Consider the following 105,636-nt stretch of genomic DNA (forward strand, 5'->3'; position numbering starts at 1 on the left):
AACAATATCCCATTAACTGGCGTGCATAAGTTGGAGATACCTTTCCCCTCCGTATAACGGAATTCCTAGCGCTTTTTGCTTCTAAAAACGCCACTGGCACACCATCAACAAGAAGAACAAAATCCGGGCGTTTTTTCTGGCGAGTTTTTATTTCAGGATAAACCTCCGCAGGATCATTAACCCTCCATCCTAACTTCTCCAACAATGGAAGAATCAAATGTTGTTTGGTAGCTTCCTCATTGGAAATTCTAGAAGAGAGTTGCCTAACTCGCTCTATTTCCTCTAAAAATGGATCGTGAAATCCCCAGCCCATCAACGGTACCACCTCTAGGACAATTGTTGACTCAAGTGTTAAAAAATCTTGTCCTATGTTACCAGTAGTTTCATAACTCCAGGGAGTCCATGGCAACCTTAATCCATCTCAGATAAGAGTTCAGCGTTCCGCGCAGGGCGGAGTTGTCCCTGGCGAGAAAGCGGATTACTATCCTGTTCCCCTCGCGGAGGAACTCTATCCTGCTTCTCCTGTAGGGCACGCTCTCGTGCTCGTAGAGGACGCTCTCATAGACGACCCTGGCGACCTCTTCATCTGGAAAGGACAGCTCTATCACTCCTTCGATGGGCCAGTTTTCCTCTTCAGCCATGACGCCTCCTTGTAGTCCCATCTCCGCCCGTCCTCCATTATCCATATCTTGACGCTTATGAGCGGGCCGACGGCCTTCTCCCTGCTGACGTCCAGGCGGTAGAAGTTCACCGCCATCCCTCGCGGATGCCTCTCGATGACGCTCAGGACGTCGGTGTTGTACCTGTCGGCTATGCCGAGGAGCGAGCGCTCCTTCCTCGGGACGAACACTCCGCCGGTGAGTTCTGCAAAAACCTGGGCAAAGGCAACGTGGTCGAGACCGACGCGCTTGGCTGTGGTCACCACGAGGGGCATCTCCTCCCGTATCGGCCTTACGTCCCTGAAACCGATCTCGCGCTGGAGCTTTATGCCGTGGAGGTAGAGGTAGCCGAGGTAGCCCCAGTCCTCGGGATCGACCTTGATGAAGGTCATCTTGAGCGGGTTGCCCTTCCAGACGTTGATTATCAGGAGCCGCCCGTAGTTCCTGTCGTAGGCCTCCATGAGCAAGTCTTGGATAGTCTTCTTCCCCCTCGTCAGGTAGAGGGAGTTGGGGAACACCTTCTCCAGGTCATGCCCGAAGCTCCTCGTCCTTCTGGTGGGTCTATGGGAAGTCGTTATCAGCATCATGGCCCTCACTCAAAATTCGTTTAAGCGATAAAAGGTTTTCCAAACGAAAGAATCAGATCGCCTTTACGCGCCTGGCCACCCTCGGCCTGGGCTTGTAGAGTATCTTGCTGCCGCAGTAGGGGCAGCGAACTTCCCTAGTGTTTTCGAGGTCGAGCTCGACCTCCCTTCCGCACTTCGCGCAGCGGTAAACGGCCATCACCATGTTTATCACCCTAAAACCAGGTAAAGGAAAGGAATCAGGCCTTGGAGGCCGTGACACGCTTGGCAACCTTTCCCGCCGGAGTGGTCGGCAGGTAGGCGCCGCCGGCGAAGGTAGCGCCGCACTTCTGGCACTGCCATATGCCAGTGCTTATCCTCCTGACAGCCTTCCTTCCGCAGACCGGGCAGACGTGCTTCTGCTTCATCTTGGCCTCAACGGCCGCGACCCTTCTTCTAATCTTGAGACCGTACCTGGGACCGTATCTTCCGGCTGAACCAACCTTAGTAGTCCTTCCCATGAGCATCACCCCTAATTATCAACCGATTTTCACGACTGGAGAGTGTTTCCGGAGACGTTTTATAAACCTTTGCCTGGAAACTTTGCGGAGCAAAGTTTCATCAAAATGTGTGATTCCTCTTTGAGGCTCCTTTAAAAAGGAATTTCAGCACCCAATTTAGCCCTTAGAAAGAGGATTTACGGTACCGAGCTTTTCCCACACGGGCTCCATTTAAACCGCGCTCCTATGGAGCGCTAAAAACGTGAACCCCTCCAAAAAGCGCTTCTCTAAGAGAATCCACGTCTCAAAAAATAACTCCCGGAGAAATCCCCCAAGATACGCCCTTCCAAAAGGAATCATGAATCTTGATCAAACTCAACGGGACTATCGTCCCGTGCGTTGAAGCAGAGCTTCAACGTTGCGCAGGAGAACAAGCTTTAGGAAAGCTTGACCAAAGGAGTGCCCTTCTTACCAACAGACAAAAAAATCAATCGTGCACTCACGGATTAGCGTTAGATGGGGATTCCTACGGATGCCGTTTGTGTAGTGAAACCCTCATAAGAGAGCAATTTAGGGGTAAACCCCTTAAAATGAACATCTTCAAAAAAGCACACATAATTTTCAGCCATCCATCAAGGACCTTTAAACGATAATGAGAACGGCGCTGAAACTTTGCTGGGCAAAGTTTCGTCAAACTTCGTCTGCGCGAAGTTTGTAAGGGGGGGCCTTTGGGAGTGTCGGCCCCCTGGGGGTCCCGACGTCATCGCAACCCAATACTCGTCGGGCACTGTATTGTAGTCCTAGGTAATAAAAGACTTTTTCGGCCTAAAGCTAATAAACGTTGATGGGAACTGAACCGTGGTGATAAAATGAATCGCCTGTGGGGTTCGGTGCTTCCTCTGGTTTACGTCTTTCTATTCGCTGGCCTCATGAGACAGTACGAAGTGCAGTTCACCCCTGTTGTTTACTGGGCCTTCATTGGAGGAATAGTGTTCTCCTCTGCCCTTGGCATATACCTTGACGGAAGAATTCCCGGAAGGAGCGTCCTTGTTTTCGGACTGTTCACACTTATCTGGCTTATCCTCGGCCTGAAATACCGGCCCGAGGGCAATTCATACGTTTTCGCCGGCATTCTCATAACATTCGTCCTGTCAATCGTTATGCAGAAAATTGGCAAGTAAAAGAACGCCAAAGCCTTATAACCCCCTTCTCAACTCAAAGTTGGGTGCAGACCATGGCGGGAACGATAAGCAAGATAATACACTTCCGCGATGAGGAGGAGTTCCTTGATGATATGACCGAGATAATGGAGCGCTTCTCCTATCTGGCGAGCAAATACGGTCACAATCCAGTTGAAGGTATTCTCCTGTGGGACTATATCGGCATTCAGGACGAAGAAGGCGTGAAGATTTTCCGGGTGGGCGAGTTCCCATACTTCGAGGGGACGTTAAAACTTGACCTGGAAACGCTCCGCGTTATGGAGCGCTACTTCGACGAGATGGAAAGCAAATGGGACGAGCTCCGCGTGGAGGACATTGCCTACTTCGTGGAGATGCTGAACGAAGCCCTGGGCAGGGAAATCGTCTACTACGACGCCTACGACCTCGGCCTCGACAGAAACACAGCCTACGTAATCATTAACATAGCAAACCTCCACTACCTAGAGAGCGTTCTCGACGGGAGGGACAGGGAGGTGTTCGAAGAAGCCGTTGAACTGCTGATGAAGTATATTTAATTGCAGAATTATGGAATAACACACTTATGCAATTGAAGTGTGAGGTGATGGCGGTGCTCTTCAAGAAGAGGGGGACCTTCACAGAGGAAGACGCCAGAAAGGTCATCGAGATTGTAAGCGAAATTCCCAACGAGAGAGAAATAATCATCATGGCCGAGAAAGTCACAGACGAGGCGAAGAGAAGATTGTGGGACTATGCGAGGGGAGTGCAGTTAATGGCAGACATGACCGGAGAGGATAGAAGTGTAAAGGTTGAGATTCTTGAAGGATACGTGAGCGAGAAGGTTAAGGGCATCGAACTGTGAATCCCGTTTTCATTACCCTCTCCATGGAAATGTTTATATAGTAGGTAAACAATTATTTATCCTATATAATCAGTGTTGACTGAATAAAAATTGAAAGGGGGAATGAAAGATGCCCGCTCCCATGCCTCCAGGAACAGAATTTCTGGGCTGGCTCCTGCTCTTAGCCGCTGTAGGAGGGATAGTTTTCCTCATAATTCGCTGTTCCAGCCCTTCGGGAACCGCAACATCTGCGAACCCCAGAAGGGAGGATTCCATGTCCGCTCTCCTGGAGGAGATAAAGCTCCTCAGGGAGGAAATACGGGAACTCCGGGAGGAACTCAAGGAGTGATGTACTGATGCATGAGGAGGTTGATGGGAACATCAAGAGACTCTCCGAGACATTCAAAGCCCTTTCAAGCCCCACCCGGCTCAGGATACTGGTGCTATGCGCGGGAAGAGAGAAAACCAGCAGGGAGCTTAGGGAGATGCTGGGGATATCGAAGCCCCTGCTGATATCCCATCTCAGAAAACTCCTGAACGCGGGACTCCTTGAATACCGGGTTGAACTGGACGAAAAGCGAATGATAGTGCGAAAGTACTACCGGACGAGGGCAGATGTTCCGTGCATTGAGGAAATCCTGAGGAGTGCCAAGGACCAATCTAATGTGAATGGCCGAGAGCCAAATCCTTAAAACTGACTCGGTGTAGTGTCAGGTATGAAGCTGATAATGGCCGAGGTCTTCAACAGCTGGCAGGGTGAAGGCGGAAGCGTTCCCGGGAGTGCCTTCGGCAGGAGGCAGATTTTCGTAAGGTTCGCCGGCTGCGACCTTAACTGCCTCTGGTGCGACTCCCGGGAGTACATCAACGCCTCCCGCGTTTTCCGCTGGCGCTCCGAGGTTGAACCCTTCACCGGGAAGTTCGAGTACAGGCCGAACCCTGCTCGGCTGGATGAGGTCGTTGAAGCGATACTCCGCCTTGATACCGGCGATATACACTCGATAAGCTACACCGGCGGCGAGCCGACGCTCCAGATAAGGCCGCTCAAAGCCCTTATGGGGAAGATGAAAAGTCTCGGCTTCGACAACTTTCTGGAGACACACGGCGGTCTGCCGGAGCTGGTCAAGGAGGTTGCCAACCTCACAGATTACGCGAGCGTCGACATAAAGGACGAGACTGCTAAGGCAACTGAAGACTGGCGCTCATTGGTTCTCCGTGAGGTAGAGAGCGTAAGGATTCTGAAGGAGGCCGGGGTCAAAGTTTATGCCAAGCTCGTCGTTACTTCCGAGACAAGGCCCGAGAACGTCCGCTGGTACGCGGAGCTCTTAAAAGGCCTGGCTCCCCTCGTAATCCAGCCGAGGGAGCCAATAGAGATAAGTCAGGAAAAACTGATGAACCTTTATCGCGAGGCGGCCCTGGTTATGGGGAGAAAGAACGTCGGGCTGAGCTTTCAGGTTCACAAGTACCTCAACGTCCTCTGAGGTGGGAGCGTGAGGGGCGAGGTACTCATCGTGCTCTCCTTCTTCCTCGTGGCCCTCTCGGCGTATTTCCAGAATTCGGGCGGCGGATTATCCCTCGCGCTTCTCCTGGCGGCGTTCTTCGTGCTCCTCGCGGGGATTCGAGAGCTTAACCGTTCAATGCCGTCGAAGCGCACTGGGGACGCCCATCTGATCCTCGGCGTTCTCCTGCCTGTCCTGTTGTTCCTGAACTATGGAAACCCGCTCTACCTCCTGGCCGGGGCTTTCCTGATACCGGCCTTCTTCTGGACGTCGGAGAAAGCGGTTTTGCTGCTCGTTCCTGCGGGCCTGCTGATGGGCTGGCTGGCACTGGGGGAGAACTCTTTCGTTGCAAGGTTCGTCGGTGCCTTCCTGCTCGCCGTATCCATCGTGGTCGGAACCGCCTCCCTGTACTTCTGGCTCAGGTACAGGTGAGTTTTTAAGCTCCCGCCGAAACGGTCTATGGCGATGATGACATTGGCCTTTGGGTTGAACGATGCCCGGGATCGACGGCCTGAGCCTCCGTCAAATTTTTAAGCCCACATCTTTTAGTAACCCCCGGAAAGATTAAGGGGGTGGTGTTATGCCGGTGATAGAGGAAGTGGCTCCGAGGAGCTTCGAGAGGGTCGGCATGCACTCCCACATAAGGGGCCTCGGTCTCGACGAGAACGGAAAGGCGAAGTTCATGGCCGACGGAATGGTCGGGCAGGTTAAGGCGAGGGAAGCAGCGGGGATAGCGGTCGAGCTCATCAAGCGCGGCAAGCTTGCCGGCAAGGGAATCCTCCTCGTTGGTCCGACCGGGAGCGGTAAGACGGCAATAGCCATGGGCATAGCGAGGGAGCTCGGCGAGGACGTGCCCTTCGTTCAGATAGCGGGGAGCGAGATATACTCGGCCGAGGTCAAGAAGACCGAGTTCCTGAAGGAGGCCCTCAGGAGGGCGATTGGAGTTAGAATCAGCGAGGAGAGGAAGGTCTACGAGGGCGAAGTCAGGGAGATTAAAATCAACAGGACGAGGCACCCCTTCAACCCCTACGTCGAAATCCCCGAGAGCGTCATCATAACCCTCCGCACAAAGGACGACGAGAAGACGATTAGGGCTGGCAGGGAGATAGCCTATCAGCTCATGGAGATGGGCGTCGAGGAGGGCGACGTTATACAGATAGACGCCGAGACGGGCAGGATTTCGAAGATAGGCACCACGAAGGAGGAAGAGGGGCTGTTCTTCAAGCGCAAGGTGAACCTTCCGAGCGGGCCGGTGCTCAAGATAAAGGAGTTCACCTACACCGTTACCCTCCACGACCTCGACGTTGCCAACGCCCGCGGCAACATCTTCGGCCTGCTCTTCAGCACGGGCATGGAGATAAGCGACGAGATAAGGCAGCGCGTCGATGAGACCGTCAAGGGGTGGATAGAGGAGGGGAAGGCGACGCTCGTGCCTGGAGTGCTCTTCATAGACGAGGTTCACATGCTCGACATCGAGGCCTTCTCCTTCCTCGCGAGGGCCATGGAGAGCGAGCTGGCGCCGATTCTTATCCTCGCCACCAACAGGGGAAGGACTAAGATAAGGGGCACAGACATAGAGGCGCCGCACGGAATACCCATCGACATGCTCGACAGGCTGCTCATAATCAACACCGAGCCCTATAAGAAGGAGGAGATTCGGGAGATAGTTAAGATCCGCGCGAGGGAGGAGAAGATAGAGGTGAGCGAGGAGGCCATCGAGTACCTCGCGGAGCTCGGCGAGAAGACCAGCCTCCGCTACGCCGTCCAGCTCCTCGCCCCGGCGAGCGTCCTCGCGAGGGGCGGAAGGGTGGAGAGGGAGCACATCGAAAAGGCCAAGGACTACTTCGCCGACCTCAGGAGGAGCATGGAGTTCGTGGAGAAGCTGGAGGGCATGCTCAGCTGATTTTCCTCTTTCCACTCGTTTTTGGAGTAATACTTTTAAGTCTTGACACCTTAACACTTCCGGTGGGATAATGCGGGGAGGAGTTTTAACGGTCGTGGCCCTTCTGCTCGTCGGTGTCCTGCTCGTTGGGTGGACCCACATCGACGGCGGTTTTCCCAAGGGAGAATTTGAAAACGCATCATCTCACCGGAACTCCAACGTGACGGTCTCTGTTGCCACCGTTGAGATCAATGGCCCCTTCACGGGCTACCTCACCGTCCCGAGGAGGTTCCTAAACGAAACGGACGCATTTCTCAATTCTATCAACGTCACCCTTTACGTCTTTACCGTCGAGGTGACGGGGAAGGAGCTGAACGCGAGCATGAGCATTCCCGTCCTTAGGCTCTCTCCGGCCTTCGTTCCGAGGGACTTCAACGTGAGCATCAACGGACACATGGTTACGGGCGTCACCTACGTCCCCTACGCTGAGAGGCTTCCCGTCGCGGTCTGGTCGGCGGAAGGGAGCCTTGAGACGACTTCATACCTCACGGTTCACCCGGAGGACGAAAAGGCAGTGTCGGGCAGGTGGAGCGCGGAGTACCTGAACGACGCCTCGGGGAGTGTTCTTCTGGAGGCTGGGGAACTTGAGCTTGCCCTCAACGTCACGGAACCCAACCGCTTCAAGTTTGTGGTCCTCCACAACGGCACAGAGGTGTCGTCGGGGGTACTGGGGGTGGACCAATGAGGAGGCTCTTCTATGCGCTCCCGTTCCTCGTCCTCGGGCTGGGCCTGCTGTTCTGGGAGCCCACGGTCGCGAGGGCCGCTGTCGTCCTTCTTGGCTGGCTCACCTTCGCGCTGGAGTACCGCTACGGTGGCGGGAGCAGGGAAGGGGAAGAGCTGGTTGCGCTCGGGGTTTCGGTGCCCCTGCTTCTCCTCCCCATCAGCCAGACCCTCGCGGAGCTTCTGGCCGTTTTCATGTTCGTGCTCGAGCTGGCGGCCCTTTTCGTGAAATTCAAACTGAAGGCCTAGTCATTCATTATCTCCATCAGCTTCCTTGACAGCTTGAGGTGGAATTCGAACTCGTGGTAGGCCCTGTTCTCGGCCGGAAAGACGAGCTTCAGTTCGTTGAGACCTTGCTTGCCGCCGAACTCGCCGAAGACGGTTATCCCGTTCACCTCTATGACGCCGAAGACGGCCGCGAGGTTGAAGAGGAGCGTCCTGAGCTGATAGGCCGAAACCTCGTGCCTTCCAATCTCCTGCCGGGGGTACCTGAAGAGGAAGTACTCCAGTCCCTCCATCTCGGCCACATCGGTTATTGCTATGTCGGCGGTGAGGAAGACGAGAAGCGTGGGCGTCATGTTGTCGTAGTGCTTCAGGGACTTGACGATTATCTCGTCGTTGTTGTGAGCCGGCTCCTTAACGCTCTCGGCTATGATTATCCTGTCCTTCAGCCTCTCGAACTCCTTGAGGGCTATGTAGGCAGCCTTCCTGCTCCTCTTCGTCCTCCTGTTGCTGAACTCCCTGAGCAGGCTCGCGTTCCTCACCTCGCGCTTTATCTCCTCCAGCTCCCTGTGCCTGTACTTGTAGTTCATGGCGTTCTCTATCTCCTTCTTGACCCCCTCGGCCACGACTATCTGGTACCCGTCGAGGGGTCTGAACCCTGAGATAAAGCGGTGGTAGAAGAGGTTGGTGTCGGGCGCGAAGGCGACGCCCTTCTTGAGCCTCTCGTAGAGTTCAAGGTTCTGGAGGAACTCGTCGATGTTCGCGTACCGCACTATTCCGGCGGATATGAAGCACTCGTAGAAGTCGGTCCAGGTTGGAAGCTCGCTGGAGAGCCTTTCCGAGACCCTCTCGTTGAACTCCCTCCTGCTCACGGTGAGCTCGACGCGGTAGCCGGTTTCTGTCGGCTTCGCCCTCAGCAGGGGAAGGCCGTAGAGGGGATAGCTGACCCGCATTTCCCCCAAGACGTTGAGGAGTATCTGGAGCTCCGGCTTTTCGATGACCTCGCTAATCTCCCTCACTCTCATCACCCAAGAAGTTCTTTATCGGCTGGAGATGTGTTGGAATCATCATGTAGGGCCTGTCCGGGAACTCGGTGTCGAGGAGACCCATGTAGACGATGAAGGACACCGGAAACTCCTTTATCTGGACTATGGCGGCTGCAACGAGGGCTTTCCTGCCAGAGGTTATGTCCAGGCCCATGCGGTAACCCTCGCGCTCCAGCTTCGAGAAAAGCTCCCTGAACTTCCTGTCCGCCACGAAGAACCCGTAGTCCGGCACTACCTCGGTCTCTATCTCTGGGTGGAGGTTGTAGGCCTCCGAGATTGCCCTGATTGCCGAAACCACCTTTGGAAGGTTGTGCTTGTACCTCTCCTCGGTGAACACGTATATCCTCTCCGCCTTCCCACCCCTCGTCAGGAGCTTGTAGTAGGTGTTCACGACCGCCCAGGGGGAACGGCCGAGGAGCGTTATGTAGGCCACCTTCACCATGAGACATACCCCCATGCGTACGCCAGAACCGCATAAACCGCGGCCAGGACGAAGGGAGTCGGGGAAAGCCTTCCCCTGACCGCCCTGTGTGAAAGGACGAACGGGACAAGGCTCAGAGCGAAGTAGTAGAGAACCTCAACGTACCAGCTTTCCCTCCCTCCCAGGGCGAAGGAGAGGAGCAACGCGGCCCCGAGACCAGCGGGGACGGTCAAGATCGTCATCAGGAGCACGTCCTCCCTCTTATCAGACTTCAGCTCCGGGATCAAGATTATCCAGAATAGGAAGCTCAGGAGGAGGAAATGGGAGAGCAGCCCCCAGAACGTGACGTCCAGCTCCGGCTCCCCCCTCGACGGCAGGTAGTAGAACCACGCGGCTCCGAAGGCATAGACGAGCGTCATGATGAGCGAGATTCCCCACTTCAGGCGCGGGGGTGAAACGTTTTCCTTCATCTTACCACCTTCACTCAATTAGCACCATCCCGTACAAAACGCTTTCGGAGAAGTCTATCCCGACGAGTTCCCCAATTTCAATCCCTACAGCGTCTATGCTCGGCCTGACCTTCGCTGGAAGCCTGCACGGCTCCCCCCTCTCAAAGGGGCAGTCGTCGCAGAGGTTGCAGTTCCCGGGAAAGAGCGCCATCGCGTAGAGCTTTCCCTCCCTGAAGAGCTCGGCCTCGCGTCTGAGCAGGTAGAGGATTGCCTCCCGCTTCTCCTCCTCGAAGCGCTCCATGTCGATTTCGAACTTGATTATCAGGGCCCTCCTGAAGTGCCGCACCCACTCTCTGGTTTCCCTCCAGTCCGGCGCGTGGGGCGGACAGCTCGGTCTTTTGCCATACATTGGACACGTCCTGCACTTCCAGACCGGTCTCGGCGAGACAACTATGCTCTCCGCTGGTATCTCCTTCTCCCAGAGCACCTTCATGGGGCATCAAGGAAAAATGGAGCCAGAGCTTAAAAATCAATCCATCAGCCTGCCGCCGTTGACATCTATCACCTCCCCAGTTATGTGGTCGTTTTCGAGGAGAAAGATTACCGCGTGCGCTATCTCCTCAGGCCGGGCTATCTCCCCGGTCAGAGAGAGCGGGCGGAGCCTCTCCTTTATCTCAGGGGTTATGAGTTCTGTATCCACCGGTCCGGGGGCGACGGCGTTGACGAGTATATCCGGGGCGAGGTGTCTCGCAAGGTTGAATGTGAGGGCTATGAGGCCGCCCTTCGATGCCGCGTAGTGGGGGCCAACCGTCCCCCCATCCTTGCCGGCTATGGAGGCTATGTTGACTATTTTGCCCCTTTTCATGTACCTGAGAACTTCCTGGGTGACTATGAAGGCCCCCTTGAGGTTCACCCCGAGAACCACGTCCCACTCCTCATCGGTAACTTCCATCGGTCTCAGCGCCTTCCCCAGGATTCCGGCGTTGTTGACGAGGATGTCTATCCCTCCAAAGTGCCCCACGACCTCCTCGACCATTCTTCGGACCTCATGGCGGTTGCTCACGTCGGCCTTCACCGTTATCGCATCAACGCCATGGGAGCGGCAGAGTTTGGCTACCTCTTCAGCCTCCTTCCTGCTGTGGGCGTAGTTAATCGCAACGTTTGCTCTCTTCTCCGCCAGCGCAAGGGCTATGGCCCTTCCGATTCCCCTTCCGGCACCGGTAACGAGGGCAGCCTTTCCCCCCAGCTCCACGGGCATCACCGGGTACTAATTTGGTGGCTGAACTTAATAAAGCCTAGCGCCGAAATATTTTTACGTTTGAAAAAGGATTTATTAACATGAAGGGGTTCGCGGTAGTGGCGGTTTTGATTTTAGGGGTGTGCATCGCTGGATGCACCTCCCATGAAAAACCCGAAGGGGGTGTGAGTATGGATCTTGAGATAGGTTCGGTGTTTCACAACGGGGGGTACATACCCGTTGAGTTCACGTGCGATGGGGAGAACGTCAATCCCCCGATATTCATTGGGCACATAGAGCCGGAGGTCAAGAGCTTGGTTATCATCATGGACGACCCCGATGCCCCAGGCGGAACCTTTACCCACTGGATAGCGTGGAACATCCCGCCTCTGGGCGAGATACCAAAGGGAGTTCCGAAGCAGGCGGAGGTTGACGCGCCCGTGCATGTTGTTCAGGGGCGTAACGATTTCGGGATGATAGGCTACGGCGGACCATGCCCGCCGAGGGGTCACGGAGTTCATCACTACCACTTCAAGGTTTACGGCCTCGACACAACGCTCAACCTCAGGCCCGGCTCAGGAAGAAGGGAACTGGAGGATGCCATGAAAGGCCACGTCATCCAGAAGGGGGAGCTTGTGGGGCTTTACGAAAGAAAGTAACCCTATCCTTTCTTTTCCATGAGCTTGACCAGGAGATTTATACCGCTCTGGAAGGCCGAGAGGAAGTTCAGGGTGAAAAATATCCAGTCCCCTATGATGTACGAATAAACCGTCAGCAGACTGGCCGCTAGGACGTAGATTAGGATGAACTCAAGGTTCAGCGGGCAGTGCTTCTTTCTTATCGTTTCCACGGTCTGAGGGATCCATGAGCCCACGAGGAGCAGCATTCCCAGAAGTCCGATTATCTCTCCCCCGTTCATTTTTCTCACCCGGACGGGAAACGAGGGAGCCTAAAAAAGCCTTGTGGATTGTCCCATGTCAAATTTTTAAAAATATCGCAGGAAAATAGGCAAATTTGAGCTAAAGCTGGCTGGCCAGTCTGGACATCGCCCACGTCTTAACGTCGTCATCCATGATGCCGTTGATAATTTCCATTGCCTCCGAGACCTTTCCGGCCTTGGCTAGAGCCAGGGCAACCTCGGCCTCCACTTTGGACCGGTTTGAGAGGTCGGTTATATACCTGGATATCCTCATGGCCTCATCGGGTTTCCCCAGGTTTAGGAACTCGAATGCCAGACTCATGAGCGCCTTCGTGCTCTCATCGTGGTTTTCTATATCAAGGGCCGCCTTTATGGCCCGGTCAAGGGCCTCCCCGTAATCTTGACCCCTCCTGGCGACCTCAACGGTGATATGTGAGAACGCCTTGGAGCGGATCACCTTGTCTGGTATTCCATCCGCCATCTGAAGTGCTTCCCCTGTCTTTCCAGAGTTGACGAGTTTGAGAACCGCCTCGTACAGTGCCCTGGAGCGGTACCACTCCTGCATGATCATCCCCAAGAATTTTGCAACCCGGAGGATTTAAGCTTTCCGCGGCCAAGGTTTATAACTTCCCGCGGGAATAGGTTTCAGGTGAGAAAATGAGGAAATTGGTTCTGATTATCATCGGACTGTTGTTTATCTCGACGGTCTCGTACGCCGTCGCAGAGGCGCAGGTGAATCCGGACAAGCTCCACTTCTACATGTACGGTGCAAAGACATGCCCGCACTGCCGAAGAATGAAGGAGGAGATACCGAGGGTCTACGGAAATGACAGCCTGACGTACTACGAGCTGGTTGACAATGCCGAGAATCAGGCCCTCTTCAGCGTTCAGTACCAGTACACGGGCATAGCCGGAGTCCCCGCCATAGGGATAGCCTATGACGGTGAACTCAAGGCCATAGTTGAGGGGGAGTTCAACGTCTCAATGGCGCCGGAGATAGTTAAGGTTGCGATGGACAACGGTGGCCTTATTCTCGTAACCGGCGGCAAGGCGTACATAATAAAAAACGCAACCATAATTCAGAAGCTCCAGATTATCTACGTTGAGCACAGGAACCCTGATGAGCCCGTAACGACGACCACAACACCAACGAATACCACCACGGGTTCATCGGATAACGGGATATGTGGGCCGGGAATACTGGTCGCCCTTGCGGTTGTCCCCCTGGTTCTCCTCAAGCGGAAACGCTGACCTTTCGTTCCCAACTTTTTGTTTTCGAAAGCCACAAAAAGGCCCGCGATAACTTTCTACCATGCGAAGTGAGATAAAGGGACTGGCGATAATCCTTCTGGCCTCCTTTGGGGTCAGCTCCCTTGCGCTGTGGCTGATGGGCATAGTGGACTTTGTACCAAAGTTCTTTGCCCTCGCCATGAGCGACTCGATAAACCCATGTACATTCGTTATCTACACGATGCTTCTCATAGCCCTCTCCGTCCGGGAAGTATCGAAGAGAAGGCTCTACCTCATCGGTGCGGCCTTCATTGCTGCCGTTTACGTCTCCTACTACCTCCTTGGAGTTGGCCTGCTGTACTTCGCCGGCTACCTCCCACTGTGGGTCGCAGGGATTGCGGCGATAGTTTTTGGTGTCTACACCATAGCCACCGGCCTGATGGAGAAGTCCCGCGTGGGAGACAAAAGCAAAATCCGAAGGAAAATATTCAGCAGCGACACGACCGCCCTCGGGGCTTTTACGCTCGGGGTCATCGTCTCGACGACCCTGCTACCGTGCTCCGCCGGCAGCTACCTCGTCTACGCCATAATAATCTCAAAGGCCGGGAAGGCTCTCGCCTTCCTTCTCCTTGCCCTCTACAACCTCGTCTTCGTGCTCCCGCTCGTTGTAATCCTGCTGGCGATGGGAAGCGTCACCGAGAGTAAGCGCTTCTCTCGGGCCATGGTGAGGCACAGCAGGGAGCTTTCGGTTATAGCTGGAACGCTGCTGATTGCGATAGGGGCGTGGGTTCTTACGGGGGCATCACTTTAGGCCGAGCTTTCCCCTCACCCTTCTCTCGAACTCCCCGAAGTTGGGCACTCCCACGAACTCAACGCGGTCGTTTATGAGCACTGTTGGGGTTCCGAGGATGTTGTGCTCCATGGCCTTCCTCTGGCCTTCAGGTGTTGCAACGCTTAATTCCCTCGCTATTACGCCCTCATATTTCCTCTCAAGCTCCCGGGCCATCGCCCACGCTATTGGACAGTAGGGACAGCCGGGTGAAGTTATGACCTCAATTACAACCTTAGGCCCCTTTGGTTTGACCTCTATCATTCCGGCTCTCTTCATGAGTTCGAGCATCTTCTTTCTCCTTATCATCTCAAGCTCGTCCACCCTTCCACCCCCGTTAGAAGAGAGAAAGAAGCAGGTTTAAAAAGAAATTCCTGAAAAAAGCTTCAATCTTAAAATGCCCCGCTTCCAAGGCCACAGATAGTGGCGAACGGGCAGACCGAGCAGTCCTCGGTGTAGGGCTTGAGGTATGGCTCTCCCTTAACGGCCTTCGTTATCTCTTTTGCCCTCTCCATTGCCTCGTCCTCGCCTTGAAGCACGAGGGTGACGCTGCCCTCGGCCCCACCGGTTCCTCCGGCCGCTATCGGAATTGCCTCAACTCCGGCGAGTATCCTGTACGCTTCCACCTCCGTTACCGGGTGGGAGTGGGGTATCGGCACGAGGGCGGAATAAAGCCCGGTCCCCCAGTCGAAGGAGTAGATCCCGGTCAGCCTGGCGCTCTCCTCGACGGGCGTCGGCACGAACTTCTCAAGGCTTACCGGCGTTATCGTGAAGACACCTTTCGTTATCGTCCAGCCGAAGGTCTTGCCTATCGTCCCGCCGTCGGGGGCGGCGGCGAAAACAGCGACGTTCCAGTTAATATCTATCGCGTTGGCGCCTTTGATGAAGACGTCCTTCGGGCCCATCCGCTTCAGCGCTTCGAGAGGGTCATCGAAGGGTTCACCCTTGTAGAGGACGAGGTGCTTGGGCCAGGTGGCCTTTGGGGTAACACAGGTTCTGCCCTTGCTTATTACTCCAACCGTCCACTTCTCCTTTTCGATTTTTTCACCGAGTATTTCCTCCGCTATATAAGCCGCGGTTGTGCCGGTCGCTATGTAAACGAAGCCGTGCTCTAGGGCATGCTGAACCTCTGGCATAGCTACGACCGCCTTTGCGATAAGCCTCTTGCTCTCCGGAGGGGTTAAAGTTACGAGTGCCCTTTTCACGTCAATCACCGGGCTAAAATAGGCATCGAAAGGTATTAAACCTTCCCTTAGGGACTCCGAGAAGCCTTAGCTCATCCGAAAAGTTCGAGGCATACGTTGCATTCCGATGGATTCACCTCAGGGTCGATTTTTGAGTGGAACTGGCAGACGTAGCCTCTACCGAGCATTTCAAGGGACATCCTAACGAGTTCTGAATGGATTTTGTATTCGCTCGGCCTTTCTCTGACTATCTTCTCGGCCAGCGCCGTCACCTCGGCGTCTATGTCTGGAAACTTCGAGACATCTATGAACGCTCCTCTGTCCATTTTCAGGTAACGAGAGACGGCGGACTGGGTTATGTGGAGGAGTTCCGCTATCTCCGTCTGTTTCAGTCCATTTTCATGCAGTAGCTCCACGAGCCTCCTCCTAAGCGAAGGATAGACGTAACGTGAAGCTACTTCGAACGCGTTCGTTTTCATGGTATCATTTATGACGTGTGGAATATTTAAGGGTTTCTGTCAAGTCCCAACACAGATTTACATGACATAAGTCATATAGCCGTTTTAGGTTAAGAAACCGCAAAGTTTTTATGAAGAACACTTCACATATAATCGGGGATATGACACGTGTCATAAAAAGGAGGTTGATAGGTATGACGATAAGGGTGCCGGAAGATGTTGATATGCTCTGCAATCAGTGCTCGATGAGTTTAGCTGGAGGATGCACTATAAGGGGAGTTTGCGGCAAAGACCCGGACCTCAACTCCCTTCAGGAGGCCCTGCTGTATGGTATAAAAGGAACCTCAGCCTATTATTACCATGCCCTTGAGGTCAGCTACGACGACCCGAGGATAGGCCACTTCCTGGCGGAGGCCCTCTACTCAACCCTCACCAACGTAAACTTCGACAAGAACCGCTTCCTAGAGCTCATCCTTGAGAACGGAAGGGTGCACCTTGAGGCGATGAAGCTCCTCGACAAAGCTTACGTTGAGACCTTCGGAAGACCCGAGCCCGTTGAAGTTCCGACCGGAACTGCAGAGGGAAAGGGCATACTCGTTACCGGCCACAGCTACAAAGCCCTCTACGAACTCCTCAGGCAGATAGAGGAGCTCGGCCTTGAGGAAGAGCTGAAGGTTTACACCCACGCCGAGATGTTTCCAGCACATGCATACCCAGAGCTGAGGAAGTTCAAAGCCCTCTACGGCAACTGGGGAGGCTCGTGGCTCTACCAGAAGAAGGAGTTCGCGGAGTTCCCGGGCGTTATACTCGGAACCAGCAACTGTGTCCAGCAGCCGACGAAGGCGTATCAGGACAGGATCTTCACCGCCGGAATAGCCGGCCTTGAGGGAGTTCCCCACATAGATGACTACAACTTCGAACCCCTGATAAAACGCGCCCTTGAGACGCCGAAGATGAAAGAGATAGACGGCGGAAAGCTCCTCACGGGCTTCCACCACACCAACGTTCTGGCCATGAAGGACAGGCTGATAGAACTAATCCAGGAGGGCAAGATAAGGCACATCTTCGTGGTGGGCGGCTGTGATACGCCACACAAGGGCATGGGCTACTACGAGAGGCTCACCGAGCTGATCCCCGACGATGCTCTGATACTCTCGGCCGCCTGCGGCAAGTTCCGCTACAATGCAAGGAACTACGGCACCATCGAAGGAATCCCGCGGTTCCTCGACTTCGGCCAGTGCAACAACGTCTACTCGATAATCGAGATTGCAATGGCTCTCGCGAACGAGCTCGGAACTGACGTGAACTCCCTGCCGGTTAGCATAGTCCTGAGCTGGATGGAACAGAAGGCTATAGCGATACTCTACTCGCTCCTCTATCTCGGAATCAAAGGCATTTACATCGGACCAAAACCACCTGAGTTCCTGACCCCCAACGTGTTTGAAATCCTCAGGAGACAGTTTGACCTCAGGCTTACCGGTGATCCCGAGGCCGACCTCAGAGACATGCTGAGCAGGGGAATAAAGATAGAAGAGGACTCCCCCCTTGCGGAGGAGCTGGAGTAACTTTACCCTTTCTTTTCCAGTTCTTTTAGTTCTTTCATCATGGCATTAAAGCGCTCATCGCTCATCCCGAGGAGCTTCTTTGCCTGCTTCAGCGTTATTGTTCTGGCAAGCGTTTTCCTCATGGCTGGGTTCTCAAGGGGTGAGAAGCCGTACTTCACCAGTATTTTGAGGGATTCCGGGTAAGCTTTGAGGAGCCTGGCCACGTTGGTGTTCTCGTCTATCCCCTTCAGCTTCTCGTCGCACTCCTTGACCTCAATGTCCAGCTCCTTCGATTCCTTAGTCTTCGTAACCGTGAGAACAAAGAACCCCGAGACCTCCCGAACGTTCACCTCGTAACCTGCGTTCTCAAGCTTTTCCACCATATCAACGAAAGGCCTGTCTCCGATAACCTCAAGGGTTTCCCCGGCTTTAAGCTTTCCAAGGGCCTCGATTATCATGACCGCCGGCTGGGGAGGTTTCAAACCTCTAACGTCGAGCATCATTTTCCATCACCCCCCCGAGCTATGACATGCGGCATATAAACTTTATTGGGCAAATTTGCCCAGAAACGCTTAAAAGTACCCACTATGACACTCGTCATGAAGGTGATAAAGATGACCGAGTTGCTGAACAATCGCGAATATAAAAAGGAACAGTTGAAGAAGCTCCTGCTTAGAATTCACGAGGGGGAAGACGTTAACAAGCTGAAGGATGAATTCAGGGCAGTGCTGAGCGGCATATCACCCCTCGAAATACCACTCATCGAACAGGAACTGGTGAAGGAGGGCATCTCCGCCAAGGACATAGCGAAGATGTGCGACCTTCACGTCGAGCTGTTCAGGGAGGCTGTTGCTGGAACCGAGGAGCTTGAGGAAAGGGATTTGCCTGATGGGCACCCACTCAAGACGCTTTACCTTGAGAACAAGGAGATACTGAAGGATGCGGAGATGCTTAACCTTTACGCCAGAACTCTAGCAACGACCAAGGATGAGAGAATGAGGGAGGAAATACTTGGGGTCCTTGAGGAAATAGTGAACAACCTGCGGAAAGTCGGCTTCACCCACTACAACCGCGAGGAGATGCTAACATTCCCCTACATCGAAAGGAGGGGCTTAACGGCGATAGCCACAGTACTCTGGACCAAGCACGACGAAATAAGGTTCATGATAAAAAGACTTGCCGAGCTTTTGAGGAAGAGAAACGAGATGCCATGGGAAGAGTTCGTTGAGCGCTTTAAGAACAAGGCCAGTGAGGCTTCATTTGCACTGAGCGACATGGTGTTCAGGGAGAACAACATCTACTACCCCACGCTGAAGGCCCTGCTGAGCGAGGGCGAATGGAAGGCGATACGACTTCAGGAAGACGAGATAGGCTTTTACAAGGTCAACCCCCCGGCCTGGGATCCAGGTGAGGATGTGAAACCCCTCTATCCCTGGGAAATTGACCCCGAGCTGAGCGTTGAGCAGTTGCTTGGCCTCCCCAAGGAGGTTCAGCAGGCCCTGAAGGGCCAGCCACTGGAGTTCGACAAAACCGAGCTGAAGCGCGAGGGGGACATAGACATCGGAACCGGCTACGTTAGCGTTGAGGAGTTAAAGGCGATATTCGAGGCCCTGCCCGTTGATGTGACCTTCATAGACAAGGACGACAGGGTTAGGTTCTTCTCTCCCGGCGAGAGGATATTCACAAGAACACCTTCGGTCCTTGGAAGACCAGTTCAGCTCTGTCACCCGCCGAAGAGCGTCCACATAGTGAACAAAATCCTCAAGGCCTTCAAGGAGGGCAGGAAGAAGGAAGCAACCTTCTGGCTCAGGCTTGGCCCCAAGTACGTTTACATCAAGTACGTGCCCCTCTTCGACAAGAACGGGAACTACCTGGGAACTCTGGAGATGACGATGGACATCGCACCATATAAAAAGATTGAAGGCGAGAAGAGACTGCTCGACTGGAGGGACTGAGATGATTGTTGTTAGTGTTGAGGATGCCCCGAGGATTGAGAATCCGCACGGGGTTGAGGTTAGAAAGCTTATCGGTGAAAAGAGCGCCCAGATATTTTACGTAATCCTCAAGCCCGGGGAGAGGCTCAGGAGACACACTACCCCCGTCGATGCTTTCCTGTACATCCTGAAGGGCAGGGCCATCGTGGAGGTTGGCGGGGAAAGGGTTGAGGTTAAAAAGGGGGCCGCAGTATACCTGCCGAAGGAAGTCCCCCATGCGGTTTCCAACGAGGGAAGCCTTGACATGGCATTCCTCGTGATCAAGGTGATGTAGATGCGAGGGGATAGGGAGATATTCAGAAAAAGAGTTGAGCGCTTTCAGGAACTCCTGAGGGAGAACGACATTGATGGGGCCGTCATAAGAACCCTCTCCACCTTCATATATTTCACAGGAACAAAGTGGTTGCGTCCAAGTCTCCTCATTCCAGCCGAAGGAGAGCCCGTTGTTTATGTGGTCAAGAGGGAGGCGGAGCTTTTCCGGGAAAAGAGCTGGATAGAGAACGTCATCGAGTTTCAGCGCGTCGAGGATTTAATGGCCGGCATAGTGACGTGGATACACTCCAACGGAATGGAGCGCGTTGGACTCGAGTTCGGTATAGAGCGCGACGCTTACCTGATATTCTTCAAGATATTCAAGCGCCTTAACCCCACGATTGAGATAGTTGACATCCTGGACCTCACGATGGGGCTGAGAATGATAAAGGACGAGTGGGAGCTGGACAACATCAGGAAGGCCGGGAAGATAGCAAAGAAAGGCATGAAGGTGGCTGAAGAGACGATAAAGCCCGGCCTCAGCGAGCTTGAGATAGCGGCGGAAGTTGTTAGGGAGCTGATGCTCAACGGCAGCGAGGATCCCAAGGTCTACGTCTCAGTCACTCCGAGGGCACATGCGGAGCCGTTCCGCGACCTTAGGGTTCCTGAGAACGGCGTCGTTACCGTGGTTATCGGATCCGACTGGAACCACTACTACGCCAACATGGCCAGGACTTTCGTTGTAGGAGAGCCGGGCGAAAGGGTCAAACAGGCGATCCAAGTCAAGGAAGAGGCATATAAGATTGCGCTCGAAGAGACGAGGGTGGGTGTGGCTCTGGGTGCAGTCGAAAAGAAGCTTGCGAACTTTTTCAAGGAGAACGGTTTTGAGGATGCCTATCTTGCTGGCTACACCCACGGCGTTGGTCTCCTAATTGAAGAGCCCCCGATAACCACGATAGTGGTTCCCCAAAGGGCCGCAAAGGTGCAGGAGAACATGGTTCTGACGATAATACATCCACCGCTTATGATTCCGGAGGGCGCGATAAAGCACGAGGACACCTACATCGTCAAGAAAGACGGGCTGGAGAGGGTGACCTAAAACACCCTCGCGTAGCCCCACTTCCTGACGCTCGTGAGGATTGACGTTTCCGTGCTTCTTATTCCCTCTATCCTCCCGAGCTTCTCGATGAGGAAGCTCTCAAGCTCCTGGAGGTCCTTGACGGTCACCTGCATGAGTATGTCATGGGCTCCAGTCGCTATGCCTAGAACGTCCACCTCAGGCAGTTTGCTCAGCTCCTCCGCGGCCTTCTTGACCCTGCTCGGCTCCACATCGACCGCTATGAAGGCAACGATGGAGTAGCCGGCCTTGAAGGGATTTATGAGGGCCGAGAACTTCCTTATGACACCCCTCTCGACGAGCTTCTTCACCCTCAGTCTAACGGTCGATTCAGGCACCTTCAGCCGCCTCGCTATCTCGGAGTAGCTGGCCCTTCCGTCCTCCTGAAGGATATGCAGTATCATCCTGTCAAGCTCGTCAAGGTGTTCATTAACACGCATTTTTCACCCCCGATTTTTGTCATTATCTTGTCATTCTTTTAACTTTTTCTGCGAAATTAGCAAAATTTGGGCGAAATTGCTATTAATCCCAAGCGCGTATAGCAGTACGGTGAGAGCATGGACTATCCCACGAGCAAGGAGGAGGTTCTGGAGCGATACTCACGGGTTTTTCCGAGGTCGGCGCGCGTTACCTACGCTCCGATAGTTGGGGTTAAGGCCGAGAACGCCCGCGTCTGGGACATCGAAGGGAGGGAGTACATAGACTTCCTGAGCGATGCCGCAGTTCAAAACGTCGGGCACAACAATCCCCGCGTTGTCCAGGCGATAAAAGAGCAGGCGGACCGGTTAATCCACTTCACGTTCATCTACGGCTTTCCGGTTGAGCCGCTTCTCCTTGCGGAGAAGCTCGCCGAGATAGCTCCGATTGAGCGTCCGAAGGTCAGTCTCGGCATGACTGGTAGCGACGCCAACGATGGCGCGATAAAGCTTGCGAGGGCATACACGAGAAGAAGGACAATACTCAGCTACCTCAGGAGCTATTACGGGGCGACCTACGGGGCGATGAGCATAACCGGCCTTGACTTCGAGGTTCGCTCCATAGTCGGAGAGCTGAGCGACGTTCACTACGTTCCGTATCCGAACTGCTATCGCTGCCCCTTCGGGAAGGAGCCAAAGACCTGCAAAATGGAGTGCGTAAGCTATCTAAAAGAAAAGTTCGAGGGGGAGGTCTACGCCGAAGGAACCGCCGCCCTCTTCGCCGAGCCAATTCAAGGCGACGCTGGAATGGTTGTCCCGCCGGAGGGCTACTTCAGGAGGGTGAAGAGGATCCTCGATGAGTATGGAATCCTCCTGGCGGTTGATGAAGTCCAGAGCGGGCTTGGAAGGACTGGGAAGTGGTTCGCGATAGAGCACTTCGGTGTTAAGCCCGACATAATAACCCTGGCCAAGCCCCTCGGAGGCGGGCTTCCGATAAGTGCGATAATAGGTCGCTCTGAGGTCATGGATTCCCTGCCATCACTTGGCCACACCTTCACCCTAAGCGGTAACCCGGTGACGAGCAGGGCGGCCCTTGCCGTTATCGAGGAGATAGAGGAGAAAGACCTGCTGAGGAGGGCGGAAAGGCTCGGAAGGTACACAAAGAGGAGACTCGAAAAGATGAAGGAAGAGCACGAGTTAATCGGTGACGTCCGGGGGTTAGGCCTGATGCTCGGCGTTGACCTCGTGAAGAACAGGGAAACCAAGGAGAGGGCCTACGAGGAGGCAAGGAAGGTCGTCTGGCGGGCATATGAGCTCGGTCTCGTCCTGGCCTTTTTGCAGGGCAACGTGCTCAGGATTCAGCCACCCCTGACGATAGAAGAGGAACTCCTGAAGGAAGGTCTGGACAGGCTGGAGCGGGCCATAAGCGACGTCGAGGAGGGAAAGGTGCCGGACGAGGTTCTGACGAAGGTTCAGGGCTGGTGATTGACATAAATCTGTTTATTTTTTCATTCCTCGAAAACTTTTTAAACAAAATTCCACACAGCTTGAGCGGGCTTCAATGGAAACCCTTGAAATGGTGGAAAAGCCGGTAATGAAAATAGGAATCGAGGATAAGGTCGAACCTTCCAAGGCTTTGGTTTTTGGCCTTCAGCACGTTCTCGCGATGTTTGGAGCGACTGTCACTGTGCCTCTCGTCGTTGGGGGCGCCGTTGGACTGAGCGGCTCCGAGATTGCCCTCATGATACAGGCTGTTCTGCTGGCAATGGGCATCGCAACGCTGCTCCAGACGACGATAGGCTCCCGCTACCCGATAGTGCAGGGCTCAAGCTTTGCATTCATCCCCGGCCTGATAGCAATAGGCTCAAGCCTCGGAATGGCCGCGGTTCAGGGTGCGCTAATCGTCGGCGGTTTGATAGAGGCCGCCATCGGGTGGCTCGGGATAATCGGGAAGGTCAGGAGGCTCTTCACTCCACTGGTCACGGGCGTCACGATAACGCTCATAGGCTTCAGTCTGGCCGACGTCGCGGTTAAGAACTTCTTCAACTTCTACACTGACCCATCCGGAGAGACCATCGTTAGGGCGACCCTGGTCGCGGTCATAACTTTCCTCACGACGGTCTTCGTTGCCCTGCGGGCGAAGGGTAGCCTGAAAGCGATGCCCGTTGTCGTGGGGGCGGCGGTGGGCTACACCGTGAGCGTTCCCCTCGGTTTAACCGATTTCGGGCTCGTGAGGAGCCTTCCCATCGTGAGCGTCCCAAGGCTCTTTCCGTGGGGCGAGCCGATATTCGACACCACGGCGATAGTCCTGCTCCTCTTCGCCTTCATGGTGAGCATCATAGAGAGCGTCGGGGACTACCACGCGATAGCCACCGTTACGGGCTCAGAGATAACCGGGAAGCACATAGCGCGCGGAATAGGAAGTGAAGGTCTGGCATGCTCAATAGCGGGCCTTTTAGGTGCCTGCGGGACGACGAGCTACTCCGAGAACATAGGCGTCGTTGCTCTTACCAAGGTGGGCAGCAGGCACGTGGTTCAGGTGGGGGCGGTTATACTCATCCTCCTCTCACTGGTTCCGAAGTTCGGGGGAGTCCTTGCCTCAATGCCCGCACCGGTGCTGGGCGGACTCACGCTGGCCCTCTACGGTATGATAAGCGTCACCGGCCTGAGGCTGATAAAGGAGAGGGTCGAGTTCAACGACAGGAACACCCTCATCCTGGCGGCTTCGCTTATAGCGGGCCTCGGCGCTCCACAGCTTCCGGCGGAGTTTCTCGCCAGCTTTCCAAAGCTGATAGCCAGCATACTGGAGTCGGGGATGGCAGTTGGAGCGCTTACGGCAATAGTGCTTGACAGGATTCTCTGACTCCCTTACTCTTCTTTAAAGGGTAAAAGAAAGAGGTCACCAGATTACTTCCTCTTCAGCCCGGGCCTGCTCCAGTTCCTCCCCCAGCTCGGAGGGCATCTTGTTGAAGGCTATTATGACGAACACGCGCGCGACCAAGAGCAGTATGAATCCAACGAGGATTATGGCTGTCAGCGCGCCCCACCATATCCACGTGGCAGCGTCCTTGAACTCCTTGGTGCCGGTTATTTCGTACATTGCAAGCCAGGCCCTCTTCTAGAAGTAGGCCGCCCCGATTATCAGGGCCACGAAGAGTATGAAGAGCAGTATTGCCAAGCCTATGCCGGCCGATTCGCTGAGACGCCATCCCGCCGGAGCGATGGCAAATGTGCCGAACAGCAGGGCCAGAATGACTATCAGGCCACCTATCGCAAAGATGACAGCGTAGAGGTAGTTCTTGAAGGGTCTCTCGTCACCCACTGCGTCACCTATGCCCTTCAGGGCCAGCAGTATCAGGATGAAGCCGATCAGCGAGAGTATGCCCCCCACGTACGGGATGAATCCACCAACGAGTGCGAAGATGGCTCCCCACATACCCATGTTCTTTTCGCTGCTGACATTGACAACGGCCACCGAAACCACCGTATAGAAAATCAACCTCAAGCTTAAAACGTTACCTAAAAGAGTGAGAGGGCAGACTCACGGTTCCATGAGCACGCGGTTTTCTGGTTCAAGCTCCTCAGGCAGGTTCGCGAAGCCGATTATCTGATACACCGCGGCCACAAGGAGCAGTACGAAGCCCACCAAGATTATAGCAGTCAGTGCACCCCACCAGAGCCACTTCGCCGTTTTCTGAAATTCCTCAACGCCGGTTATTTCATACATTGCTTCCCACGCCCCCTTCGCGAAGTATACTCCCAGTACGAGCACTGCGATGAACGCAAGGAAGCCGAATACCAGCATGCCCGTTCCGAAGAAGCCCCAGGGATGTTCTAAGGCCCTCATTCCAGCGATGGTTGCATTGGATATGGACAGTGCACCCACCAGAATGAATATCATAGCAATCACCGAACCGACGAAGGCAACCACAATGGAGTACAGGTAGTACTTGAAGGGTCTATCGTCGCCGACCTTGTCCCCTATTCCCTTCAAGGCCACCAGAACAAGTATGGCACCCACTAAGGACACGGTCCCCATGAATACGCCCACGTAGGGTATGACACCGGTAAAACCGCCGACGATTGCCAGCACGGACCCAACGAGACCGAGGGTCTTTTCGCTCTTTATATCAACGCCCACCGACACCACCATGCGTATAAAACCACGAGACCTAAAAAAGTTTACGATTGGAAGATAAAAGAAAAGGTCACTCCTTCTTCTTCTCAGACTCGGGCTGGGCCTTTTCCTCCGCTTTCTCTGCGACCTTCCCGGCAGGTTTCTCTTCCTTCTTTTCGGCGGGTTTTGGGGTCTCTTTCTTCTCCGGAGCCTTGGCAGGCTTTGCCGCCGGCTTGGCCGGAGTGGGCTTCTTGGGTGGCCTCAGTCCGTAGCCGAGTATCTTGAATTCCAGTGTGTCACCGTCCCTCAGGTGGTACACGTAGGTGCCGTCCTCTTTCTTCTCAATCCTCTCGACAGGGAAGCGATAGTCGTTGAACTTCTCGTTTATTTCCCTGACCTTGTCAGGGTGTATTGGCACCCAGTCGTAGAGCTCCAGGTCCTCCTCAAGTCCGCCGGTGGTGAGGTAGTAGTTCTCGGTGAAGCCCAGCGCCCCGGTCGGGCAGACGTCAACACAGAACTGGCAGAACGTACAGCGGCCGTAGTCCACCTTCGGGTGGGGCCTCTTCTCCATCTTGCCGTCCACTTCTATCCACGTCATCTCTATTGCCCTTGCCGGGCATATCTGGCCGCAGAAGTTACAGCCGACGCAGGTCTTCCAGTTCAGCGTGTGGAATCCCCTGTACTTCGGTGCAGGCTCTATCGTCTCGAAGGGTATCTTAATCGTCACCGGCTTCTTGAAGAGGTACTTGATGCCCATCCACGGCTTGACGAATGATTTCTTGAGCTTGACCTTCTCCTCGCCGACGACCCTAACTTTTGGCTTCTCAACGCTCTCCATCTTCATCACCTGTCTATGTCGGGCGGGCAGTTGTCGAGGGTCTTCAGGATGACCGGAACGTCCGCAAGGCGGGCTCCCTTGAGCAGTTCCTCAAGCACGGTGACTCCGTGGCTCTGACTCGGTCCCCTGACGTGGACCCGGTAGGGCTTGTGGGTTCCGTCGCTGACGACGTATGCCCCAAAGTCTCCCTTCGTGCTCTCGACGTGGGCGTAGGCATCTCCCTTGGGTGGCTTGAATCTCGGCAGGGCCTTGAGCCTGGCGTCCTTGACCATGTACGGTCCGCTCGGAGGCCCCATGTCGAGGAGCTGTTCGAGGATGTAGAGGTCCTGCTCCATCTCGTACCTCCTGACGAGAACCCTGGCCAGGCTGTCGCCCTCCTTGAGCACGGGCACTTCAAACTCCAGCTCTGGATAGAACAGATACGGGTCGTCCTTCCTTACGTCGTAGGGGACACCGGTGGCACGGAGGTTCGGTCCGGTGACTGCGTGCTTGAGGGCGAACTTCTTATCCATGACCCCAACGCCCTCAGTCCTCTCGAAGGTGATGTAGTTGTCGAAGAGTATCTCGTCGAAGTCCTTCATCTTGCCCTTGAGGTACTCGACCGTGTCCCTGAGCTGGCGGAGCCACCTGTCGCCGGGTATGTCCCTCCTTACTCCACCGGGCACGGTGTAGATGTGGTAAACCCTTCCGCCGGTGAGCTCCTCGAAGAGGCGCATGAACCTCTCACGGTAGGCGGCAGCCCACTGGCCGGCTGTATAGAGACCTATCTCGTTTCCAAAGCCCATTATCCAGAACATCCACGCGCTCATCCTGGCCATCTCAAGGACCACAGTCCTTATCCACTGGGCCCTCTCAGGAACCTCCCAGCCGACTATCTCGTCAACTGCCATTGAGTATATATTCTCAGGCACGTCGCTCTCGGGAACGCATATACGGAGGAGCAGGGCTATGTTGGTGAAGTAGGGCCTCTGCTCGGCGAGCTTCTCGAAACCACGGTGGAGGAATCCGGGGTTGACTATGGCCTTCTCAACCCTGCTTCCGTCCATCTTCAGGATTATGCTGAAGTTCTCGGTGGCCATGTGCTGCGGACCGAAGAACAGCTCATAGGTATCCTTGTCTATGGGATGGAGATACATATCGTGCGCCTTTGCCTCTTCCCTAAGTTCCTTCGGGACTTCCAAATTGCTCATGATCATCACCTCATATCACGTAATTGGTCTTGCTCTCATCGTATCTGTCAAAGTCCTCGCCGTATATCGTCTTGACGTAGCCTATCATGTTGAAGTCCTTCCTGAGCGGGTGCTTCTCGTACTCCCTCGGCTCAAGGATGAACGGCCCGAGCCTCGGGTTGCCCTCGAATACTATGCCGAAGAACTCGTGCGCCTCCCTCTCGTAGGTCTCGGCGACGGGCCAGATGTCCATGATGGTCGGCATTCTCGCGTTCTCCCTGGGTATTCTCGTCCTCACGAAGGCGTGGACGCTTTCACTGACGCTCCAGAGCTGGTAGACAAGCTCGAATTCGCCCTCCTTGAGCCAGTCAACGACGCTTATCTGGATGAGCATCTCGAACTTCTCACTCGCGAGCTCAAGGAACTCCTTTATCCTGTCCGCAGGGACTTTGAACTCAACGCGCCTCTCACGCCTGACGTTGCCCTCGGCGTACGGTGCCTTTTCAAGCAGCTCTGCGACCAGCTTCCCCTCCTTAGTGTCAGGGAGCTTTGGAGCCTCTACTTCAGGAACCTCCTGGGGCTTCTGCTCCTCAACCTTCTCCTCAACCTTGGGCTTCTCGTTCATATCCATGCCAGCCACCTCCTGGCGTCCTTCTCGCGCCATCCTTCCCCGAACAGTTCATCCTGATTCTTCCGGTAGTACTCGTAGTTCTCCCTATAGCGCTTCCAGCCGTCGGCTGTTCCTTCTTCTATCTTGCGCATTATCTCCATTATCCCGTCCATGACAGCTTCCGGTCTTGGCATGCAGCCGGCTATGGCAACGTCAACCGGAAGGTACTTGTCGAACTGCTTGACCACGTTGTAGGAGTCCCAGTAGACTCCGCCGTTTATCGGGCATGAGCCGTGTATCATGACGTATTTGGGATCCTGCATCATCTCGTAGGTTATGATTATCCTCTTGAGGGTCTTTGGAGTTACGTAGCCCGTGATGAGGAAGAGGTCACCCATCCTCGGTGCCGGGTTGGGCATTATCCCGAAGCGCTCGAAGTCGTATCTGGCTGTGGCCAGCGGCGGCATTTCGATACCGCCGCATCCGGTACAGAAGGCCACTATCCAGAGGCTCTTCTTCCTGGCCCAGTTGAACAGGGGCTCGAAGAGCTTGAACTCCTGGAGCTCGTAGGTTATGAACTCATCATTCTTTCTCTCGCTCATCCACATCACCTCACATCGTCAGGAGCACGGCTATTATTCCCAGTATGGTCGGCCACTTCCAGAAGAACTTGGCCGCCTGGTCTATGGTGAACCTCGGGTAGATGCTGGCCACGAATATCGCTATGAAGAGCACCGCTATCTGCTTTATTAGAAGTTCGAGCAGGTTACTGGCTCCTCCGAGGAATATCACGGCGAAAAATGCCGTCTCCGCGAAGAGCTGTACCGCGTGCTGGGTGAAGAGCAGTGCCGCGTGCTTGCCGCCGTACTCGACCATCGGACCCATCGAGATTTCCGCGGGGGCGGTGATTATGTCGAAGGGCTCAAGGCCGAGCATCGCCTGGAAGACTATGTCAAAGACTATCATCGCCAGGAAGAGCGCCGGGACGAGGATGCTCCATCCGTGGGCCTGCTGGAGGGACACCAGCTCGTTCAGCTTGAAGGTTCCCCAGTGCTGGATGATGGCTATCAAAGCCAGACCGTAGGGGAGCTGCATGGCCACCATGGTGAGCAGTCCACGCTGGACACCGACCGCTGAATACGGGTTGCCAGAGCTCATGGCACCGAGCATTATGCCGAGCATTGGAACCTCCAGGAGATAGGCCACGACGATGAGGTCTGCGTTGGCACTGAAGAGGCGGAAGCCTGCGAGGGGAATGAAGAGCAACGCTGCTATGCTGGCTCCGAGGGCGAACACAGGGCCGAAGTCGTAGATGAAGCCGTGGGTAACGCTCTCCTTCTTGCCGAGGAGCTTGAGGGTGTCTATTATTGGCTGGTATATGGGCGGTCCGACACGGCGCTGAATTCTCGCCATGGCCTTTCTCTCTATACCCATGAATATGAAGCCCATGAAGGTGGCGTATATCAGCATTCCAATGACTTCCAGGATGAGCCTCCAGTCAATCATTCACAACACCCCCCACAGCGCTAAGATGAGTAGCACTATCGCCAGGTACCACGAGTAGCTCTGAACGTTGCCGTTGTACATGGCCTGCCTGAGCGAGTCAGCGAAATCCTCCGCTATGCCTGCCAGGCGCTCGTAGAACCTGTCCCAGCTGTACTTGAGCCAGAACTCAAGGGCCTCCGCGAGAGGCCTGTAGAAGTTCTTCCTGATGCTGAGGTTGAATTCCTCCGTGACGGGGTTACCTGACTGGTAGGTGTTGGTGATGCTTATCTTTCTGACCTTGGCTCCGTAGAGGTATACCAATCCAGCTATTGCCAGGCCAATTGTGAGGGCTATCGTCACCAGCAGGGCGTTGTAGGTTCCCGTTGGGGTAACGAGCTTGTAGTAGTCGCCGCCCACTATCTCGCCGCCGAGCATCTTGTTGAGGTACTCGGTGACAATGCCGGGTGCAACACCGAAGAGGAGGTTGGGAATCGCCAGTATGGCCATTCCGATGAGGAGCGGTAGCGGGGCCTCTTTGACGTCCTCAAGGTCGCTCGGTCTCTGGCCGAACCAGACCGCGTAGAGGAACCTGACAACGTAGGCGAACGCTATACCGCTTCCGAGGAATATTGCTCCAGCAACGAGGGGCATGTGGGCGCTTATTGCGGCCTCGTAGATGAGCCACTTGCTGGCAAAGCCCGCCATAGGCGGAATTCCCGAAAGGCTCAGCACCGCTATGAGTCCCATCGCGAAGGTGAAGGGCATCTTTTCCGCCAGACCGCCCATGTCCTTGAACTGGGTCTTTCCGGTCTGGAGGATTATCGCGGCAGTGACGAGCCAGAAGAGGCCCTTGAAGACCGCGTGGCTGAGCACGTGGAAGAGACCTCCCGCAAAGCCGAGACTGCTTCCGAGTCCAAAGGCGAGCAGTATGTAGCCAACCTGACTGACCGAGGAGTAGGCGAAGAGCTTCCTGATGTCCTCCTGAAGAACCGCGAGGAAGCCGGCAACGACTACGGTTATCGCACCGAGCCAGGCCATTATGTAGGCAAAGGTCAGGTGGCCATGGAATGTTCCGAGGGCCGCGTAGAGCTTGTAGCCCATCAGGATGTAGAGCAGGAGGAATCCATAGGCTCCCGCCTTGCTGAGGGCGCCGCTGAAGAATGTGGTGTAGCTCTGGTCCGTCTCGCTGTAAGCACCCGGCGCCCAGACGTGGAGTGGAACGGCACCGGCCTTAACGCCGAACGCCGTGAGGAAGAGCCCGAATATAAGGGCGGTCTCAGCTGTGCTTATTGAACCGAGGCTTGCATCGAGATACAGTGCCTGCCTGATGGTGGCGAAGTCGAGGGCCCCTGTCTTTGCGTAGATGATGCCTATCGCTATCAGCATCGCGTAGGCTCCGACAACGCTCAGCACGAAGTACTTGAGGGACTCGTGCCTGTTCCTCCTGACGACCATCATGAAGCTGGCGAAGGTCATCATCTCCCAGAACAGGAAGAATCCCACAAAGTCCTGGCTGAGGAAAACACCGAGCACTCCCGTGTAGCTCATGAGTGCGAAGAGCCAGTCGTAGGAGCTCTTGGAGGTTGAGGCCATCCCAAAGGCCATCGCGAGGCCCACCAGGGAGGCCACCACCGCGAAGTACCAGCTCATGCTGTTGAGCTGGAACTGCAGGGTGAACCCACTCACCGTGACGGAGTAGTTCACCGCCTCGTTCAGGACGGTGGAATAAAGCTTAGCCAGGTACGCGAGGGGTATGGCCGCACCTATGAGGCCGATGATTTCCCTCACACCCTTTATATCGAGCGCCCAAGCTATGACCCCAGCTACCAGGGGCGCTAAGAGTATGATGAGGAGTTCGTTGATCATGCTCCCACCCCCATCAGCGGAACGTTCTTAACGTACTGGGCAACGTTGAAGATGTCGTTTCCGGCCTTCTGGGCAAGGCTCCATGCATAGTCCGGGTAGATTCCTATCACGACCACGAGGGCCGCGAGGAAAAGCACCATGAGGCCGATAACGATGTTCTCGTTAATCCTCTCCCCGTCTCCCTCGAACCAGATTGTGTGGAGCAGTCTGAAGTAATAGACCGCCTCCACGACGCTTGCGGTGAGCACCAGGGCCGCCGCCCACGTGTAGCCCACTTGGAGGGTGGCGAGTATTATCCTGATTTTGCTCCAGAAGATGTTGAACAGCGGTATTCCAACTGTGGCTATTGCACCGACTGAGATGGCGAATGCGGTCAGGGGCATTTTCCTTCCAAGTCCCCGGAAGTTCTCGATGTCGGCCCCTCCGAGGGTCATCGCAACGTAACCGACCGCGAGGAACAGCATGGCCTTGACGATGGCGTGGTTTATCATATGGAAGACCCCTGCATCAACACCGCTCTGGGTTCCGAGCGCGAGAGCGAGCGCGATGAGGCCTATCTGGGCTATGCTGGAGTACGCTATCATCCTCTTGACGTTCCTCTGCCTGAGTGCGGCAAGCTCTGCAACTATTACCGTGAGCGTTGCCAGTATAACGAGCAGTCTGAGGACCGAACCCCAGCTCTCCACCGCCTGCATCAGGTAGAGAATTCTGGCCATCGCGTAGAGTCCGGCCTTGACGACGAAGGCCGAGAACATGACGGTTACCGGGTGCGGTGCGGCCTGGTATGCATCCGGCGCCCATGCGTTGAGCGGGAAGAGCTCTGCCTCAACGGCCAGACCGAAGATTATAAGCGCCAGCCCCACCTGGGCAACGGTCGGGTCCATTGTTGCCGCCAGCTGCGCTATCTGTGCCATGTTCAGGGTTCCAAGGGAGCCGTAGATGAGTGCTATGCCAACGAGGAAGAAGCTGGAGCCTATTCCACCGAGGACGATGTATTTCATCGAAGCCTCGGCGGCCTCACCCGTCTTGTTGTAGGCGGTTAGAGCGTAGGCGCTGATTGCAGTTATCTCCATGAAGACGAAGAGGTTGAATATATCGCCGGTCGCTATCATTCCCGTGGCTCCGAGCATGAGGAGCAGGAAGAGCATGGCGTACTTGTCTATCGGCTCGACCTCAATGGCTTTCAGGCTGAAGATTGCCATTAGGAAGCTGATTGCCGCGACGATGAGCACGAAGAGGGCCGCGAAGTGGCCGAAGTACAGGTTGATTCCAACGGGTGGTTTCCAGCCACCGGCGATGACGATTATCGGCTGGTCCGTGGAATAAACCCACTGGAACACCCACGCGGCTATTCCTGTCTGGAGTGCGGTGACCGCTATTAGGAAATACTTGATCGCGTTTTTACCGGCGCCCTTCAGCAGGGGCACGAAGAACGCGCTGATGAGGGGTAGCGCTATGAGCAGAGCGGCGTACTGCCCGTTCATCCTCTCAACCTCCTTATCTCCTCGATGTTAAGAGTTCCGTACTTCTCGTAGATCAGCATGGCAACGCTAAGGGCCATGGCGGTGGTGGCGACGCCTATAACTATCGCGGTGAGAACGAGCGCCTGCGGGATTGGGTCAACCGCCTGGTTCGGGCCGATGCCCTCGCTCAGTATCGGCGCGCTCCTTCCTGAGACGTAGCCAACGCTGATGAGGAGCAGGTTCACGCCCGTTTCCATAATGCTGAGTCCGATGAGCACCTTCAGGAGATTCTTCTTGACCAGTATCGCGTAGAGCCCTACGAGGATAAGTGAGATGGCGCCGAAGTAGTAGACGCTGATCATTCGCTCACCTCCTCCTTGAGCATATTGTCGATGATGCCGCTGAGCTCGGTGCCGACCTTCAGGCCGATGATGGTGTAGATTATTGGTATGAAGCCACCGCTGAAGAGTCTGCCGATGTTTTCCGTGCCGAAGTTCCAGGTCTGCCATATCCAGTCGAAGAGGAAGTAGCCGCCTATGGCGAGACCTATTAGACCGACGAGAACGTAGCCCATTCCGGCGAGCCCTTCCGTCTTCTCGAAGCCCTTATGAGGTATCTCATATGTTATGAACGCCAGGTAGAGCAGCAGGAACGCGGTGGCGATGGTGGCTCCGCCGGGGAATCCTCCTCCCGGTGTGAGGTGTCCGTGGATGAAGATGTACGCACCGAAGAGCATGACGAAGGGCACCAGAAGCCTCGTTCCGGTGGTGAGGACTATGGAACCCTCGGTCTTTGCAGTTCTCTTTTTCTTTCTCCTCCAGAGGAGTGCTCCCACTCCGGTCGATGCTATGAACAGGACGGTGACCTCACCGAGGGTATCGAACCCACGGTAGTTGACGACCACGGCAGTTACAGCGTTGACGGCTCCGGTCTGTTCCTTAACGTGGTCGAGGTAGTACTGGCCCACCAGCATTTTGTCCTCGCCGAACGGGACTCCAGCGAGGCCCTGGGCGAGCCAGTAGCCGATTATGAGCAGGGAAATTATCGCGAGTGCGCGCTTGAGCATTTTTACCACCTCACCCACCAGCCGGGCTTCTCCTCCTCTTCGGTCTCAAAGCGCTGGGTTCTCTTGATGGCAAAGATGAATATCGCACCGCTGAGTGCTGCGCCTATGGCCGCCTCCGTCATCGCAACATCCGGTGCCTGCAGCATGAAGAACAGCAGTGAGGCGAACAGGCTTACCGCGGCCATTCCAACGGCAGCCGCCAGGAGGTCCCTCCACTCCACCGCGAGAACCGCGGATATTATCATGATGCCCACTATGATGTACTCAATGCAGGTTATGCAGTTCATTCCTCACCACCCTCCTCGGCGGGTGTTTCTTCGGCTCCCTCGGGAGCCTCAACTTTCTCCTTCTCCTTGGCTTCCAGGTGCTCCCTGTACCTGTCAACAACGCTGCCCTCCCAGAGGGGTATGCCGCTCTTGTAGGCCGCCCTTATGAGCGCGTGGGCGCTTATCGGGTTGGTGAGCAGCAGAAAGACTGCTATGACCACCGTCTTTGTGAGCCAGGGAATGCTTCCAAAGTCCGTGCCGAGGGCCCAGATTCCTACGCCCACCAGGACACCGAGTGAACCGAGCGTGGCGCTCTTGGTCGATGTCTGCATCCTGTTGTAGACGTCGGGCATTCTTATGAGGCCCAGTGCCGACAGGAAGTAGAAGAAAGTTCCCAGCAGTACGAGGATTTCCCCGATGGCTGCGAGCGCGTTCATAGGCCTCCCTCCAGGTAGCGCGCGAATGCTATGACTCCACCGAAGGCTAGTATGGCGTAAACCAGCGCAACGTCGAGGAATATCATCCTCTGGTAGTAGAGCGCGAAGAGAACCATGAGTCCCGTGGTTATCGTGGTCATGATGTCGACGGCAACGAGCCTGTCAACGGTGGTCGGTCCTCTGAATACCCTGTACATGCTGAGCAGCGTTGCTATGGCTATAAGAGCGAGATAAATGTTTATCCCTATCATCCGAAGATCACCTTCAGGAACTTTTCAAAGGGCTGGGTTATGTTCTTGGAGGCGCCTTCGACAGAATCATCCTTGACGTCTATCCAGTGGATGAAGTACTTGTCCCCATCCACGTCGAGGGTTATGGTTCCTGGAGTTAGGGTGATGGAGTTAGCTAGGCTGAGCTTCCCAACGTCACTTTCGAGAACGGTCTTGCACTCAACTATTCCCGGGTTTATGGGTCTCTTGGGATGCAGAACCCTGTATGCGACGTCGAGGTTTGCCATTATCATCGCCCACAGGAAGTAGGGGATGTACGCTATGGCATATGCTATCCTCTTTGGACTGAGGTTTGCGAGGCCGTTCGTTGTGAATATCTCGTAGGTGAAGGCACCGACGATGAGTGACAGTAGCAGGCCGATTTCCAGTTCCTGTGGGTCCAAACTGGCCGTTAGAAACAGCCATATCAGGAACAGTACGATAACCGTGTACAGGTAGCGGCTTATCCTGCTTGCTTCTCCCATTCGACAACCCTCCGCAGGTTGATGGAAGTGCTCCCAATAGAGTTAAGCGAAGCTAATTTTTGGTTTTAAACAATGACTTATAAACCTTACCTGCGAAGAACAAAGGTTTAAAACGTTTGGTTAAAATAGGGGCATCAGACTTGTTCTCTGATGTTAGAAAGGGTTCCTCATGGCGCATAACTTGAGAGGAGTCACGAAGTTCCCAAATCTGTTCCCGGGATTCATGGAAAAATTGACAAAAATTTCAGTCAAAATGGGGAATCCGTTAGTAGATGGATATCCTCTTGACACCCTCCAGTTTGGAGAGTTCGTTGATTAGGTCGCCCGGGATAGGCTTTTCGGTGATTATCGTGAGCGTTGCCTCGGGGTAAAGTTCGGGGTCTTCGGCAACGACCTGGATGATGTTTATATCCCTCTCGGCTATCTTCTGGGCGATCTTGGCGAGGATCCCTATAGCCCGGGGTTCTGGTTCGATCTCGATGACACCGTAGCCGACGTGCCTGCCGACGTACTTCATGTGAACGGTTGGCTCGAGGTTTGTGTATATCTCCTTCAGCTCGGGTATCTTGAGTATCATCCCGACTGTTTCCTTCACAACGCGCCGGTCAACGTCAAGGGCCTTCGCAATCTTGGTGTACGGAACCTCTATGTCGCCGGCCTTAATCTTCATGTCATCTGAGACCCTGAGACCGTACTTGAGAAGCGTCTTGGCTATCTGCTTCCTAACGGGATACTCGTCAAAGTAATGCTCAATCTTTCCCCACATTCCCTATCACCCACACTAGTCCATCACTAGACTGTTTAATTCAATAATATTAAAATGTTTCCATGTTCGCATGATGGCAAAAGGCCTCTCCTTAAAAACCTTTGGGCCTAATGCCGGGAATCCGCCACCAAGGAGCGGATGTTTTATCCATCGGCGGATTTTTAAAACCTCCGCGAAACCCGCAAATATGATCGAGGTAAGGCTCCCCCACACCCGTTTTGAGGACATCGGTGAGAGAGTAAGGCTGGTGTGGCGCGAGACGCTCTACGCTGACTTTGAGAAGGATGAGCTCGTGAGGGTTATTAAAAGGAAATACCGCGTGAGACCCGAGATAACCGCGAAGAACGGAGCCTTGGTCATAGACACGGACTATCCAGATGTTGAGAAGTACGTTGCAATCTACGTCCAGAACAACCTCGGCGCACTTTTGAGGAACCGCTACACCGGGAGGAAGGTCCTCTACATCCACGAGGGCATGGAAATCCCGCTCCTCGGTTACAACGCCTTCGGTTTGATAGACAGGGGGACGAACCTCATACAGATCCGCGGTGTCAGCGGGTGTAATTTAAGCTGCATCTTCTGCTCCGTCGATGAAGGGCCCTACTCGAGGACGAGGAAGCTCGACTACGTGGTTGACATAGACTACCTGATGAAGTGGTTCGACGAGGTGGCGAGGATAAAGGGGAGGGGGCTTGAGGCTCATCTCGATGGCCAGGGTGAACCACTCCTCTACCCTTTCCGTGTCGAGCTCGTCCAGGCCCTCCGAGAGCACCCTAACGTCTCCGTTATCTCGATGCAGAGCAACGGAACTCTTCTCAACGACAGGCTTGTCGAGGAGCTCGCCGAGGCCGGTCTCGACAGGGTGAACCTCTCTCTTCACTCCCTCGATTCGGAAAAGGCCAAGATGCTCATGGGGATGAAGAGCTACGACCTCGAGCACGTCCTCGATATGGCGGAAGCTTTAGTCAACGCTGGGATAGACGTCCTCATCGCCCCGGTAATAATCTTCGGGATAAACGACGACGAGGCCGAGGCCTTCATCGAGTTTGCACGGAAAATCGGCGCCGGGAAGCGCTGGCCGGCCCTCGGCTTCCAGAACTACATCCCCTACAAGTTCGGCAGGAACCCGACGATAGCAAAGCTCGTCCCCTTCAAGGAATTCTACGCCTGGCTCAGGAAGCTGGAGGAAAAAACGGGGATGAGGCCCCTCGTCCTGAGGCCGAAGCACTTCGGCATGGAGAAGCGAGAGTTCATTCCGCTCGCCTTCCGGCCCGGGGAAATAGTCAGGGCGGAGGTCGTCCTCCCCGGGAGGATAAAGGGTGAAATGCTGGCGAAAGCTAGGAACAGGCTCATCGAGGTCATAAATACGGACGCCGAGATAGGAGACAGAATCCGGGTGAGGATAGTCAGGACGAGGCACGGTATTTACATCGGCACGCCTGTCTGATAGCTTGCCTTTATCATATGAATCATGCGAGAACCGGGCCGCTGTCTCCATCCCATAACCACTTCAATGTCGAATTCACTAATTTTTTGGACATCGTTCAAATTTAACTCCAAAAAGTTTAAATTCCGGTATGGTGTTATGTTACTGGGGGGGAGGAATGGGAAAAGTGCACCTTGCCGGTATAGTCGTGATAATCCTGGTTCTTGCGTTCTACTTCGGCGATTTTGCCCTGGCAAAGTCCGAAACACATTCAACCGCCCGGGTTGGAGCATTGAAGAACGCCAACGCGACCTTCTATACTGGCTTCTGCGTTTATCCTGACTCTCCATTTGGAAAACTCGTGGCCGGTGAGCTGATGTCCAAGGGATACAGGGTTCTTCTCCTTTCGGCCCCCGTTGAGTGCGACGGTCAATTCTTAGCCGTGTGGGTTGAGTGGTCCAACGTCAGCTATTTCCCCGTGTTTGCGCGGGGTGAGGTAAGGGTCGTCGCGATATACTCAAGCGCCGGCGATCCCTCTCACTACCTCAGGTACAGGAACGCCACCAATAAGAAAAGGGCGCTGATAGAGTTCTTGAACACCACGGAACCACAGGTTCAGGCGTACATTCTGGCGGACATCTCCGACGAATCGGTGGGAATTATAAGCGTCAGGGGTTATCACAACTACCTCCTGAAACAAGCGGCCGAAGTTATAGCCGGCCAGGTTCAAGACCTCGAACTGGAGGGGAAGAGGGAGAAAAGCTCTGATTAAATGAACCTTGAGCTCTTCACCTTTAGTTTTCCCTCTTTGTAAAGTCCCAGCAGTATGTCGGCTATCCTCTCCCCAGATTTTCCATCGCCGAATGGGTTCGGCGCGCTCGCCATTCTCCTGTAGAACTCCTCGTCGTCCATGAGCTTCCTCAAATAACCTATCGCCCTTTCCTTTTCGAGACCGACTAGGATGTTGCCACCGGCCTCAATCGTTTCCGGCCTTTCCGTGTTGTAGCGGAGGGTTAAGCAGGGCACGTTGAGGATTATCGCCTCCTCCTGTATTCCACCGGAGTCCGTCATTATCGCAAAGGCGTTCTTCTCCAGCCTGAGGAAGTCGAGGTAGCCGAGGGGTTTGGTTACAATCAGGTTTTCGGCCGAGCTTACCCTCTCCCACAGGCCGAACTCCTTCAGCCTGTTCCTCGTGCGAGGGTGCATGGGATAAATTCCGGTCATCGGCAGGCTCTCGAAGATTTTCACCAGCTTAGCCAGGTTCTCCCTGCTGTCTGTGTTCTCGGCCCTGTGGGCTGTTATCAGAACGTACTCCCTTGGCCTCAGGCCGAACCTTTCCAGGACGTCGCTCTTGCTCTCGGCCAGCTCAGCGTTCTGAAGAACCGCATCAACGACGGTGTTGCCGACGACGTAGACGTTCTCCGCTATGCCCTCGCGTTCAAGGTTCTTTCTGGCCTCCTCGGTCGGCGCGAAGAGAACCTCGCTCGCGTGATCCGCTAAAACCCTGTTTATCTCCTCCGGCATCGTCCTGTCAAAGCTCCTCAGACCCGCTTCAACGTGAGCCACAGGTATCTTCAGCTTGACGCTTGCCAGGGCTCCGGCCAGAACCGTGTTGGTGTCTCCCTGGACAATGGTTACATCTGGCCTTTCTTCCATCAGAACCCGCTCGATCTTTATCATCGCCGTCCCGGTCTGCTCCGCCTGTGTTCCGGAGCCGACCTCCAGGTGGTGGTCTATCTCGGGAAGCCCGAGCTCCTCAAGGAAGACCCTGCTCATCTCATAGTCGTAGTGCTGCCCCGTGTGCACGAGGAGCGGTTTAACCTCTCTCTCCTCAAACGCCCTTATGAGGGGGGCGAGCTTTATTATCTCCGGCCGCGTTCCAAAGACGAAGGCGGGCTTCAATACTCTCCCCTCCCAACACCCCTGAAGACGAATCCGCGGGGCGGTTTCTCCACGACGTGCCTGCCGTCTATCAGAATCCTGCTTCTCATGAGCTTTCCGAGTTTCTCCCAGTCGAGAGACTTGAAGGCTGTGTGGTCGGTCGCTATGACGACCGCGTCGGCTCCATTAAGAGCGTCTTCAACGCTTCCCGCGCTCCCCCCGACGAAGGGGTCGTAGGTTCTCACCTCCGCGACGTCACCCTCGATGGCCCCTATGAAGGCCAGGGCGGGGGAATTCCTTGTGTCGTCGCTGTCGCCCTTGTAGGCCAGACCGAGAACCGCCACTACAGCGTCCTCCGGTGGAACGTTGAGTTCCCTAAGGGCCGAGAAGAGCAAATCCTTGGTGAAGAGGGGCATCGAGTCGTTTATCTCCCTTGCAAGCCTTATCAGCCCGAAGTCCTCCTTCGCCGGCCAGAGGAGAAGGTGGGGGTCCTTCGGAAGGCAGTGGCCGCCGACGCCTATGCCGGGTGAGTGTATCCTGACTCTCGGGTGGGTGTTGGCCAGCTCTATCGCCTCAAAGACGTCTATCCCATACTGGTGGGCGAGGAAGGCGAATTCGTTCGCCAAGGCTATGTTGACGTCGCGGAAGGTGTTCTCCATGAGCTTGACGACTTCACTAACGGTGGAGCTGGTCTTGAAGGTCTGCCCCTTGACGAAGGAGCGGTAGAGGCTTTCGGCAAGCTCGGCACTTTCGGGGGTTATCCCGCCGAAGATGCGTGAGTTGTAGACGAGCTCCTTAAATATCCTCCCCGGCATCACCCTCTCCGGGGCGTGAACCATGTGGAAGTCCCTTCCAGCCTTGAAGCCCGTTAGCTCCTCTATGAGCGTTGCCATCTTAACTGTGGTGAGCGGTGGAACGGTGCTTTCGATTATTATGAGGGAACCTTTTTTCATCGTGTTGGCAACCGTCTTGACGGCGCCCTCTAGGTATGAGAGGTCAGGAGTCTTGTCGTCCTTTAAAGGCGTCTGCACGCAGATTATATAGGCATCCTTGCCCCTGATGTCTTCCGGGTCAGATGTTGCTCTCAGGTTGCCGTTTTCAATGGCCCTTTTAAGGAGGCTGTCTATCTTCGGTTCGACGATGTGAGCCTTCCCGGAGTTTATCTTTTCAACGACCTCCTTTCTAATCTCGTATCCGGTGACTCTAAAACCTGCGTTGGCGAACATTATCGCAGTTGGAAGACCTATGTAACCCAGACCTATCACGGCTATCTCTACACTTCTGTTTTCTATCCTGTCCAGCATGCTTTCCACCCACTACCCGTAACTCCGTCCCTGAATAAAAGCCTTTTCCAAAAAACGATTTCCGGCCGGATTTCCCTCATCTGCCTGACTTTGACCTCTCTCGGCCCCTCCAACGTTTTTCTTCCCGCAGGATATCGTGTGCTTTTCTCAATTTCACCGAAAGAAAGCGTTTTAAACGTTCCTTGGCCTTAAAACGGCATGACAAAACTTTGAAAAGAACGCTTCACAATCGTTTTTGGGAAAGCCTTATATTGAACAGAGTTGTCCAGTAATTGGGTGGTAAAATGAAAGTATGGATTGACATCACGAACGCCCCTCACGTTCACTTCTTCAAAGGTGTAATAAGGGAGCTTGAGAAGGCTGGACATGAGGTTCTGGTCACGACCCGTGAGTTCGACGGGCTCACCGGAATCCTCGACATGTTGGGATTTGACTATTATGTTGTGGGAAAGCACGGCGGTGCCACCCTTGAAGGCAAACTCCTGGCGGGTACCGAGAGGATGTACAAGCTGTCCAAGCTCATAATTGAGGAAAAACCCGACCTGGCCCTTTACAAACACTCTGCTGAAGCTCCAAGGGTTGCCTTCGGCCTCCAGATACCCTCGGTAGGTTTTGTTGATAACGAAACGGCCGTTGCCCAGAACAAGCTGATACTCCCCTACACCACACTCCTTCTCTACCCAACAGCCATTGACGCCTACGAACTCCTCAGATGTGGTGCCGACCCAAATGGGATGCGCCCAGTTAAGGGCTTTTCAGAGCTGGCCCATCTCTACGGCTTCATTCCAGACAGGAAGGTTTTGAAGGAGCTGGGTCTAAGGCGCGGGGAGTACATAGTCATGCGCACTGAGCCGATAAAGGCCAACTACTTCAACGGGCCTCCGAGGAGCGTTCTTGAGGACGTTATTCCGCTCCTCCCGGATGTCCCTATAGTACTTTTCCCAAGAACAGAGGAGCAGAGGAGACGTTTTGAACACTTTGAAAATGTGCTGATGCCTGAAAAGCCGGTTGACAGTCTCAGCCTGCTATACTACGCTAAACTCATGATAGGTGCCGGTGGAACAATGAACAGGGAAGCCATAGCCCTCGGAACCCCTACGATCTCCACCTACCCCGGAAGATTGCTGGCAGTCACCAAGTGGCTCGTGGAGAAGGGTGTGAAGTTCCACTCAACCGACCCGGTGAAGGTCGCCATGATGGCGGAGCGCATGATGGAGATGAACGGTAGCTACCGGACCTACATACGGAGCGTCGTGAGCGGTTTCGAGAATCCAATGGATGTAATCCTGCGCGAGATAGAGACCTACGAGGAGTTCGGAACGTTCATGACGACGAAGGTGGAGGAGACTTCAGACCCCGGCAACGCGCGGGGTTATGTAGGCCTCAATGAAGGCCGCAACAAGGAGGAGCAGAACTGAGACCACAAATAGTTTCAGGGCTTTTTCCGCCCCTTTCCTGAACCTTTCTCCAGTTTCACCTTCTCCCCTAACTATCTCACGGTACCAGACTATCCCGGAGACTCCCGCGAGTGCTATCGCAGGTATCTCAATAACCCCGTGGGGTATCAGACCGAGGATTATCTGAGAAAAGGAGAGTTCGCCGTTTTCTTGAACCGCTCTGACAACGAGACCGACCATGAAGCCGTTGAAGGCCATTATGAGCCAGGGGCCTATGCCAAAGAAAAGGCCTGAGAGTAACATGAAGAGTGCCACCATGGAGTTGTTGGTGAATATCTTAACGAAGTTCTCAAAGCTGGAGTCGGAGATCGGCCCTATCTGTTCGGCGAGTCTCTTAAGGGCCTCCATCGCGGCGCTGGGATTTCCAACCGCGAAGGCATACCCGATAAAAGATGCCGCAAGGAAAACCATAATGAGATATCCGAAGGTTTTTCCGGGAACCTCCACATCAACTTTGAGCAATGGGGCCCACCTCACTCTCTGAGGGCGTTCTTCAGGGCTATCTTGAAGTCCTCAACGTTGACGTAGGGCATCTCCACGTCCATCCTCACCGCAAAGAACTCGTCCATCACCCTCTCCAGTTCGTCAAGTCTGTGTCCTTCGAGCTCTCTTTCGAGTTCCTGGACGGTCTCTTCGGGGTGTATGAAGAAGTCTCCGGTAATCTTAACGTGCTCGGCTATTCCATCCCTCTCATCGAATTCTATCCTTATCAGACCCTTCTTGGCCTTGTGCTCTCCAACGTGGTGCTTCATACCCATCCCCAAAGTAAATCCGTCGGAGAACTTTTTAAAGGTTGGGTATAAGTGGTTGCGGTGGTGGGAATGGGATACTCTCAGGTTAAGGATAAGATCAGGCTCATCCTCCGGGAAACTCTGAAGGAAATGCTTGAAGAAGAAGGAAAGGAATGGGAAGGCGAGATAACCTTTGACGACACTCCCAGTATAGAGCTCGGTGATTTTGCAACGACGGTTTCCTTTCAGCTTGCCAGGGTTTTCAGGAAGGCTCCAAGGCTCATCGCTGAGGACATAGTTGAGCGGCTGAGGGAGAGGCTTCCCGACGAGATCGCGGATGTCAGGGCTGTGAATGGCTACATAAACTTCTACCTGAACTACGACGTCTTTGGAAGGGACCTCGTTCGCGAGATTCTTGAGACCGGGGAGGCCTACGGCGAAAGCGACCTTGGAAACGGAAAGAAGGTCATTGTGGAGCACACGTCAGTCAATCCAACCAAGCCCCTCCACATGGGGCACGCGAGGAACGCGGTCCTCGGTGACACGATGGCGAGGATCATGAGGAAGCTTGGCTACACCGTTGAGGTTCAGAACTACATCGACGACCTCGGCGTCCAGTTCGCGCAGGTTCTCTGGGGCTACCTCAACATGAAGGAGGAGTTCGAGAGGATCGAGGCCGAGCTGAGGGAGAAAAACCTGAAGGAGGACTTCATAGACCACGTTATGGGGCTCCTCTACGTCGAGGTGAACAGGAGGCTTGAAGAGAATCCAGAGGTCGATAAAGAGGTTCGCGAGCTTATGAAGAAGCTTGAGGAAGGCGACAACGAGATAGCAGAAATCGGGAGGAAGCTGGCCGAGCGCGTGGTTAAAGCTCAAATGCTCACCACCTACCGCATGGGCATAGCCTACGACCTGCTCAGCTGGGAGAGCGACATAATGAGGAGCGGAATATTCGGGGAAGCCTACGGGCTCATAGAGGCCAACGAGAACTTCTTCTGGGCCACGGAGGGGAAATACAGGGGAGCCTTCGTGATGGACCTCAGAAAGCTCTTCCCCGACATGAAGAACCCCTTCCTCGTCCTCAGGAGGAGCGACGGGACCGCCACCTACACCGGCAAGGACATAGCGTATCACCTCTGGAAGTTCGGCAAGGTAAAGGCCGATATGCTCTACAGGCCCTGGGACAAAATCGGAAACCACGAGACGTGGACGACCGCGCCGGACGGAGAGGAGATGCCGGGTAAGTTCGGCAGGGGGGACATCGTCATAAACGTCATCGGGGCGGAGCAGAGGCACCCGCAGATGGCGATAAAGTACGCCCTCCAGCTCCTCGGCTTTGAGGATGCCGCCGGGAACTTCCACCACCTCGCTTACGAGCACGTTGTGAGGGAAGAGGGCAAGTTCTCGGGAAGGAAGGGAACCTGGGTCGGCTTCACCGTCGATGAGGTCCTCAACGAGGCCGTGCAGAGGGCGAGGGAGCTCGTCGAGGAGAAGAACCCAGGCCTGAGCGAGGGGGAGAAGGAGGAGATAGCTGAAGCGGTTGGAGTAGGCGCGGTTCGCTTCAACCTCGTCAAGTACAGCCCCGACAAGGTGATAACCTTCCGCTGGGACGACGTGCTGAACTTCGAGGGGGAGAGCGCGCCCTACATACAGTACGCCCACGCGCGCTGCGCCTCTATACTCAGGAAGGCGGACGAGAGTGGTTTCAACGTCGAGTGGAAATCCCTGCTCGAAAAGGCCGACTTCTCAAGGCTCACCAACAGGGAGAAGGAACTCATAAAGCTCCTCGCCAAGTTCCCAGAGGTCATAGAGAGCGCCGGCAGGGACATCAAGCCCCATCTGATTCCGGCTTACCTCAACGAGCTGGCCTCGCTCTTCAACAAGTTCTACATGGACCACCCGGTGCTTAAAGCCGCAGAAGGAATCAGGGAGGAGCGCCTGTTGCTCGTTTTGGCTGTCAAGCAGGTTCTCAGGAACGGGCTTGAGTTGCTCGGCATAGAGGCGCCGGAGAAGATGTGATTCAGCGTTTCTAATTTTATTTTGTATCGCCCCCGATACCAGGTATCGGTGCCGGTACTTAGAAACTTCCCGGAACCCTAAAATACCTTCTGCCCCAAACATTTCCGGTGGTCTCATGCGCGGTGTTATAGTACCCCTGGTGACGCCCTTCAACGAGGACTACTCCATCGACGTTTCAGCTCTTGAGGAGCATCTTGAGTTCCTCCAGAAGGTCGGTGTTCACGGGATATTCATCAACGCGACAACCGGTGAGTTCACGAGCCTCAGCATCGAGGAGAGAAAGTTTCTGGCCGAGAGGGGCAGGGAGCTCGTCAATGCTTCCTTCTACCTCGTGGGCACGGCATCTTCCAGCACCTCGGAGGTCGTGGAGCTCACAAGGCACGCCCAGGATATTGGAGCTGACTACGCCGTCATAGCGCCCCCTTACTACTGCCCGCTGAATGATGATGCTCTCTTTGCACACTACTCGACGGTGGCCGAGAAAACGGACATCCCGATCATCCTCTACAACATCCCGTCCTGTGCCAACCCCCTGAGCGTTCCCCTGATCAAACGCCTGGCTCTGGAATATTCGAACATCGCAGGGGTCAAGGAGACGATTGACAGCGTTAACCACGTCCGGGACGTAATCCTTGATGTAAAGGGCGAAAGGGAGGACTTCAGGGTATTCACAGGCCTCGACCAGCACTTTCTCAACACGCTCGTTCTGGGCGGGGACGGGGGGATAATGGCCTGTGCCAACTTCGCTCCGGAGGTTCACCTTGCCCTCTGGAAGGCCTTCCAGGAAAAGCGCTTTGAGGAGGCTTTCCAGCACGCGAGAAAGCTTGCGAGGCTCTCGAAGGTTTACGACATTGCCTCATCCTTCGGTTCCGCGATAAAGCTCGCCATGTCGCTCAGGGGATTCTCGATAAAACCCGTCCTCAGGCCTCCGTACGTGATGGACGGCGAGGACGTGAAGGAGGAAATAAGGAAACTCCTCACCGGGGTGCTGGGCTGATTCCGTCTCCCTCTACGAGAGTCCTGAGATCCTCTAGGTCGAGCATCCCGTCGGTCTTATCCTCTATTTTCCTTGCCACCAGGAGAAACCTTTTTTCTCCATCGAACCTGTCCGCCTTTCTTCTGAGGCCCTCCAGTATCCTCTTGGCTTCCTTTCCGCTCAGCTTTTTCCACTTGACCTCCACGAACAGAAACCCCCCATCCAGCTCGGCTATGGCATCTATCTCCTCACCCTTGTGCCACCACCGGTGAACGCTCCTCTGGCCGAAATCGATGATTCTGAGGGACAGCATCTCCCTAACGAGCCTCTCAAACATCATCCCGTAGTAGGCGTTGATGTCCCGCTCAATCCTCTCCCACACCTCCTCGACGTGTCCCAGCTCAAGGTCTGAGAGGTTGGGATAGACGTAGCGGAACCAGAAGGCGAAGAAGTTGTCCCTTATGAAGTACCTCCCCCGCTTCCTCCTGCCATAGGGCAGTTCATAACCAACCATGTCAAGTCTCTGGAGGATATCCAGATATCTGGACAGGTGACTCCTTTCCAATCCCGTGTAGCCTGAGAGCTCACCGAGGGTCTCGTACCCGAGGGCGAGGCCCTTGAGGACGAGCTTGTATGTTCTCGGCTCCCTGAACTCCTCTCGCAGGAGGAACTCCGGCTCCTCGTAGAGAATCTCCCCTTTGCGGAGAACGAGCTCTCTTATGGCCTCCTCCGTCGTCTTTGTCCCCACGAACTCCAGGTAGAACGGAACGCCCCCGAAGACCAGGTACGTCTTCACAAGGTCCTCAAAGTCCTTCCCCGGAAGCATCCTGGCCGCGGCTCTGATGTCAAAGGGGGAGACCTTCCACTGTCCAGTTCTTCTGCCGTAGAGTGGACTTTTGTACTCCAGAATTCTCTCCATCATCCCCACCGAGGAGCCACAGAGGATTACGAAAATTCCCGTATCCTTCAACCCCTCATCCCATGCCTTTTGCATCTTGCTCAAGACGCCGCTTTCAAGCATCGTGAGGTACTGGAACTCATCAATGACGAGGGCCACCCTTTTCCTTCCAACCTCCCTGCCGAAGTTGAGGAGGAGCCTCGTGAACTCGCGGATGTCCGTGAAGTAGTCCCTGCCTGTGAAACGCGCGAGGGCCCTGCCGAGATCCCTGATGTTTTCGGCCATTGAGTCCGCCGTGGCTAGATGATACACGCCCGGCTTCCCTTCGAGGAACCGTTTAATCAGGGCCGTTTTCCCCACGCGCCTTCTTCCGTAAAGGATTATGAGCTGGGCCCCAGGCTCGTTCCATTTTCTTTCTAGGAACTCCAGCTCGCGCTCCCTGTCAACGAACAATGAACCCACCAACACAAAATTGTGCACACAGATTATAATAATTTCGGTGTATCATTGTCAAGTTCCGTTCGGAGGAGAGGATACAATGGAGAATGTGAGCGGTTGGAAGCCGGCGTGGAATGGAGTATCTGACCTCCGAGCCTGTAACGTAGAATAAGAAACGGGAAGGGAATTTCAGTGAATCTTGTACCTCAGGAACGCCCCAAGGCCGCCAAAGGCCTTGTAGAACTGCTGGCCCTCGTCCGTGTCGAGGGAAATGATTTCCACGTTCGAGCCGGCCTCCTCGGCCATCTTTATGAACTCCTCCGCGACGTCCCACTTCTCAAAGGTTATGTTCTGGCTGCCGCACTTGGGGCAATGGGTGAGCTTCTTCCTGTAGACGTGGAACTCCTGCTCGCTCATCGTCTTCTCCTCGCTCCAGCCGCAGTTGTTGCACTTGGCCCTAACGCGAACCTTGTCGTAGCCCTCGCTGATGAGGAGCGTGTCCACGGCGCCGAGTTCGAGCGCCTGCCTGACCTCCTTTTCACCGTAGGTTATCATCCCCGTGTCCTTGACGAGGTGCCTGAAGAAGTTCTGTATGAGGTGCCTCTCCTTCACCGCCTCGTGGTCCTTGAGTATGTCGCTGGCCTTCTCGACGAGCTCCCTCAAGCCGTACTCGCCGTGGTAGCTGATGTCAACGACGCCTATTACCTTCTTTCTGAGCTCGTGGTGGAGGTAGTCGCCCTCGACGAACTCTTCCTTGGTCGGCCCCGGGCCGCCGATGATTATTCCCCTCAGCTCGCCCTTCTCCAGGAGCGGGAGGAAGGCCTTGTTGGCGTGCTCGCCAATCCTTTTCATAAACTCGTGGGTCTCCTGCTCGCGGATCCTCTCGTAACGCCTCGCGGACTGACCACCAGCCCTCGTCTTTCCGGGGACGTTTGAAGTCAGCTCGTCTATGACCTCAATGCGCTTTCCGCGGAGTAGTCCGATGGTCGCCTCGTTTTTCTCCACCGTTATCAGGCCGTAGGCGTCTTTAACACGGAGCATCTCCTCAAGTGGCTCGGTTATAAAAGTCTGGTCACATCGATAGAGCCTGACCTTCAGCGGCTCAGGGGGAACTATCGCCCAGAGCCTGATGTCGCTTACACCTTCCTGCTCGCTGACGTTCCCGACGAAGAGAGCGAGACCGTTCTCGGGCGTCTTCCGGTAGAGCTTGAGGTGCTGCATGGCCCTTTCAAGGGCTCCGAGGACGTTCTTTCGGGTCGATTTGCTCTTGATGTTCTGAGCCGTCCCGTACTCTTCTCTAAGCTGCTGCATGACCTTGTTTATGTCGTAACCCGCGGGGATGTACAGGCTGACCAGCTCGGTAGCTCGACCTCGATAACTCTTCAGCTCCTCGACCTTCTTTTTGAGCTCGTACATTTCAGCGGACTTGTGAGACATGAGCATCACTCTCCGAGAATTCTCTCCCGCACGAAGAAAAACGTGGGGAATTTATAAAAGTTTAGGAAGAAACGGCTAGAACCAGTAGGCTATTATGAGTGCTATGACGCCGAGTATTCCGCCTATGGCGACCACCAGGATGTTCAGTGCCGTCAGTGGCACGTCGGATATCCCTATCCAGTTTGTGAACCACAGTATTATCAGACCGATTATTGCATTGGCCACTAGGTACTTGATTATGCCAAAGCCGACCTTGACCACCAGCATGATGGCCAGGAAGAGGAAAAACAGCAGCAGCAACTCTTCAAGCATGGTATCACCTGGAGTAGTTAATACTGAACCATCCTTATTAACCTTTCGCAGAAACTGAAACGAAAGCAAAAACAAATCAATAGAATTTCAACTCATGAAAGTTTTTCGAGGGTCTCCTTTGCTATTTCCCCCAGTGGGATCCACTTTTTGCCTTCGAAGGGAAGTATAACTTTATCCTGCACGTTGACGAGCTCTTCGACCTCTTGCCTCAGCTCAGAGAGGCCCAGCTCTCCCACCACCATCAGCAGGAAGCCCTTCTGATCCTTGGTGCCCTCGGTCAGACCCCTTCGTATGACGTCTACCATCCAGCCCCTATGCTTTGAGGTTATCTCCGGAAACCCGGTCACTATCTTGTAGGATAGCATCATGGCGTTTTCACGCACGTAGGGGTTCTTTCGCTCCATCAGCCTCATCAGCTTCCTGAAGAACGCCTCAGAGAGGTAGGGTTTGGCCGCCGATGGGCTGGTATCCAGAACGTTGGTGAGTATCAGTAGCGTGTCCCCGACTATCCCAGGATTCGGGTCGTCGAGGAGTTCAAGGAGACTGTTAAAGGCTTTCCTGTCTTTTACTGCCATCGCGACTATCTCATCAAAACGCTCCTCTTCTATGAGCTTTTTTATTTTGCTCTTCTTTGAACCGAAGGAGAGGAATCCCATGTCCATCACCTGGAATAAAGCTGAAAATGACATCCTAAAAAGGTTTACCTTGTCACCTAGTTGTGTTACTCAGGTTCTGAAGGTTTTTGGATATATTTTCTCCCGTATCACTCATTTGAGCTCCCGCCCATCTAGCGAGTCCTTTGATTCCTATTAACTTATAAATTATTATAGCGGCTATTAACATTCCTACTGCAAACATCAGTATGTATTCCATAGATGCCTGGGCGTTTCTATCCATTATTGGTCACCCCATAGACTGTAATGCTCAAAATGAGATCCTTACCGTGAATTTAAAAGGTTAAAAAGTAAAATTAGAATGGAAGCAACTCAACTAGTGCTACTTAGGTTTGTAAGGTTGCTCTCTAATGCACTTGAGGTATTTTTGATGGTTTCTGTAGCAGTGCTCGTCCTACCCTGGAGCTGCCTGACCACAATCAGGATTATTATCAGGGCGGCAGCAATCATAAACAGGTACTCGATGGCACCTTGGGCTTTCCTCTTCATGTTATCCACCTCCGAAGGATTACTTCATGTATTAATGCACTGAAAAAGCTTATATAGCTTTCTCCTCAAATTTAAGTTAAATCTCCCCAATACTGCAGAAAGCCCAGAGGTGGTCGTGTGGAATTAGTGGCAGTACAATCGGAGTCCGTCAATATTGAGGATTGTGTGAAGGATGTTGTAGCAAAGTCAAAGAATCTGCTATCTAATCGTGGAGGTATTATATATTCCTCAAAAATCCACCTTACCTTCGGAGCTTTCATGAATCTTACGGTAACCCTTCTGCTCGATCCCCAGGGTAACGCACGGAAGGGGGTTCTGGCCGATTATTCTCCTGGAAAGCACAAAGAGGATGCCATTCAAAAAGCGCTGGAGAAGCTCAACCGGGCCCTTCCAAGAGACGCTAAAATCGTCGATTTCGAGGTTGGAACTTATACAACACCCGTCACCAGGCGAACATATGCGGTTGCGGTTCTTGTTTACAACGCACCCCTTGAACCCAAAGCCTTTGATGAGTACACCATAAAGGAGCGGAGGGAGCTACTTGCCAAGGTTCTCAGGGACTTCAACTACAACCCCAAGGTTCTCAACATATCGGAGATAGCCAGGATGTTCGGCGTTTCGAGGGACTCCATATACTACGACATCGAACAGATACTCAAGGAGAGAAAGGGAATCAACCGCTGACCCACATCGGTCTCGGCGTTGCGGAGATTATGAATATTATCACCGCAATGACGGCCAGGAGAAGCCTCTTTCTTGACACTGGGGAGACCTCGTCAAGTGCCCCAGGATTCCCAACGGAGCCCATCAGGAGAACCAGCATTCCCCAGATGAGCCAACCAACCCAGAGGAAGCTCATGCCTATGAGAACTAGACCAACGACCATCGTGAGGTACCTGTGGGCCTTCTCCCCGAGGAATGAGCGGGCTATATGTCCCCCGTCGAGCTGGGCCGCCGGGATGAGGTTGAGGAATGTCACCAGAATTCCAACCCATCCCGCGATGGCGACTGGATGAAGGAACACGACACTGTTCTCGGGGAACGTAACCACGTATTTCTCTATTAACATGAAGAACAGGTTCTCGCCGAAGACGATTCCCCCCTCGGTGGGCGGAACCAGGTTCTGGGGTATCGGCACCGAGAGCTTCAGCCCTATTATGCTCACTGGTATCGCTACCAGAAAACCGGCTATAGGGCCGCTGACGCCGAGGTCTATGGCGGCATTTCTCGTCGGCAACGGTGATTTGACCCTTATAACCGCTCCGAGGGTTCCCAGCATGCTGGGGAAGGGGATGAAGTAGGGCATCGTTGCCCTGACGCCGTGATAGGCCGCGGCGATCTTGTGACCCAGCTCATGGGTTCCGAGTATGGCCATCACACTTATGGAAAAAGCCACCGCGTTGACGTAGGGATTCCTTATCCCAGGGAGATTGTAGTAATCGAGGAGCTGGATGTAGAGGGATGAAAGGTAGTAGCCCGCGAATAGGGTTGTGAATATCGTGGCCACCAGAAAAATCCACGGGAGCCACCTGTTGTCCTCTTTTATTCTTTCGGCAGGAAAGACAAACAGCAGAATGTCCCCCCCGCGTTTTTTGAGAGCCGCCCAGTAGCCGAGCTCCTCCAGTTCGTTCAGAACCCTCTCAAAGTTCTTCTCCCTGATTGCATGAACCCTGAACACAAAAACTCTCCCATCTATTCTCTCAAGTTCCGCATCGTAGAATTCCATAACTTTTCTCTCAACTGCCTCCGGGAGGAAGGTAACATCCTGATTAATCGGGAGCGTTAATTCCTCCGGTTCGGTCTGGAATTCCACCAGAACCATGTCCCCACCGCACTCGGGGCAGGCCCTCTCGATTAGGGGTTCCGTGGAGTCAACGACCTCCCTGTGTCCGCAGTTGATGCACTCGTAGACTCCCTTCGGCATTTTGGCTCCCTTGAAAGGAATTGATGGGGAGCTTAAAAAGGCTATTCCTCAATTTCGACCAGTCCCTCATCGGCGTTAACGGTGGCCCTCTTTCCGCTCCTGAGCTTTGAGACGTCTATCCCGTCCACCATTGGAATTCCGGCTATTATTGCCCCGGTCGCGACTATCGTCTCCGCTTCCCCGACCAGAATTGCCTTCGGCGCCTTACCGTTCTTTTTAAGAGCGTAGATGACGTAGGAACCAACTGTGGAGCCCTTCCCCCGTGGAAACGCCAGTATCTTGCCCGCGATACTCTGCCCCCTGATGTCGCTCTCGGCGTCCGTCACTATCCCGGTTTCGGGGTCGACACCGCCGAGGAACGATAGGGGCTTTCTGGAGACTATCAGCTCGCCCTCTGCCTTTCCTCCGACTATCTTCCTTCCCCTGAGCTTCATGTTCCCACCTCACGGTGCCTCCCGTATTAGGCTCTCGGCATCGTCGAGCCTCACCTTAAAGCCGAAGGAGCGGAAGTAGAAGGCGCTCTTACCGCTGTTGGTGGCCACACCCCCGTACCATCCCTTGATTGGCGACACGACGAAGCAAACGTCCGGGATAATGCGACCGTTGTAGCGCTCTATCGTTTCGGTGTATCCGAGTGCGTCGGCCAGAGCCTTAACGGCCCTGCTCGCGGTGATGAAGAGCGGTATCTTCAGGGGCCTTCCGCGCATCCTCAGCAGCTCGGCAATCTCCTTTATCTCGGCCAAGGAGGCGTGTGGACAGCCGATGAGGAGCATGTCAATCTCGCTCCAGTCGTCGGAAAAAGCCTCCCTCACCGTCCGTACGTCACTCTCTTCTACGGTTATCGTTTCAAGCCTGTCGTCAATGGCCCGGTGGTACTCGGGCGTTTCGCCTTCAACGTGGTAGAGGGCTATCGAGCCGCTCGCGGCCATAGCCGCGCCGAGCTCCTTGAGGTACTCCACGTTAGAGGGTTTGAGCCCTCTGAGATAGGGGACGTCGTTGCCGAGGGCCTTACCGAGGTGGTAGCCGAGCGCCGAGTAGTCCACGAAGGTCTCCACCTTTGCATCAACCTCGACGACCACCGTTGCTTTCCTGTTCTCGTCGAGATGGAGGCCGTAGTTGGGGGTTTTGCCCACTATCGCGGCGGCCAGGCTTGAGGGGCCGCCCTCGCGGTTGGTTCTCGCTCCGAGTATGGAATTCGCGAAGCTTACAGCTGAACTCTCGCTCCAGGCAAGGTGATCACCGAACTTCGGAAGGTTCGCGCCGTAATAGGGGGTGCAGGTGGATGTGGTTTCAATTCCCATTCTCCGGTAGAGTTCAAGAACCTGCGCCTGTTTCTCCATGAACTCGTCGTCTCCTATCCCCGCCGGGTTGAGCGTCGTGTAAACGGAGACCTTCGCGCCAGCATCGGCGAAATCCCTCAAGAACTCGATTCCAGCATCGCCGATGTTCTTGTAGGAGACACCGGCAATCTGGGCGCTTTTAATGGGAATGAGCCTGTCCGCACCGTAGATTTCACCGAGGGCGACCAGTATCTCCATGGCCTTCTGGAGTGCGTAGCCGTACTCCCCTGCGAGTATGAGCTCCTCCTCCTTCGTCAGGTACATCGTACCACCTATTCGGTTCAACGCTTAGCTGCTTATAAGGCCTTTCTTCTACCGATGAAAGTTATAGTAATAGCAGACATGTTCAGAAATTTTTATAGTATCTAAAGACAATAAGTAATGCCCAACTACCGGGAGGTGCCCAGGATGAGATTTAGTGTTAGAAAATTGGTAATTGTTTTATTTTTGGTTCTCTGTAGCATGCTGGCAACTCCAGCGGCGGCCTCCGACACCTACGACGTCGTGCTCTCGGACACCGGACCAACCTTCTACGCTACCAAAGGAGTAGGGGTGTGGCCCTTCATCCACACATTCAAAATGCAGGGCGAAGTGATATCGTACTCGACCTCTTGGTACTATGGCTCTGGATATTCACAGATATCTTTCCCCTTCCTGGGACTTTACTCCCTGGACTACGCCTACGTCCGCCTCACCAACAGCGCCGGCTTTTACAGGTCATGGACATACCACCAGGCCAGTTTTACCTGCAACTTCTACTACCCGTACCTCAGCGACGCCGATGGTGGACCAAGCTCCAGACTTACCATGAAGTGGCACTATGAATTCGTAGGAGATTTGGGCTCCTACTGAGGAGGTGATGAGAGTGAGGAGGTACCTCATCCCAATCTTTGTGCTGGTCCTTCTCGGGGGAATGCTTGGAGCAGCCTATGCCTTTTCACAGCCGCCTTCTCAGGAGGCACTTGCATCGGCAATAGGGAAGATGAACAGGTATCACTTCGTTCGTGAGATAGAGTTCAACCAGTACAAGGTCTACGTGGTTGGTAACGGGAATTCAAGGATTGTCAAGAAGGACTTTGCATACCATGGCAAAATTGTGACTACTGGTGCCGTTGACATGACCCAGGGCATTGTTACAGAGTCCGAGGAGTACTACATCAACGGTTCGTTGGTGATGCACGGCCAGATAACCGTCAACCTGATAACGGGAGAAGTTTCTGGCACCGTAACCCTCGCAGATGGAACCACAATGGACGTAAAGGAGCTCTGGAAAAAGTACTATGGGGTAGACAGCGAAACGGCTGTGAACATGATACAGGGAACCCTTCCAACACTGGCATTCAGGAATGCCGTTCTTAACTCCCGAGACCTCAAGAAGGTTAAGAGCTCAGTTTCCCTGTCCGACAGAATACTGATGGGACTGGGGCTCAAGGAGAAGCTCTTCGAGTACGAGTTTACCACAAAATCTGGCAAGACATGGCACGTATTCGTTGACTCCAATGGCGTTCCACGCAGATTTGAATTCAAAACGGAGGATTCAGAGATAGTAGTTCGCATAACCCCCGAGGGATAATATCTACAGGGTTACTTTTCCATTTATATTTTTGTTCTCTGGCTTCTTGCAGTTTCTAAGTCCCGCAAAATTTATAAACCCTGCACGGTTCACTAACTACGGGTCGTGCAGCGGGGTGGGGCAGCTAGGAGTGCCCGCCGGGCTCATAACCCGGAGGTCGGAGGTTCAAATCCTCCCCCCGCTACCATGTTCATTTCTGTGCGTTGGTGTCTTTGTTTGTACAGTAGTGACTGTGTGTATGCTCGGCGATGGGGTAAACTTTTTATTGTTGCGCGTGTTACGTTAATCGATAGTCATGAGAAAAATTAAAGATCTGGATGTAAATGAACTTCACAAGGTTGTTGAGAGGGTAAAGTTCCTGCGTTCTATGGGATGTTCCTATGGCAAAATAGTCGATATCATAGCCGATGAGTACCGGCTCAGACTTTCAAAGGCAACGGTGATCCGCTGGTGCAAGGGCACACACGACCCGTTCAACCGGATTAAACGCATCGTGACAGAACCTTCACCGGAACTTTCCTATGTAATCGGAGTTTATCTGGGCGATGGGAGTATTCACAGGAAATCCAATGGGAAGTATCTCATCAAGCTTAAGGTCATTGATGAAGAGTTCGCTAAGGCGTTTGCTGAGTCACTTCAACGGTTGGGAGTCAAAACAACTGTGGGTCTTGAAAGTGATTCGACCAGGGTGGATAGGTTCTATGTTGAAGGGAGCAACAAAACATTGTTTCAGCTTTTAAGCAGCTCAAAGGAGACCCTGTTCTCCCTGTCGGAGAGGTATCCGGTGCAGTTCCTTAGGGGGTTCTTTGATAGTGAGGGATTTCCAACTGTGAATGCCGGGAAAACGTTCGATGTTAAAGTCGGGGTCGTCAACTCAGACGTTCAGGTTCTGAAATTTGCCAAGAAACTCCTTAAAGAACTGGGGATTCGTTCACGGATGGTAAAGTTATACTCTAAAGGTCACGAATTCACGATTCGAGGAGAGGTGTACACCTCAAACGTTGATATGTTCGTCCTGTGGATTTCACGCTTTGGGGATGTGGTATCTTTTTATGAAAACGTTGGTTTTACGGCAACGAGGAAATCAGAAAAACTTCGGAGAGCTATAGAGCTGAAGGAAAGTTATCCTCCAGCAGAGGCTATCAGAAGGTGGCTAATCGAATACGAGAAGCGTGGACGGGGATACGTCAAGAGGGCAAACCTTTTTAAACCTCCCATCAATTCCCAACGCGAAGGGGCGGCTGGCGGGAGCTGGCCGTCACCGGGAGGTGTATGGTATGGCAAGGATACACGCGAGAAAGAGGGGTAAATCAGGTTCTAAGAGGCCTCCGAGGACCGCTCCGCCGACCTGGGTCGAGTACACGGCGGAGGAGGTCGAGGGGCTCGTTATCAAGCTCAGGAAGGAAGGTTACAGCGCGGCGATGATAGGAACGATACTCAGGGACCAGTACGGCATTCCGAGCGTCAAGCTCATCACTGGCAAGAAGATAACCAAGATTCTCGAAGAGAACGGCCTCGCGCCGCAGATTCCCGAGGACCTCATGGCCCTCATCAGGAAGGCGGTTAAGCTCAGGAAGCACCTTGAGCAGCACCCGAAGGACAAGCACTCCAGGAGAGGTCTCCAGCTCACCGAGAGCAAGATTCGCAGGCTCGTCAAGTACTACAGGAGAACCGGCAAGCTGCCGGCGAAGTGGCGCTACGATCCGGAGCAGGCCAAACTCCTGGTTCGCTGATTCCCTTTCCTTCTTATAAGGTGGTAAAATGGACAGGGGCGCTTTCTTGGAGAAGGCCCGAGAGGGAGCAGAGCTAATCAAGATGCACATCGAGCTAGGGCACACTATCAGGATAATCTCGCACAGGGATGCCGATGGAATTACTGCTGGAGCGATTTTGGCGAGGGCCGTTGCCCGCGAAGGCGGAACGTTCCAGCTAAGCATCGTCAAGCAGCTCAGTGAGGAACTCATCCAGGAGCTTGCCTCTGAGAAGCACAGGATATACGTCTTCAGCGACCTTGGAAGCGGCTCAATAAGCCTCATCGAGAAACACCTTGAGGGGGCGACCGTTGTCGTTGCGGACCACCATCCCCCCGAGAAGGATGAGTTCTCCACGGATTCCCACGTGCTGGTGAACCCCGTTCCCTTCGGTGCCAACAGCGTTCGTGATTTGAGCGGTTCGGGGGTTGCCTACTTCGTCGCCAAGGAGATGAACGAGAGGAACATGGACCTGGCCTACATTGCCATCGTTGGAGCCGTTGGCGACATGCAGGAGATAGACGGAACCTTCCACGGGCTCAACAACGACATACTTGAAGACGGCAAGAGGCTGAATATCCTGGAGGTCAGAAAGGAGCTCCGACTTTTCGGGCGTGAAAGCAGGCCCCTGTACCAGATGCTGGCCTACGCCACCAACCCGGAGATTCCGGAGGTCACCGGAGACGAGAGGAAGGCCATAGAGTGGCTCCGGGCCAGGGGCTTCGACCCGGACATGAGGTACTGGCAGCTTCGCGAGGAGGAGAAGAGGAAGCTCCACGATGCCCTTGTGATACACCTCATCAAGCACGGTGCCCCCAAGGAAGCGATAGACAGGCTCATCGGCGACGTGGTGATAAGTCCGCTCTACCCGGAGGGCGATCCCAGACACGAGGCGAGGGAGTTCGCGACGCTCCTCAACGCCACCGGGAGGCTGAACGCCGGAACGCTCGGTGTTGCCATCTGCCTCGGCGATGAAGAAGCCTACAAGCGTGCCAGGAAAATGCTGGAGGACTACAAGAGGGAGCAGATAGAGGCGAGGAAGTTCCTCATTCAGAACTGGGGCATGGCCGACGAGGGAGAGCACGCCTACGTCTTCTACGCCGGCAAGAACATCAGGGACACGCTCGTTGGCATAGCGGCCAACATAGCGATAAATGCCGGCCTCGCGAACCCGGAGAAACCTGTCGTCGTTCTGGCGGACAGTGACGAGGACGAGAACCTCGTGAAGGGCTCGGCCAGGACAACGGAAAAGGCCCTGGCGAAGGGCTATCATCTCGGTGAGGCTCTCAGGGAAGTTGCAGAGAAGCTCGGCGGTGAGGGCGGCGGGCACGCAATTGCTGCCGGGATACGCTTCCCCAAAGGCAGGATAGACGAGTTCATACGGCTGTTCAACGAGGCCTTGGCCAGGCAGGTGGAGGGAAAGGGCGGTGAGGATTGAAGCTAGGGCGGAGATAGTCTGGCACTACGGCGATCCTGGAAGGGCCGAGGCGATAGCCGGGGCACTCGAAGTGGACAACGTGGGCCTTCCTGAGAGCCTAAAGAAAAGTTTAAATGTGCTAACCCGATGGGAAGATGGGGACGTCATAACAAAGGTTAAATACTCGGGTGAGATTGAGACACTCATCAAAGCGCTGGACGATTTGGTGTTTTCAATCAAAATCGCCGAAGATGTTACCGAAAAGGTGTGAACTGGAGGTGTTGGGATGGCAAAGGGTAACCCAAGGAAGAGGGCTGCTGCTACCAAGGATAAGTGGAAGATGAAAGAGTGGTACATAGTTTACGCTCCGGACTTCTTCGGGAGCAAGGAGATAGGTCTCACTCCAGCTGACGAGCCCGAGAAGGTCATCGGGAGGGTCATCGAAACCACCCTCAAGGACCTCACCGGCGACTTCACCAAGGGCCAGGTCAAGCTCTACTTCCAGATCTACGATGTCAAGGGCCAGAACGCCTATACCAAGTTCAAGGGGCACACCCTTGCGAGGAGCTACATAAGGAGCCTCGTCAGGAGGAGAACCACTCGCGTTGATGGGATATTCAACGTCACCACCAAGGACGGCTACAAGCTGCGCGTCATGGGCATGGTGATAGCCTACCGCAGGATACAGACCAGCCAGGAGAGGGCCATCAGGGAGATAATCAGGGACATCATCTACAAGAAGGCCGAGGAGCTGGACTACAAGGACTTCATCCTCGAAGCCGTCAGCGGCAAGATGGGAGCCGAGATTGCCAAGGAAGCGCGCAAGATATACCCGATCAAGAGGGCCGAGATAAGGAAGATCAAGGTCCTCGCCGAGCCGGAGGCTTGATGCCTCCCAATTCTATTCTCTCGCATCTTGCTCGGCAGGCTTTTAAGTGAGGAGCCGCTTTTTCTCCTGGAGGTGCCTTCATGAAGTTCATAATCAAGACCCAGCGGGGAATGGAGAGTGTAGCTGCCAACTACATACGGGAAGCCCTTCCAGACGCCAGCGTCTGGGCTTCTCCCATGGGCTACTCCGGCCTGGTCATCGTCGAGACCACCGATGAAAACGCCGGTGAGAAGGTGCTGGAGATACCTGAGGTGGAGAGGATTATCCCGGTCATTGTGGAGGTCCCGGCGGAGCTTGAGGAAATCGTGGAGAGCGCCGAGAGGCTCGCCCCTCTGATAGGAGAGGAGGAAACCTTCGCCGTGAAGACAAAGAGGCGCGGGAAGCACGGGTTCACCAGTATGGACGTCAATCGCGAACTCGGTGCGAGAATAAGGGAACTGACCGGCGCCGACGTCAACCTCAGCTGGCCTGACAAGGTCGTTCAGGTCGAGATAATAGGGGATAAAGCCTACATCTCGGTTCTACCTGGGGAGGAGTTCAGGAAGTTCACGCCTGACAAGATAGACGCCAGGAAGCTCTTCCGCAAGGTCACCCTCGTCCAGATGCCCTACTGGGGCGATTACAAGGCCTGCAGGAGCTTCGGTGAGAAGATAGGTCGAGCCGCTCAGGCTTTCGAGGTCAAGGAGCTTATCATAGCTCCAAAGGAAAAGATGGATGCCTTCGAGCTGGCGGAGTTCATAAGGGGCATTAAGGTCGGCCAGGAGAGCAGGTATCAGATACAGCGCGAGGCCTACCCCTGGAAGGTCGAGAAGGTTCCGGTCTCGGTCTGGGACCTCTACCAGGTCGTCAGGGACAAGAGGCGGAGCAAGAGGCTGCTCATCATCACCGACCCAAAGGGACCGACGCTGGCGGAGGTGAAGGAGCACATCGCAAGGGATATGTTCTACGCCAAGGAGATTGTCATCTTTGTCGGCTCCCGCGAGGGCATTCCACGCGGCCTCTTCCGCTTTGCGGACTACGTGGTGGATCTGGCTCCCTACATGACATTTGCAACTGAACACGGTATTCCCGCTGCTCTCGTCTCGCTTTGGGAGGTCTACGAAGAATACGCCCGAAGAAGGGAGAAAAAGGCATAGACTTTTCTTTTAATTCTATTAATTATGTTTCCGGCGAGGCGTCAGACCCTAAGGTCCTCCTCACCGCTCGGGAATCCACCGTACTCATCATCCGCCAACGGGGATTCTCGCGAGAATTTTAAAGCTTCACGCCAGGAGGTAGAAGAGTCCGGCACCCACGAAACCGCCAAAGAGCGATGCCAGAAAGTTCGTGGAGTTGTTGTTGGTGATCCCCTCTTTCTCAAGGGTTGCCCCTATTAGACTGTCCAGATTAACGCCGATGAAGCCTCCGAGGGTAACGGCCAGGAGCATTATGACCTTCTCGGACGTCACTGGGAGTGCAAAAAGGGCCATTATCAGGGCGCCTGCAAATGCGAACAGTTCCCCTGCCCATGAGACAGCGCCGTTTGTTCCAGGTTTAACTGGTTTAAGTGTTGTAATGAGCTTCGGGCTTTTCCCAAATATTTTACCCAGTTCACTTGCCAGTGTGTCCCCGTTAGCGGTTGCAATCGCGGCAAAACTGGCGGCCCAGAAAACGTCCATGTTAGAGAAGTACTCGAAGGTGAGAAAAATGACCGCGGCAAGTCCGTTGCCAAGGACGTTGCCCCAGCTTCTTATCCCGTTTCTGCTCTGGGCGGCGCCAAGCTTGGCCTTCTCCTTGAATTTGTACTTGGTGGCCAGAACGCCGAGGACCACGAAGGTTAGAAGTGCTGCAAACGGATACGCTCCACCCAACTCTATGACGGACAGGCCAAGGAGTGCCGCCGCAAGGGCCCCCTTAGCGTCCAGTGCCTTGAACCTGTAGGAGCCAAAGCCGAGTCCTGCAACCACTACAATGTCCACTGCCGCTCTCTCAAGCATCTCTGCCACCTGGGAGAAGTGCAGGAAGAGGCTTTATTATTCTTTCCCTCGGCGGTTGACGAAGGGAATAAAGGGAATTAAAGAACCTCGAACTTGACGGTCTCGGTCACGAAGGTTATGTCGAGCTTGTCAATGCCCGGTATCTTCTTGGAGACCTCGTTTATTATCTTCTCAAGCTCCTTCATATCCTTGGGGCCCACTATGTGAACCACGAGGTTGTGGGAACCGAGAGCGCGTTCGACGATCTTGATGTTCTCATCCTCAACGAGGATGGGGATTATCTCGTCAATATTGGCCGAGGGTTTGACCGTTATTCCAAGGATTACATGAACGTATCCCAGGGCATCGTAGTTGGGTATCACCGTGTACTTCCGTATGATGCCGTTCCTCTCCAAGCGGTCCATCCTGCGGGATATCCTCTGCCTGGTGGTGCCGAGAATCTCGGCAAGCTCCTTGTAGGTAAGGCGGGCGTTCTTGGCGAGGAGCTTCAAAATCTTTATGTCTATTCCGTTTATTTTATCAGCCATGTCTCCACCTCCCCCGAATTATGGTGGAAATTGAGCGCCCGATTATAAAAATGTTTCGATAAGTTGGAAGATTTCTAATCACTTGGTAACCTGCATCCCAGTGTTTCTTGTATAACTCAGTTATACGATAACTCTCTATGTTACAAATCCTTATCTCAATTGATGTAAATTTCATATGTTGCTCCACCTGTCCCTGTCCCGTTCCTGGTATTTTTCTATGGTCTCTCTGAGGGCTTCCGTGAGGTCCACACCGTAGTAATTGGCGATGCAGGAGAGGGCAAAGACAACATCACCAAGTTCTTCCTTCAGGTGCTCTCTGTCGCCGGAGCCCTTAACGCCCTCCACTTTAAGGAGTTCATCAGAGAGTTCCCCTATCTCCTCTATCAGGGCTGCGAGCATCTCAAACGGCTTCCAGTATCCTCCAAACTCCCTGACAATCCTATCGACTTCCCTTTGAAGGTCGTTCATCCCCTACACCAGCTCGATGCTGACCATATCCAAATACCTCTTAAGGGCCTCGGTGTTGGTTCTGTAGAAGTGCATCTTGCCCTCCTTCCGCTCCTCTATAAGCCCGAGTCCCTTGAGGGTTCTCAGGTGATGGCTTATGAGGGTCTGATCCTGGTCGAGTATCCTTGAGATTAGGCACACGCACAGCCAGTTGTCCTTCAGGAGTTTGAGTATCCTGAGACGGAGCGGATTTGAAATCGCCTTCAGGAACTTTATTGTATCGCTTTCCACCTGAAGGTCAACTTCCCTGTCCAGGTCAGGTATTCCACAGGTTTCCGCACACTGCAGGACTGTCTTCCTTTGCCTCTCATTTAGCTCGTCCAAAAGGTCCTTGATCTTCATGGGCAACACCTGTAACTGGATATGGTTGGTTTCCTTTTAAGAATTTTCACATGAGGTTATTCTACAACTTCAATCTTCAGTCTGGTCCCGTCACTGCGGTACGCTCTCACACTGTCTTCTGTGAAGGGATAGGCGATTATCAGGTGAACTCCCCCAAATTTTGAGAAGAAGTTCAAATCCGCCTGGGAAGGCCAGGGACTTGGCCCTGGATGGGAATGGACGGTTCCCTTGATGCTCTCATCGTAGGGCAGCATCCATGTGTCAAAGAACGCCGAGCTACTCCCAAAGTGCGGGTTCGGTGCTATCAGAACCTCCTCGAAGACTCCATCTTTCTCCCGCAGAAAGCCCGCGAACTCGTTCGGATAAAACTCGCGGGCAAGCTCCAGCAGGTACTCCAGAAGTTCGCGTCTAATTATTACCGCTTCCATTTCGCTCACCGAAAATATTTAAAAATTCAGAGGACTGCTATGGCCTCTATCTCCACATCAACCCCTTTGGGCAGGTTGGACACCTCAACGACGGCCCTGGCAGGTTTGGACTTCGAAAAGTAGCGGTTGTAGACTTCGTTGAATCTGGCGTAGTTTCCCATGTCCCTGATGTACACCGTCACCTTCACAACGTTTTCGGCGCTTCCTCCAGCGGCCTCGACAACCGCTAGGAGATTTTTGAGTGCCTGGTCTGCCTGTATCTCTATGTCACCGGTCACGAGCTCTCCAGTTTCTGGGTTTATCGGTATCTGCCCAGAGATGAAGAGAAACTTTCCTTCCGCAATGACTCCCTGGCTGTACGGTCCTATCGGCTTGGGTGCCCTTTCGGTGAGAACGGTCTCCTTCTTCATGCTTTCACCTCCGGAATTGAAATCAGCGAAGCGAAGACTCCTCATCGGTTCCCCCTCGGGTGTCCTTGGCCTCATCATGCCCCCATTCACTTCTTCTCCAGGTACTTCTCAAGGCTCTTGGCCGGGACGTCCAGGGAGAGCCCTATCTTCTCAAGGGCCTTCCTCAGGGCATAGACCCTCGCATGCTCCTGAAACGGGTCGGGAGCATAGTTCTCGGCCGGAAAATGCCTGTACTTCTCCACGACTGCCGGGATTTCGGCCTTCTTAACCTTCTTGAACTCACCGAACCAGGAGTCTATTCCCTTGACATCGATGCCCGCGTAGACTGGGAGCTTGAGCGTGATGCTCTCGTTTATACTCGCGAGAAGCCGGGCAACGTCTGCCATCGGGGTCTTGTCGTCGATTATGAGCCTTCTCACGGCCCTCCACTGGGTTTTTCCACTCACGTGGAACGCAACAAAGTTCACGTGGTCCTCGGTGTACGGGAAGACTATCCTGACCTCGCTCAGTGGCTCTTCCGGATACTCAACTGGAACCTTCTTCGAGAGCACTTCCCTCACGAGTACCGCCTTGGCCACGTCAACCAGGTGCTTTCTGAGCTTTTTGTCCTCTTCAAAGATGAGGGCACCGAGCTTTCTTGCCGTGCCCGGCGACTTGAGGGCAACAATGGCATCGCTCAGGTCCTTCCTCCCGATTTCCTCGGCGAGGCTCATTATGCCGGCAACGTTCATGACCTCCGTTAGGTACTCTGGTATCTTGGCATTGACGGTGTTGGAGATACTGGCAATGAAGTGGGCCACCTTCTCGTCCTCCATGTCTATCAGCCTGTCCGCCACCTTCCAGCTCCCGTGATGAGCCGTGAACACAATCTGATCTCCAACCTTCATCGCTTCCACCAAAGGCTATGGATAGCAAGGCCTATTTTAGCTTTTTCTTGACCTTCTCAAAAAAGTTATAAATCGCCCCGAGCATTCCAGTTTGAGAGAGTGGAAGAGGGAAGCAAAATGGGGGAAGACGAGAAGGTCAATAGGGAAGCCCTGGCCCCCAGGGAATATGGAGAGAGCCTTGATCTGGGCATGGAGTTCAACACGACCGAGGAGATTAAGGTACCCGAGAAGCTCATCGATCAGGTCATAGGTCAGGAGCATGCGGTTGAGGTTATCAGAACCGCTGCAACCCAGAAAAGGCACGTTCTTCTCATAGGTGAGCCGGGAACCGGTAAGTCAATGCTGGGTCAGGCGATGGCGGAGCTGTTGCCCACCGAGAATCTTGAGGACATACTCGTCTTTCCAAACCCCGAAGACGAAAACATGCCCAAGATAAAGACCGTCCCGGCCTGTCAGGGACGGAGAATAGTCGAGAAATACCGCGAAAAGGCCAAGGGGCAGGAGAGCATAAAATCGTACATCCTTTTGTTCGTCATGTTCACGGTCATGCTGGCACTGTTTATAGACTTCAGCGCGACCACGCTCCTTATGGGGCTTTTCGTGGTTATACTCACCATAATGGCGCTCTCCAACATGCGCCTCAAGGGTTCGGTTCTGGTTCCCAAACTGCTCGTTGACAACTGCGGCAGGAGCAAGGCACCGTTCATAGATGCAACCGGTGCCCACGCCGGGGCGCTCCTGGGTGACGTGCGCCACGATCCCTTCCAGAGCGGCGGCCTGGGAACTCCTGCCCACGAGAGGGTTGAGCCGGGGATGATACACCGTGCCCACAGGGGCGTTCTGTTCATAGACGAGGTGGCGACTCTCAGTTTGAAGATGCAGCAGAGCCTCCTGACGGCTATGCAGGAGAAGAAGTTCCCGATAACCGGCCAGAGCGAGATGTCGAGTGGTGCAATGGTCAGGACGGAGCCAGTCCCATGTGACTTCGTCCTCGTCGCCGCTGGAAACCTCGACACCGTTGACAAGATGCACCCTGCCCTCCGTTCGCGTATCAGGGGCTACGGTTATGAGGTTTACATGCGCACCACGATGCCGGACACCATTGAGAACAGGCGCAAGCTCATTCAGTTCGTTGCTCAGGAAGTCAAACGCGATGGCAAGATTCCGCACTTCACCCGCGATGCAGTGGAGGAGATAGTTAGGGAGGCCCAGAAGCGCGCCGGCAGGAAGGGGCACCTCACGCTTCGCCTCCGTGACCTTGGCGGTATCGTAAGGGCAGCTGGTGATATAGCCGTCAAGAAGGGCAAGAAGTACGTGGAGCGTGAGGACGTCCTTGAAGCCATAAGAATGGCCAAGCCGCTGGAGAAGCAGCTTGCTGACTGGTACATAGAGAGGAAGAAGGAGTACCAGGTAATCAAAACCGAGGGAAGCGAGATTGGACGGGTGAACGGCCTCGCGGTTATCGGCGAGCAGAGCGGTATAGTGCTTCCGATCGAGGCTGTGGTTGCCCCTGCGGCGAGCAAGGAGGAGGGCAAGATAATCGTCACCGGAAAGCTGGGCGAGATAGCAAAGGAAGCGGTTCAAAACGTCTCGGCAATAATCAAGCGTTACAAAGGAGAGGACATAAGCCGCTATGATATACACGTCCAGTTCCTCCAGACCTATGAGGGCGTTGAGGGTGACTCTGCCAGCATAAGCGTTGCCACCGCCGTTATCTCGGCCCTTGAGGAAATACCAATAAGGCAGGACGTCGCTATGACCGGTTCGCTCAGCGTTCGCGGTGAGGTGCTCCCGATAGGCGGAGCGACGCCAAAGATTGAAGCGGCGATCGAGGCTGGAATAAAGACTGTGATAATACCCAAGAGCAACGAGAAGGACGTCTTCCTCAGCAAGGACAAGGCCGAGAAGGTGCAGATATTCCCCGTCGAGACCATAGATGAGGTTCTCGAAATAGCCCTTGAGGAAGGAGAGAAGAAGCGGGAGCTTCTAAGGCGCATAAGAGAGGCCCTCCCGCTTTCCCTTTGAGTTCTCTTTTGTCTCCTGTGGGGACATTTCTTTCATAGTCTTCTACACCTTTGTCCAGAAATGCTTAAAAAACGTCCCAATCACGTTACCCAAGGAGGTGAGCTAATGCTCAAAGTTGAGAACCTTCACGTCTCGGTAGATAACAAGAAGATCCTCGATGGGGTGAATCTGGAGGTTCTTCCCGGCGAGTTTCACGTGATTATGGGCCCAAACGGCTCCGGGAAGTCCACGCTGGCTCTTACGATCGCCGGCCACCCGAGGTACTCGGTTGATGAGGGGAGAATAACCTTCAACGGTGAGGACATTACGGAGCTTGGCCCGGACGAGAGGGCGAAGAGGGGGATAATGCTTGCCTTCCAGCATCCGCACGAGGTGGAGGGAGTTAAAATAATTGAGTTCCTCCAGCAGGTTCTCGCGGAGCTCAAGGGACTGGACCCCGTTGAAGCCTACGACCTGATAGTTGAAAAGGCCAAGGAGCTGTGGTTCAGCGAGGATGATCTGCACCGCTACGTGAATGTGGGCTTCTCCGGAGGAGAAAGGAAGAGGCTTGAACTTCTCCAGGCGATTCTCATCGAGCCAAAGCTTCTCATCCTGGACGAGCCGGACAGCGGTGTGGACGTTGATTCCCTCAGCGTCATCAGCAGGAAGATAGAGGAGCTCCATGAGAATGGGACGGCCGTTCTTCTGATAACCCACTATGGAAGGATACTCGGACACCTCGATCCCAGCAGGTTCAGGGTTCACGTCATGCGCGAGGGGAGGATAGTGCTCGAGAGAGGCGGTGAGTTCGTTAGAGAGATTGAGGAGAAGGGCTTCCAGAAGATATTCGAGGAGTGTGGTTGCGATGAGTGAGATAACTGTTCAGGAGGCCAAGGAGATAATAGCGCAGGAGATAGAGAACCTCGCCAGGAGAAACAAAGAGCCGGAGTGGATGACGCGGATAAGGAACAAGGCTCTGGAGGCATTCGAGAGGGCTCCCCACAGGGACCCAATAATCAGCGAGGAGGAGCTGCTTCAGTTCATCGCCAAACCCGAGATAGAGGGTCTTCCTGCTCACATCGAGAGCCTCGACGACCTGCCGCCGGAGATGAAGGCCCTCCTCGACAGACTGGGCATTTCAGAGGTCGAGCAGAAGTACATAGCCGGTCTGGCCGTTCAGACGGACACGGGTGTAATCTACAACGAGTTCCTCAAGGAGTGGGAGAAGAAGGGGTTGATAGTGCTCCCCATGGAAGAGGCCGTCAGGAGGTACCCGGACGTTGTTAAGAAGCACTTCCTTCAGATGTTCCAGGCGGACGAGAGCAAGCTTACCGCATACCATACTGCCGTCTGGAACGGTGGGATATTCCTCTACGTCAAGGAAGGGCTGAAGGTTCCCTTCCCGCTCCACCTGTTCTTCCTTATCCAGGAGAGCGCCCTAGCCCAAGCACCTCACATAATCATCATAGCCGAGCCAAACAGCGAGTTCCACCTCATAGAGGGCTGTACCGCCCCGGTGCTCGTTAAGCACTCACTCCACCTCGACATGACCGAGGCATACATCGGCGACGGCGCTAGGGCACAGCTTACAGTCCTCCAGAACTGGCCAGAGTACGTGCACACAAGACCGATGACCAGGGCAAGAATTGGTAAGGGCGCGCGCTTCATCAACACCACCGTCGGCCTCGGAACGGGCAGGAGCAACATAGCCAATCCCAAGTACTGGGTGGACGAGAACGGCTACGTCGAGCTGAACGGCATAATCCTCGGCCAGAAGGACTGGTACGTTGACCTCGGCGGTGAGATGTACCTCCGGGGCAGGGGCGCCGCCGGAATAAACGCGAGCAAGGCAGTCATAATGGACGAGAGTACCGTGATAACGAGGGGCGTCATCAGGGCAGAGGCGCCGAAGACGAAGGGGCACATAAGCTGCGACGCCCTGCTGATGAGCGACAGAGCCGTAATGGAGACCTACCCCGGCCTTGTGAGCAGGGTCGATGATGCAGAGCTGAGCCACGAAGCGGCCATAGGCAAGATACGTGAGGAGGAGCTGTTCTACCTGATGTCAAGGGGACTCAGCGAGGAGAAGGCGACTCAGCTCATCGTCAAGGGCTTCCTTGAACCCATGCTGAAGGACATCCCGATGGAGTTCCTCGTGGAGATAAGGAAGATAATAGAGCTGGCTGTCAGCGGCGGTATGTGATTGAAAAATTTTTCTTTTTGTCTTCTGACGCCCCTAATTTTTCCCGCTTTTTGCCCGGAACTCCTAACGAAGTGTTTTAACCCATCCACCATTTTCCCGTAAGGTGATAACATGGACCCGATGGCAAAGGCTTTTGAAGAGGCCAAAAAGAACCCGGAAATGAGGAAAAAGCTGAAGGTGAAGGCCGCCTTTTCGATGCTACTGTTCGTGATGTTCCTGGGTGTGATATTCATAACGGTTGGGACGGCAATTGCCAGTAAAAACGGCAGCTTTCTGGGAATGACCCAGCTCGACTTCCTCAAGCTCCGCGCCCGCTACGGCATCGTCATGATGCTCCTCATAATAATCCATCTGCTGATGAACAGAAGCATCATGAAGAAGGAGCTGGAGATGCTGTTTGGTTGATCTCTTCGGTTCTTCAATTCAGTTTTTATTTAATTCCATGATTCAGCTTCTGCAAGTTTTTCAACGAGTTCGACCACTTTGGGGAGGGCCTTCTCGACTTCCTCGCTCAGCTCCATGCCTAGGTCTACCTCCTTTGCAACGACGCCAATGAAGTGTATATCCGCTTTGGCAAGGCGCTCATCCAGGGCCATTAGAAGCTTAAGGCCGTCTATCGCTCCCATAAAGTGGGCGCTCCTTATCTCCCCCTTCAGCTTCTCGAAGACCTCCTCGCCCCTCAGGTGGATTATCTTTCCGGGCTCAAACTTTTCGCTCAGGATTGCATCAATGATTATCAACCGCTCCTCGCCTTTGTAGTGGGCGGAGAGCATGAATATGTCCGTGCCGACATCGAGAACGTTGTAGCCTTTTTCCGCGAGTATTCTTCCGGCTTTGAGGCCGACTCCGTCGTCCTTCATAAGCTCGTTGCCGAGTGCGAGAATCAGTGTCCTCATTCGCAGACCTCCGGGAAAGAATAGAGTGGGAGAATAAAAAGTTGCCTAAAGCCTCGCCACGTGCACCGAACAGGAGATGCACGGGTCGTAGGCCCTAACTACCATCTCCGCGAGGTACTTGAGCCTCTCCGGGTCGTCGTTGTAGTGCTTCTCGGCCATCATCCTCACGTGGACTTCCATCATGGCGAGGTTGAAGGCCGTGGGCGTTATGATGTCTGCATAGGCGACCCTTCCGTCCTTGACTTTGATGGCGTAAACGAGTATCCCGCGCGGTGCCTCCGTTGTGGAAACGCCGAACCCGTCCCTTATCTCGACCTCGTCCCTCGGCCTTATCGGCCACCTCGCCAGGGCCTCGTCTATGAGGTCTATCGCCCTTTCGGTGAAGTAGACCAGCTCAAGGGCCTGGGCGAGGTTGTTGGCGAAGGGGTTGGTCGACCTGAGTAAGTCCTTGTGGCTCTCGTAGAGCTCCTTTGCCCTTCCGTAGAGCTTATCTGCATGATTGACGACGCGCGATATGGCTCCCGTCATGAAGGGCTTCTCGTCGTTATAGAAGCTGTGCTTGGCGAAGCTGTGCTCCACAACCCGCTCAACCATGTGCTTCTTGTAGTCCTCGCTCGGGAACTCAAAGCCATCGCTGACACTTATGGCGTCACCGTAGATTCCATACACGTCATCCCTCGGCTTCACGGCCATGTGGATTATCGGTCCCTCGACCTCCTCATACTGCTCAAGCTTGGAGAACAGCTCGAAGGTGTACTCGGCCTTCGGGAGGGCCTCCTGGAGGCGCCTCTTCATCTTCTCAAGGGTAGCCCTGCCGGGCAGCTTGCCGAAGCCTCCGAGAACGACGTTCTCCTGGTGTATTGCCCTCGCACCGAGCTCATCCATCATCCAGCTTCCGAGATTCTTGAGATCGAGGGCTATGCCTATCTCCTTCTTGTACTCGTCCACCATCTTGAGCGGGTTGGAGTAGCCGAGGTAGTCCGGAAGGACTAAGAGGTAGAGGTGCAGAGCGTGGCTCTCTATCATGTCGCCGATGTATAGAACCTCCCTGAGCGCTTGGATCTCCTCGCGCGGTTCAAAGCCAATCGCCTTTTCAGCGGCTTCCACCGCGGTGAGCTTGTGGGCAGCCGAACAGAATGAGCATATCCTCGGGTAGACCGCCAGGGCCTCGTCGAGCTTCTTACCCACGGTGATGGCCTCGAAGAACCTTGGCCCCTCTATGATGTTGAGCTTGACCTCCTTGACCCCCTCGTCGCCCACTATGATCTCCACACCGCCCTTGCCCTCAACGCGCGCTATGTGGTCAACGGTGATCGGAAGGTAGAGGCTCTTCATTCTTCCACCCCCTGGAATATCTTCTCAACCATCTCTTCGAGCTTCGGGTTGTGGGCGTTGAACATCTTCATGCGCTCCAGTATCTCCTCCTTGGTGAGTCCCTTCTCCTTGAATGTCTTGGCCAGTGAGTCGAACCAAGCAACATCGTAGCCTATCGCGCCGCGGCAACCGATGCATGCTACCCCGAATCCAGGACACCTCGCGTCGCAGCCGGCCCTCGTTATCGGTCCAAGGCACGGTTCGCCTTTCTCAATGAGAATGCACGGGTGTCCCTTCAGCCTGCACTCAACGCAGACGGGGTAGTCGATGTCCTCCGGCCAGGAGCCGACGAGGAAGGTGCCTATCGCGTAGAGGAAGTCCTTCTTCTCCGGCGGGCAGCCGTAGATGCGGTAGTCGACTTTGATGTAGTTTTCAACGGGCTCGGCCATCTTCGGCTCGAACTTGACCTTTCCGTCGCCGTAGACGGTCTTCCAGAGCTCCTCAAGGCTCTTGTCCTTCTCCCAGCTCTGCACACCGCCGTGGACGGCACAGGAGCCGACGGCGACGACTATCTTCGCGTTCTCGCGTATCTTCTTGACGAGCTCAATCTCTTCCTCGGTGGAGACGCTTCCCTCGATGAAGGCTATGTCCACCGGCTCGTCCTCGTAGCTGTCCCTCTCGACCATGAACCAGCAGACGATTTCAGCGTGCGGGAGCAGCTGGAGGAGCTCGTCCATCATGGCCAGCTGGAGCTGACAGCCGTAGCATGAGGTGAGAGCGTAAAATCCAATCCTGACCTTCTTCTCCATCTCCACCACCTCAGTCCAGTAAGCCAGGCGTTGATACTATGTCAAAGTACGTGAAGACCGGGCCATCCTTACAGATGTACTTCCAGCTCGTGCTCGTTCCGACGTTGCAGTGGCCGCACTTTCCTATTCCACACTTCATCTTCCTCTCCAGCGTGACGAATATGTTCTCAGGCCTGTAACCGTAGTTGATGAGGGACTCGAAAACGGCCTTGTACATCCTGGGCGGACCGCAGATGGCAACGGCAGTGTTCTTCGGGTTGGTGTTGGCCTCAACTATGAAGTTCTGCGGCCTTCCGTGCAGTCCCGGCCACTCCGGGTCGCGGGTGACGCTCTGGATTATCTTGACGTTCTCGGCCTCGGCGAGGTCCTTCATGGCCTCAAGCTCCTTGTAGAACAGGAGGTCCTTTCCATAGCGGGCCGTGTTGATGAAGGTTATGTTGCCGTACTTCCAGCGGTTGTCCATGGCGTAGAGGAAGACGCTCCTGAGCGGGGCGGTGCCAAGGCCGGCCGCTATGAGCAGTAAATCCATTCCCTCCCAGTCGTCAACGGGAAAGCCGTTTCCATAGGGGCCGCGAACGAGGACGGTGTCTCCGGGCTGGAGTCTGTGGATAACCGTGGTGACCCTTCCGGCTTTCCTGATGCACAGCTCAAAGAACCCTTTCCTCATGGCGGAGGAGCATATGCTTATAGGAACCTCTCCGACACCGGGTATGGTGAGCTGGACGAACTGACCGGGCCGGAAGGTCCATTTCTCCGCCAGCTCTGGGTCTTCGAACCTGAAGAGGAACAGTTTCTCCTTCTCGGTCAGCTGGTAAACCTTGAGCACCTTGGCCTTGTGGAGCGCGTAGGGGTTTTCGTTGGGCATCATAATCTCTCTGGGAACTACCTCGCTCATATGTCCTCACCCCTTATCTCCGAGGCGTAGGCGAATCCCCTCTTCGGGATCTCCTCGCTTATTTCGGACGGACAGGTCTTTTCACCCTCGAGACCCATGATCGTGCGCAGGTTCTTCACGAAGCTTATTCCCGCCGGGCAGAAGTAGGTGCACCTTCCACAGCCGACGCAGTAACTTATGCCGAGCTTCTCGTTGTAGGAGTTCTTACAGAGGTACCTGTTGCGGAAGCGGTCCTTCTTGGTCGGTCTGAAGTTGTGCCCCCCTGCAACCAGACCGTGGCTCCTGAGCTGGCAGGAGTCCCAGCGCCTCTCGCGGTAGCCGGTGTTCCCGTCGAGGTTGACTATGTCCTGCACCTCGTAGCAGCGACAGGTCGGGCAGGTGGTGTTGCAGTTGCCGCAGGCGAGACAAATTTCCGCCTGCTCGTCCCACATCGGATGCTCCATTTCCAGCTCGAGCAGGTAGCGCAGGTTGCTCCAGTCCTCGTGGTATCTAAACGACCTGGAGCGCCTGTTCTCAAACTCCCTGAAGTTGCAGATGTCCTCGGTGGTGACCTCCTCGAAGAGCTTGATGTTCTTGTCTACTATGCGGTGCCCGGTTGGGGTTCCAACGCGGACGAGCCAGCCGTCGGGGAGCTCGTGCAGGAACAGGTCAAAGCCGTCGTCTGCAAAATCGGTCTCGCGGAGGTTGCAGAAGCAGTACTCGTCGGGCATACAGCTGATGCCTATGATGATGCCTTTCTCACGCCTTACCCTGTAGTACTTGTCCGGGAGTTCGTCGAGGTAAACCGTGTCGAGCACCTTGAGGCCAAAGATGTCGCAGGCGTGGAGACCGAAGAGTATGAACGGTTCGACATCCTCTATGACCTCCCTGTACTCCGCTTTTGCAAGGTTGAACTCGAAGAGCTTCTCCCTCGGCAGGAAGAAGAACTTCTTCGGCGGCATTATGGTCCTGTTGTAGTGGAACTCGACCTTCCTGACGTCGTCTATTTCCCTGAAGTCGTAGAACTTCTCGGATATCTTAACCGGGGCGTAGAGCTTGCCCCATTCCTTCAGCCTTTCGAGGAACGCATACGTGTTCTCCTTCGGGAGCTTAACGTATCTCAACCCAACCACCTCCAATGAACATAACTATGCATGTGCTCATCTTTGTCCCCTCAATTGAGGCTTGGCCGGAGGTTAAAAAAGCGTTTTTAAACCCGAAAATTCTAAACCAAAGGTTGAGAAGAGTTCGTTGAGCCTAACACGCGGTTCTTTGGATTACATCTTCACATCGGAGGGACTTTTCCTAAAGTTCTCCACACCGTTAGAGCGATGAACCACTAACGATTTAAAGCCCAAGGGCGACCCCCAAGGGGTGGAAAAATGAGGTGGCCGTTACCTTTCATCCTGATTCTCCTCACGTTGACCCTCGTAAGTGCCCAGCCCAACTGGGAGTGGACGTACCACGACGAGTGCATAGTGTTCTCCATGGCCTTTAACGATAGGGGGGACCTGGCCCTTGGTTTCGGCTACGATGCCATACTCCTCAACCCCAACGGGAGCAGGGAGTTCAAGGCCCCTGTGAGGGGCTTTGCGTATTCGATTGCCGTTAGCGGGAACGGAACCGTCATCGTTGGAACCGACGGCAACTGGGTTCAGTTTTTTGACTCTGGTGGAAGGCTTTTGAGGGAATACAAGACCGAAAACGTCGTTTACAGTGTGGACACTTCGCGGGATGGAAGGAAGGCTGTGGCTGGAAACGTTGATGGTTTCGTGTACTTCTTCAAAGACATGAAACCCGTGTGGAAGAGGAGCATAGGCTCTTACCTCTGGAGTGTAGTCCTTGTTGGTGACAGAATCCTGGTTGGCGGTGATGAGGGTAGATTCGTTGCCTTTGGGGACGATGGAAACCCCATTTTCAACCTTACCCTTCCCGGGGAAGTGAAAAAAGTTGCAGGGGACGGGGAAATGGCCGTTGCCCTGGCGGTTTCTCCGGATGAGACATGGAGTTCCGTCTACGCCTTCAACTGGAACGGGAAAGAGCTCTGGGAGAAGACTTTCGATGGCCTCATCCGGGATATGGAGTTCGATGGGAAGGGAATAGCGCTGGGGGGCAGCCTCAATGAGGTCATTCTCCTCGACAGAGAAGGGAACGTGGTGTATTCCGTACCCTTCTACCTTCTCGTCACCGACGTGGCGACCGCTGAAGGTTACACCCTGGCTACCGGCGGCGACGAAGCGGTTCTCGTTGCTCCAAACGGGACGGTCCTCTGGGATTACTCCCCCAACGAGACCGTTGAGAAGGTAGCGATATCTCCTGGGGCGAGGTACTTGGCCCTTTCACGCAGGTTCCACGGCAAGGACATCTGTGAGGCAAACGTTGACTTTATGAGTCTTGGGGAGCATGAATCCAGTACTGCCCCTGAGGTGCCGCCCAGAAGGGAGCTCGGAAGTCCCTTGGTGGCGGCTGGACTGGGTGCATTCATACTGCTGGTGCTCGCACTCCTGTGGAGGGAGATGAGAGAGTGAGGCGGGTTATAGAGGCAAAGGGACTTACAAAGAGGTACGGTGACTTCACTGCCGTCGATGGGATAAGCTTTGAGGTCAAGAAGGGGGAGATATTTGGTTTCTTGGGCCCCAACGGTGCGGGAAAAACAACCACCGTAAGGATGCTCTCAACGCTGACCCCCATAACGGCGGGCGAAGCCTATGTAAACGGATATGACGTTAAGACCCAGCGACTGTACGTTAAGCGCAGCATAGGAGTTGTCCCCGACGTCTCAAACCTGTACGATGAGCTGACGGTTGAGGAGAACCTCCGCTTCCTTGCGAGGCTCTACGATGCCCCGATGGAAAACGTCTCCCGCCTGATAAGGGACTTCAACCTTCCTTCGAAGAAAAAGTTTGGAAAGCTCAGCTCGGGCTACAGGAGAAGGGCAACTATCGCGGCGGCACTCATCCACGAACCTCCAGTGCTCTTTATGGATGAACCCACCGTGGCCCTGGATGTTCAATCCGCCAAGCTCGTCAGGGAGATGATACTGGCACTCAACAAAATGGGAAAGACGATTTTCCTGACGACCCACAACATGGCCGAGGCAGAGAGACTGCCCCACAGGATAGCAATAATCAACCGGGGAAAAATCGTCACCATTGGAAAGAGAAGTGAACTGAGAAGGCTCGTGGGGGCTGGGGTTAGGATTCGGCTCAAGGTAGAGCCCATCAGCAACAGACTTTTGAAGTTCCTGGAGCCTTACAATCCTGTATTTGACGAGGATTCTATAGTGGTGACCGTTGATGACCCCGACGGGTTTCTGGAGGACTTCTTGAGGATCAAGGAAGAGGTTGGATTCGCTGTGAGGCATCTCTCCACGGAGCTCCCGAGCATAGAGGAGGTCTTTCTTGAGCTTACGGATGACAACGAGGAGAGAGTCTGTCCGGCGACCTGCGGAGGGTGTCCGATATGAAAAAGGTTCTCGTCATAGTTAACAAGGAGCTCAGGGAATACCTCCTGAAGCCGGGCTCAATCAGCTGGGGACTTATATTTCCCCTGGTATTCACCTTGGCTTTCATCGTCCGCTTCGGAGACGTTGACCACCTTGCCCCTGGCCTGGTCAGCATCTCGTCCCTCTTCGCCACGACCTCATTCGTCTCTTCGTCTCTGATTTTTGAAAGGCGGCTGAAAACGTTCGAACGCCTCCTCCTTGCGCCCATAAGATACGGGGAAATAGTGGTCGCCAAGGTTCTCGTTGGCTCACTCTTTGGCCTCATGGTGAGCCTCGTAACCCTTCTCCTTGTGAGGTACTTTATGGTGTATCCCGTGTGGAACTGGCCGCTGACTGCCATCTTTCTAATCCTGGCCAACGTGGCCTTCTCTTCCTTTGGTGTCTACGTGTCCCTCACCGTTGAGAACCCGATAAACGTTATGACGTGGCTCAACCTGCTCAGACTCCCGATGATATTCACGAGCGGAGCGCTGGCATCGCTAACACTCTTTCCGAAGTGGTTCGTCGTTGTCGGTCTCTTAACGCCCATGACGTACTCGGTTGAGGGGCTCAGGTATTCGATGCTGTACTACTACGACATCGTGGCACCTCTGTACGCCTTTCTGACCCTCCTCCTGACGGCCCTGATTTTTATCACCCTTTCCGTGAGGAGGATAAAGGCCCTCTACTGACCCGAGGCCCTCCTTCCTATCCGAAGGGCCAAGAACAGGACTATCATGAAGATCGTTATGTAGTAGCTCCACTGAAAGGGTACGAGACCCATTATCCCGAGAGTGTAGATGACCGTTAGAATGATGACCACGACGAGCAGGATTCGGTAGAACGTCTTCCGCTTCATATTCCCACCAGGAAAAATTGGAAAGGGGCTTTTTAACGATTGCCCGGAAATTGAAAGGTATCAGCCTCCGGCAGAGGCCGTGGCGTTGCACGCGAGGGGCTGGGGTTGGTAGTTGAAGACGTCCGGATGCAGGTATTCGGCTATCTCCTCAAGGCCGTGGACTATCCTCGGTCCCGGTCTGACCACGAGGTTTTCATCGCTGAGGACGTAAACACGCCCGTTCTTGACGGCATCGACCTCTGACAGTGGGCCTGAGCAGAGATCCTCTGGATTTACCCCTGCATTCGGGGAGATTATAATAACATCCGGGTTCCTGGCGATTATCTGTTCCTCGCTTGCCGCTCCCCATCCGCTTACATCGCCGAATACGTTCTCACCGCCCGCGAGCTTTATGAGGTCGTCCACAAAGGTGCCCGCACCGGCCGTCCAGTAGCCGTTGTAGTAGCTGAGGATGAAGAACGTCCTGACCTTTGGCTGCCCGGCGACCATGGAGGAAACGTAGCTCACCTTGGCCTTCATCTCGGCTACTACGGACTTGGCCCCCTCCTCGCGGTTCGTCACCCTGCCCAGAAGTTCGATGGCACTGTAGATATCTGTGATGTTCTTGGGATCCACTATGATGACGGGGGCTATCTTCTCCAGGCTGCTGAGGATGTCTTCGGAAAAGCTGTCGGCGAGTATGAGGTCTGGCTGGAGGGAAGCGATTACCTCCAGGTTTGCGTACTTTCCGTAGCCGCCAACGCTGGTTATGTTCTTCACAGCGGGCGGGAAGTCGTCGTAGTCGGTCACTCCGACGACCTTGCTTCCGGCGCCTATGTAGAACAGGCTCTCCGTTATGCTGGGCGCGAGTGAGACTATCCTCCGGGGCTCGCTTTGAATGGTAACCTCCCTCCCGGCAAAGTCGGTGACGGTGATGGGATAGCTCACCCTGAATGCATTGGGGTGGAGGAGCTTTGCCACAGTCTCAAGCCCTTTAACAACGCGGGGACTTGGGTGTATCAGGTCGTTCTCGTTCTCAATCATATAAACCCTGCCATCCCTGGCGGCCTTTGTATTCGCCAAGGGGCCGTTGTAAACGTCCTGAACGCTCATACCGCAGTGGGGGGTGAGCAGTATCACATCCGGATCGCGTTCCAGCACCTGCTCAGGGCTCACCGCCGGCCATCCTTTGGTGTCATTGAAGATGTTTTTACCACCTGCCAGTTCAATGACGTCGCTGATGAAGGTTCCGCCTCCGGCCGTCATGAGCGGATTGTTCCAGACCACGTAAAAAACACCAACCCTGGGCTCTCCAGACACCATAGAGCTTACTGCCTTTATCCTCTCCTGAAACTCAGCCGTGGCCTTTTTGGCTTCTCCCTCGGTGTTGAAAACCTCTCCTAGGAGCTCAAGGGCCCTGGGAATGTCGCTTATGCTGTGGGGGTCAACGACTATAACTGGGGCTATCTTTTCAAGATCGCCGAGGATTGCCATTGAAAAGCTGTCGGCGAGTATGAGGTCCGGCTGGAGGGAAGCGATCACCTCCAGGTTTGCGTACTTTCCGTAGCCGCCAACACGGGTAACGTTCGCAACTCCCGGCGGAAAGTCATCGAAGTCGGTGACTCCCACTATTCTGTCAAAGAGACCGAGGTAGTAAAGATCCTCGGTTATGCTCGGGGCGATGGTGACGACGCGTTTGGGTTCGGATTCTATCGTGACTGTTCTGTTGGCAAAGTCGGTTATGGTTACGGGGTAGTGGCTTTCCACGGAGGGCGTCGTTTCCGGCTCGGGAGTGCTTGAAGTCGTGATGGTGGACTGTGAGGTGCTCTCACCGGGAGTTTCACTGTTTGTGGTCGTGGTGGCATTTCCAGCGATACATCCTGCCGCGACGACCGCTCCCAGCATCAGGAGCATGAGCAGGAGGGCGGTCTTTTTCATGGACATCACCTGGATTATTTGTCCATCACTGATTTGGCTGGGGGTATATAAAGTTGTTGGATATTTTTGCCAGGTAGAAAAAAGAGAATGCTCAAGGCCTCTTTATGAGGAGAAACATCAGGGCTGCTGTTCCAATGAGCAGGACAACGATGACTCCTATGATCCAGAGAGGCGCTCCTCCGGAGGTTTGGGTTGTCGTGGTGACCTCACCGCTTGTACTTTCCTGCACGGTGGTCGTTGTTGTGGTAGATACGGTGCTCGAGGTAGTTCTGGTTGTGGTGGTTGTCGTTCTCGTTTTTTGGGTTGTAGTTGTAGTCGTTGTTTCCACAGCGGGCTTCATTTTGGCGGCCTCCATAGTCGCCCACTGGAGCAGGTTCGTAACGAACTGCTGGCCGTCGAAGAGGTAGCTGCCGTACCTGTTAATCCATATTGGAACCGGACTTCCATATGGGCTTTCGGCGCTGACTATAAGAAGGCTCTCCGCGCCGTTGGGAAGCTTTACAAACTCGGCCGCAAGGAGCGTGAACAGTCCCTGCTCCCATGCCTTGTATGCCCTTGCCTCGGGAGGGTAGTCGTCCTCTATCACTCCATTGCCGCTGGTGGTGACTATTCTGTAGACGCCCTCAGGGATCTCTCCAGCCACGAGGGGATGCCATTTGCCCCCATCGTCTATCCACGCTAGGATTCCCGGTTCATGGAACAGGACCTTGCCAATCTCACCCTGGTACCCTCTGTTGAGGACATTCGCGTTCGGGGTTTCTAGGTCAACCCTCACAAAGCCTGAAACGTAGGCACTCTTTCCCGCGTTGCTGAAGGTGTCCTTTGCAGTAGCGTAGTCAATTCTGAGCTTTGCTCCCGGTATTGCTGAGAGGAGTTCGTTGGCATTGCGCTGTACGTAGGCGCTCTCCTTTCTGTCGCAGTCGCCGGAAACCCAGAGAACCTTTCCCCCCTCTGAAAACCACTTTACGATGGCGGCAATTTCTTCCTGTGAGAGACCCTTCCATAGCTGTCCAATTATCAAGACGTCAACGTTTTCCAGAGCATCGTAAGTGACGGTGCTTCCAAGATGGGTTACCTTTGCTTTCCTCAGCTCTGGGCTGTATCCTATGTAACCCCACTCGTACCATGACAGGGTAGGTATAATGCCCTCCGCAACGATTCGACCGGTTGTTGGGTCAACTATGGGCGAGACAAGTGCGACCGTTCCCTCATCGTGTGAAACATCTACGGCTATACTTGCGGCGCTGACGTGGTGGGAGAAAAGGATAACTAAAACAATTAATGTGATTGACTCTCTCTTCATCGGCTATTCCCCCGCGTACTTCTACCCCTTAAGAATACTGTGGTGACGTACGATAAAAACGTTTCCAAAATTGGAAAATGGTGGAAAGAACATTACTCCTTTTCCCTTCCGATTCTGAATATGTCCACCCTTGTTATGATGCCCTTTACCTTTCCCTCTCTATCTTGAACGAGAACCGCCGGATGTTCCTCAAGCAGGTACTTGACAACCTCCAAGTCTTCGTCCTCGTTAACTATTGGAAACGGCTCCTCCATGACCTCCATGACCTTTCGGTCGTAGATGTCCTCGTACTCTAAGCTCTGTCTTACAAGGGTCTTCTCGGTAACCGACCCCACCACCTTGTTGCCAGCTATAACAGGAATCTGGGAGATGTTGTGCTCGTTCATTATCTTGATGACGTTTTCGACAATTTCGTAGGGTTTGACCGAAATAACAGGGGATGACATGACGTCTTTTGCCTTGAGCTGTGCCTTCTTGCATTCCAGCAGGGCCTGCAGAATCCGGTTAAAGGTTGAAAGCCTGGGGTCAACCTTCCCCGCCTCAAGTTTGGCGATGTAGGCCTGTGTCACCCCAGCCTTTTTCGCAAGTTCCTCCTGGGTTATGTCGAGTTCCTTTCGGATTCGCCTTATATCCTTGGGATCTATGGGGCGGGGAATTATCACCATACATAACCACCGGTTATTTACTTCAGTCCTGGAAGTTATAAGCCTTCCTCAGAAGGGCGTCGAAGTGTGGGCCGGGTACAGAGGCCCGCGTTCATTCGCTCGCGCGGGTGGATGCCCCCGGCCCTGTGGGCTCGGCGTGAGCACACTCCGCTCACGGAACCCGATGCCTCGCGGAGGCGGGTAAACCGAGCCCATGAGGAGACTACTGTCCCCTCACTGTCGGCGATTAAATATCCGGGTGAGAACTTAAAAACCTGAGCCTCATGCCGTCGAGATGAGTATCACCCCAAGGATCGCAAGGACGAGGCCTTCGAGTATCTTCCTGTTGGGCGGTTCCTTGAGGATTAATATCGCCAGGGCGGAGGCAATTATTGGGTTCACCGCCGATACCGGGGCGGCTATCTGGGACCCTACCTGGTTTATCGAGTAGACGAAGAGGTACTGTCCAAGGAGCAGCCCCGTGGCAGCGGCCCCTATCAGGAGGAGCGCCTCCCTTAGTGTTATCCTCCTCAGCTCACCGGCGTATCTCGGCAGGAAAAGGGAAACCGCCAGAGCCGCGAACATCATCCTTATCCCTGCGAGTGTGAGCACATCCACGTAGCCGGTTAGCCAGTCCATGGTGAGTATCGCAAAGCTCCATGAGAGGGGGGCGAGGAGCGCGAATACAAAACCCCTTGGGTCAATTCTCTCTTCCTCCTCGGCCCGGCGGACAACGACTATCGCCGTGACGACGAGAACCGCTCCGATTATCACCTGGAGACTTATTCTTCGGCCCAGGAAAAGAAACGCCCACAGTATGGCCCAGAGTGGATACGTGGAGGTTATTGGAACCGTCCGTGAAACGCCCATAATCTTGAGGGCGTTCAGGTAGAAGTAATCGCCGATAACGAAGCCAAAGGCTCCGGAGACGAAGGCCACCGCGAGGAGCTTCGGGGACAGCTCGGCAACCTTCGAAAAGGTGCCGTTGGCCAGGAAGATGGCGATGAACATGACCGAGACTGCGTAGAGCCGGAATATATTGGCCGCAACGGGGCTTTTGTGCCTCATACCAGCTTTTATCAGTATTGTGGATGCCGCCCATGAGAAGGCCGATGCTAAGGCCGCCAGAACTCCGAGGATCAGGCTGTCCATGTAAGAACCGCTGACGTTTAGCTTAAAAACTTAGCGTTTCGATGGTGGACGAAGAACTCATATGGCCATGGCCAAAGGAAGGGTGTAGAACCACTCCCCGTCGACCCATACATCGAGAATCTTACCGGGACGGTAGTTCCTGCGGGTGAAATACAGGATGTAAGCATAGCCGTTCATAATAGCAAAGACCAGCACTGGCAGGTACTCTCCAAAGTATCCAAGGCTGTGCGCCACCACGAGCCAGGGTATGAACGTTGAGTTCAGCAGGAGCAGAAGGGCTCTGCTTCTCTCCAGACCCAGCTTCACGGGAATAGTCTGTATGCCGTTTATCCTGTCCCCCTCGATGTCCCTGACGTCGAAGAGCATCGTGTTTATCATACTCTTCATGAAGAAAAAGTAGTAGATGAGGGCGACCTTCCGAAGTGGCACTTCGCTGGCAACCAGATAAGGAAGGAACGCGGTTCCGTTCGCCCAAGTAATGGCTATTATCAGGTTTTTGACACCGGTGATATCTTTGAGCCGCGGATAGCCTGGGAGTAGCCTGATGCTGTAGAGGGCACCTGCAACTATAGGGAACAGAACTACCAGAACGGCCAATGGGCTCGTAAGTGCGCTCAATATAACGGCCAGAACGAGGGACACAACCACTGCGTATTTAAGCGCCTTGGCGACCCTCTTTACATAGCCAACCCTTTCCGGGTTGTTGACCTCGTCCTCCTTGATGTCGGTAAGCTTGTTGATGCCGTAGACGCTGAATACCAAGAGGAACGTGGCGACCAAGAGGTTCCATCGAGGGGATACCCCGTATAACAAGAATGAGAGGTAAAGTTTAAACACACCGCTCGCGGCGAGAAATATCGATGTGGAGATGAGAAAATTGAGCAGACCCAAAACTAACCCAAATCCTGAGCTAACAGCGCTCCCCTGAGAGCATCGGGTATAATCGAAGGAAAGCCTCATACCCTTCATTAATCTGTGATTAAACCGGTCAGATAACCCTCTCTGCCCTCCTTCTATAATACTCGAAGAGCTCTATCCCCCATTTCTTGGCCCGCTCGGTGGTGCTTATCAGGTCGTTCATCATGTCGTAGGTTCCGTTGGGGAGGAACAGGCCTAAGGACAGGAAGTTATTGGTCACGGTGAAAGCAACCTTCGGGTTCTCATCTATAACGTATAGCCTGACATTCGGAAGGTTCCGGACCTTTTCGACGGCCTCAGGGGGAGACAGCTCGATTAGCTTCTCGTAAACGGTTCTGGTCGTTATTATCTCAATGTCCACATCCTCCCCAAACGCCAGCTCTAGGAATTCCTCAGGATAATCGGCAAACAGTATCGGAGAGACTCCCTTAATCCATTTGGACGTTCTTATGAGCTCCATATAAATTTCATGGGGCAGCTTCAAGTACTCCGGCGTTGTGGTATGGAGTTCCGAATCCCTAAGATCGCCTATCCTCAGCAGAAGTTCTTCCGGAATGCCACTCAAATCGTGAGAGAGCCAGAATTCCTCAAATTTTCTGATGCTCTCAAGGGCCCCCATTATATTCTTTACCTGGAGGGAGATGAGGTATCCTATGTTGGTGAGCTGGTACTGTTTAGTCTCAGGGTCTTGGATTATGAGCATCTCATCCATAAGATCACTGAGGGCGTGTGATATGGTGGATTTGGTTGATCCCACTTGGCTGTGAATCTCGCCGAGGGTTTTTGGGCCATCTGAAAGGGCGAGCAGCACTTTATGACGCACGCTGGAGGTTATAACCATTTTGAGCACGTTTTCAGGATTCATGGCGTCTCCTCCCGTTCTTTTTTCGTTGTCCTCCTAATAAACTTTTCCCGAATTTGTAATTTTTGTTCGATTAGAACAATTTTGTTGTTGAAGAGCAAAAACGTTATATACCCAAACGTACAAATGAGGTAGCGTGGAACACATGAGGGTGGTAACGTCCGGAATAGACTACATAGACGCTGCCGTTGGCGGTGGAATCGTGAAGAACTCCAGCTTGCTGGTAATATATGACTCTTTTTCGTTAGGCTGGGCATTGCCCTTTGAGATACTGAAGCATCAGATATCAAACGGGGCTCTGGGGATTATCATAAACTACAACCTTCCCCTTCCAAGGCTGATTTTGCGCGCCAACTCCGCGGGTCTGGATGTTGAGAAGGAAGGTGAGAAAGGAAACCTCGTCATAATCGATGTGTTTGGGTCGAGGTACGGCTTCCATCACCCCGAGGATTACGTTTATCGGATAGAGGGCTTCAACCCGGAGACCTACATTCCAAAGCTTGAGCAGATATACCGCGGAATATTCAGAAAAACCGACAAGACGGAGGTCGTTGATTTCGTGTTCTCGCTCGATGGAATGGCATTCGAAATCGGGGAGGAGAGAAGCATAAAGCTCACCAAGCGTCTCCTTTCCAACCGTATCATAAACGGCAGGCATCTGTTCTCGCTATATCTCCTTGGGGCAGATAGAGTTTCAAAAGGATTTCTCTCCTGGAATATCGAGTTCAGCGATTACGTACTTGAGTTCTCCAGTAAGAAGGGGGATTACGGTATCTCCGAGCAGATGTACGTTCTTAAGTCCCCTCTGGCCAAGTTCGAGCCCAAGGCTTACAGATACGATACCAAGCATCAGAACATCATGCCGCTCGTCGCTCCACGGGGCTGAGGGGCAGGGTTATAAATCCTCGGACACAAAGCCAAATGTGTGATGACCTCGGCAGAACTGACGTCAGGATGATGACGATCTTGAGTGCTGATGGATAAAAAGAAATCAGCGGATGATAATGTTGAGCCTCCTCAGCTCTATCCTTATGCTGTACTCCTTTGAGACTTCCCTCAGGATACGTCTTATGGCGTCTTCGATGTCTTTTTTGATTTTGCTGTCCGAGACCCCCGAGAACGAACCGAAGAGGCCTCCTGTCTCCTCCCTCAGGAAGCTGGCTTCGATATCGAGCTGAATCGTTGAATCCTTAATCTCGTGGTTCAGCTTGAGCCACTTGAAGGTAACCCTCGGAATCAGTTTCATCTCCGCGTGTATCCTAGTCTTTAAGGTCTCAATGGCGGGCTCGATGCGCCCCTTAAGCATAGTCTCCTCGGCTTCTTTTTTCTTCTCCTCGGTGAATGGTGCCAGTTCGTCTATTCCCGCCTGCTTTAGAAGCTGCTCGACCTCTTTTTCGAGGAGCTCCTTCTTTGCTAGAACCTCCGCGGCTTTGCTCGAGGTCACTACCGTAGTCTCCCGAGCGGCCTTGGATGTGACTGCAGGAGTGAGAACCTCAACGTCAATGTTGTGCACCGTTATGTAGCGCTTGAGGGACCTTCCGAGCTCCCTGGCGTGCCGGGTGAGAACGTCCCTGGCTATTCTCTCAACGGCTTCCTTGGCCATTCCAGCCTCAGCGACCATCGATAGGTTTATCTCGAACTCCCTCCGCCCCTTCACATCAAAATAGGCCTTTTTGACCCGGATTCCAGCACTCTCTATTTCCGTGATGACCGTTCTGGCGTATGCACTGAAGTAGGGCCATACATCCTCAAGAACCGCGAGGCTTATTCTCCCGTCTTTTGTAACGTTACCCGTCTTCTTTTTGTCCTTGTCAACGATCTCCTGGGGCTTCACTTCCTGACCATCTATAACAACACTTACGTCCTTGACTATCGGTTTAACCTCCGCCTCCCTCAGGAGAACCGGAGCGTACTTGCTGACCGCGTGGAGCATCCTCTTCTCTGCTATTTCTATATCCCTTGCGCTTCCATCGGAGTTCCCGTAGATGCGGACGTTGAGGTAAGCCACCCCTTCACCGACGTTGGCATCGAACTCAATTCTGTTGATTCTCAATCCCCTGATCCTCTTGGCCTCCTTGAGCAGGTCTTCTGCGTAGAGCTGGAAGGCCCTCTCAGGAACACTTCCTCCACTCAGGTTAACCACAACCTCGGGCTTTCCGGCGGGGGCTGCTTTCTTCTCCTCCGTGGGCATCGGAGCTGGTTTTGGCTCCTCAGGTACAATCTCTTGTTTTTTCTCGGCAGCTTCCTCGGCCCTCTCTTCGGCCTTTACCTTTTCGACTACTGGAAGTGTTGCTGGGATTTCACTTTTGGTCACCGTCGCGGTTGCCGTTGCCTTCATTTCCTCAGTCTTTGTCGGTGGTCCTTCCTCCCCCGTTTCAAAGAACTCTGCGAGTGATGTCTTCGGAGTCTGAACGTAAACATCAACGTTATCCGCTATGGAGAGTTTGATTTCCAGCTCATCGAGGTCATACACGTCAACGACCATGGGTTTACCAATGAGTGACTTCAACACGCTGATTGCCTCTTCCCCGCTGAGGTTCTGCTTCTTGTCCACGAGGAGACATTCCGCGGCCAGAATCTTGGACCTGTCGAGGAGTATGGTAAGGTAGTACTTACCGCTCGAGTCCTTGGCAAATATCTTTAGAAACGCTCCGTTGCCCTTCGAGAGACCCTTTTCAACGAGGTTCTTCAGCTCCCCCGCCGAGGTCACTACCACGTTCTCCATGAGCGGCTGCTTGTCCGGCAACTGCATAGTCATCACCATTAGCTATATATATCCCTCCATCAAAGAAATCCCGAAAGGAGTTCACCGTCTTAGTATATTGGCGCTTGTATTTAAACATTATTGTGCAAAAAGGTGAGAAACATGCGGGTGCTGATACTTGGAGGTGGCGCAATCGGCCGCTCGATAGCGGAGTCCCTCAAAGGAGAGTTTGAGGTTATAATCATTGAGAAGGATCAACTCCGTGCAAAGGCCCTTGAGGATAGCGGTTTCCAGGTCGTTCAGGGCGATTTTTCATACACCGCGACACTGCTGAAGGCGGGTATAGACAAGGCCGAACTCGTTATAATCACCACAATGAACGTTGACACCATAAAGAAGACCGTTTACGTCATAAGAACCAACAACAAGGAGGTTCCCATACTAACTGTTCTTCCCGATGAGGTCAACCTTGATGAACTTGTCTCACAGATAAACGAGGAGTTCGAGGCGGAGGTCAAAGTTGACTACGCGATTTCCCCAAGGAGTGCCCTCAAAGATGCAATGGTTAAAACAGTTATGATGCTTGGCGAAAAGAAGAACGCAAACCTTCTCGTGAGGAAACTCAAGGAGCTCAAGTCCAAAAACGATTCAATCCTCATAGTCATGCACGATAACCCTGATCCGGATGCCATAGCCAGCGCGACAGCGCTCAGCGTCATTGCCCAGACACTTGGCTTCAAGACCCAAATCGTCTACGGCGGGGAGATAACCCACCACGAGAACAGAGCATTTGTCAACCTTCTGGGCGTTGACATAAGGAAGATTTCTCGCGGTTCCTACGAACTCAAGCGCTATCCAGTTATAGCACTCGTTGACTGCCAGCCAAACGGCAACCTAACGGTACTGGAGAGTAGCGACTACGAGAAGATAAAGATACTCATAGACCACCACCAGATACTCCAGCACCTTCAGGAACTCCTCCCCGATGATGCTTTCCTCGATATTAGACCCGAGGTAAATTCCTCCTCCGCCATACTGGCCGAATACCTCCGCACCCTCAATATATCGGTCTCACCGGTTCTCGGAACGGCCCTTTTCTACGGCATATACATAGACACCAAGAAGTTCTCCAAGCTGAGCCACGTTGACCTCAAGGCCATCGAATTTCTCGCGGGTAAGGTTGACTACGAGCTCCTTGACAAAATAGAGCATCCCGACATAAGCACCGAAACGGCTGAAATACTCGCCAAGGCCATAATGAACCGCCGCATATACAAGAACGTCGTCATCAGCAACGTCGGTTTCATCACCAACCGCGACGCCATAGCGGAGTCTGCCGACTTTCTCCTCCGTCTGGAGGGTATAACGACGGTTCTGGTGTTTGGAATCGTTGACGACAGAATAGAGATATCTGCGAGAACCCGCGATGTACGGGTCAACATCGGAACCGTTCTCAGGGAGGCCTTTGGAGACATAGGTAGCGGCGGAGGACACGCGCAGTCAGGTGGTGCCAGAATCCCGCTTGGAATATTCAAGCTCGCAAAGGACAAGAACTCTCTCCTCAGACTGGCGGAAGAGGCCATAACAGAAAAGTTCCTGGACGCGCTAAAAGTTAAAGAGGGCTGATTACTCCTCTTTTGCCTTTACAAGTATTATGTCCCCAATCGCGGTGACCCTGTCGTAGGGAACGCCCACTTTCTCCCCCGGGAGGCCCAGAGCGAGTATTCTAGCTTGTCCCCTGTCAATTTCAATCAGTATCTCGTCAACGTACCCAATGTAGTAGCCCTTGGTGTTGTATATCTGCTTCCCGTAGAGCCTTGAGAGGCGCATCACCATTTTAATCACCGGATTAGGTTATCGGTGAACGTATTTAAACGTTACCTCCGTGGAATGTTTCTGGCCATGTTGAAGGCCCACCTTCCAAAGACCGCGAAGAACGCGAGTATGGCTCCCATGACTCCAATCGTAAAAAGACCCACAACGGCTCCTTCGGTCCCCTGGAGTGGCTGATAGCCCTTAAAGACCAGCATGGCAACGGCAAAGCCTCCGAAGTAGGTCACGGGCACGAGGAACATGTCGAAGAAGCCGCTGGCTCCGACGAACATCATAGTCACAATTACAATGGCAAGGAACGCGTAAATGTCCCGGGATGCAACGGGCTTCACCATCCACAGACCGGCGAGGAGAGACGTGGCGGCAAAACCCAGCGGAAAGGCGTACGCCGATGCCCTGCTCTCGATGGGGTACCTCGCTCCAATGAGGGCACCGAGCAACATACCCGCGTATATCAGGTACACGAAGTTTTCGTTCCCCATGGGAGAGTACATGGCAACTGCCATTATGAACCCGAGGAAAGAACCAACACCGGCCCATGTTAGTATGGACTTCCAGTTCATCCTTTCACGACCCTCACCGTTATCCTGTCACCGTCCCTCAGGCTGAGGACATCCCTCAGACAGACTGGGGCAACTATCTCTGCTATCTTGGGTGGATGAACCGTCCGCGACGGTATCACTATCGCCCCCTCGACGTCCCCTATCTGAACGCGGTAGGCCTTGACGTCACCGAAGGTTCTTCCCTCCTTCACGAATCCTGGAAGGATAACCGGCCTGACACCACAGAGTGCATCGAACACGGTCTTTGGAAACAGCACCCTGATGTTGAGAGTTCCGGGATACGGTTCAAATCCTAGGTATTCTCTAATTAGGTGGGCATATTGCCTGACGTAGTACGCGCCCTCCCCTATTCCGGAGATGACCTCGCCTATTATTATCCCGTTGTAGAGGGCCTCTGAAATGGCTTCACACAGATTTTCAAGGAAAGTCAGACCCTCATGGCTGATTTCCACGTACGTTTTTCTTCCCACCACCTCCTTGTCCACGAGCCCCTCTTCCTCCATCTCCTCAAGGAGCCTGAGAACGGACTGGGGAGAGGTTCCCAGCTCGCTGGCGAGTTCCCTGAGGGTAATTTTTATCTTCTTTCCAATGGCTCCCTTTCTGGCCAGCAGTATGAGCATCTCTATCCTCTTCATGAGCCTCCCCTCTTCGATAGCCTGTCGGCGAGCCTGAGTGGCTTTGGATAGCCTCTCTCAAGCAGGGGCTCGATGAGCCTCACCGCAGAGTCCAAGTCGATTAAATGGCCGACGCTTACATAAGCTTTTCCCACCTTCCTGAAGTCTTTTTCCGGGACTCCCCTCAGGGGCCTCTTGGCGACCCCTATCACGGGCCTTCCGAGGAGCAAACCGATGTGAGAGGCCAGTCCATAGCCCCTGGGATGCGCTTTCCCGTGACCCTCCACGAGCAGGAGGTCGAATTCTTCCCCCCTCAGGGCCAGCAGGATAGGCCGGGTCTCCCTCAGAAAAAAGAATGTGGGTATATAAGGGAACTGAACCTCGGTCTCTACGACCTTCGTCCTCATGACCTCGCAGTCCGGGTAGGAGCAGAGGACGAAGGCAGTTCTTGCGGTCTCTTCCCGGTAAGAGACATCGACCGCCGCGATTGTTTTTACACTTTCCTGCCCGAGCGGTCTCTCCTCTATCCTAGACGCCAGCTTTTCTTGGACCTTCCTGATCCTCTGGAGCTTCTTCTCGAATTCCATAATCACATAATCACCGAATTATGTAATTATGTTATCGTTTTCTCCCAATCGCGGTTTCCAGCTTCTCTTCCAGCTCCCTGCTCAGTTTGGCCCTCGTTAGGTCCTCAAGGGTTCTCTCAAGGATGTGTCTGGCCTGGTCCTGCTTGCTCCGGATGTTTACGAGCCCCTTTGGATACTCCAGAGTCATCAGCTCTTCGTAGATTTCCTCCATGAAACGGTACACGTCCTCTGCCTTCTCGATGTCCCCCTCCAGGAGTAGTATCAGGAAGCGCCTCCTCAGCTCTCCGATGAAATCCCCTATTCCGAGTGCGTAGTCCGCGTGCGGTACTCCCAACTCTGCTGGAGAGGGGAACGTCCCGCCGGTGATGTACGCGAAAAACAGGCTCGCCTCCACAAACTCCTGGTGGGCACTCTGGACATAGCCCGTAAAGTATATGTCGGGATGTCCGCTGAGCTTTTCCCTCAGTTTCGTTACCCTTTCACCTGCAAGTTTGAGGCGGTCGAAGGCCTTTTCCGGTTCGCCGCGGTGGAGGGCCTTTATCGCGTCCCCACTCAGGCGGACTATCTCCCTCGTGAGCCTCAGGGCCTCTTCCCTTAGAACGTCTTTCTCGTCGAGAACCGTCCTTATCTCCTCGATTATCTCCTTCATCTCCATACTCTCACCGGAGGATATTGGGGAGAACAGGTTAAAAATGTGGGCTTGGCCATCCCCCACCGTCATCGAAGGCTCCGCCACCCTCGGGCGGTCCGGAGACCAAGCCCTGTCCGCCCGGCATCGTCGCACCCCATCACGGCCGCCCAAAAGCTCCGGGGCCCGGGCCACCGGGCGTCGTCGGATGCCGTATGGAGAATTTTCGAGAAAAATTTTAAGAGTTTTGGTATTAATAACTCTCAGGAATATTCGGCTTCCGAATTCATGCCGAAAAATATATAAGCGAATGAACAGACCCGTCCAAGACAATAAGTTGAGGTGACGCTCATGGCGGAGAAGGTTAGGAACATAGTGGTTGAGGAGCTTATGCGAACTCCGGTTGAGATGCAGAAGGTAGAGCTTGTTGAGAGGAAGGGAATCGGCCATCCGGACAGCATAGCCGACGGCATCGCCGAGGCCGTCAGCAGGGCTCTCAGCAGGGAGTACATCAAGCGCTACGGCATCATCCTCCACCACAACACGGACCAGGTCGAGGTCGTTGGAGGAAGGGCCTATCCAAAGTTCGGCGGCGGTGAGGTTATCAAGCCGATATACATCCTCCTCTCGGGAAGGGCCGTCGAGATGGTTGACAGGGAGTTCTTCCCGGTTCATGAGGTAGCCATCAAAGCTGCCAAGGAGTACCTCCGTAAGGCGGTCAGGCACCTCGACCTTGAGCACCACGTCGTCATAGACTCCCGCATCGGACAGGGAAGTGTTGACCTTGTGGGAGTTTTCAACAAGGCCAAGGAGAACCCAATCCCCCTCGCCAACGATACTTCCTTCGGTGTCGGCTACGCCCCCCTCAGCGAGACCGAGAGGATAGTCCTTGAAACTGAAAAGCTCCTCAACAGCGATGAGTTCAAGAAGAAGTGGCCGGCGGTGGGAGAAGACATCAAGGTCATGGGTCTCAGGAAGGGCGACGAGATAGACCTCACCATAGCCGCCGCAATAGTTGACAGCGAGGTTCAGACCCCTGAAGATTATCTCGCGGTCAAGGACGCCATCTACGAGGCCGCCCGCTCCGTTGCGGAGGAGCACACCGAGAGGAAGGTCAACATCTACGTGAACACCGCCGACGACCCCGAGAAGGGAATCTACTACATCACCGTCACCGGAACCAGCGCCGAGGCAGGTGACGACGGAAGCGTCGGCAGGGGCAACCGCGTGAACGGCCTGATAACCCCGAACAGGCACATGAGCATGGAGGCAGCTGCTGGAAAGAACCCGGTCAGCCACGTGGGCAAGATATACAACCTCCTCTCGATGCTCATAGCCAACGACATAGCAGAGCAGGTTGAAGGGGTTGAGGAGGTCTACGTCAGGATACTGAGCCAGATAGGCAAGCCCATCGACGAGCCGCTCGTCGCGAGCGTTCAGGTCATACCAAGGAAGGGCTACAGCCTGGAGACCATCCAGAAGCCGGCCTACGAGATAGCCGACGCTTGGCTTGCCGACATAACGAAGATACAGAAAATGATACTGGAAGACAAGCTCAACGTCTTCTGAGCTCTTCCCTTTTTAAAGTTTTGAAAAGACTTCAAACGGCGGGATAACCGTTCTGCTTGAGAACCCTTATGAGCTTTGCCTCCTCCAGAGCGAGGGCGACCTTTTCCTTCTTGACCTTGGCTAGTTTCTTGGCGGCCACTTTTTTCTGGCGGGCCACCCTTATGAGCTTGGCCTCCTCAAGCATGAGGAGCTCTTTCTGCTTCTTCACAACGTGCAACTTTCTTTGGAGTAATTTTAGCCTTTCCATCTCGTGTCACCTGCGTCTATATAGAAACTATAGCCCTTAAAAGGTTTTCGCTGAATGCTATATGTACATTCGACAATCAACGAGGAACAAGCATATAAACTTCTGGCGACAAAATAAAGTGAGTTCTCGGGGGTAAATCAATGATAATCGCCGTGAGTGGTACTCCCGGAGCCGGTAAAACCACGGTCTCCAGAATCCTGAGCGAAAGACTTGGGTACGAATACGTGAGCATAAAGGATTTTGCACTGGCAAAAGGCATCGGGGAGAGAGTGGGGGATGAAATCGAGATAGACGTGGATGAGCTTTCCCGGGCCATTGAGAGAGAGTTTTCCGGGAAGAACGTTGTGATTGATGGGCATCTGAGTCACCTGGTTTCGGCCGACGTTGTCATCGTTCTCCGTCTTCATCCCAGAATAGTGGCCGAGAGGCTCAACTTCAGAGGATACTCCCGTAAAAAGCTTGCAGAGAACGTTGAAGCCGAACTCGTGGACGTCATCCTCGTTGAAGCCATTGAAGAGAACGAAAACGTCATAGAAGTGGACACGACGGGGAAAACTCCCGAGGAAGTTGTTAGCGAAATCCTATCCCTCCTGGAGAAAGGGGTGAAGAGAAGAGTTGGAATAGTTGACTGGAGTCACGCCTACGATGACGTGGTTCAGTACCTAATGCTTGGAGGGGATTAAATATGGGAGCCTTTAAATGGCTCAGGGTTCTGATCACTGTACTCATTGTTGCAATTGTTCCGGCCATCTTGGGATACCTTCTGTGGGAGAGGAGAGGCCTCACTGCGGCCATCCTCGTGGTTCTCATCGCTTACTGGCTTGTCTACTGGTATGGTGACAGGGTTTTGATGAGATGGTACCGCGCAAGGCTCGTCGGTGAGGGGGATTACCCCTACCTGTATGCCGTGCTGAAAAAGCTGGCTTCCAGTGCCGGGATTCCGGTTCCCAGGTTGGCTTTGGCTCCAGTTGGGACCCCCAATGTATTCTCCGCGGGTAAAGGGCCCGGAAGCAGCACGATAGTTCTGACCTATGGTCTTCTCCGGGTTCTGGATCCCGAGGAGATAGAGGGTGCCATTGCCCATGAGATTGCACACATACTTAACAATGATACCCCTCTGCAGACTCTCGTTTCCGTTCTCACAGGATCCCTTCTGGGGGTGGCCTATTACATAGATCGTTTAATTCGTTCCACCTCCCGCACCAGAAGGAGTAACCCAAACGATGGACCCATTCTGAGGCTCTTTACACCTCTGGCGGGAATTCTCCTTCGTGTTGGTCTCAGCCCTTCACGTGAATATGCCGCTGATGAGCACGGTGCAAGGATAAGCGGAAAGCCCCTCGCCTTGGCCAGTGCCCTTCTTAAACTTGAGAAGGCGATCTCTTTCCGTCCAATGAGGGGAGGAAACCTTGCCACTTCTCCCGTCTTCATAGTCAACCCGTTCCGAGGTGAACTCGCGGACATGGTATCCACGCATCCCCCAACTAAGGACAGGGCCGAGAGGCTCCTGAAGCTCGCGGAGGAGATGGGCATCTACACCTAAGGGGGTGATCCCTTGAGGTTCGTGGCGATTACCGATATCCATGGAAACTCCAAGAGGGCCCGCCAGCTCGCCGAAATACTGAGGGGCGAAGAATTTGAAGCTCTCCTCGTCGCCGGGGACATCACGCACTTCAGCGGCTCTGATAAGGCCAGGGAGGTCTTGGAACCACTGCTTGAGCTAGGAATTCCCATGGTGGCGGTACACGGAAACTGCGATGGCAGGGACGTTCCGGAGCTCCTGACGGAGTTGGGCATAAATGCCCACAACAGACGGGTTGAGATTGGTGGAGTTGGCATAGTTGGAATCGGCGGCTCCAACATCACGCCTTTTCACACCGTGTGGGAGCTGACGGAGGAGGAGATCGGGGGGATACTTGAGAGAAACTACCGTGAGGGAGACGTTATCCTCTCCCACGTTCCTCCACACGGAACGATCGCCGACAGGGTTCACTTTGGGAGGCATGTGGGAAGCCGGGCACTCAGGGACTTCATTGACGAAAAACAGCCTCCCCTGGTTATCTGTGGCCACATCCATGAAGGGAGGGGCATTGACCGGATTGGAAAAACAGTGGTGGTGAACCCCGGCCCGCTCTTCAGGAAGTACTACGCCGTGATAGAGCTCGAAGAAGAAATAAACGTGGAGCTGAAGAAGCTTTAGACGAGCTTCTTCTCCCTCAGCACCTTCTCCATCCTGTCCATGGCTTCCTCAAGCTGCTCGTATGCCGTCGCGTAGCTTATCCTGATGTAACCCTCCCCGGCGCTTCCGAAGGCTGAGCCGGGAACGACCGCTACCTTTGCCTCCAGAAGCATCAGCTCGCTGAACTCCTTGCCGGTCAGGCCAGTGTCCCTGATGCGCGGGAATATGTAGAACGCTCCCTTCGGCTTCACAGTTGGCAGGCCCATCTCGTTTAGACGCTTCCAGACGAGGTTCCTCCTCCTCTCGTACTCTCTTCTCATCTCTTCGACGGCCTCCCAGCTCCTCTCGTCCTGCAACCCTTTGGCGGCCGCGTACTGGGCGAATGTAACGGGGCAGGTGGAGTTGTACATCTGGAAGCGGGTCATCCTCTCGATTATCCACGCCGGAGCTGCCACGAAACCCAGCCTCCACCCGGTCATGGCGAAGGTCTTGGAGAAGCCGTTTATCGTTATCGTCCTCTCAAACATACCATCGAGTGAGGCTATACTGTGGTTTCTTGCACCGTCGTAGACGAAGTGCTCATAGACTTCGTCGCTGAAGACGATGAGGTCGTGCTCCACGGCGAAGTCCGCTATCTCCTCAAGGTCTTTCTTTGTAAGGACCGCGCCGGTGGGGTTGTTTGGGGTGTTTATTATGAGAGCCCTCGTTTTTTCGCTCACGTGCTTCTTAAGGTCATCAACGCTAAGCCTGAACTCGTTCTCCTCGTAGGTTGGCACCTCGACCGGCTTTCCGCCGGCGAGGATTACCGCTGGAGCGTAGCTGACGAACATCGGGCTCGGAATGAGAACCTCCTCCCCGTCCTTCAGAAATGCCGCCAATCCCATAAGAAGCGCTTGATTTGCCCCAACGGTCACCATAACCTGGGTTTTCGGGTCAACCTCAATGCCGTTCTGCTCCTTCAGCTTCCACGCCAACGCTTCCCGGAGCATCATCAAACCCGCGTTCGGCCCATAATGAGTCATTCCCCTGTCGAGGGCCTCTTTGGCGTATTCCTTGATATGCTCAGGAGTGTCAAAGTCCGGTTCACCTATTCCAAGTGATATCAGGCCTTCAACACCCTGGGCGAGGTCAAAGAGCTTTCTAATCTCAGAAGGGTTAACGAGTTCCAGCCTGTCGCTCAGCGCCATAAGCATCACCAAAGGAGTTTGGGGATAATGTTTATAACTTTACCTCAACGAAAAGATGTTCATCGAAGTGCTGAAAGGTTCACTGATGAACAGCAAACCCCTCGACCACAAGGACGTCCAGCTCAGCGGCTCTAAAGGTTCCCAGCGCGTCCCCGGGAGAGCAGACTATAGGCTCGCCGTGCATATTGAAGCTCGTGTTGAGAACTGCCCCGAGCCCGGTTCTACGCTCAAATGTCTTGATGACGTCGTAGTAAAACGGATTGACTTCCTTCCTCACCGCCTGCGGCCTCGTCGTACCATCAACGTGGACCACAGCTGGGGCGAGCTCTCCGAACTCCTCACTCGCGGTGTAGCTCATCGTCATAAACTCGTTTGGCAGGCCGTTGAGGTCTTCGAGGTATTCCCCTGCCTTCTCCCACAGCAGGGAAGGCGCGAATGGCTGAAAGACGTCGCGTTTTAAGGCCACGTTGAGTCTCTCCTTCACGCGCTCATCGCGGGGATCTGCCAGAATCGAGCGGTTCCCCAAGGCCCTCGGCCCGAACTCCATTCTCCCCTGGAAGAAGCCGACGAGTTTTCCCTCCACCAGTGCATCAGCAACGAAGCCGGCATCAACCTCCTCAAACTCGAGGCCTTCCCTCCTCAGGAACCCCTCAACTTCCTCTTTCCCATAGGCCGGCCCCAGGTAGACGTGCTCAAGCTTAAAGGGCCTCCATCTTCCGTCGAGCCTGTCCATCTGAGCTTTCACGAAGACCGCCGCACCGAAGGCCAAACCTCCGTCGTCCATCGCCGGAAAGATCCAGAGGTTATCGTCCCCGAAGATTTGCCTCAAAACGGCGTTGGCCTTGACGTTCTGGGCGACCCCGCCGGCGTAGGCCAGAGGAAGACCCCTTCCCTTCAGCCTGAGCCCCAGCTCCCCGATGAGCCTCTCAAGATGCCTCTGAGCGCTGGCCGCTATCTCTATCGCCTTCTTCTGGAGCTCGCCGTCGAGCTTCCCGCGCTTCATCTGGTTTGCTATCTCCCTCGCCTTTGAGAATGGATAGTGGAAGAACTCGGCGAGCTTTCTCGTCGCTTCCACACCGATGGCCTTGAGGTGGTTGTCGAAGCTCAGACCGTTCAGCTCGATTATCGAGCTCAAATCGTAGGCCGGCCTTCCATAGGCGGCCAAGCTCATTACTTTACCCTCGTGGCGCATCGGCCTGAAGCCGAGCAGTTCAGTAACTGACGCATAGAAGTCGCCGAGGGAGTCGAGGTAGGTGCTCTGTGCTATTCTCACCATCTCCCCGTCCCTGGCCACGTATATCGAGGAGCTTAGCCCGTCGCCGGCCGCGTCTATGCTTATAGCCAAAGCCTCTCGCCAGCCCGAGGTGTAGTAGGCCGAGGCCGAGTGGGCTAAATGATGCTCGACGAAGATGACTTTCCTCTTGAAGCCCGGACCAAAAACGGCTTTTAGATTTTCCTCAAGTTCCAGAAGGCGTTTCTGCTTCCTGAATATTCCTGCAACGGCGATGATTTCGACGTCGTCTGGATCTGCCCCTGCCATCCTCATGACTTCCCTCACGCTCAGGAGGGGAAAACCCCTGTACTTCTTGACCCTGTTGAGCCTCTCCTCGTTAACGGCGAATACCCCTTTCCCATCAACGAGCACCGCGCCAGCGTCGTGGCCGTCGTGGATTCCCAGAATCATGGTGGTGCATTCCATCTTCCTTTTTTAAACGTTGGGGAAGGGAAGAATTTAAAAATCCGAGCGAATGAATAGGTGTCCGGGGGTGAAACCATGAAGAAGGTTGCTGCAATCCTGGCCCTTTTCCTCCTGGTGTTCGTCCCCTTCGCAGGAGCTGTGAGTGCTGCGACGTGGAGCTATGAGAGTTTTATCAAGCAATCGATGGCTTGGTACTATCTGTATCAGAGCAATGAAGACAAGTTCAAGGAGCTCTATAACCTCAGCGTCCAGATGAACGTCAGCAACGAGACCCTTTCACTCGCGATGGAGCTCTACAACAACGCAAGCGCCGAGTACAACCAGGCCCTGACCTACGGGATCCCGCAGGAGAGCCGTACCCTCAGCTGGGTCGTTTTCAGCGTCCACATAAGAAAAGCCTACATTTACATGAGTCAGGCGGTTGAGCTTCTTGAAAAGGCACTCGCCCCGCTTGAGAATCAGACAGCCTGATTTTCTTTTATCCTCTTTTTGAAAAATGCTAAAAGAAAAGTCATCAGTAGGTCCTCGCGAACCTCGCGATGAACTTGGCCTCCCTGCCGCAGACGGGGCACTTCTTGCCCTCGATGCCTTCTTTGGCCTTCTCCTCCGGATAGGGAGTTCCGAGCATCTTGGCGTCGAGTATCTCCTCCATCTTGAGGCCGCACTCCTCATCACCGCACCAGGGGATTTCCACTACCCCGCGCCTGTCCTCAAAGACGGCCCTGGCCTCATCTATGGTCTCGACGCGCTTTATATGGCTCTCAAGGAATTCCCTGGCACGGACATACAGGTTCTCGTGAATCTCATCGAGGGTCTTCCTGACTTCGTCAACTATGGCATCACGTTCCACGGTGACCTTCTCAAGGGTATCGCGCCTCGCGAGAACCGCTTTCCTGCCTGCAACGTCCCTTGGGCCGACCTCTATCCTGAGCGGAACGCCCTTCAGCTCCCAGTCGTAGAACTTCCTTCCGGGTCTTATGTCGCGCTCATCAACGTGGACTCTGAGGCCAGCCGTTCTTAGCTCCTCGGCAATTTCCCTCGCGTAGGCGAATACATCGGCCTCGGCGTCCTTCTTGGGAATCGGGACGATGACGACCTGTATGGGGGCTATCGTCGGGGGCAGGACCATCCCCCTATCGTCGCCGTGTATAGCTATAACCGCCGCGAGGAGGCGCTCGCTCATTCCGAATGTGGTCTGGTGGACGAACTCATGCTCGCCGGTTTCCGTCTCGTACTGGATGTTGTAGGCTTTAGCGAAGTTCTGCCTGTAGTTGTGCATCGTCCCTATCTGGAGTGTCCTGCCGTCGGGCATCATAACCTCTGCGCCGAGGGAGTAGTAAGCACCGGGGAACTTGTCCCATTCGGGCCTCCTGGAGACTATGTACGGCAAGGCCAGGAACTTCGCAAGCCTGTCGAATATTTCGAGATCCTCCTTTATCTGCCTCTCAGCATCTTCAAAGCTGTCGTGGGCTGTGTGGGCTTCAAAAAATCTGCTTATCTCCCTGACACGGATTAGAGGCCTCGTGTGCTTGGTCTCGTAGCGGTAAACGTTAACTATCTGATAGATTTTAAACGGAAGATCCGCGTGAGAGCGTATCCAGAGGGAAAACATTGAGTACATGGCGGTCTCGCTCGTTGGTCGCAGAATGAGCCTGACGTCGAGGGGGTCATGACCCGCATGGGTGACCCAGAAGACCTCACCCTCGAAGCCGGCTATGTGCTCGGCCTCCTTCTGAAACTCGGTCTCAGGAATGAGGGCCGGGAACAAAACCTCCTCGTGGCAGGTTCTTTCCATCTCCGAGTGTATGAACCTCTCAATGTTCCTCATGATTTTCAATCCGTACGGGAGCCAGATGTTCATTCCCTTGACCGGATAGCGTTTGTCCTGGATTCCAGCCGTCTCAATCAGCTCGTTGTACCACTCGCTGAACTCCTCGCTCCACTTCTTCCTCTCCACCTTGCTCATCCACACCACCTAAAGGGAGAAACCGGAAAAGTTTTTAAGTTTTCCCGGTGGCGGCTCGGCCTTTTGACGAATTCCATCAAAAACCTTATTAGGTCCGTTTCGACAACCATCTTAAGGTGGTATCATGAGGCCGAGGGTGGCCGTTCTTTTTAAAATGAAGAGCAAACCCGTTGAAGAGCTGAAAAAGTACGCGGACGTCGAGTTCATTCTCTATCCAAGCGTGGAGGAGCTGAAGGAAAGGATAGGGGAGTTCGATGGGGTGATAGTTTCCCCGCTCAATACGCTCCCCGGTGATGTCATCAAGAGAGCCGGGAGGCTGAAGGTGATAAGCTGCCACTCGGCAGGCTACGATCACGTTGACGTTGAGGCGGCAACGAGGAAGGGAATATACGTGACCAAAGTGGCGGGAGTTCTCAGCGAGGCCGTTGCCGAGTTCGCCGTCGGCCTTACCATAGCACTCCTCAGGAAGATAGCCTACGCCGACAGGTTCATTCGCTCCGGAAAGTGGGACTCCCACAGAACGGTGTGGGGTGGTTTCAAGGAGATAGAGACCCTCTACGGCAAAAGGGTCGGAATCCTCGGTATGGGAGCGATAGGAAAAGCTATAGCCCGGAGAATGAAGGCGATGGGGACGGAGATATTCTACTGGTCGCGGTCGAGGAAGCCCGATATAGAGGAGGAAGTCGGTGCAAGGTACCTCCCGCTCGACGACGTCCTGAGGGAGAGCGAGGTCGTTATCTTAGCCCTCCCGGCCACGAGAGAAACCTATCACATCATCAACGAGGAAAGGCTGGAACTCCTCGAAGGCAAATACCTCGTCAACATCGGGCGCGGAACGCTCGTTGATGAGAACGCCATCATGAAATCCCTCAAGGAAGGGAAACTGAAGGGGTACGCGACGGATGTATTCGAGAACGAGCCAGTGCAGGAGCACGAGCTTTTCAAACATGAGTGGGAGACGGTTCTAACGCCCCACTACGCCGGCCTCTCCAAGGAGGCCATGGAGGACATGGGCTTCCAGGCGGTGAGGAACCTCCTGGCTGTTCTCAGGGGTGAGGTCCCGGAGACGCTCGTGAACAGGGAGGTTCTCAAGATACGCCCACCCGAGAAGGTTAAGATGCTCTGAGGTGGTAGCATGCTCGTCGATGAGCTGAGGGAAATCACCCGGGTTCCGGGGATTTCCGGCTACGAGGAAAAGGTCAGGGAGAAGATTGCGGAGTGGGTCGAGCCGTACGCCGACTACACCGTCGATACCATTGGAAACCTGCTCGTCGAGCTCGGCGAGGGCGAGCTAAAGGCCATCTTCATGGCCCACATGGACGAGATAGGGCTTCTCGTGACGGGCATAAGGCCCGACGGAAAGCTGACCTTCAGGAAAATCGGCGGCATAGACGACAGGCTGCTTTACGGCAGACACCTCGACGTGATAACCGAGAGCGGGAGGCTCGACGGCGTCATTGGCGCCCTTCCGGTGCACCTCAACCTTGAACGGAAGTTCGACACCGTTCCATGGAGCAAGCTCGCCATAGACATTGGGGCTGAAAGCCGGGAGGAGGCTGAAGAGCTCGGCGTTAAGGTGCTCGACTACGCGGTCTTCAAGAAGCACTTCGCGGTTCTCAACGGCCGCTACGTCTCCACCCGCTCCCTCGATGACCGCTTTGGGGTCGTTGCCCTCGTGGAGGCGATAAAGGACCTTGTTGACCACGACCTCGACGGGCGCTTCATCTTCGCCTTCACGGTCCAGGAGGAAATTGGCCTCAAGGGCGCCCGCTTTTTGGCGGAGCACTACACCCCGAAGTACGCCTTCGCCGTCGATTCCTTTGCCTGCTGTGGCGAGCTAACGGGTGACGTCCGCCTCGGCGGAGGAGCGGTGATAAGGGCAGTGGACAACTCGGCCATCTACACGAGGAGGCTCGCCAGAAAGGTCGCGGAAATAGCGTCGAGGAACGGGATTCCCCTCCAGATTGGCGTAACCGGCGGTGGAACCGACGCCTCGGTCTTCCAGGGAAAGAGCGAGGTTCTGGCTTTGAGCGTGCCCATAAGGTACCTCCACAGCGAGGTGGAGACCCTTCACCTCGGAGACCTTGAGGCCCTGACAAAGCTCATAGAGGCGATTGCCTTCGAACTGTAAGCTTTAAATATCTCCTGCACCTAAGTGGGATTGGTGGGAAAAGTGGGACTAACGAGGATAGACACCAAGGGAAGGATAGTAATCCCGAAGGAAATCCGGAAGAGGATGGGCATCAAGCCGGGTGAGGAGTTCCTGATAACGGAGATAGACGGAGACACCATAGTCATAAAGCGCTTTGACGTCAGGAAGATGCTCAAGGAGATTATAAAGAACGCCGGAGGGCTGGACCTCGACGAGCTTGAAGGGGAGATAGAGAAAGAGGGGAGCAGGGTTGCAAAGGAGCTCTACGACCTCTAAGTTCCTTCTCGACACTAACGTCTTCATTGCGACTGTGAAAAAGGGCTGGACCGACACCACCGAGTTGGTACTCCGCCTCCTTTCGAGCCAAGAATACCACATCGTCGGGAACGACGTTCTTCTCGCGGAGTATCGAAAATACGCCGAGCGCCTAAACGCCCTGGACTTCTACGAGTTCCTGAGGCTCAGGATGGAGGTGGTCAATCCCACCAGGAAGGAGGTGCTCAGGCTTCTCCCTTACTTCCCTCCGAGCCAGATGGCGGATGCCGTCCATGCCGCCACGTGCCTGAAGACGGGGGCTGTTTTGATAACCAACGACAGGCATTTTGATAGGGTTGCGGAGGAAGGCCTGATAGAGGTGTGGGACATAAGTAAAGCGATACGGAAGATCCTAAGGGGGTGATTCCTTGTTCAAATACGTCTCCTACTTCGCAGTCGGGATATTCATAGGCATCCTCGCGGCGCTCTTTGGCCTCGGTGGAGGCTTCCTGATAGTCCCAACTCTCAACTTTCTTGGCGTTGAGATACATCACGCGGTGGGCACATCAAGCGCGGCAGTTGTATTCACCTCCCTCAGCTCGGCGATAGCGTACTCAAGGCAGAAGAGGATACACTACAAGGTCGGCCTCCTGCTTGCCTCAACGGCCGTAATCGGTGCCTACATCGGTGCGTGGCTCACGAGCTTCATAAGTGCCGCCCAGCTGAAGGTCATCTTCGGTCTCGCCCTTGTAGTAGTCGCTGTCAGGATATACAGAAAGAAGACGGCCGAGCCGGGTGAGGTCAAACTTGAGGAAGTGGGGGTCAACTACAGGCTGGTGCCGATTGGAGGTTTCTTCGCGGGAATCGCCAGTGGTCTCCTCGGCGTCGGCGGGGGAATAATCAACGTGCCCTTCCTGACGTACCTCGGCCTCCCCATACACTACGCGGTGGCGACTTCAAGCTTTGCGATAGTGTTCACAGCAACCGCTGGAGCGCTCAAGCACTACGCCATGGGCAACGTGGAGGCGCAGTGGCTGGTTCTTCTCGTCCCGGGGCTTATAATTGGGGCCCAGCTCGGTGCGAGGATAGCGAAGAGAACACGGGCGAGCAGTCTTAAGAAGGCCTTCGCCGTTGTCATGGGGCTCTTGGCCCTGAGAATGATCCTCAAGGGACTCGGCTTTCCGATTCCCTGAGCTTTTCTTTCCTTCTTTCCATGACGTAGGACGCTCCGAGAAGTACTGCCACCGCGATTAGAACCAGCCACGCGATAACCAGCGGGCAGTCGTAGGGGTAGTAGAAATCTCCCGTCGGGACGTATGGTAACGAGACCAGGAGTAGCATTACGGACAAGATGAATCCAAGGAACCCACCGATTACGAAAAGCACTATGTTTCCGCTACCATAGCCCATCTCCCCGTCGATGGCGAGCTCCGCGCTATACCCGACCACCACGGTCAGGACCAGGACAACGGCGGAGAGAATGAGATTCGCCGAGCCAAGTTTTTTCCTTCCCCACTCGTACAGGCCGTAGGCGAGAACCAGAAGCAACCCGCCGGCTGAAGAACCGAGCCACACCGAGAGGTCCTTGTAAAAGCCATATGGAGCGTCCCAGTTGGCGAAGGCTATAGAACCCGGCTGGGTCACCACGAATGCAAGGACCACCAGGAGCCAGTACCTTTTCCAGCCCATCGCCCTCCCAATCATTAACGACTCCGAGGTTTAAATTCCTGACGGAGTGCCGGCCAAAATATATAAACCTCACCGGTAATACCGGCCCGATGCGGAATGCTTAACCCGGTGATGGCGGTTTTAATCGGCGCACTCATAGGCACGGTGGCAGGCCTCTTCGGGGTTGGGGGAGGCTTCCTAATAGTTCCTTCACTGGTGTTCCTGGGACTGCCCATCCACCTGGCCATCGGGACAAGCCTTGCGTGCATAACGATAAGCTCCCTCTCATCGGCCTACGCCCACATCCGGGCCGGCAGGGTCCTCTACCGTGTGGCCTTTTTGAAGGAGGTCTTTTCGATCCCCGCGGCGATGGTGGGGGCGTACCTCTCCGGAATGCTGAACCCAAACGTCCTGGAGGCAGTGTTTGGAGTTCTCCTGATGTACGTTGCCTATGCATTCGTCAGGAGGAACTCCGTGAGGGCCCGCGGCGACTTGAGGATAGACTACCGGAAGGTTCCACTTATAGGCGCCCTCTCCGGCCTGACCTCAGGACTTCTTGGAGTCAGCGGCGGCATACTGAACGTCCCGCTCTTTCACACCCTCGCGGGTCTCCCGGTGAACTACGCCGTTGGAACGTCCAGCCTCGCGCTCTTCTTCACGGCCCTCGTGGGAACGGCCACCCACTACACCCTGGGCCAGGTGGACGTCGAGACCGCCCTGCTTCTCTCGCCCGGCCTCATAATCGGCGCCGCCCTTGGCGCCAGGCTCGTTCCGAGGCTGCACCCGCGGAGGTTCAAGCTTCTGTTTTCGGCACTCCTCGTGCTGGTCGCGATAAGACTCCTCCTCCGGGCACTCAAAGGTTTTTAACCATACCCCCCAACTTCCTCCGGTGAGAAAATGAAGGAGCTCTTCGAGAAGGTCAAGGAAGAATACGGTGTTGAGATAGTCGATGAAAACGACATGAGTGGCGCCTGGAAGCTGGTGGAGATGCTCAAGGAGAAGGGCTGGGTCGTTTACATCATCACCGCGAGAGGCCGCGAGCAGGTGGATGCCTGGCACCCAAGCTATGGAAGCCTGTACGCCCAGTTCGGCGAGATGCCCCACTTTGAAAGCGTGGTGGAGGGTATCTGCCTGACTGCGCTCCATGTAAGGGAGCTTGAGAAGAATGGAACGCTTTGAAACGTTCGTTCCATCGGATTCCTCAAATAACTCTAGCGCCTAGCCTTCATCGGTGATGTCCATGGGAGGTGCAAAGTTCGGGGCACTGGCCCTTGCCCTGTTGCTGCTTGGGAGTATAATACCGCTGGGTCTGGCAGAGGGCAACAACACCACCGGCTCGTACACCGGAGCGCTTGACAACAGCACGAGGGAGATCATGATAGCGGGCCAGTTGATTGACCAGCTTCAGAGACTGAGCAAATTTGCCGAGGAGAAGATTGAGCCCATAAAGGACAGGCTGCCCGAGAACTCCACCATACTCGTTCATTATGAGCTGGCGGAGGACTACAGGGATAAAGCCATCAGCGAGTATGAGGCTGGAGAATACTACGACTCGATACTGGACAGCTTAACGGCTATGCACCACTACAAGGTTGCCCTCTCGGCGCTTAAGGAGGCCAAGGAGAAGGTTCAGGACGTGAGGGAACGCATTAAGATTGAAATCGAGCGCATGACGGAGTACTTCCGGTTCGTTGAGAGGACCATAAGACTCGCCGAAAACCAGGGAATAGACGTGAGCAATCTAACCAGGCTTTACAACGAGACCAGGGACGCATACAAGACAGTCCTTGATGACCTCAAAGCTGGGGACTACGAGAAGGCGAAGGCCGACTATGAAACAGCCAAGGAGAAAAAGGCACTCCTCGATGAGGAACTGAGGAGGGTCAGGGAAGAGCTTGCCTACGCGAACGCGGATAAGATAGTCCGGGACTTCCTCCTCAAAGGCGAGAAGGGTATGGAGATAGCCCAGCGGGCGATCGAAAAGGGACAGGAAAACGGTTATAACATGACCGAGCTCCAGGAGAGGCTCGACGCCTTCAGGGAAGTGTACGACGAGGTGAAGGCCCTCGCCGATGAGGGCAGGTGGGAGGACGCTTTGAACGTCATGAAGGAGAACAGGGAAACTATAGTCGAATTCCACAACGCCGTTGGTTTCGTGCTCAGAAAGGCCCGCGAGAGGGAGCTTGAGGAGAAGCTAAAGGACGTACGCGCTTTCCTCAGGGAGATGAACGGCAGAATCCAGAGGGATTCCAAAGCTCTCAGGGAGCTCGGTAGGGAAGGCGTCGACACGACCCGCGCAGAGATTCAGCTGAGGGTGGCCGCCCAGGAGCTGAGGATAGGGGTCGAGCTCCTCAGGCAGGGAAGGCCGCTCCAGGCAAAGGCGCACTTCGCGATAGCACTGGACATGCTTCACAGGGTCGACGAGTTCATACTCGCCCACTCCTGAACCTTTTCCTTTTTCACCATGGAGGGATGCTTA

The 105,636-nt window shown here is 54.3% G+C and carries 130 protein-coding genes, 1 tRNA gene and 1 pseudogene (1 of these 132 cut by a window edge); 56 read left to right on the forward strand and 76 right to left on the reverse strand.

The genetic code is table 11. The features are described from left to right. From E3E37_RS02095 to E3E37_RS02115, 5 genes are all read right to left on the reverse strand, one after another. On the reverse strand, positions 1-313 hold the 5' portion of the coding sequence (locus E3E37_RS02095) for a type I restriction endonuclease (RefSeq protein ID WP_240921913.1). Its footprint begins 245 nt before the window's first position; 313 of the gene's 558 nt are visible here — the first part of the coding sequence; the start codon lies at positions 311-313; the stop codon falls past the left edge of the window. Between the two features lie 70 nt (positions 314-383). Then, a complete protein-coding gene (gene pcc1 / locus E3E37_RS02100) occupies positions 384-641 on the reverse strand; it encodes a KEOPS complex subunit Pcc1 (RefSeq protein WP_240921885.1) in 258 nt (85 codons plus the stop codon). Next, positions 605-1,246: a ribosomal biogenesis protein gene (locus E3E37_RS02105; protein ID WP_167715286.1), complete on the reverse strand. Its 642-nt coding sequence runs from the start codon at positions 1,244-1,246 to the stop codon at positions 605-607. Before E3E37_RS02105 ends, pcc1 begins: the two co-directional genes overlap by 37 nt. A 52-nt stretch (positions 1,247-1,298) precedes the next feature. Continuing rightward, on the reverse strand, positions 1,299-1,448 hold the full coding sequence (locus E3E37_RS02110; protein WP_014788082.1) for a DNA-directed RNA polymerase subunit P: 150 nt from the start codon (positions 1,446-1,448) through the stop codon (positions 1,299-1,301). A 34-nt stretch (positions 1,449-1,482) separates the two neighbouring features. Further along, a complete protein-coding gene (locus tag E3E37_RS02115; RefSeq protein WP_014012168.1) occupies positions 1,483-1,743 on the reverse strand; it encodes a 50S ribosomal protein L37ae in 261 nt (86 codons plus the stop codon). Positions 1,744-2,591: 848 nt separating this feature from the next. Between E3E37_RS02115 and E3E37_RS02120 the strand changes: the two genes are divergently transcribed. From E3E37_RS02120 to E3E37_RS02165, 10 genes are all read left to right on the forward strand, one after another. Then, complete coding sequence (locus tag E3E37_RS02120) at positions 2,592-2,903, forward strand: hypothetical protein (RefSeq protein WP_088864403.1); 312 nt, start codon at positions 2,592-2,594, stop codon at positions 2,901-2,903. Between the two features lie 53 nt (positions 2,904-2,956). Continuing rightward, positions 2,957-3,457 (forward strand): hypothetical protein, encoded by a 501-nt coding sequence (locus tag E3E37_RS02125; protein WP_167715288.1) that lies wholly within the window; start codon positions 2,957-2,959, stop codon positions 3,455-3,457. A gap of 53 nt (positions 3,458-3,510) precedes the next feature. Then, positions 3,511-3,762 (forward strand): hypothetical protein, encoded by a 252-nt coding sequence (locus tag E3E37_RS02130; protein ID WP_167715290.1) that lies wholly within the window; start codon positions 3,511-3,513, stop codon positions 3,760-3,762. 109 nt (positions 3,763-3,871) lie between these two features. Then, positions 3,872-4,090, forward strand: coding sequence for a hypothetical protein (locus E3E37_RS02135; RefSeq protein WP_167714571.1), 219 nt, complete (start codon positions 3,872-3,874; stop codon positions 4,088-4,090). Positions 4,091-4,097: 7 nt separating this feature from the next. Further along, entirely contained in the window at positions 4,098-4,433 is a 336-nt protein-coding gene (locus E3E37_RS02140) for a helix-turn-helix transcriptional regulator (RefSeq protein ID WP_240921886.1), read from the forward strand. Positions 4,434-4,457: 24 nt separating this feature from the next. Further along, entirely contained in the window at positions 4,458-5,219 is a 762-nt protein-coding gene (locus E3E37_RS02145) for a 7-carboxy-7-deazaguanine synthase QueE (RefSeq protein ID WP_167714572.1), read from the forward strand. A 9-nt stretch (positions 5,220-5,228) separates the two neighbouring features. Next, a complete protein-coding gene (locus tag E3E37_RS02150) occupies positions 5,229-5,669 on the forward strand; it encodes a hypothetical protein (RefSeq protein ID WP_167714573.1) in 441 nt (146 codons plus the stop codon). A 148-nt stretch (positions 5,670-5,817) separates the two neighbouring features. Beyond that, the gene (locus E3E37_RS02155; protein WP_167714574.1) at positions 5,818-7,140 is read left to right on the forward strand and encodes a RuvB-like helicase; all 1,323 of its coding nucleotides are present in this window, start codon (positions 5,818-5,820) and stop codon (positions 7,138-7,140) included. A 70-nt stretch (positions 7,141-7,210) separates the two neighbouring features. Continuing rightward, a complete protein-coding gene (locus E3E37_RS02160) occupies positions 7,211-7,864 on the forward strand; it encodes a hypothetical protein (RefSeq protein WP_167714575.1) in 654 nt (217 codons plus the stop codon). Then, complete coding sequence (locus E3E37_RS02165) at positions 7,861-8,148, forward strand: hypothetical protein (RefSeq protein ID WP_167714576.1); 288 nt, start codon at positions 7,861-7,863, stop codon at positions 8,146-8,148. The genes E3E37_RS02160 and E3E37_RS02165 overlap by 4 nt, the downstream gene beginning before the upstream one ends. On the opposite strand, the gene E3E37_RS02170 is transcribed toward E3E37_RS02165, so the two are convergent. Genes E3E37_RS02170 through E3E37_RS02190 form a run of 5 tightly spaced genes read right to left on the reverse strand, consistent with a single transcriptional unit; the run spans position 8,145 to position 11,295 of the window. Then, complete coding sequence (locus E3E37_RS02170) at positions 8,145-9,146, reverse strand: PIN domain-containing protein (RefSeq protein WP_167714577.1); 1,002 nt, start codon at positions 9,144-9,146, stop codon at positions 8,145-8,147. The two genes, E3E37_RS02165 and E3E37_RS02170, sit on opposite strands and share 4 nt — an antisense overlap. Beyond that, on the reverse strand, positions 9,127-9,609 hold the full coding sequence (locus E3E37_RS02175; RefSeq protein WP_167714578.1) for a hypothetical protein: 483 nt from the start codon (positions 9,607-9,609) through the stop codon (positions 9,127-9,129). The genes E3E37_RS02170 and E3E37_RS02175 overlap by 20 nt, the downstream gene beginning before the upstream one ends. Continuing rightward, a complete protein-coding gene (locus tag E3E37_RS02180; RefSeq protein ID WP_167714579.1) occupies positions 9,603-10,058 on the reverse strand; it encodes a hypothetical protein in 456 nt (151 codons plus the stop codon). Before E3E37_RS02180 ends, E3E37_RS02175 begins: the two co-directional genes overlap by 7 nt. Before the next feature lie 10 nt (positions 10,059-10,068). Continuing rightward, the gene (locus E3E37_RS02185) at positions 10,069-10,530 is read right to left on the reverse strand and encodes a DUF2284 domain-containing protein (protein WP_167714580.1); all 462 of its coding nucleotides are present in this window, start codon (positions 10,528-10,530) and stop codon (positions 10,069-10,071) included. 36 nt (positions 10,531-10,566) lie between these two features. Beyond that, positions 10,567-11,295, reverse strand: coding sequence for an SDR family NAD(P)-dependent oxidoreductase (locus E3E37_RS02190; protein WP_206204022.1), 729 nt, complete (start codon positions 11,293-11,295; stop codon positions 10,567-10,569). A gap of 170 nt (positions 11,296-11,465) precedes the next feature. Here E3E37_RS02190 and E3E37_RS02195 point away from each other — a divergent pair, with 170 nt between their 5' ends. Further along, positions 11,466-11,933, forward strand: a complete 468-nt coding sequence (locus E3E37_RS02195; protein ID WP_240921887.1) for a YbhB/YbcL family Raf kinase inhibitor-like protein — start codon at positions 11,466-11,468, stop codon at positions 11,931-11,933. Between the two features lie 2 nt (positions 11,934-11,935). Here E3E37_RS02195 and E3E37_RS02200 read toward each other — a convergent pair whose 3' ends face one another. Continuing rightward, complete coding sequence (locus E3E37_RS02200) at positions 11,936-12,193, reverse strand: hypothetical protein (RefSeq protein ID WP_088864417.1); 258 nt, start codon at positions 12,191-12,193, stop codon at positions 11,936-11,938. Between the two features lie 100 nt (positions 12,194-12,293). Beyond that, the gene (locus E3E37_RS02205; protein ID WP_167715296.1) at positions 12,294-12,758 is read right to left on the reverse strand and encodes a hypothetical protein; all 465 of its coding nucleotides are present in this window, start codon (positions 12,756-12,758) and stop codon (positions 12,294-12,296) included. Positions 12,759-12,850: 92 nt separating this feature from the next. Between E3E37_RS02205 and E3E37_RS02210 the strand changes: the two genes are divergently transcribed. Then, positions 12,851-13,444 (forward strand): CGP-CTERM sorting domain-containing protein, encoded by a 594-nt coding sequence (locus E3E37_RS02210; protein WP_088864419.1) that lies wholly within the window; start codon positions 12,851-12,853, stop codon positions 13,442-13,444. Between the two features lie 61 nt (positions 13,445-13,505). After that, a complete protein-coding gene (locus tag E3E37_RS02215) occupies positions 13,506-14,234 on the forward strand; it encodes a cytochrome c biogenesis protein CcdA (RefSeq protein WP_167714582.1) in 729 nt (242 codons plus the stop codon). On the opposite strand, the gene E3E37_RS02220 is transcribed toward E3E37_RS02215, so the two are convergent. The 3 genes from E3E37_RS02220 to E3E37_RS02230 form a co-directional block, all read right to left on the reverse strand. Further along, positions 14,226-14,576 (reverse strand): thioredoxin family protein, encoded by a 351-nt coding sequence (locus E3E37_RS02220; protein ID WP_167714583.1) that lies wholly within the window; start codon positions 14,574-14,576, stop codon positions 14,226-14,228. The two genes, E3E37_RS02215 and E3E37_RS02220, sit on opposite strands and share 9 nt — an antisense overlap. A 68-nt stretch (positions 14,577-14,644) precedes the next feature. After that, positions 14,645-15,457, reverse strand: a complete 813-nt coding sequence (locus E3E37_RS02225; RefSeq protein WP_167715298.1) for a hypothetical protein — start codon at positions 15,455-15,457, stop codon at positions 14,645-14,647. Positions 15,458-15,528: 71 nt separating this feature from the next. Continuing rightward, a complete protein-coding gene (locus tag E3E37_RS02230; RefSeq protein ID WP_167714584.1) occupies positions 15,529-15,915 on the reverse strand; it encodes a transcriptional regulator in 387 nt (128 codons plus the stop codon). A gap of 203 nt (positions 15,916-16,118) precedes the next feature. On the opposite strand from E3E37_RS02230, the gene hcp reads away from it, so the two are divergent. Next, on the forward strand, positions 16,119-17,459 hold the full coding sequence (gene hcp / locus E3E37_RS02235) for a hydroxylamine reductase (RefSeq protein ID WP_371731679.1): 1,341 nt from the start codon (positions 16,119-16,121) through the stop codon (positions 17,457-17,459). 2 nt (positions 17,460-17,461) lie between these two features. On the opposite strand, the gene E3E37_RS02240 is transcribed toward hcp, so the two are convergent. Then, a complete protein-coding gene (locus E3E37_RS02240; protein ID WP_167714585.1) occupies positions 17,462-17,941 on the reverse strand; it encodes a DUF1858 domain-containing protein in 480 nt (159 codons plus the stop codon). A 111-nt stretch (positions 17,942-18,052) separates the two neighbouring features. Here E3E37_RS02240 and E3E37_RS02245 point away from each other — a divergent pair, with 111 nt between their 5' ends. Genes E3E37_RS02245 through E3E37_RS02255 form a run of 3 tightly spaced genes read left to right on the forward strand, consistent with a single transcriptional unit; the run spans position 18,053 to position 20,783 of the window. Further along, positions 18,053-19,393: a DUF438 domain-containing protein gene (locus tag E3E37_RS02245; protein WP_167715301.1), complete on the forward strand. Its 1,341-nt coding sequence runs from the start codon at positions 18,053-18,055 to the stop codon at positions 19,391-19,393. A 1-nt stretch (position 19,394) separates the two neighbouring features. Beyond that, positions 19,395-19,706 (forward strand): cupin domain-containing protein, encoded by a 312-nt coding sequence (locus tag E3E37_RS02250; protein ID WP_167714586.1) that lies wholly within the window; start codon positions 19,395-19,397, stop codon positions 19,704-19,706. Next, positions 19,707-20,783: a Xaa-Pro peptidase family protein gene (locus E3E37_RS02255; protein WP_167714587.1), complete on the forward strand. Its 1,077-nt coding sequence runs from the start codon at positions 19,707-19,709 to the stop codon at positions 20,781-20,783. It abuts the gene before it with no gap. Here the strand turns inward: E3E37_RS02255 and E3E37_RS02260 are convergent. Next, a complete protein-coding gene (locus E3E37_RS02260; protein ID WP_167714588.1) occupies positions 20,780-21,241 on the reverse strand; it encodes an Lrp/AsnC family transcriptional regulator in 462 nt (153 codons plus the stop codon). The two genes, E3E37_RS02255 and E3E37_RS02260, sit on opposite strands and share 4 nt — an antisense overlap. A gap of 117 nt (positions 21,242-21,358) precedes the next feature. Between E3E37_RS02260 and E3E37_RS02265 the strand changes: the two genes are divergently transcribed. Beyond that, a complete protein-coding gene (locus tag E3E37_RS02265) occupies positions 21,359-22,702 on the forward strand; it encodes a leucine/methionine racemase (RefSeq protein ID WP_167714589.1) in 1,344 nt (447 codons plus the stop codon). Between the two features lie 76 nt (positions 22,703-22,778). Continuing rightward, a complete protein-coding gene (locus E3E37_RS02270; RefSeq protein ID WP_167714590.1) occupies positions 22,779-24,080 on the forward strand; it encodes a uracil-xanthine permease family protein in 1,302 nt (433 codons plus the stop codon). 36 nt (positions 24,081-24,116) lie between these two features. On the opposite strand, the pseudogene E3E37_RS02275 reads toward E3E37_RS02270, so the two are convergent. The 16 genes and pseudogenes from E3E37_RS02275 to E3E37_RS02350 form a co-directional block, all read right to left on the reverse strand. Beyond that, positions 24,117-24,659, reverse strand: a pseudogene (locus E3E37_RS02275) (DUF996 domain-containing protein). A gap of 99 nt (positions 24,660-24,758) precedes the next feature. Then, positions 24,759-25,367: a DUF996 domain-containing protein gene (locus tag E3E37_RS02280; RefSeq protein WP_232460740.1), complete on the reverse strand. Its 609-nt coding sequence runs from the start codon at positions 25,365-25,367 to the stop codon at positions 24,759-24,761. A gap of 58 nt (positions 25,368-25,425) precedes the next feature. After that, the gene (gene nuoI, locus E3E37_RS02285) at positions 25,426-26,172 is read right to left on the reverse strand and encodes an NADH-quinone oxidoreductase subunit NuoI (RefSeq protein WP_167715303.1); all 747 of its coding nucleotides are present in this window, start codon (positions 26,170-26,172) and stop codon (positions 25,426-25,428) included. 5 nt (positions 26,173-26,177) lie between these two features. Continuing rightward, complete coding sequence (locus tag E3E37_RS02290) at positions 26,178-27,362, reverse strand: NADH-quinone oxidoreductase subunit D (RefSeq protein WP_167715305.1); 1,185 nt, start codon at positions 27,360-27,362, stop codon at positions 26,178-26,180. Between the two features lie 10 nt (positions 27,363-27,372). Beyond that, entirely contained in the window at positions 27,373-27,972 is a 600-nt protein-coding gene (locus E3E37_RS02295) for an NADH-quinone oxidoreductase subunit C (RefSeq protein WP_167714591.1), read from the reverse strand. After that, positions 27,963-28,553: an NADH-quinone oxidoreductase subunit B family protein gene (locus E3E37_RS02300; protein WP_167714592.1), complete on the reverse strand. Its 591-nt coding sequence runs from the start codon at positions 28,551-28,553 to the stop codon at positions 27,963-27,965. Before E3E37_RS02300 ends, E3E37_RS02295 begins: the two co-directional genes overlap by 10 nt. Positions 28,554-28,563: 10 nt before the next feature. Beyond that, a complete protein-coding gene (locus E3E37_RS02305) occupies positions 28,564-29,457 on the reverse strand; it encodes a respiratory chain complex I subunit 1 family protein (protein WP_088864436.1) in 894 nt (297 codons plus the stop codon). Further along, positions 29,458-31,302, reverse strand: a complete 1,845-nt coding sequence (locus E3E37_RS02310; RefSeq protein WP_167714593.1) for a proton-conducting transporter membrane subunit — start codon at positions 31,300-31,302, stop codon at positions 29,458-29,460. Next, the gene (locus tag E3E37_RS02315) at positions 31,299-32,786 is read right to left on the reverse strand and encodes a proton-conducting transporter membrane subunit (RefSeq protein WP_088864438.1); all 1,488 of its coding nucleotides are present in this window, start codon (positions 32,784-32,786) and stop codon (positions 31,299-31,301) included. The genes E3E37_RS02310 and E3E37_RS02315 overlap by 4 nt, the downstream gene beginning before the upstream one ends. Then, positions 32,783-33,127 carry an NADH-quinone oxidoreductase subunit K gene (locus E3E37_RS02320; RefSeq protein WP_088864439.1) on the reverse strand — a complete coding sequence of 115 codons (345 nt, stop codon included), beginning with the start codon at positions 33,125-33,127 and terminating at the stop codon, positions 32,783-32,785. Before E3E37_RS02320 ends, E3E37_RS02315 begins: the two co-directional genes overlap by 4 nt. Further along, entirely contained in the window at positions 33,124-33,831 is a 708-nt protein-coding gene (locus E3E37_RS02325; protein ID WP_167714594.1) for a Na(+)/H(+) antiporter subunit B, read from the reverse strand. Before E3E37_RS02325 ends, E3E37_RS02320 begins: the two co-directional genes overlap by 4 nt. 2 nt (positions 33,832-33,833) lie before the next feature. Next, positions 33,834-34,118, reverse strand: coding sequence for a DUF4040 domain-containing protein (locus tag E3E37_RS02330; RefSeq protein ID WP_014788046.1), 285 nt, complete (start codon positions 34,116-34,118; stop codon positions 33,834-33,836). Continuing rightward, the gene (mnhG, locus tag E3E37_RS02335) at positions 34,115-34,534 is read right to left on the reverse strand and encodes a monovalent cation/H(+) antiporter subunit G (protein ID WP_167714595.1); all 420 of its coding nucleotides are present in this window, start codon (positions 34,532-34,534) and stop codon (positions 34,115-34,117) included. Before mnhG ends, E3E37_RS02330 begins: the two co-directional genes overlap by 4 nt. Continuing rightward, positions 34,531-34,785, reverse strand: a complete 255-nt coding sequence (locus E3E37_RS02340; protein ID WP_088864442.1) for a monovalent cation/H+ antiporter complex subunit F — start codon at positions 34,783-34,785, stop codon at positions 34,531-34,533. Before E3E37_RS02340 ends, mnhG begins: the two co-directional genes overlap by 4 nt. Continuing rightward, complete coding sequence (locus tag E3E37_RS02345) at positions 34,782-35,288, reverse strand: Na+/H+ antiporter subunit E (RefSeq protein ID WP_088864443.1); 507 nt, start codon at positions 35,286-35,288, stop codon at positions 34,782-34,784. Before E3E37_RS02345 ends, E3E37_RS02340 begins: the two co-directional genes overlap by 4 nt. A gap of 265 nt (positions 35,289-35,553) precedes the next feature. Then, positions 35,554-36,054: a hypothetical protein gene (locus tag E3E37_RS02350; RefSeq protein ID WP_012571457.1), complete on the reverse strand. Its 501-nt coding sequence runs from the start codon at positions 36,052-36,054 to the stop codon at positions 35,554-35,556. A 187-nt stretch (positions 36,055-36,241) separates the two neighbouring features. Here E3E37_RS02350 and E3E37_RS02355 point away from each other — a divergent pair, with 187 nt between their 5' ends. Both E3E37_RS02355 and E3E37_RS02360 read left to right on the forward strand, forming a co-directional pair. Beyond that, positions 36,242-37,501 (forward strand): radical SAM protein, encoded by a 1,260-nt coding sequence (locus E3E37_RS02355; protein ID WP_167714596.1) that lies wholly within the window; start codon positions 36,242-36,244, stop codon positions 37,499-37,501. Between the two features lie 157 nt (positions 37,502-37,658). Next, positions 37,659-38,252, forward strand: a complete 594-nt coding sequence (locus E3E37_RS02360; RefSeq protein WP_167714597.1) for a hypothetical protein — start codon at positions 37,659-37,661, stop codon at positions 38,250-38,252. Here E3E37_RS02360 and wecB read toward each other — a convergent pair. Both wecB and E3E37_RS02370 read right to left on the reverse strand, forming a co-directional pair. Next, a complete protein-coding gene (gene wecB / locus E3E37_RS02365; protein ID WP_167714598.1) occupies positions 38,249-39,382 on the reverse strand; it encodes a non-hydrolyzing UDP-N-acetylglucosamine 2-epimerase in 1,134 nt (377 codons plus the stop codon). The two genes, E3E37_RS02360 and wecB, sit on opposite strands and share 4 nt — an antisense overlap. After that, positions 39,379-40,665, reverse strand: coding sequence for a UDP-N-acetyl-D-mannosamine dehydrogenase (locus E3E37_RS02370; protein WP_167715307.1), 1,287 nt, complete (start codon positions 40,663-40,665; stop codon positions 39,379-39,381). The genes wecB and E3E37_RS02370 overlap by 4 nt, the downstream gene beginning before the upstream one ends. 284 nt (positions 40,666-40,949) lie before the next feature. On the opposite strand from E3E37_RS02370, the gene E3E37_RS02375 reads away from it, so the two are divergent. After that, a complete protein-coding gene (locus E3E37_RS02375; RefSeq protein ID WP_167714599.1) occupies positions 40,950-42,083 on the forward strand; it encodes a DUF354 domain-containing protein in 1,134 nt (377 codons plus the stop codon). Here the strand turns inward: E3E37_RS02375 and E3E37_RS02380 are convergent. Next, positions 42,015-42,584 (reverse strand): stage II sporulation protein M, encoded by a 570-nt coding sequence (locus E3E37_RS02380; protein ID WP_240921888.1) that lies wholly within the window; start codon positions 42,582-42,584, stop codon positions 42,015-42,017. The two genes, E3E37_RS02375 and E3E37_RS02380, sit on opposite strands and share 69 nt — an antisense overlap. Positions 42,585-42,595: 11 nt before the next feature. Then, entirely contained in the window at positions 42,596-42,874 is a 279-nt protein-coding gene (locus E3E37_RS02385) for a lipoate protein ligase C-terminal domain-containing protein (RefSeq protein ID WP_167715311.1), read from the reverse strand. A 69-nt stretch (positions 42,875-42,943) separates the two neighbouring features. Between E3E37_RS02385 and E3E37_RS02390 the strand changes: the two genes are divergently transcribed. Continuing rightward, entirely contained in the window at positions 42,944-44,872 is a 1,929-nt protein-coding gene (locus tag E3E37_RS02390; protein WP_167715312.1) for an arginine--tRNA ligase, read from the forward strand. Between the two features lie 115 nt (positions 44,873-44,987). Then, positions 44,988-45,869, forward strand: a complete 882-nt coding sequence (locus E3E37_RS02395) for a dihydrodipicolinate synthase family protein (protein ID WP_167714600.1) — start codon at positions 44,988-44,990, stop codon at positions 45,867-45,869. On the opposite strand, the gene E3E37_RS02400 is transcribed toward E3E37_RS02395, so the two are convergent. The 6 genes from E3E37_RS02400 to E3E37_RS02425 all read right to left on the reverse strand — a co-directional run bounded on the left by E3E37_RS02400 (position 45,850) and on the right by E3E37_RS02425 (position 50,096). Further along, on the reverse strand, positions 45,850-47,214 hold the full coding sequence (locus E3E37_RS02400; RefSeq protein WP_371731665.1) for an ATP-binding protein: 1,365 nt from the start codon (positions 47,212-47,214) through the stop codon (positions 45,850-45,852). The two genes, E3E37_RS02395 and E3E37_RS02400, sit on opposite strands and share 20 nt — an antisense overlap. Positions 47,215-47,373: 159 nt before the next feature. Next, positions 47,374-48,621, reverse strand: a complete 1,248-nt coding sequence (gene prf1, locus E3E37_RS02405; protein ID WP_088865762.1) for a peptide chain release factor aRF-1 — start codon at positions 48,619-48,621, stop codon at positions 47,374-47,376. A gap of 75 nt (positions 48,622-48,696) precedes the next feature. Further along, a complete protein-coding gene (locus tag E3E37_RS02410; RefSeq protein WP_088864453.1) occupies positions 48,697-48,933 on the reverse strand; it encodes a pro-sigmaK processing inhibitor BofA family protein in 237 nt (78 codons plus the stop codon). Between the two features lie 92 nt (positions 48,934-49,025). Beyond that, complete coding sequence (locus E3E37_RS02415; RefSeq protein WP_167715316.1) at positions 49,026-49,589, reverse strand: hypothetical protein; 564 nt, start codon at positions 49,587-49,589, stop codon at positions 49,026-49,028. A 52-nt stretch (positions 49,590-49,641) separates the two neighbouring features. Continuing rightward, entirely contained in the window at positions 49,642-49,830 is a 189-nt protein-coding gene (locus E3E37_RS02420; RefSeq protein ID WP_167714601.1) for a hypothetical protein, read from the reverse strand. A gap of 89 nt (positions 49,831-49,919) precedes the next feature. After that, on the reverse strand, positions 49,920-50,096 hold the full coding sequence (locus E3E37_RS02425; protein WP_167714602.1) for a class III signal peptide-containing protein: 177 nt from the start codon (positions 50,094-50,096) through the stop codon (positions 49,920-49,922). 258 nt (positions 50,097-50,354) lie between these two features. Between E3E37_RS02425 and E3E37_RS02430 the strand changes: the two genes are divergently transcribed. Beyond that, entirely contained in the window at positions 50,355-50,780 is a 426-nt protein-coding gene (locus E3E37_RS02430) for a hypothetical protein (RefSeq protein WP_088864457.1), read from the forward strand. Here E3E37_RS02430 and E3E37_RS02435 read toward each other — a convergent pair. From E3E37_RS02435 to E3E37_RS02445, 3 genes are read right to left on the reverse strand one after another with little or no spacing between them, the layout of a single operon-like run. After that, on the reverse strand, positions 50,770-52,020 hold the full coding sequence (locus tag E3E37_RS02435; protein ID WP_167714603.1) for a site-2 protease family protein: 1,251 nt from the start codon (positions 52,018-52,020) through the stop codon (positions 50,770-50,772). The two genes, E3E37_RS02430 and E3E37_RS02435, sit on opposite strands and share 11 nt — an antisense overlap. Before the next feature lie 41 nt (positions 52,021-52,061). Then, positions 52,062-52,454, reverse strand: coding sequence for a DUF126 domain-containing protein (locus E3E37_RS02440; RefSeq protein ID WP_167714604.1), 393 nt, complete (start codon positions 52,452-52,454; stop codon positions 52,062-52,064). A gap of 9 nt (positions 52,455-52,463) precedes the next feature. Then, positions 52,464-53,624, reverse strand: coding sequence for an aconitase X catalytic domain-containing protein (locus tag E3E37_RS02445; protein WP_167714605.1), 1,161 nt, complete (start codon positions 53,622-53,624; stop codon positions 52,464-52,466). 144 nt (positions 53,625-53,768) lie between these two features. On the opposite strand from E3E37_RS02445, the gene E3E37_RS02450 reads away from it, so the two are divergent. From E3E37_RS02450 to E3E37_RS02490, 9 genes are all read left to right on the forward strand, one after another. Continuing rightward, on the forward strand, positions 53,769-54,212 hold the full coding sequence (locus E3E37_RS02450; protein ID WP_167714606.1) for a hypothetical protein: 444 nt from the start codon (positions 53,769-53,771) through the stop codon (positions 54,210-54,212). Between the two features lie 7 nt (positions 54,213-54,219). Further along, positions 54,220-54,933, forward strand: coding sequence for a hypothetical protein (locus E3E37_RS02455; protein ID WP_167714607.1), 714 nt, complete (start codon positions 54,220-54,222; stop codon positions 54,931-54,933). A 109-nt stretch (positions 54,934-55,042) separates the two neighbouring features. After that, a tRNA-Met gene (locus E3E37_RS02460) sits at positions 55,043-55,120 on the forward strand. A gap of 108 nt (positions 55,121-55,228) precedes the next feature. Beyond that, a complete protein-coding gene (locus tag E3E37_RS02465; protein ID WP_167714608.1) occupies positions 55,229-56,242 on the forward strand; it encodes an LAGLIDADG family homing endonuclease in 1,014 nt (337 codons plus the stop codon). Continuing rightward, the gene (locus tag E3E37_RS02470) at positions 56,211-56,666 is read left to right on the forward strand and encodes a 30S ribosomal protein S15 (RefSeq protein ID WP_088864464.1); all 456 of its coding nucleotides are present in this window, start codon (positions 56,211-56,213) and stop codon (positions 56,664-56,666) included. Before E3E37_RS02465 ends, E3E37_RS02470 begins: the two co-directional genes overlap by 32 nt. A 28-nt stretch (positions 56,667-56,694) precedes the next feature. Beyond that, positions 56,695-58,122, forward strand: coding sequence for a DHHA1 domain-containing protein (locus tag E3E37_RS02475; protein ID WP_088864465.1), 1,428 nt, complete (start codon positions 56,695-56,697; stop codon positions 58,120-58,122). After that, positions 58,112-58,372 carry a KEOPS complex subunit Pcc1 gene (locus E3E37_RS02480; protein WP_088864466.1) on the forward strand — a complete coding sequence of 87 codons (261 nt, stop codon included), beginning with the start codon at positions 58,112-58,114 and terminating at the stop codon, positions 58,370-58,372. The genes E3E37_RS02475 and E3E37_RS02480 overlap by 11 nt, the downstream gene beginning before the upstream one ends. 15 nt (positions 58,373-58,387) lie before the next feature. Next, a complete protein-coding gene (locus E3E37_RS02485; RefSeq protein ID WP_088864467.1) occupies positions 58,388-58,990 on the forward strand; it encodes a 30S ribosomal protein S3ae in 603 nt (200 codons plus the stop codon). Between the two features lie 80 nt (positions 58,991-59,070). Then, positions 59,071-60,126, forward strand: coding sequence for an SPOUT family RNA methylase (locus tag E3E37_RS02490; RefSeq protein ID WP_167714609.1), 1,056 nt, complete (start codon positions 59,071-59,073; stop codon positions 60,124-60,126). A 126-nt stretch (positions 60,127-60,252) separates the two neighbouring features. On the opposite strand, the gene E3E37_RS02495 is transcribed toward E3E37_RS02490, so the two are convergent. From E3E37_RS02495 to E3E37_RS02525, 7 genes are all read right to left on the reverse strand, one after another. Further along, complete coding sequence (locus tag E3E37_RS02495) at positions 60,253-60,966, reverse strand: DUF92 domain-containing protein (protein ID WP_167714610.1); 714 nt, start codon at positions 60,964-60,966, stop codon at positions 60,253-60,255. Positions 60,967-61,043: 77 nt separating this feature from the next. Continuing rightward, positions 61,044-61,493, reverse strand: a complete 450-nt coding sequence (locus E3E37_RS02500) for an Lrp/AsnC family transcriptional regulator (protein WP_088864470.1) — start codon at positions 61,491-61,493, stop codon at positions 61,044-61,046. A 171-nt stretch (positions 61,494-61,664) separates the two neighbouring features. Further along, positions 61,665-61,961, reverse strand: coding sequence for a MazG nucleotide pyrophosphohydrolase domain-containing protein (locus E3E37_RS02505; RefSeq protein WP_167714611.1), 297 nt, complete (start codon positions 61,959-61,961; stop codon positions 61,665-61,667). A 3-nt stretch (positions 61,962-61,964) separates the two neighbouring features. Further along, positions 61,965-62,342 (reverse strand): helix-turn-helix transcriptional regulator, encoded by a 378-nt coding sequence (locus E3E37_RS02510; RefSeq protein WP_088864472.1) that lies wholly within the window; start codon positions 62,340-62,342, stop codon positions 61,965-61,967. A gap of 56 nt (positions 62,343-62,398) precedes the next feature. After that, positions 62,399-62,770, reverse strand: a complete 372-nt coding sequence (locus E3E37_RS02515) for a Mov34/MPN/PAD-1 family protein (RefSeq protein WP_088864473.1) — start codon at positions 62,768-62,770, stop codon at positions 62,399-62,401. Positions 62,771-62,796: 26 nt separating this feature from the next. Continuing rightward, positions 62,797-63,180, reverse strand: a complete 384-nt coding sequence (locus E3E37_RS02520) for a RidA family protein (protein ID WP_088865763.1) — start codon at positions 63,178-63,180, stop codon at positions 62,797-62,799. A gap of 86 nt (positions 63,181-63,266) precedes the next feature. Next, positions 63,267-64,067, reverse strand: a complete 801-nt coding sequence (locus E3E37_RS02525; protein ID WP_167715318.1) for a DUF2666 family protein — start codon at positions 64,065-64,067, stop codon at positions 63,267-63,269. Positions 64,068-64,184: 117 nt separating this feature from the next. Here E3E37_RS02525 and lonB point away from each other — a divergent pair, with 117 nt between their 5' ends. The 4 genes from lonB (at position 64,185) to E3E37_RS02545 (ending at position 68,679) form a co-directional block, all read left to right on the forward strand. Beyond that, entirely contained in the window at positions 64,185-66,092 is a 1,908-nt protein-coding gene (gene lonB, locus E3E37_RS02530) for an ATP-dependent protease LonB (RefSeq protein ID WP_088864475.1), read from the forward strand. A gap of 105 nt (positions 66,093-66,197) precedes the next feature. Continuing rightward, positions 66,198-66,944 carry a Fe-S cluster assembly ATPase SufC gene (gene sufC / locus E3E37_RS02535; RefSeq protein ID WP_167714612.1) on the forward strand — a complete coding sequence of 249 codons (747 nt, stop codon included), beginning with the start codon at positions 66,198-66,200 and terminating at the stop codon, positions 66,942-66,944. Continuing rightward, positions 66,937-68,274, forward strand: coding sequence for a SufD family Fe-S cluster assembly protein (locus tag E3E37_RS02540; RefSeq protein ID WP_167714613.1), 1,338 nt, complete (start codon positions 66,937-66,939; stop codon positions 68,272-68,274). Before sufC ends, E3E37_RS02540 begins: the two co-directional genes overlap by 8 nt. A 111-nt stretch (positions 68,275-68,385) precedes the next feature. Then, positions 68,386-68,679 carry a hypothetical protein gene (locus E3E37_RS02545; protein WP_167714614.1) on the forward strand — a complete coding sequence of 98 codons (294 nt, stop codon included), beginning with the start codon at positions 68,386-68,388 and terminating at the stop codon, positions 68,677-68,679. Positions 68,680-68,708: 29 nt separating this feature from the next. Here E3E37_RS02545 and E3E37_RS02550 read toward each other — a convergent pair whose 3' ends face one another. From E3E37_RS02550 to hydB, 5 genes are read right to left on the reverse strand one after another with little or no spacing between them, the layout of a single operon-like run. After that, positions 68,709-69,170 (reverse strand): hydrogenase maturation protease, encoded by a 462-nt coding sequence (locus E3E37_RS02550; protein ID WP_088864479.1) that lies wholly within the window; start codon positions 69,168-69,170, stop codon positions 68,709-68,711. A gap of 45 nt (positions 69,171-69,215) precedes the next feature. Continuing rightward, the gene (hydA, locus tag E3E37_RS02555; protein ID WP_167714615.1) at positions 69,216-70,505 is read right to left on the reverse strand and encodes an NADPH-dependent hydrogenase/sulfhydrogenase 1 subunit alpha; all 1,290 of its coding nucleotides are present in this window, start codon (positions 70,503-70,505) and stop codon (positions 69,216-69,218) included. Then, the gene (hydD, locus tag E3E37_RS02560; RefSeq protein ID WP_088864481.1) at positions 70,502-71,293 is read right to left on the reverse strand and encodes an NADPH-dependent hydrogenase/sulfhydrogenase 1 subunit delta; all 792 of its coding nucleotides are present in this window, start codon (positions 71,291-71,293) and stop codon (positions 70,502-70,504) included. The genes hydA and hydD overlap by 4 nt, the downstream gene beginning before the upstream one ends. Positions 71,294-71,303: 10 nt before the next feature. Beyond that, entirely contained in the window at positions 71,304-72,188 is an 885-nt protein-coding gene (gene hydG / locus E3E37_RS02565) for an NADPH-dependent hydrogenase/sulfhydrogenase 1 subunit gamma (RefSeq protein ID WP_167714616.1), read from the reverse strand. Next, positions 72,185-73,291, reverse strand: a complete 1,107-nt coding sequence (hydB, locus tag E3E37_RS02570) for an NADPH-dependent hydrogenase/sulfhydrogenase 1 subunit beta (RefSeq protein WP_088864483.1) — start codon at positions 73,289-73,291, stop codon at positions 72,185-72,187. Before hydB ends, hydG begins: the two co-directional genes overlap by 4 nt. Positions 73,292-73,549: 258 nt before the next feature. On the opposite strand from hydB, the gene E3E37_RS02575 reads away from it, so the two are divergent. From E3E37_RS02575 to E3E37_RS02585, 3 genes are read left to right on the forward strand one after another with little or no spacing between them, the layout of a single operon-like run. Next, positions 73,550-74,695 (forward strand): PQQ-binding-like beta-propeller repeat protein, encoded by a 1,146-nt coding sequence (locus E3E37_RS02575; protein ID WP_167714617.1) that lies wholly within the window; start codon positions 73,550-73,552, stop codon positions 74,693-74,695. Beyond that, complete coding sequence (locus E3E37_RS02580) at positions 74,692-75,633, forward strand: ABC transporter ATP-binding protein (RefSeq protein ID WP_088864485.1); 942 nt, start codon at positions 74,692-74,694, stop codon at positions 75,631-75,633. The genes E3E37_RS02575 and E3E37_RS02580 overlap by 4 nt, the downstream gene beginning before the upstream one ends. Then, a complete protein-coding gene (locus tag E3E37_RS02585; RefSeq protein ID WP_088864486.1) occupies positions 75,630-76,343 on the forward strand; it encodes an ABC transporter permease in 714 nt (237 codons plus the stop codon). Before E3E37_RS02580 ends, E3E37_RS02585 begins: the two co-directional genes overlap by 4 nt. On the opposite strand, the gene E3E37_RS02590 is transcribed toward E3E37_RS02585, so the two are convergent. From E3E37_RS02590 to E3E37_RS02620, 7 genes are all read right to left on the reverse strand, one after another. Continuing rightward, positions 76,337-76,510 (reverse strand): hypothetical protein, encoded by a 174-nt coding sequence (locus E3E37_RS02590; RefSeq protein WP_167714619.1) that lies wholly within the window; start codon positions 76,508-76,510, stop codon positions 76,337-76,339. The genes E3E37_RS02585 and E3E37_RS02590 overlap by 7 nt on opposite strands. A 60-nt stretch (positions 76,511-76,570) precedes the next feature. Further along, the gene (locus E3E37_RS02595) at positions 76,571-78,427 is read right to left on the reverse strand and encodes an ABC transporter substrate-binding protein (protein WP_167715320.1); all 1,857 of its coding nucleotides are present in this window, start codon (positions 78,425-78,427) and stop codon (positions 76,571-76,573) included. A gap of 91 nt (positions 78,428-78,518) precedes the next feature. Beyond that, entirely contained in the window at positions 78,519-79,730 is a 1,212-nt protein-coding gene (locus tag E3E37_RS02600; protein WP_167714620.1) for a hypothetical protein, read from the reverse strand. Positions 79,731-79,822: 92 nt separating this feature from the next. Beyond that, positions 79,823-80,395, reverse strand: a complete 573-nt coding sequence (locus E3E37_RS02605; RefSeq protein ID WP_088864489.1) for a CBS domain-containing protein — start codon at positions 80,393-80,395, stop codon at positions 79,823-79,825. A gap of 261 nt (positions 80,396-80,656) precedes the next feature. Beyond that, a complete protein-coding gene (locus E3E37_RS02610) occupies positions 80,657-81,526 on the reverse strand; it encodes a DMT family transporter (RefSeq protein WP_167714622.1) in 870 nt (289 codons plus the stop codon). A 57-nt stretch (positions 81,527-81,583) separates the two neighbouring features. Further along, complete coding sequence (locus tag E3E37_RS02615) at positions 81,584-82,495, reverse strand: UbiA family prenyltransferase (RefSeq protein ID WP_371731666.1); 912 nt, start codon at positions 82,493-82,495, stop codon at positions 81,584-81,586. A 19-nt stretch (positions 82,496-82,514) separates the two neighbouring features. Beyond that, positions 82,515-83,309 (reverse strand): winged helix-turn-helix domain-containing protein, encoded by a 795-nt coding sequence (locus tag E3E37_RS02620; RefSeq protein WP_167714626.1) that lies wholly within the window; start codon positions 83,307-83,309, stop codon positions 82,515-82,517. A gap of 133 nt (positions 83,310-83,442) precedes the next feature. Here E3E37_RS02620 and E3E37_RS02625 point away from each other — a divergent pair, with 133 nt between their 5' ends. Then, complete coding sequence (locus E3E37_RS02625; protein ID WP_167714628.1) at positions 83,443-84,192, forward strand: hypothetical protein; 750 nt, start codon at positions 83,443-83,445, stop codon at positions 84,190-84,192. A gap of 105 nt (positions 84,193-84,297) precedes the next feature. On the opposite strand, the gene E3E37_RS02630 is transcribed toward E3E37_RS02625, so the two are convergent. Continuing rightward, positions 84,298-86,058: a hypothetical protein gene (locus tag E3E37_RS02630; RefSeq protein WP_167715322.1), complete on the reverse strand. Its 1,761-nt coding sequence runs from the start codon at positions 86,056-86,058 to the stop codon at positions 84,298-84,300. A gap of 114 nt (positions 86,059-86,172) precedes the next feature. On the opposite strand from E3E37_RS02630, the gene E3E37_RS02635 reads away from it, so the two are divergent. After that, a complete protein-coding gene (locus tag E3E37_RS02635) occupies positions 86,173-87,636 on the forward strand; it encodes a DHH family phosphoesterase (RefSeq protein ID WP_088864495.1) in 1,464 nt (487 codons plus the stop codon). On the opposite strand, the gene E3E37_RS02640 is transcribed toward E3E37_RS02635, so the two are convergent. Genes E3E37_RS02640 through E3E37_RS02660 form a run of 5 tightly spaced genes read right to left on the reverse strand, consistent with a single transcriptional unit; the run spans position 87,637 to position 90,262 of the window. Continuing rightward, positions 87,637-87,846, reverse strand: coding sequence for a PRC-barrel domain-containing protein (locus E3E37_RS02640; protein ID WP_088864496.1), 210 nt, complete (start codon positions 87,844-87,846; stop codon positions 87,637-87,639). It abuts the gene before it with no gap. Positions 87,847-87,887: 41 nt separating this feature from the next. Further along, the gene (locus tag E3E37_RS02645; protein WP_167714630.1) at positions 87,888-88,406 is read right to left on the reverse strand and encodes a hypothetical protein; all 519 of its coding nucleotides are present in this window, start codon (positions 88,404-88,406) and stop codon (positions 87,888-87,890) included. Beyond that, positions 88,403-89,041: a DUF120 domain-containing protein gene (locus E3E37_RS02650; RefSeq protein WP_088864498.1), complete on the reverse strand. Its 639-nt coding sequence runs from the start codon at positions 89,039-89,041 to the stop codon at positions 88,403-88,405. The genes E3E37_RS02645 and E3E37_RS02650 overlap by 4 nt, the downstream gene beginning before the upstream one ends. Continuing rightward, positions 89,038-89,607 (reverse strand): endonuclease V, encoded by a 570-nt coding sequence (locus tag E3E37_RS02655; RefSeq protein WP_167715323.1) that lies wholly within the window; start codon positions 89,605-89,607, stop codon positions 89,038-89,040. Before E3E37_RS02655 ends, E3E37_RS02650 begins: the two co-directional genes overlap by 4 nt. Positions 89,608-89,638: 31 nt before the next feature. After that, complete coding sequence (locus E3E37_RS02660) at positions 89,639-90,262, reverse strand: haloacid dehalogenase (protein ID WP_167714632.1); 624 nt, start codon at positions 90,260-90,262, stop codon at positions 89,639-89,641. Between the two features lie 324 nt (positions 90,263-90,586). Here E3E37_RS02660 and E3E37_RS02665 point away from each other — a divergent pair, with 324 nt between their 5' ends. Next, positions 90,587-91,804, forward strand: coding sequence for a methionine adenosyltransferase (locus E3E37_RS02665; protein WP_167714633.1), 1,218 nt, complete (start codon positions 90,587-90,589; stop codon positions 91,802-91,804). Positions 91,805-91,835: 31 nt separating this feature from the next. Here the strand turns inward: E3E37_RS02665 and E3E37_RS02670 are convergent, their stop codons facing one another. Beyond that, positions 91,836-92,012 carry a hypothetical protein gene (locus E3E37_RS02670; protein ID WP_371731667.1) on the reverse strand — a complete coding sequence of 59 codons (177 nt, stop codon included), beginning with the start codon at positions 92,010-92,012 and terminating at the stop codon, positions 91,836-91,838. Between the two features lie 179 nt (positions 92,013-92,191). On the opposite strand from E3E37_RS02670, the gene E3E37_RS02675 reads away from it, so the two are divergent. From E3E37_RS02675 to E3E37_RS02685, 3 genes are read left to right on the forward strand one after another with little or no spacing between them, the layout of a single operon-like run. Beyond that, positions 92,192-92,734, forward strand: a complete 543-nt coding sequence (locus E3E37_RS02675) for an adenylate kinase family protein (RefSeq protein WP_088864503.1) — start codon at positions 92,192-92,194, stop codon at positions 92,732-92,734. A gap of 2 nt (positions 92,735-92,736) precedes the next feature. Next, a complete protein-coding gene (locus tag E3E37_RS02680; RefSeq protein WP_167714635.1) occupies positions 92,737-93,594 on the forward strand; it encodes a M48 family metalloprotease in 858 nt (285 codons plus the stop codon). Between the two features lie 12 nt (positions 93,595-93,606). Further along, complete coding sequence (locus tag E3E37_RS02685; protein WP_167714637.1) at positions 93,607-94,251, forward strand: metallophosphoesterase; 645 nt, start codon at positions 93,607-93,609, stop codon at positions 94,249-94,251. Here the strand turns inward: E3E37_RS02685 and E3E37_RS02690 are convergent. Both E3E37_RS02690 and E3E37_RS02695 read right to left on the reverse strand, forming a co-directional pair. Then, positions 94,248-95,417, reverse strand: coding sequence for a pyridoxal phosphate-dependent aminotransferase (locus tag E3E37_RS02690; RefSeq protein ID WP_088864506.1), 1,170 nt, complete (start codon positions 95,415-95,417; stop codon positions 94,248-94,250). The two genes, E3E37_RS02685 and E3E37_RS02690, sit on opposite strands and share 4 nt — an antisense overlap. Positions 95,418-95,496: 79 nt before the next feature. Then, the gene (locus E3E37_RS02695; protein ID WP_167714639.1) at positions 95,497-97,101 is read right to left on the reverse strand and encodes a carbamoyltransferase; all 1,605 of its coding nucleotides are present in this window, start codon (positions 97,099-97,101) and stop codon (positions 95,497-95,499) included. Positions 97,102-97,191: 90 nt separating this feature from the next. Between E3E37_RS02695 and E3E37_RS02700 the strand changes: the two genes are divergently transcribed. Then, a complete protein-coding gene (locus E3E37_RS02700; RefSeq protein ID WP_167714641.1) occupies positions 97,192-97,587 on the forward strand; it encodes a pyrolysin in 396 nt (131 codons plus the stop codon). Positions 97,588-97,630: 43 nt separating this feature from the next. Here E3E37_RS02700 and proS read toward each other — a convergent pair whose 3' ends face one another. Continuing rightward, on the reverse strand, positions 97,631-99,082 hold the full coding sequence (proS, locus tag E3E37_RS02705; protein ID WP_167715325.1) for a proline--tRNA ligase: 1,452 nt from the start codon (positions 99,080-99,082) through the stop codon (positions 97,631-97,633). 124 nt (positions 99,083-99,206) lie between these two features. Here proS and E3E37_RS02710 point away from each other — a divergent pair, with 124 nt between their 5' ends. From E3E37_RS02710 to E3E37_RS02730, 5 genes are read left to right on the forward strand one after another with little or no spacing between them, the layout of a single operon-like run. Beyond that, positions 99,207-100,208: a 2-hydroxyacid dehydrogenase gene (locus E3E37_RS02710; RefSeq protein ID WP_167714643.1), complete on the forward strand. Its 1,002-nt coding sequence runs from the start codon at positions 99,207-99,209 to the stop codon at positions 100,206-100,208. Positions 100,209-100,217: 9 nt separating this feature from the next. Continuing rightward, a complete protein-coding gene (locus E3E37_RS02715) occupies positions 100,218-101,213 on the forward strand; it encodes a M42 family metallopeptidase (protein WP_167714645.1) in 996 nt (331 codons plus the stop codon). 33 nt (positions 101,214-101,246) lie between these two features. After that, positions 101,247-101,510, forward strand: a complete 264-nt coding sequence (locus tag E3E37_RS02720) for an AbrB/MazE/SpoVT family DNA-binding domain-containing protein (protein ID WP_371731669.1) — start codon at positions 101,247-101,249, stop codon at positions 101,508-101,510. Then, complete coding sequence (locus tag E3E37_RS02725; protein ID WP_167714647.1) at positions 101,485-101,913, forward strand: PIN domain-containing protein; 429 nt, start codon at positions 101,485-101,487, stop codon at positions 101,911-101,913. The genes E3E37_RS02720 and E3E37_RS02725 overlap by 26 nt, the downstream gene beginning before the upstream one ends. A gap of 4 nt (positions 101,914-101,917) precedes the next feature. Continuing rightward, positions 101,918-102,682, forward strand: a complete 765-nt coding sequence (locus E3E37_RS02730; protein ID WP_167714649.1) for a sulfite exporter TauE/SafE family protein — start codon at positions 101,918-101,920, stop codon at positions 102,680-102,682. Here the strand turns inward: E3E37_RS02730 and E3E37_RS02735 are convergent. After that, positions 102,654-103,193: a hypothetical protein gene (locus E3E37_RS02735; protein ID WP_240921890.1), complete on the reverse strand. Its 540-nt coding sequence runs from the start codon at positions 103,191-103,193 to the stop codon at positions 102,654-102,656. The genes E3E37_RS02730 and E3E37_RS02735 overlap by 29 nt on opposite strands. An 81-nt stretch (positions 103,194-103,274) precedes the next feature. Between E3E37_RS02735 and E3E37_RS02740 the strand changes: the two genes are divergently transcribed. The 3 genes from E3E37_RS02740 to E3E37_RS02750 are packed head-to-tail and all read left to right on the forward strand — an operon-like array spanning position 103,275 to position 105,603. Further along, positions 103,275-104,024, forward strand: coding sequence for a sulfite exporter TauE/SafE family protein (locus E3E37_RS02740; protein WP_088864514.1), 750 nt, complete (start codon positions 103,275-103,277; stop codon positions 104,022-104,024). A 30-nt stretch (positions 104,025-104,054) separates the two neighbouring features. Beyond that, a complete protein-coding gene (locus E3E37_RS02745) occupies positions 104,055-104,336 on the forward strand; it encodes a hypothetical protein (protein ID WP_167714650.1) in 282 nt (93 codons plus the stop codon). A 55-nt stretch (positions 104,337-104,391) separates the two neighbouring features. Continuing rightward, complete coding sequence (locus tag E3E37_RS02750) at positions 104,392-105,603, forward strand: hypothetical protein (protein ID WP_371731670.1); 1,212 nt, start codon at positions 104,392-104,394, stop codon at positions 105,601-105,603. Positions 105,604-105,636: the final 33 nt, after the last annotated feature.

Source organism: Thermococcus sp. ES12, from assembly GCF_012027515.1.
Classification (GTDB): Archaea; Methanobacteriota_B; Thermococci; order Thermococcales; family Thermococcaceae; genus Thermococcus; species Thermococcus barossii.

Excerpts from the sequence above, each read along its gene's own strand:
- pcc1 (WP_240921885.1), bottom strand. The coding sequence starts at position 641 with ATGGCTGAAGAGGAAAACTGGCCCATCGAAGGAGTGATAGAGCTGTCC.
- E3E37_RS02105 (WP_167715286.1), bottom strand. The coding sequence starts at position 1,246 with ATGATGCTGATAACGACTTCCCATAGACCCACCAGAAGGACGAGGAGC.
- E3E37_RS02110 (WP_014788082.1), bottom strand. The coding sequence starts at position 1,448 with ATGGTGATGGCCGTTTACCGCTGCGCGAAGTGCGGAAGGGAGGTCGAG.
- E3E37_RS02115 (WP_014012168.1), bottom strand. The coding sequence starts at position 1,743 with ATGGGAAGGACTACTAAGGTTGGTTCAGCCGGAAGATACGGTCCCAGG.
- E3E37_RS02120 (WP_088864403.1), top strand. The coding sequence starts at position 2,592 with ATGAATCGCCTGTGGGGTTCGGTGCTTCCTCTGGTTTACGTCTTTCTA.
- E3E37_RS02125 (WP_167715288.1), top strand. The coding sequence starts at position 2,957 with ATGGCGGGAACGATAAGCAAGATAATACACTTCCGCGATGAGGAGGAG.
- E3E37_RS02135 (WP_167714571.1), top strand. The coding sequence starts at position 3,872 with ATGCCCGCTCCCATGCCTCCAGGAACAGAATTTCTGGGCTGGCTCCTG.
- E3E37_RS02140 (WP_240921886.1), top strand. The coding sequence starts at position 4,098 with ATGCATGAGGAGGTTGATGGGAACATCAAGAGACTCTCCGAGACATTC.
- E3E37_RS02145 (WP_167714572.1), top strand. The coding sequence starts at position 4,458 with ATGAAGCTGATAATGGCCGAGGTCTTCAACAGCTGGCAGGGTGAAGGC.
- E3E37_RS02155 (WP_167714574.1), top strand. The coding sequence starts at position 5,818 with ATGCCGGTGATAGAGGAAGTGGCTCCGAGGAGCTTCGAGAGGGTCGGC.
- E3E37_RS02160 (WP_167714575.1), top strand. The coding sequence starts at position 7,211 with ATGCGGGGAGGAGTTTTAACGGTCGTGGCCCTTCTGCTCGTCGGTGTC.
- E3E37_RS02165 (WP_167714576.1), top strand. The coding sequence starts at position 7,861 with ATGAGGAGGCTCTTCTATGCGCTCCCGTTCCTCGTCCTCGGGCTGGGC.
- E3E37_RS02170 (WP_167714577.1), bottom strand. The coding sequence starts at position 9,146 with ATGAGAGTGAGGGAGATTAGCGAGGTCATCGAAAAGCCGGAGCTCCAG.
- E3E37_RS02175 (WP_167714578.1), bottom strand. The coding sequence starts at position 9,609 with ATGGTGAAGGTGGCCTACATAACGCTCCTCGGCCGTTCCCCCTGGGCG.
- E3E37_RS02180 (WP_167714579.1), bottom strand. The coding sequence starts at position 10,058 with ATGAAGGAAAACGTTTCACCCCCGCGCCTGAAGTGGGGAATCTCGCTC.
- E3E37_RS02185 (WP_167714580.1), bottom strand. The coding sequence starts at position 10,530 with ATGAAGGTGCTCTGGGAGAAGGAGATACCAGCGGAGAGCATAGTTGTC.
- E3E37_RS02190 (WP_206204022.1), bottom strand. The coding sequence starts at position 11,295 with ATGCCCGTGGAGCTGGGGGGAAAGGCTGCCCTCGTTACCGGTGCCGGA.
- E3E37_RS02195 (WP_240921887.1), top strand. The coding sequence starts at position 11,466 with ATGGATCTTGAGATAGGTTCGGTGTTTCACAACGGGGGGTACATACCC.
- E3E37_RS02200 (WP_088864417.1), bottom strand. The coding sequence starts at position 12,193 with ATGAACGGGGGAGAGATAATCGGACTTCTGGGAATGCTGCTCCTCGTG.
- E3E37_RS02205 (WP_167715296.1), bottom strand. The coding sequence starts at position 12,758 with ATGCAGGAGTGGTACCGCTCCAGGGCACTGTACGAGGCGGTTCTCAAA.
- E3E37_RS02210 (WP_088864419.1), top strand. The coding sequence starts at position 12,851 with ATGAGGAAATTGGTTCTGATTATCATCGGACTGTTGTTTATCTCGACG.
- E3E37_RS02215 (WP_167714582.1), top strand. The coding sequence starts at position 13,506 with ATGCGAAGTGAGATAAAGGGACTGGCGATAATCCTTCTGGCCTCCTTT.
- E3E37_RS02230 (WP_167714584.1), bottom strand. The coding sequence starts at position 15,915 with ATGAAAACGAACGCGTTCGAAGTAGCTTCACGTTACGTCTATCCTTCG.
- hcp (WP_371731679.1), top strand. The coding sequence starts at position 16,119 with ATGCTCTGCAATCAGTGCTCGATGAGTTTAGCTGGAGGATGCACTATA.
- E3E37_RS02240 (WP_167714585.1), bottom strand. The coding sequence starts at position 17,941 with ATGATGCTCGACGTTAGAGGTTTGAAACCTCCCCAGCCGGCGGTCATG.
- E3E37_RS02245 (WP_167715301.1), top strand. The coding sequence starts at position 18,053 with ATGACCGAGTTGCTGAACAATCGCGAATATAAAAAGGAACAGTTGAAG.
- E3E37_RS02250 (WP_167714586.1), top strand. The coding sequence starts at position 19,395 with ATGATTGTTGTTAGTGTTGAGGATGCCCCGAGGATTGAGAATCCGCAC.
- E3E37_RS02255 (WP_167714587.1), top strand. The coding sequence starts at position 19,707 with ATGCGAGGGGATAGGGAGATATTCAGAAAAAGAGTTGAGCGCTTTCAG.
- E3E37_RS02260 (WP_167714588.1), bottom strand. The coding sequence starts at position 21,241 with ATGCGTGTTAATGAACACCTTGACGAGCTTGACAGGATGATACTGCAT.
- E3E37_RS02265 (WP_167714589.1), top strand. The coding sequence starts at position 21,359 with ATGGACTATCCCACGAGCAAGGAGGAGGTTCTGGAGCGATACTCACGG.
- E3E37_RS02270 (WP_167714590.1), top strand. The coding sequence starts at position 22,779 with ATGGAAACCCTTGAAATGGTGGAAAAGCCGGTAATGAAAATAGGAATC.
- nuoI (WP_167715303.1), bottom strand. The coding sequence starts at position 26,172 with ATGGAGAGCGTTGAGAAGCCAAAAGTTAGGGTCGTCGGCGAGGAGAAG.
- E3E37_RS02290 (WP_167715305.1), bottom strand. The coding sequence starts at position 27,362 with ATGAGCAATTTGGAAGTCCCGAAGGAACTTAGGGAAGAGGCAAAGGCG.
- E3E37_RS02295 (WP_167714591.1), bottom strand. The coding sequence starts at position 27,972 with ATGGATATGAACGAGAAGCCCAAGGTTGAGGAGAAGGTTGAGGAGCAG.
- E3E37_RS02300 (WP_167714592.1), bottom strand. The coding sequence starts at position 28,553 with ATGAGCGAGAGAAAGAATGATGAGTTCATAACCTACGAGCTCCAGGAG.
- E3E37_RS02305 (WP_088864436.1), bottom strand. The coding sequence starts at position 29,457 with ATGATTGACTGGAGGCTCATCCTGGAAGTCATTGGAATGCTGATATAC.
- E3E37_RS02310 (WP_167714593.1), bottom strand. The coding sequence starts at position 31,302 with ATGATCAACGAACTCCTCATCATACTCTTAGCGCCCCTGGTAGCTGGG.
- E3E37_RS02315 (WP_088864438.1), bottom strand. The coding sequence starts at position 32,786 with ATGAACGGGCAGTACGCCGCTCTGCTCATAGCGCTACCCCTCATCAGC.
- E3E37_RS02320 (WP_088864439.1), bottom strand. The coding sequence starts at position 33,127 with ATGATCAGCGTCTACTACTTCGGCGCCATCTCACTTATCCTCGTAGGG.
- E3E37_RS02325 (WP_167714594.1), bottom strand. The coding sequence starts at position 33,831 with ATGCTCAAGCGCGCACTCGCGATAATTTCCCTGCTCATAATCGGCTAC.
- E3E37_RS02330 (WP_014788046.1), bottom strand. The coding sequence starts at position 34,118 with ATGAACTGCATAACCTGCATTGAGTACATCATAGTGGGCATCATGATA.
- mnhG (WP_167714595.1), bottom strand. The coding sequence starts at position 34,534 with ATGAACGCGCTCGCAGCCATCGGGGAAATCCTCGTACTGCTGGGAACT.
- E3E37_RS02340 (WP_088864442.1), bottom strand. The coding sequence starts at position 34,785 with ATGATAGGGATAAACATTTATCTCGCTCTTATAGCCATAGCAACGCTG.
- E3E37_RS02345 (WP_088864443.1), bottom strand. The coding sequence starts at position 35,288 with ATGGGAGAAGCAAGCAGGATAAGCCGCTACCTGTACACGGTTATCGTA.
- E3E37_RS02350 (WP_012571457.1), bottom strand. The coding sequence starts at position 36,054 with ATGTGGGGAAAGATTGAGCATTACTTTGACGAGTATCCCGTTAGGAAG.
- E3E37_RS02355 (WP_167714596.1), top strand. The coding sequence starts at position 36,242 with ATGATCGAGGTAAGGCTCCCCCACACCCGTTTTGAGGACATCGGTGAG.
- E3E37_RS02360 (WP_167714597.1), top strand. The coding sequence starts at position 37,659 with ATGGGAAAAGTGCACCTTGCCGGTATAGTCGTGATAATCCTGGTTCTT.
- E3E37_RS02370 (WP_167715307.1), bottom strand. The coding sequence starts at position 40,665 with ATGCTGGACAGGATAGAAAACAGAAGTGTAGAGATAGCCGTGATAGGT.
- E3E37_RS02375 (WP_167714599.1), top strand. The coding sequence starts at position 40,950 with ATGAAAGTATGGATTGACATCACGAACGCCCCTCACGTTCACTTCTTC.
- E3E37_RS02385 (WP_167715311.1), bottom strand. The coding sequence starts at position 42,874 with ATGAAGCACCACGTTGGAGAGCACAAGGCCAAGAAGGGTCTGATAAGG.
- E3E37_RS02390 (WP_167715312.1), top strand. The coding sequence starts at position 42,944 with ATGGGATACTCTCAGGTTAAGGATAAGATCAGGCTCATCCTCCGGGAA.
- E3E37_RS02395 (WP_167714600.1), top strand. The coding sequence starts at position 44,988 with ATGCGCGGTGTTATAGTACCCCTGGTGACGCCCTTCAACGAGGACTAC.
- prf1 (WP_088865762.1), bottom strand. The coding sequence starts at position 48,621 with ATGTCTCACAAGTCCGCTGAAATGTACGAGCTCAAAAAGAAGGTCGAG.
- E3E37_RS02410 (WP_088864453.1), bottom strand. The coding sequence starts at position 48,933 with ATGCTTGAAGAGTTGCTGCTGCTGTTTTTCCTCTTCCTGGCCATCATG.
- E3E37_RS02415 (WP_167715316.1), bottom strand. The coding sequence starts at position 49,589 with ATGGGATTCCTCTCCTTCGGTTCAAAGAAGAGCAAAATAAAAAAGCTC.
- E3E37_RS02420 (WP_167714601.1), bottom strand. The coding sequence starts at position 49,830 with ATGGATAGAAACGCCCAGGCATCTATGGAATACATACTGATGTTTGCA.
- E3E37_RS02425 (WP_167714602.1), bottom strand. The coding sequence starts at position 50,096 with ATGAAGAGGAAAGCCCAAGGTGCCATCGAGTACCTGTTTATGATTGCT.
- E3E37_RS02430 (WP_088864457.1), top strand. The coding sequence starts at position 50,355 with ATGAATCTTACGGTAACCCTTCTGCTCGATCCCCAGGGTAACGCACGG.
- E3E37_RS02435 (WP_167714603.1), bottom strand. The coding sequence starts at position 52,020 with ATGCCGAAGGGAGTCTACGAGTGCATCAACTGCGGACACAGGGAGGTC.
- E3E37_RS02440 (WP_167714604.1), bottom strand. The coding sequence starts at position 52,454 with ATGAAGCTCAGGGGAAGGAAGATAGTCGGAGGAAAGGCAGAGGGCGAG.
- E3E37_RS02445 (WP_167714605.1), bottom strand. The coding sequence starts at position 53,624 with ATGTACCTGACGAAGGAGGAGGAGCTCATACTCGCAGGGGAGTACGGC.
- E3E37_RS02450 (WP_167714606.1), top strand. The coding sequence starts at position 53,769 with ATGAGATTTAGTGTTAGAAAATTGGTAATTGTTTTATTTTTGGTTCTC.
- E3E37_RS02455 (WP_167714607.1), top strand. The coding sequence starts at position 54,220 with ATGAGAGTGAGGAGGTACCTCATCCCAATCTTTGTGCTGGTCCTTCTC.
- E3E37_RS02465 (WP_167714608.1), top strand. The coding sequence starts at position 55,229 with ATGAGAAAAATTAAAGATCTGGATGTAAATGAACTTCACAAGGTTGTT.
- E3E37_RS02470 (WP_088864464.1), top strand. The coding sequence starts at position 56,211 with ATGGCAAGGATACACGCGAGAAAGAGGGGTAAATCAGGTTCTAAGAGG.
- E3E37_RS02475 (WP_088864465.1), top strand. The coding sequence starts at position 56,695 with ATGGACAGGGGCGCTTTCTTGGAGAAGGCCCGAGAGGGAGCAGAGCTA.
- E3E37_RS02485 (WP_088864467.1), top strand. The coding sequence starts at position 58,388 with ATGGCAAAGGGTAACCCAAGGAAGAGGGCTGCTGCTACCAAGGATAAG.
- E3E37_RS02490 (WP_167714609.1), top strand. The coding sequence starts at position 59,071 with ATGAAGTTCATAATCAAGACCCAGCGGGGAATGGAGAGTGTAGCTGCC.
- E3E37_RS02495 (WP_167714610.1), bottom strand. The coding sequence starts at position 60,966 with ATGCTTGAGAGAGCGGCAGTGGACATTGTAGTGGTTGCAGGACTCGGC.
- E3E37_RS02500 (WP_088864470.1), bottom strand. The coding sequence starts at position 61,493 with ATGGCTGATAAAATAAACGGAATAGACATAAAGATTTTGAAGCTCCTC.
- E3E37_RS02505 (WP_167714611.1), bottom strand. The coding sequence starts at position 61,961 with ATGAACGACCTTCAAAGGGAAGTCGATAGGATTGTCAGGGAGTTTGGA.
- E3E37_RS02510 (WP_088864472.1), bottom strand. The coding sequence starts at position 62,342 with ATGAAGATCAAGGACCTTTTGGACGAGCTAAATGAGAGGCAAAGGAAG.
- E3E37_RS02515 (WP_088864473.1), bottom strand. The coding sequence starts at position 62,770 with ATGGAAGCGGTAATAATTAGACGCGAACTTCTGGAGTACCTGCTGGAG.
- E3E37_RS02520 (WP_088865763.1), bottom strand. The coding sequence starts at position 63,180 with ATGAAGAAGGAGACCGTTCTCACCGAAAGGGCACCCAAGCCGATAGGA.
- E3E37_RS02525 (WP_167715318.1), bottom strand. The coding sequence starts at position 64,067 with ATGAAGGTTGGAGATCAGATTGTGTTCACGGCTCATCACGGGAGCTGG.
- lonB (WP_088864475.1), top strand. The coding sequence starts at position 64,185 with ATGGGGGAAGACGAGAAGGTCAATAGGGAAGCCCTGGCCCCCAGGGAA.
- sufC (WP_167714612.1), top strand. The coding sequence starts at position 66,198 with ATGCTCAAAGTTGAGAACCTTCACGTCTCGGTAGATAACAAGAAGATC.
- E3E37_RS02540 (WP_167714613.1), top strand. The coding sequence starts at position 66,937 with ATGAGTGAGATAACTGTTCAGGAGGCCAAGGAGATAATAGCGCAGGAG.
- E3E37_RS02545 (WP_167714614.1), top strand. The coding sequence starts at position 68,386 with ATGGACCCGATGGCAAAGGCTTTTGAAGAGGCCAAAAAGAACCCGGAA.
- E3E37_RS02550 (WP_088864479.1), bottom strand. The coding sequence starts at position 69,170 with ATGAGGACACTGATTCTCGCACTCGGCAACGAGCTTATGAAGGACGAC.
- hydA (WP_167714615.1), bottom strand. The coding sequence starts at position 70,505 with ATGAAGAGCCTCTACCTTCCGATCACCGTTGACCACATAGCGCGCGTT.
- hydD (WP_088864481.1), bottom strand. The coding sequence starts at position 71,293 with ATGGAGAAGAAGGTCAGGATTGGATTTTACGCTCTCACCTCATGCTAC.
- hydG (WP_167714616.1), bottom strand. The coding sequence starts at position 72,188 with ATGAGCGAGGTAGTTCCCAGAGAGATTATGATGCCCAACGAAAACCCC.
- E3E37_RS02575 (WP_167714617.1), top strand. The coding sequence starts at position 73,550 with ATGAGGTGGCCGTTACCTTTCATCCTGATTCTCCTCACGTTGACCCTC.
- E3E37_RS02585 (WP_088864486.1), top strand. The coding sequence starts at position 75,630 with ATGAAAAAGGTTCTCGTCATAGTTAACAAGGAGCTCAGGGAATACCTC.
- E3E37_RS02590 (WP_167714619.1), bottom strand. The coding sequence starts at position 76,510 with ATGAAGCGGAAGACGTTCTACCGAATCCTGCTCGTCGTGGTCATCATT.
- E3E37_RS02595 (WP_167715320.1), bottom strand. The coding sequence starts at position 78,427 with ATGAAAAAGACCGCCCTCCTGCTCATGCTCCTGATGCTGGGAGCGGTC.
- E3E37_RS02600 (WP_167714620.1), bottom strand. The coding sequence starts at position 79,730 with ATGAAGAGAGAGTCAATCACATTAATTGTTTTAGTTATCCTTTTCTCC.
- E3E37_RS02605 (WP_088864489.1), bottom strand. The coding sequence starts at position 80,395 with ATGGTGATAATTCCCCGCCCCATAGATCCCAAGGATATAAGGCGAATC.
- E3E37_RS02610 (WP_167714622.1), bottom strand. The coding sequence starts at position 81,526 with ATGGACAGCCTGATCCTCGGAGTTCTGGCGGCCTTAGCATCGGCCTTC.
- E3E37_RS02615 (WP_371731666.1), bottom strand. The coding sequence starts at position 82,495 with ATGAAGGGTATGAGGCTTTCCTTCGATTATACCCGATGCTCTCAGGGG.
- E3E37_RS02620 (WP_167714626.1), bottom strand. The coding sequence starts at position 83,309 with ATGAATCCTGAAAACGTGCTCAAAATGGTTATAACCTCCAGCGTGCGT.
- E3E37_RS02630 (WP_167715322.1), bottom strand. The coding sequence starts at position 86,058 with ATGCAGTTGCCGGACAAGCAGCCGCTCATGGAGAACGTGGTAGTGACC.
- E3E37_RS02635 (WP_088864495.1), top strand. The coding sequence starts at position 86,173 with ATGCGGGTGCTGATACTTGGAGGTGGCGCAATCGGCCGCTCGATAGCG.
- E3E37_RS02640 (WP_088864496.1), bottom strand. The coding sequence starts at position 87,846 with ATGGTGATGCGCCTCTCAAGGCTCTACGGGAAGCAGATATACAACACC.
- E3E37_RS02645 (WP_167714630.1), bottom strand. The coding sequence starts at position 88,406 with ATGAACTGGAAGTCCATACTAACATGGGCCGGTGTTGGTTCTTTCCTC.
- E3E37_RS02650 (WP_088864498.1), bottom strand. The coding sequence starts at position 89,041 with ATGAAGAGGATAGAGATGCTCATACTGCTGGCCAGAAAGGGAGCCATT.
- E3E37_RS02655 (WP_167715323.1), bottom strand. The coding sequence starts at position 89,607 with ATGGAATTCGAGAAGAAGCTCCAGAGGATCAGGAAGGTCCAAGAAAAG.
- E3E37_RS02660 (WP_167714632.1), bottom strand. The coding sequence starts at position 90,262 with ATGGAGATGAAGGAGATAATCGAGGAGATAAGGACGGTTCTCGACGAG.
- E3E37_RS02665 (WP_167714633.1), top strand. The coding sequence starts at position 90,587 with ATGGCGGAGAAGGTTAGGAACATAGTGGTTGAGGAGCTTATGCGAACT.
- E3E37_RS02675 (WP_088864503.1), top strand. The coding sequence starts at position 92,192 with ATGATAATCGCCGTGAGTGGTACTCCCGGAGCCGGTAAAACCACGGTC.
- E3E37_RS02680 (WP_167714635.1), top strand. The coding sequence starts at position 92,737 with ATGGGAGCCTTTAAATGGCTCAGGGTTCTGATCACTGTACTCATTGTT.
- E3E37_RS02690 (WP_088864506.1), bottom strand. The coding sequence starts at position 95,417 with ATGGCGCTGAGCGACAGGCTGGAACTCGTTAACCCTTCTGAGATTAGA.
- E3E37_RS02695 (WP_167714639.1), bottom strand. The coding sequence starts at position 97,101 with ATGATTCTGGGAATCCACGACGGCCACGACGCTGGCGCGGTGCTCGTT.
- E3E37_RS02700 (WP_167714641.1), top strand. The coding sequence starts at position 97,192 with ATGAAGAAGGTTGCTGCAATCCTGGCCCTTTTCCTCCTGGTGTTCGTC.
- proS (WP_167715325.1), bottom strand. The coding sequence starts at position 99,082 with ATGAGCAAGGTGGAGAGGAAGAAGTGGAGCGAGGAGTTCAGCGAGTGG.
- E3E37_RS02710 (WP_167714643.1), top strand. The coding sequence starts at position 99,207 with ATGAGGCCGAGGGTGGCCGTTCTTTTTAAAATGAAGAGCAAACCCGTT.
- E3E37_RS02715 (WP_167714645.1), top strand. The coding sequence starts at position 100,218 with ATGCTCGTCGATGAGCTGAGGGAAATCACCCGGGTTCCGGGGATTTCC.
- E3E37_RS02735 (WP_240921890.1), bottom strand. The coding sequence starts at position 103,193 with ATGATTGGGAGGGCGATGGGCTGGAAAAGGTACTGGCTCCTGGTGGTC.
- E3E37_RS02740 (WP_088864514.1), top strand. The coding sequence starts at position 103,275 with ATGCTTAACCCGGTGATGGCGGTTTTAATCGGCGCACTCATAGGCACG.
- E3E37_RS02745 (WP_167714650.1), top strand. The coding sequence starts at position 104,055 with ATGAAGGAGCTCTTCGAGAAGGTCAAGGAAGAATACGGTGTTGAGATA.
- E3E37_RS02750 (WP_371731670.1), top strand. The coding sequence starts at position 104,392 with ATGTCCATGGGAGGTGCAAAGTTCGGGGCACTGGCCCTTGCCCTGTTG.